111 protein-coding genes (2 of these 111 only partly in view) are annotated in these 113,324 nt (G+C 61.8%); 51 read left to right on the top strand and 60 right to left on the bottom strand.

Going from position 1 to position 113,324, the window contains the following annotated elements; all coding sequences use genetic code 11:
- The 9 genes from AB7951_RS22575 to AB7951_RS22615 all read right to left on the bottom strand — a co-directional run.
- On the bottom strand, positions 1 to 2,037 hold the 5' portion of the coding sequence (locus AB7951_RS22575) for a putative bifunctional diguanylate cyclase/phosphodiesterase (protein ID WP_439062281.1). It extends 291 nt beyond the left edge of the window; the window shows 2,037 of its 2,328 coding nt (coding positions 1-2,037); its start codon is at positions 2,035 to 2,037; its stop codon lies off the left edge, out of view.
- 186 nt (positions 2,038 to 2,223) lie between these two features.
- Positions 2,224 to 3,549, bottom strand: coding sequence for a Tol-Pal system beta propeller repeat protein TolB (gene tolB, locus AB7951_RS22580; RefSeq protein WP_093760005.1), 1,326 nt, complete (start codon positions 3,547 to 3,549; stop codon positions 2,224 to 2,226).
- A gap of 76 nt (positions 3,550 to 3,625) precedes the next feature.
- A complete protein-coding gene (gene tolA, locus AB7951_RS22585) occupies positions 3,626 to 4,657 on the bottom strand; it encodes a cell envelope integrity protein TolA (RefSeq protein ID WP_439062280.1) in 1,032 nt (343 codons plus the stop codon).
- A 52-nt stretch (positions 4,658 to 4,709) separates the two neighbouring features.
- On the bottom strand, positions 4,710 to 5,183 hold the full coding sequence (locus AB7951_RS22590; RefSeq protein WP_093759405.1) for a biopolymer transporter ExbD: 474 nt from the start codon (positions 5,181 to 5,183) through the stop codon (positions 4,710 to 4,712).
- 37 nt (positions 5,184 to 5,220) lie between these two features.
- Positions 5,221 to 5,934 (bottom strand): protein TolQ, encoded by a 714-nt coding sequence (tolQ, locus tag AB7951_RS22595; protein ID WP_068733549.1) that lies wholly within the window; start codon positions 5,932 to 5,934, stop codon positions 5,221 to 5,223.
- Positions 5,935 to 6,322: 388 nt separating this feature from the next.
- On the bottom strand, positions 6,323 to 6,802 hold the full coding sequence (locus AB7951_RS22600; RefSeq protein ID WP_439062279.1) for a DUF2852 domain-containing protein: 480 nt from the start codon (positions 6,800 to 6,802) through the stop codon (positions 6,323 to 6,325).
- Positions 6,803 to 6,909: 107 nt separating this feature from the next.
- Positions 6,910 to 7,614, bottom strand: a complete 705-nt coding sequence (locus tag AB7951_RS22605) for a TetR/AcrR family transcriptional regulator (RefSeq protein ID WP_439057252.1) — start codon at positions 7,612 to 7,614, stop codon at positions 6,910 to 6,912.
- A 163-nt stretch (positions 7,615 to 7,777) separates the two neighbouring features.
- Positions 7,778 to 8,203 carry a YciI family protein gene (locus tag AB7951_RS22610; RefSeq protein WP_089261981.1) on the bottom strand — a complete coding sequence of 142 codons (426 nt, stop codon included), beginning with the start codon at positions 8,201 to 8,203 and terminating at the stop codon, positions 7,778 to 7,780.
- A gap of 27 nt (positions 8,204 to 8,230) precedes the next feature.
- Positions 8,231 to 8,647, bottom strand: coding sequence for a YciI family protein (locus tag AB7951_RS22615; protein ID WP_439062278.1), 417 nt, complete (start codon positions 8,645 to 8,647; stop codon positions 8,231 to 8,233).
- 62 nt (positions 8,648 to 8,709) lie between these two features.
- Between AB7951_RS22615 and AB7951_RS22620 the strand changes: the two genes are divergently transcribed.
- Entirely contained in the window at positions 8,710 to 8,904 is a 195-nt protein-coding gene (locus AB7951_RS22620) for a hypothetical protein (RefSeq protein ID WP_439062277.1), read from the top strand.
- 4 nt (positions 8,905 to 8,908) lie between these two features.
- Here AB7951_RS22620 and AB7951_RS22625 read toward each other — a convergent pair whose 3' ends face one another.
- Positions 8,909 to 9,850 carry a LysR substrate-binding domain-containing protein gene (locus AB7951_RS22625; RefSeq protein WP_439068743.1) on the bottom strand — a complete coding sequence of 314 codons (942 nt, stop codon included), beginning with the start codon at positions 9,848 to 9,850 and terminating at the stop codon, positions 8,909 to 8,911.
- A gap of 77 nt (positions 9,851 to 9,927) precedes the next feature.
- Here AB7951_RS22625 and AB7951_RS22630 point away from each other — a divergent pair, with 77 nt between their 5' ends.
- Entirely contained in the window at positions 9,928 to 10,521 is a 594-nt protein-coding gene (locus AB7951_RS22630) for an isochorismatase family protein (protein WP_439062275.1), read from the top strand.
- A gap of 136 nt (positions 10,522 to 10,657) precedes the next feature.
- Positions 10,658 to 11,419, top strand: a complete 762-nt coding sequence (locus tag AB7951_RS22635) for a pirin family protein (protein ID WP_439062274.1) — start codon at positions 10,658 to 10,660, stop codon at positions 11,417 to 11,419.
- A 47-nt stretch (positions 11,420 to 11,466) separates the two neighbouring features.
- Here the strand turns inward: AB7951_RS22635 and AB7951_RS22640 are convergent, their stop codons facing one another.
- Positions 11,467 to 11,832, bottom strand: coding sequence for a nuclear transport factor 2 family protein (locus AB7951_RS22640; RefSeq protein WP_120288531.1), 366 nt, complete (start codon positions 11,830 to 11,832; stop codon positions 11,467 to 11,469).
- Positions 11,833 to 11,837: 5 nt separating this feature from the next.
- Positions 11,838 to 12,485 (bottom strand): glutathione S-transferase family protein, encoded by a 648-nt coding sequence (locus AB7951_RS22645; protein ID WP_120288530.1) that lies wholly within the window; start codon positions 12,483 to 12,485, stop codon positions 11,838 to 11,840.
- 331 nt (positions 12,486 to 12,816) lie between these two features.
- On the opposite strand from AB7951_RS22645, the gene AB7951_RS22650 reads away from it, so the two are divergent.
- The 3 genes from AB7951_RS22650 (at position 12,817) to AB7951_RS22660 (ending at position 18,338) form a co-directional block, all read left to right on the top strand.
- Positions 12,817 to 15,012, top strand: a complete 2,196-nt coding sequence (locus tag AB7951_RS22650) for a TonB-dependent siderophore receptor (protein ID WP_439062273.1) — start codon at positions 12,817 to 12,819, stop codon at positions 15,010 to 15,012.
- Positions 15,013 to 15,105: 93 nt separating this feature from the next.
- Positions 15,106 to 15,909 carry an SDR family NAD(P)-dependent oxidoreductase gene (locus AB7951_RS22655; RefSeq protein ID WP_092139189.1) on the top strand — a complete coding sequence of 268 codons (804 nt, stop codon included), beginning with the start codon at positions 15,106 to 15,108 and terminating at the stop codon, positions 15,907 to 15,909.
- A gap of 182 nt (positions 15,910 to 16,091) precedes the next feature.
- Positions 16,092 to 18,338: a TonB-dependent siderophore receptor gene (locus AB7951_RS22660; RefSeq protein ID WP_441256045.1), complete on the top strand. Its 2,247-nt coding sequence runs from the start codon at positions 16,092 to 16,094 to the stop codon at positions 18,336 to 18,338.
- Between the two features lie 23 nt (positions 18,339 to 18,361).
- Here AB7951_RS22660 and AB7951_RS22665 read toward each other — a convergent pair whose 3' ends face one another.
- The 7 genes from AB7951_RS22665 to AB7951_RS22695 all read right to left on the bottom strand — a co-directional run bounded on the left by AB7951_RS22665 (position 18,362) and on the right by AB7951_RS22695 (position 23,782).
- The gene (locus AB7951_RS22665; protein ID WP_439062271.1) at positions 18,362 to 18,844 is read right to left on the bottom strand and encodes an anthrone oxygenase family protein; all 483 of its coding nucleotides are present in this window, start codon (positions 18,842 to 18,844) and stop codon (positions 18,362 to 18,364) included.
- A 40-nt stretch (positions 18,845 to 18,884) separates the two neighbouring features.
- Positions 18,885 to 20,084 carry a multidrug effflux MFS transporter gene (locus tag AB7951_RS22670; RefSeq protein WP_439062270.1) on the bottom strand — a complete coding sequence of 400 codons (1,200 nt, stop codon included), beginning with the start codon at positions 20,082 to 20,084 and terminating at the stop codon, positions 18,885 to 18,887.
- A 251-nt stretch (positions 20,085 to 20,335) separates the two neighbouring features.
- A complete protein-coding gene (locus AB7951_RS22675; protein ID WP_068733526.1) occupies positions 20,336 to 20,743 on the bottom strand; it encodes a VOC family protein in 408 nt (135 codons plus the stop codon).
- Between the two features lie 15 nt (positions 20,744 to 20,758).
- The gene (locus AB7951_RS22680; protein ID WP_439062269.1) at positions 20,759 to 21,160 is read right to left on the bottom strand and encodes a DoxX family protein; all 402 of its coding nucleotides are present in this window, start codon (positions 21,158 to 21,160) and stop codon (positions 20,759 to 20,761) included.
- A gap of 172 nt (positions 21,161 to 21,332) precedes the next feature.
- The gene (locus AB7951_RS22685; RefSeq protein WP_439062268.1) at positions 21,333 to 22,667 is read right to left on the bottom strand and encodes an RNA polymerase sigma factor; all 1,335 of its coding nucleotides are present in this window, start codon (positions 22,665 to 22,667) and stop codon (positions 21,333 to 21,335) included.
- Positions 22,664 to 23,029, bottom strand: coding sequence for a YciI family protein (locus AB7951_RS22690; protein ID WP_089262007.1), 366 nt, complete (start codon positions 23,027 to 23,029; stop codon positions 22,664 to 22,666). Before AB7951_RS22690 ends, AB7951_RS22685 begins: the two co-directional genes overlap by 4 nt.
- 90 nt (positions 23,030 to 23,119) lie before the next feature.
- Positions 23,120 to 23,782 carry a TetR/AcrR family transcriptional regulator gene (locus tag AB7951_RS22695; RefSeq protein WP_439062267.1) on the bottom strand — a complete coding sequence of 221 codons (663 nt, stop codon included), beginning with the start codon at positions 23,780 to 23,782 and terminating at the stop codon, positions 23,120 to 23,122.
- Between the two features lie 99 nt (positions 23,783 to 23,881).
- Here AB7951_RS22695 and AB7951_RS22700 point away from each other — a divergent pair, with 99 nt between their 5' ends.
- On the top strand, positions 23,882 to 24,532 hold the full coding sequence (locus AB7951_RS22700) for a glutathione binding-like protein (RefSeq protein WP_439062266.1): 651 nt from the start codon (positions 23,882 to 23,884) through the stop codon (positions 24,530 to 24,532).
- On the opposite strand, the gene phnE (AB7951_RS22705) is transcribed toward AB7951_RS22700, so the two are convergent.
- The 4 genes from phnE (AB7951_RS22705) to phnC all read right to left on the bottom strand — a co-directional run bounded on the left by phnE (AB7951_RS22705) (position 24,533) and on the right by phnC (position 28,204).
- Entirely contained in the window at positions 24,533 to 25,381 is an 849-nt protein-coding gene (gene phnE, locus AB7951_RS22705; protein WP_439062265.1) for a phosphonate ABC transporter, permease protein PhnE, read from the bottom strand.
- The gene (gene phnE, locus AB7951_RS22710) at positions 25,378 to 26,262 is read right to left on the bottom strand and encodes a phosphonate ABC transporter, permease protein PhnE (RefSeq protein WP_439062264.1); all 885 of its coding nucleotides are present in this window, start codon (positions 26,260 to 26,262) and stop codon (positions 25,378 to 25,380) included. Before phnE (AB7951_RS22710) ends, phnE (AB7951_RS22705) begins: the two co-directional genes overlap by 4 nt.
- A gap of 80 nt (positions 26,263 to 26,342) precedes the next feature.
- Positions 26,343 to 27,281, bottom strand: a complete 939-nt coding sequence (gene phnD / locus AB7951_RS22715) for a phosphonate ABC transporter substrate-binding protein (protein WP_439062263.1) — start codon at positions 27,279 to 27,281, stop codon at positions 26,343 to 26,345.
- Positions 27,282 to 27,394: 113 nt separating this feature from the next.
- The gene (phnC, locus tag AB7951_RS22720) at positions 27,395 to 28,204 is read right to left on the bottom strand and encodes a phosphonate ABC transporter ATP-binding protein (RefSeq protein ID WP_439062262.1); all 810 of its coding nucleotides are present in this window, start codon (positions 28,202 to 28,204) and stop codon (positions 27,395 to 27,397) included.
- A 224-nt stretch (positions 28,205 to 28,428) separates the two neighbouring features.
- Between phnC and AB7951_RS22725 the strand changes: the two genes are divergently transcribed.
- The 3 genes from AB7951_RS22725 to AB7951_RS22735 all read left to right on the top strand — a co-directional run bounded on the left by AB7951_RS22725 (position 28,429) and on the right by AB7951_RS22735 (position 31,045).
- Positions 28,429 to 29,079: a chloramphenicol acetyltransferase gene (locus AB7951_RS22725; protein WP_089262021.1), complete on the top strand. Its 651-nt coding sequence runs from the start codon at positions 28,429 to 28,431 to the stop codon at positions 29,077 to 29,079.
- A complete protein-coding gene (locus tag AB7951_RS22730) occupies positions 29,076 to 30,263 on the top strand; it encodes an alpha-D-ribose 1-methylphosphonate 5-triphosphate diphosphatase (protein WP_439062261.1) in 1,188 nt (395 codons plus the stop codon). Before AB7951_RS22725 ends, AB7951_RS22730 begins: the two co-directional genes overlap by 4 nt.
- 80 nt (positions 30,264 to 30,343) lie before the next feature.
- Positions 30,344 to 31,045 carry a DUF1045 domain-containing protein gene (locus tag AB7951_RS22735; protein WP_439062260.1) on the top strand — a complete coding sequence of 234 codons (702 nt, stop codon included), beginning with the start codon at positions 30,344 to 30,346 and terminating at the stop codon, positions 31,043 to 31,045.
- Between the two features lie 5 nt (positions 31,046 to 31,050).
- Here AB7951_RS22735 and AB7951_RS22740 read toward each other — a convergent pair whose 3' ends face one another.
- The 11 genes from AB7951_RS22740 to AB7951_RS22790 form a co-directional block, all read right to left on the bottom strand.
- Positions 31,051 to 31,836, bottom strand: a complete 786-nt coding sequence (locus AB7951_RS22740) for an ABC transporter ATP-binding protein (RefSeq protein WP_439062259.1) — start codon at positions 31,834 to 31,836, stop codon at positions 31,051 to 31,053.
- On the bottom strand, positions 31,833 to 32,882 hold the full coding sequence (locus AB7951_RS22745; RefSeq protein WP_439066629.1) for a FecCD family ABC transporter permease: 1,050 nt from the start codon (positions 32,880 to 32,882) through the stop codon (positions 31,833 to 31,835). Before AB7951_RS22745 ends, AB7951_RS22740 begins: the two co-directional genes overlap by 4 nt.
- The gene (locus AB7951_RS22750; protein WP_439068741.1) at positions 32,879 to 33,976 is read right to left on the bottom strand and encodes an ABC transporter substrate-binding protein; all 1,098 of its coding nucleotides are present in this window, start codon (positions 33,974 to 33,976) and stop codon (positions 32,879 to 32,881) included. Before AB7951_RS22750 ends, AB7951_RS22745 begins: the two co-directional genes overlap by 4 nt.
- Positions 33,977 to 33,999: 23 nt before the next feature.
- Positions 34,000 to 34,857, bottom strand: coding sequence for an alpha/beta hydrolase (locus tag AB7951_RS22755; protein WP_439062256.1), 858 nt, complete (start codon positions 34,855 to 34,857; stop codon positions 34,000 to 34,002).
- A gap of 74 nt (positions 34,858 to 34,931) precedes the next feature.
- Positions 34,932 to 37,319, bottom strand: a complete 2,388-nt coding sequence (locus tag AB7951_RS22760; RefSeq protein WP_439062255.1) for a TonB-dependent siderophore receptor — start codon at positions 37,317 to 37,319, stop codon at positions 34,932 to 34,934.
- Positions 37,320 to 37,499: 180 nt separating this feature from the next.
- A complete protein-coding gene (locus AB7951_RS22765) occupies positions 37,500 to 38,381 on the bottom strand; it encodes a helix-turn-helix domain-containing protein (RefSeq protein ID WP_441256046.1) in 882 nt (293 codons plus the stop codon).
- A gap of 105 nt (positions 38,382 to 38,486) precedes the next feature.
- Positions 38,487 to 39,692, bottom strand: a complete 1,206-nt coding sequence (gene zigA / locus AB7951_RS22770) for a zinc metallochaperone GTPase ZigA (protein ID WP_439062253.1) — start codon at positions 39,690 to 39,692, stop codon at positions 38,487 to 38,489.
- A 181-nt stretch (positions 39,693 to 39,873) separates the two neighbouring features.
- Entirely contained in the window at positions 39,874 to 41,022 is a 1,149-nt protein-coding gene (locus AB7951_RS22775) for a diguanylate cyclase domain-containing protein (protein WP_439062252.1), read from the bottom strand.
- Between the two features lie 235 nt (positions 41,023 to 41,257).
- Entirely contained in the window at positions 41,258 to 42,835 is a 1,578-nt protein-coding gene (ggt, locus tag AB7951_RS22780; protein WP_441256047.1) for a gamma-glutamyltransferase, read from the bottom strand.
- 219 nt (positions 42,836 to 43,054) lie between these two features.
- Positions 43,055 to 44,068, bottom strand: a complete 1,014-nt coding sequence (locus tag AB7951_RS22785; RefSeq protein WP_439062250.1) for an NAD(P)H-dependent flavin oxidoreductase — start codon at positions 44,066 to 44,068, stop codon at positions 43,055 to 43,057.
- 88 nt (positions 44,069 to 44,156) lie between these two features.
- The gene (locus AB7951_RS22790) at positions 44,157 to 44,291 is read right to left on the bottom strand and encodes a hypothetical protein (RefSeq protein WP_420882318.1); all 135 of its coding nucleotides are present in this window, start codon (positions 44,289 to 44,291) and stop codon (positions 44,157 to 44,159) included.
- A 179-nt stretch (positions 44,292 to 44,470) separates the two neighbouring features.
- On the opposite strand from AB7951_RS22790, the gene AB7951_RS22795 reads away from it, so the two are divergent.
- Entirely contained in the window at positions 44,471 to 44,893 is a 423-nt protein-coding gene (locus AB7951_RS22795) for a hypothetical protein (protein WP_184513628.1), read from the top strand.
- A gap of 10 nt (positions 44,894 to 44,903) precedes the next feature.
- On the opposite strand, the gene AB7951_RS22800 is transcribed toward AB7951_RS22795, so the two are convergent.
- Positions 44,904 to 46,115: a glycosyltransferase gene (locus tag AB7951_RS22800; RefSeq protein WP_093759432.1), complete on the bottom strand. Its 1,212-nt coding sequence runs from the start codon at positions 46,113 to 46,115 to the stop codon at positions 44,904 to 44,906.
- Between the two features lie 264 nt (positions 46,116 to 46,379).
- Here AB7951_RS22800 and AB7951_RS22805 point away from each other — a divergent pair, with 264 nt between their 5' ends.
- The 8 genes from AB7951_RS22805 to AB7951_RS22840 all read left to right on the top strand — a co-directional run bounded on the left by AB7951_RS22805 (position 46,380) and on the right by AB7951_RS22840 (position 54,914).
- Positions 46,380 to 47,318 carry a LysR family transcriptional regulator gene (locus AB7951_RS22805; protein WP_068733475.1) on the top strand — a complete coding sequence of 313 codons (939 nt, stop codon included), beginning with the start codon at positions 46,380 to 46,382 and terminating at the stop codon, positions 47,316 to 47,318.
- A 104-nt stretch (positions 47,319 to 47,422) separates the two neighbouring features.
- Positions 47,423 to 48,313 (top strand): shikimate dehydrogenase, encoded by an 891-nt coding sequence (locus AB7951_RS22810; protein WP_439062249.1) that lies wholly within the window; start codon positions 47,423 to 47,425, stop codon positions 48,311 to 48,313.
- Between the two features lie 60 nt (positions 48,314 to 48,373).
- Entirely contained in the window at positions 48,374 to 49,516 is a 1,143-nt protein-coding gene (locus tag AB7951_RS22815; protein ID WP_089262041.1) for an ABC transporter substrate-binding protein, read from the top strand.
- A 183-nt stretch (positions 49,517 to 49,699) separates the two neighbouring features.
- Positions 49,700 to 50,575 (top strand): branched-chain amino acid ABC transporter permease, encoded by an 876-nt coding sequence (locus AB7951_RS22820; protein ID WP_093759434.1) that lies wholly within the window; start codon positions 49,700 to 49,702, stop codon positions 50,573 to 50,575.
- Complete coding sequence (locus tag AB7951_RS22825; RefSeq protein WP_089262043.1) at positions 50,572 to 51,567, top strand: branched-chain amino acid ABC transporter permease; 996 nt, start codon at positions 50,572 to 50,574, stop codon at positions 51,565 to 51,567. The genes AB7951_RS22820 and AB7951_RS22825 overlap by 4 nt, the downstream gene beginning before the upstream one ends.
- Positions 51,564 to 52,307 (top strand): ABC transporter ATP-binding protein, encoded by a 744-nt coding sequence (locus AB7951_RS22830; protein WP_439057239.1) that lies wholly within the window; start codon positions 51,564 to 51,566, stop codon positions 52,305 to 52,307. The genes AB7951_RS22825 and AB7951_RS22830 overlap by 4 nt, the downstream gene beginning before the upstream one ends.
- 10 nt (positions 52,308 to 52,317) lie before the next feature.
- Entirely contained in the window at positions 52,318 to 53,058 is a 741-nt protein-coding gene (locus tag AB7951_RS22835; protein WP_184513622.1) for an ABC transporter ATP-binding protein, read from the top strand.
- Positions 53,055 to 54,914: a bifunctional sugar phosphate isomerase/epimerase/4-hydroxyphenylpyruvate dioxygenase family protein gene (locus AB7951_RS22840; RefSeq protein ID WP_439062248.1), complete on the top strand. Its 1,860-nt coding sequence runs from the start codon at positions 53,055 to 53,057 to the stop codon at positions 54,912 to 54,914. Before AB7951_RS22835 ends, AB7951_RS22840 begins: the two co-directional genes overlap by 4 nt.
- Positions 54,915 to 54,929: 15 nt before the next feature.
- Here AB7951_RS22840 and AB7951_RS22845 read toward each other — a convergent pair whose 3' ends face one another.
- The 3 genes from AB7951_RS22845 to mnmA are packed head-to-tail and all read right to left on the bottom strand — an operon-like array spanning position 54,930 to position 57,205.
- Positions 54,930 to 55,301: a hypothetical protein gene (locus tag AB7951_RS22845; RefSeq protein WP_439062247.1), complete on the bottom strand. Its 372-nt coding sequence runs from the start codon at positions 55,299 to 55,301 to the stop codon at positions 54,930 to 54,932.
- Between the two features lie 51 nt (positions 55,302 to 55,352).
- Positions 55,353 to 55,991 carry a class I SAM-dependent methyltransferase gene (locus AB7951_RS22850; protein WP_089262053.1) on the bottom strand — a complete coding sequence of 213 codons (639 nt, stop codon included), beginning with the start codon at positions 55,989 to 55,991 and terminating at the stop codon, positions 55,353 to 55,355.
- A gap of 17 nt (positions 55,992 to 56,008) precedes the next feature.
- Complete coding sequence (gene mnmA, locus AB7951_RS22855; protein WP_439062706.1) at positions 56,009 to 57,205, bottom strand: tRNA 2-thiouridine(34) synthase MnmA; 1,197 nt, start codon at positions 57,203 to 57,205, stop codon at positions 56,009 to 56,011.
- 320 nt (positions 57,206 to 57,525) lie between these two features.
- Here mnmA and AB7951_RS22860 point away from each other — a divergent pair, with 320 nt between their 5' ends.
- The 8 genes from AB7951_RS22860 to flbD all read left to right on the top strand — a co-directional run bounded on the left by AB7951_RS22860 (position 57,526) and on the right by flbD (position 65,505).
- Entirely contained in the window at positions 57,526 to 59,049 is a 1,524-nt protein-coding gene (locus tag AB7951_RS22860) for a flagellar hook-length control protein FliK (protein ID WP_439062246.1), read from the top strand.
- A gap of 10 nt (positions 59,050 to 59,059) precedes the next feature.
- Positions 59,060 to 59,776, top strand: coding sequence for a flagellar hook assembly protein FlgD (locus tag AB7951_RS22865; RefSeq protein ID WP_439062245.1), 717 nt, complete (start codon positions 59,060 to 59,062; stop codon positions 59,774 to 59,776).
- 146 nt (positions 59,777 to 59,922) lie between these two features.
- Positions 59,923 to 60,198 (top strand): CtrA inhibitor SciP, encoded by a 276-nt coding sequence (gene sciP / locus AB7951_RS22870; protein WP_002714638.1) that lies wholly within the window; start codon positions 59,923 to 59,925, stop codon positions 60,196 to 60,198.
- Between the two features lie 171 nt (positions 60,199 to 60,369).
- Complete coding sequence (gene fliF, locus AB7951_RS22875) at positions 60,370 to 61,983, top strand: flagellar basal-body MS-ring/collar protein FliF (protein WP_089263612.1); 1,614 nt, start codon at positions 60,370 to 60,372, stop codon at positions 61,981 to 61,983.
- Positions 61,984 to 61,988: 5 nt separating this feature from the next.
- Entirely contained in the window at positions 61,989 to 63,080 is a 1,092-nt protein-coding gene (gene fliG / locus AB7951_RS22880) for a flagellar motor switch protein FliG (RefSeq protein WP_089262059.1), read from the top strand.
- Complete coding sequence (locus AB7951_RS22885) at positions 63,080 to 63,700, top strand: FliH/SctL family protein (protein ID WP_093759440.1); 621 nt, start codon at positions 63,080 to 63,082, stop codon at positions 63,698 to 63,700. The genes fliG and AB7951_RS22885 overlap by 1 nt, the downstream gene beginning before the upstream one ends.
- A gap of 21 nt (positions 63,701 to 63,721) precedes the next feature.
- A complete protein-coding gene (fliN, locus tag AB7951_RS22890; RefSeq protein ID WP_089262063.1) occupies positions 63,722 to 64,066 on the top strand; it encodes a flagellar motor switch protein FliN in 345 nt (114 codons plus the stop codon).
- A gap of 53 nt (positions 64,067 to 64,119) precedes the next feature.
- Positions 64,120 to 65,505, top strand: a complete 1,386-nt coding sequence (gene flbD, locus AB7951_RS22895; RefSeq protein ID WP_439062244.1) for a sigma-54-dependent transcriptional regulator FlbD — start codon at positions 64,120 to 64,122, stop codon at positions 65,503 to 65,505.
- On the opposite strand, the gene AB7951_RS22900 is transcribed toward flbD, so the two are convergent.
- Together AB7951_RS22900 and AB7951_RS22905 are read right to left on the bottom strand one after the other, a co-directional pair.
- Positions 65,506 to 65,688 (bottom strand): hypothetical protein, encoded by a 183-nt coding sequence (locus AB7951_RS22900; protein WP_093759441.1) that lies wholly within the window; start codon positions 65,686 to 65,688, stop codon positions 65,506 to 65,508. It lies immediately after the preceding gene.
- On the bottom strand, positions 65,685 to 66,071 hold the full coding sequence (locus tag AB7951_RS22905) for a DUF4345 domain-containing protein (RefSeq protein ID WP_158596755.1): 387 nt from the start codon (positions 66,069 to 66,071) through the stop codon (positions 65,685 to 65,687). Before AB7951_RS22905 ends, AB7951_RS22900 begins: the two co-directional genes overlap by 4 nt.
- A 174-nt stretch (positions 66,072 to 66,245) precedes the next feature.
- Here AB7951_RS22905 and AB7951_RS22910 point away from each other — a divergent pair, with 174 nt between their 5' ends.
- From AB7951_RS22910 to AB7951_RS22935, 6 genes are all read left to right on the top strand, one after another.
- On the top strand, positions 66,246 to 67,355 hold the full coding sequence (locus AB7951_RS22910; RefSeq protein ID WP_093759443.1) for an ATP-dependent DNA helicase: 1,110 nt from the start codon (positions 66,246 to 66,248) through the stop codon (positions 67,353 to 67,355).
- A gap of 119 nt (positions 67,356 to 67,474) precedes the next feature.
- A complete protein-coding gene (locus tag AB7951_RS22915) occupies positions 67,475 to 67,864 on the top strand; it encodes a BA14K family protein (RefSeq protein WP_120288506.1) in 390 nt (129 codons plus the stop codon).
- A gap of 217 nt (positions 67,865 to 68,081) precedes the next feature.
- Positions 68,082 to 68,798 (top strand): peptide-methionine (S)-S-oxide reductase MsrA, encoded by a 717-nt coding sequence (gene msrA / locus AB7951_RS22920; RefSeq protein WP_120288505.1) that lies wholly within the window; start codon positions 68,082 to 68,084, stop codon positions 68,796 to 68,798.
- A gap of 41 nt (positions 68,799 to 68,839) precedes the next feature.
- On the top strand, positions 68,840 to 69,253 hold the full coding sequence (gene msrB / locus AB7951_RS22925; protein WP_093759446.1) for a peptide-methionine (R)-S-oxide reductase MsrB: 414 nt from the start codon (positions 68,840 to 68,842) through the stop codon (positions 69,251 to 69,253).
- A 165-nt stretch (positions 69,254 to 69,418) separates the two neighbouring features.
- On the top strand, positions 69,419 to 69,799 hold the full coding sequence (locus tag AB7951_RS22930; RefSeq protein WP_441256048.1) for a hypothetical protein: 381 nt from the start codon (positions 69,419 to 69,421) through the stop codon (positions 69,797 to 69,799).
- A gap of 246 nt (positions 69,800 to 70,045) precedes the next feature.
- Positions 70,046 to 70,330: a hypothetical protein gene (locus AB7951_RS22935; RefSeq protein ID WP_068733430.1), complete on the top strand. Its 285-nt coding sequence runs from the start codon at positions 70,046 to 70,048 to the stop codon at positions 70,328 to 70,330.
- Between the two features lie 38 nt (positions 70,331 to 70,368).
- On the opposite strand, the gene AB7951_RS22940 is transcribed toward AB7951_RS22935, so the two are convergent.
- Entirely contained in the window at positions 70,369 to 70,887 is a 519-nt protein-coding gene (locus tag AB7951_RS22940) for a DUF4112 domain-containing protein (RefSeq protein WP_414716915.1), read from the bottom strand.
- Between the two features lie 194 nt (positions 70,888 to 71,081).
- Here AB7951_RS22940 and AB7951_RS22945 point away from each other — a divergent pair, with 194 nt between their 5' ends.
- Positions 71,082 to 71,573 (top strand): PAS domain-containing protein, encoded by a 492-nt coding sequence (locus AB7951_RS22945; RefSeq protein ID WP_176454471.1) that lies wholly within the window; start codon positions 71,082 to 71,084, stop codon positions 71,571 to 71,573.
- A gap of 5 nt (positions 71,574 to 71,578) precedes the next feature.
- On the opposite strand, the gene AB7951_RS22950 is transcribed toward AB7951_RS22945, so the two are convergent.
- Positions 71,579 to 72,808 (bottom strand): GGDEF domain-containing protein, encoded by a 1,230-nt coding sequence (locus AB7951_RS22950; protein WP_439062243.1) that lies wholly within the window; start codon positions 72,806 to 72,808, stop codon positions 71,579 to 71,581.
- Positions 72,809 to 73,081: 273 nt separating this feature from the next.
- Entirely contained in the window at positions 73,082 to 73,909 is an 828-nt protein-coding gene (locus AB7951_RS22955; RefSeq protein WP_439062242.1) for a lytic murein transglycosylase, read from the bottom strand.
- Positions 73,910 to 74,921: 1,012 nt separating this feature from the next.
- Between AB7951_RS22955 and AB7951_RS22960 the strand changes: the two genes are divergently transcribed.
- Positions 74,922 to 75,158 (top strand): hypothetical protein, encoded by a 237-nt coding sequence (locus tag AB7951_RS22960; protein ID WP_068733419.1) that lies wholly within the window; start codon positions 74,922 to 74,924, stop codon positions 75,156 to 75,158.
- A gap of 193 nt (positions 75,159 to 75,351) precedes the next feature.
- Here the strand turns inward: AB7951_RS22960 and AB7951_RS22965 are convergent, their stop codons facing one another.
- The 3 genes from AB7951_RS22965 to AB7951_RS22975 all read right to left on the bottom strand — a co-directional run bounded on the left by AB7951_RS22965 (position 75,352) and on the right by AB7951_RS22975 (position 78,839).
- Positions 75,352 to 77,460 carry a leucine-rich repeat domain-containing protein gene (locus AB7951_RS22965; RefSeq protein ID WP_439066631.1) on the bottom strand — a complete coding sequence of 703 codons (2,109 nt, stop codon included), beginning with the start codon at positions 77,458 to 77,460 and terminating at the stop codon, positions 75,352 to 75,354.
- 289 nt (positions 77,461 to 77,749) lie between these two features.
- Positions 77,750 to 78,340, bottom strand: a complete 591-nt coding sequence (locus tag AB7951_RS22970) for a hypothetical protein (protein ID WP_439066632.1) — start codon at positions 78,338 to 78,340, stop codon at positions 77,750 to 77,752.
- An 88-nt stretch (positions 78,341 to 78,428) separates the two neighbouring features.
- Complete coding sequence (locus AB7951_RS22975; protein WP_439062240.1) at positions 78,429 to 78,839, bottom strand: DUF4345 domain-containing protein; 411 nt, start codon at positions 78,837 to 78,839, stop codon at positions 78,429 to 78,431.
- A 258-nt stretch (positions 78,840 to 79,097) separates the two neighbouring features.
- Here AB7951_RS22975 and AB7951_RS22980 point away from each other — a divergent pair, with 258 nt between their 5' ends.
- Positions 79,098 to 81,020 (top strand): hypothetical protein, encoded by a 1,923-nt coding sequence (locus AB7951_RS22980; protein WP_439062239.1) that lies wholly within the window; start codon positions 79,098 to 79,100, stop codon positions 81,018 to 81,020.
- 565 nt (positions 81,021 to 81,585) lie between these two features.
- Here AB7951_RS22980 and AB7951_RS22985 read toward each other — a convergent pair.
- The 3 genes from AB7951_RS22985 to AB7951_RS22995 all read right to left on the bottom strand — a co-directional run bounded on the left by AB7951_RS22985 (position 81,586) and on the right by AB7951_RS22995 (position 84,033).
- Positions 81,586 to 81,933, bottom strand: coding sequence for a hypothetical protein (locus AB7951_RS22985; RefSeq protein ID WP_439062238.1), 348 nt, complete (start codon positions 81,931 to 81,933; stop codon positions 81,586 to 81,588).
- Positions 81,930 to 82,865, bottom strand: a complete 936-nt coding sequence (locus AB7951_RS22990; RefSeq protein ID WP_439062237.1) for a non-homologous end joining protein Ku — start codon at positions 82,863 to 82,865, stop codon at positions 81,930 to 81,932. Before AB7951_RS22990 ends, AB7951_RS22985 begins: the two co-directional genes overlap by 4 nt.
- Positions 82,866 to 83,064: 199 nt before the next feature.
- Complete coding sequence (locus tag AB7951_RS22995; protein WP_441256049.1) at positions 83,065 to 84,033, bottom strand: alpha/beta hydrolase family protein; 969 nt, start codon at positions 84,031 to 84,033, stop codon at positions 83,065 to 83,067.
- 120 nt (positions 84,034 to 84,153) lie between these two features.
- Here AB7951_RS22995 and AB7951_RS23000 point away from each other — a divergent pair, with 120 nt between their 5' ends.
- Positions 84,154 to 84,978, top strand: a complete 825-nt coding sequence (locus AB7951_RS23000) for a LytTR family DNA-binding domain-containing protein (protein WP_439062235.1) — start codon at positions 84,154 to 84,156, stop codon at positions 84,976 to 84,978.
- Between the two features lie 189 nt (positions 84,979 to 85,167).
- Here the strand turns inward: AB7951_RS23000 and rpoD are convergent, their stop codons facing one another.
- Positions 85,168 to 87,297, bottom strand: a complete 2,130-nt coding sequence (gene rpoD, locus AB7951_RS23005; RefSeq protein WP_175368825.1) for an RNA polymerase sigma factor RpoD — start codon at positions 87,295 to 87,297, stop codon at positions 85,168 to 85,170.
- A gap of 280 nt (positions 87,298 to 87,577) precedes the next feature.
- Entirely contained in the window at positions 87,578 to 89,596 is a 2,019-nt protein-coding gene (gene dnaG / locus AB7951_RS23010) for a DNA primase (RefSeq protein WP_439057223.1), read from the bottom strand.
- A gap of 309 nt (positions 89,597 to 89,905) precedes the next feature.
- On the opposite strand from dnaG, the gene AB7951_RS23015 reads away from it, so the two are divergent.
- The 4 genes from AB7951_RS23015 (at position 89,906) to AB7951_RS23030 (ending at position 92,538) form a co-directional block, all read left to right on the top strand.
- Entirely contained in the window at positions 89,906 to 90,457 is a 552-nt protein-coding gene (locus AB7951_RS23015; protein WP_439062234.1) for a chlorite dismutase family protein, read from the top strand.
- A 114-nt stretch (positions 90,458 to 90,571) separates the two neighbouring features.
- Complete coding sequence (locus AB7951_RS23020; protein ID WP_439062233.1) at positions 90,572 to 90,892, top strand: BrnT family toxin; 321 nt, start codon at positions 90,572 to 90,574, stop codon at positions 90,890 to 90,892.
- The gene (locus AB7951_RS23025) at positions 90,834 to 91,148 is read left to right on the top strand and encodes a BrnA antitoxin family protein (protein WP_439062232.1); all 315 of its coding nucleotides are present in this window, start codon (positions 90,834 to 90,836) and stop codon (positions 91,146 to 91,148) included. The genes AB7951_RS23020 and AB7951_RS23025 overlap by 59 nt, the downstream gene beginning before the upstream one ends.
- A 172-nt stretch (positions 91,149 to 91,320) precedes the next feature.
- On the top strand, positions 91,321 to 92,538 hold the full coding sequence (locus AB7951_RS23030) for an MFS transporter (protein ID WP_439062231.1): 1,218 nt from the start codon (positions 91,321 to 91,323) through the stop codon (positions 92,536 to 92,538).
- 57 nt (positions 92,539 to 92,595) lie between these two features.
- Here AB7951_RS23030 and AB7951_RS23035 read toward each other — a convergent pair whose 3' ends face one another.
- On the bottom strand, positions 92,596 to 92,991 hold the full coding sequence (locus AB7951_RS23035; protein ID WP_439062230.1) for a gamma-glutamylcyclotransferase family protein: 396 nt from the start codon (positions 92,989 to 92,991) through the stop codon (positions 92,596 to 92,598).
- An 8-nt stretch (positions 92,992 to 92,999) separates the two neighbouring features.
- On the bottom strand, positions 93,000 to 93,908 hold the full coding sequence (locus AB7951_RS23040; protein WP_309948006.1) for a transglutaminase family protein: 909 nt from the start codon (positions 93,906 to 93,908) through the stop codon (positions 93,000 to 93,002).
- Between the two features lie 126 nt (positions 93,909 to 94,034).
- On the opposite strand from AB7951_RS23040, the gene AB7951_RS23045 reads away from it, so the two are divergent.
- Positions 94,035 to 94,838, top strand: a complete 804-nt coding sequence (locus AB7951_RS23045; protein WP_439062229.1) for an N-formylglutamate amidohydrolase — start codon at positions 94,035 to 94,037, stop codon at positions 94,836 to 94,838.
- 45 nt (positions 94,839 to 94,883) lie between these two features.
- Here the strand turns inward: AB7951_RS23045 and AB7951_RS23050 are convergent, their stop codons facing one another.
- The gene (locus AB7951_RS23050; protein WP_439062228.1) at positions 94,884 to 95,858 is read right to left on the bottom strand and encodes a DUF3592 domain-containing protein; all 975 of its coding nucleotides are present in this window, start codon (positions 95,856 to 95,858) and stop codon (positions 94,884 to 94,886) included.
- A gap of 80 nt (positions 95,859 to 95,938) precedes the next feature.
- A complete protein-coding gene (locus AB7951_RS23055) occupies positions 95,939 to 96,559 on the bottom strand; it encodes a LysE family translocator (RefSeq protein WP_439062227.1) in 621 nt (206 codons plus the stop codon).
- A gap of 217 nt (positions 96,560 to 96,776) precedes the next feature.
- Between AB7951_RS23055 and AB7951_RS23060 the strand changes: the two genes are divergently transcribed.
- Positions 96,777 to 97,298: an SRPBCC family protein gene (locus AB7951_RS23060; RefSeq protein WP_439062226.1), complete on the top strand. Its 522-nt coding sequence runs from the start codon at positions 96,777 to 96,779 to the stop codon at positions 97,296 to 97,298.
- 211 nt (positions 97,299 to 97,509) lie between these two features.
- Here the strand turns inward: AB7951_RS23060 and AB7951_RS23065 are convergent, their stop codons facing one another.
- Positions 97,510 to 99,120, bottom strand: a complete 1,611-nt coding sequence (locus AB7951_RS23065; protein WP_439062225.1) for an acyl-CoA synthetase — start codon at positions 99,118 to 99,120, stop codon at positions 97,510 to 97,512.
- Positions 99,121 to 99,396: 276 nt separating this feature from the next.
- Here AB7951_RS23065 and AB7951_RS23070 point away from each other — a divergent pair, with 276 nt between their 5' ends.
- Positions 99,397 to 100,242 carry a DUF1499 domain-containing protein gene (locus AB7951_RS23070; RefSeq protein WP_439062224.1) on the top strand — a complete coding sequence of 282 codons (846 nt, stop codon included), beginning with the start codon at positions 99,397 to 99,399 and terminating at the stop codon, positions 100,240 to 100,242.
- 25 nt (positions 100,243 to 100,267) lie between these two features.
- On the opposite strand, the gene AB7951_RS23075 is transcribed toward AB7951_RS23070, so the two are convergent.
- On the bottom strand, positions 100,268 to 101,509 hold the full coding sequence (locus AB7951_RS23075) for a PLP-dependent aminotransferase family protein (RefSeq protein ID WP_439062223.1): 1,242 nt from the start codon (positions 101,507 to 101,509) through the stop codon (positions 100,268 to 100,270).
- Between the two features lie 154 nt (positions 101,510 to 101,663).
- Between AB7951_RS23075 and AB7951_RS23080 the strand changes: the two genes are divergently transcribed.
- The 4 genes from AB7951_RS23080 to AB7951_RS23095 all read left to right on the top strand — a co-directional run bounded on the left by AB7951_RS23080 (position 101,664) and on the right by AB7951_RS23095 (position 107,276).
- Positions 101,664 to 103,391 (top strand): cation:proton antiporter, encoded by a 1,728-nt coding sequence (locus AB7951_RS23080; protein ID WP_439062222.1) that lies wholly within the window; start codon positions 101,664 to 101,666, stop codon positions 103,389 to 103,391.
- Positions 103,392 to 103,664: 273 nt separating this feature from the next.
- Entirely contained in the window at positions 103,665 to 104,756 is a 1,092-nt protein-coding gene (gene ribB / locus AB7951_RS23085) for a 3,4-dihydroxy-2-butanone-4-phosphate synthase (RefSeq protein ID WP_089263618.1), read from the top strand.
- 109 nt (positions 104,757 to 104,865) lie between these two features.
- Positions 104,866 to 106,080 (top strand): acyl-CoA dehydrogenase, encoded by a 1,215-nt coding sequence (locus AB7951_RS23090; protein WP_089262117.1) that lies wholly within the window; start codon positions 104,866 to 104,868, stop codon positions 106,078 to 106,080.
- A gap of 260 nt (positions 106,081 to 106,340) precedes the next feature.
- Positions 106,341 to 107,276, top strand: a complete 936-nt coding sequence (locus AB7951_RS23095; protein ID WP_439062221.1) for an MBL fold metallo-hydrolase — start codon at positions 106,341 to 106,343, stop codon at positions 107,274 to 107,276.
- A gap of 215 nt (positions 107,277 to 107,491) precedes the next feature.
- Here AB7951_RS23095 and AB7951_RS23100 read toward each other — a convergent pair whose 3' ends face one another.
- Positions 107,492 to 108,643, bottom strand: a complete 1,152-nt coding sequence (locus AB7951_RS23100) for a lactonase family protein (protein WP_439062220.1) — start codon at positions 108,641 to 108,643, stop codon at positions 107,492 to 107,494.
- 92 nt (positions 108,644 to 108,735) lie between these two features.
- On the bottom strand, positions 108,736 to 111,036 hold the full coding sequence (locus AB7951_RS23105) for a TonB-dependent receptor domain-containing protein (protein WP_439066634.1): 2,301 nt from the start codon (positions 111,034 to 111,036) through the stop codon (positions 108,736 to 108,738).
- A 96-nt stretch (positions 111,037 to 111,132) separates the two neighbouring features.
- On the opposite strand from AB7951_RS23105, the gene nikR reads away from it, so the two are divergent.
- Complete coding sequence (nikR, locus tag AB7951_RS23110; protein WP_120288477.1) at positions 111,133 to 111,573, top strand: nickel-responsive transcriptional regulator NikR; 441 nt, start codon at positions 111,133 to 111,135, stop codon at positions 111,571 to 111,573.
- 208 nt (positions 111,574 to 111,781) lie between these two features.
- On the opposite strand, the gene AB7951_RS23115 is transcribed toward nikR, so the two are convergent.
- Positions 111,782 to 112,600: an aldo/keto reductase gene (locus AB7951_RS23115; protein WP_120288476.1), complete on the bottom strand. Its 819-nt coding sequence runs from the start codon at positions 112,598 to 112,600 to the stop codon at positions 111,782 to 111,784.
- Between the two features lie 125 nt (positions 112,601 to 112,725).
- Here AB7951_RS23115 and AB7951_RS23120 point away from each other — a divergent pair, with 125 nt between their 5' ends.
- Complete coding sequence (locus AB7951_RS23120; protein ID WP_256461202.1) at positions 112,726 to 112,851, top strand: hypothetical protein; 126 nt, start codon at positions 112,726 to 112,728, stop codon at positions 112,849 to 112,851.
- A 109-nt stretch (positions 112,852 to 112,960) separates the two neighbouring features.
- Positions 112,961 to 113,324 carry the beginning of a sarcosine oxidase subunit beta family protein gene (locus tag AB7951_RS23125; protein ID WP_439062219.1) on the top strand. 887 nt of this gene lie beyond the right edge of the window, so 364 of the gene's 1,251 nt are visible here — the first part of the coding sequence; the start codon lies at positions 112,961 to 112,963; the stop codon falls past the right edge of the window.

Below are 113,324 nucleotides of genomic sequence, written 5' to 3' on the forward strand. Positions count from 1 at the left end.
CACCTTCTGCAGCGGGAAATTGTGCAGATAGCTCAGGCTCGAATAGCCGGTACCGAAATCGTCGAGCGAAATCCGGCAACCTGCTGCGTGAAGCTGCGCGAGGGCATCGTGAGTCCACTGCGTATTACGCAGCAGCGACGATTCGGTAATCTCGATCTCGAGACGACGTGCAGGCAGCCCGGACACATCGAGGGCGTAGCGTACCTCGCTCAACACGTCGCGCTGATGAAACTGCTGCGACGAGAAGTTGACGGCGACGCTGACCGCGTCTGGCCACTTCATGCATTCGATACAGGCCTTGCGCAAAATCCAGCGGCCAAGATCGACGATCAGGCCCATGTCTTCTGCGACGGGAATGATATCGACCGGTGAAACAGTGCCGCGGATAGGATGATTCCAGCGCAGCAGCGCTTCGCAGGTCGAGATGCGTCCCGACTTCAGATTGACCAGCGGCTGGTAGTAAATCTCGAATTCTTCATTGGCGAGCGCCTGGCGCAGATCCAGTTCGAGCACGCGGCGCGCCTCGACCGTCTGGGCCATCTCGTCGCGGAAGAAGCAGAAGGTGCCACGGCCGGAGGCCTTCGCACGATACAACGCCATATCGGCGTTTTTCAAAAGGTTGTCAGCGCTGACGTCGGGTTCCGTCAACGCGATGCCGACGCTGGCGCCGATCTCGACCTGATGATTGTCGACCTCGTAGCGCTCACTGAGCCGTTCGACGATGCGACGCGCCAGATCGGCTGCATCATGATTTGTCTTGATGGCACGTTGGAACACGACAAATTCGTCACCGCCAAAACGAGCCACGAAGTCATCCGCGCGCAACATTTCGCGCAGCCGATCGGCGACCATGCACAACAGCTGATCGCCGCATGGATGACCAAGCGTATCGTTGACCTGCTTGAACTGATCGAGATCGACGAACAGCAGTGCCGACAGCGTGGATTGGTCCGAGCTCTTCAGCATGCGGCCGATTTCGTTCCGGAAACTGACCCGGTTCGGCAGCCCCGTCAATTCGTCGAAACGCGCCATGTGGCTGATACGCGCTTCGGAATTGCGGCGCTCGGTAATGTCTTCAAGCAGAACGACCGTGCCGCCGCCGACCATCGGCTGAAACTTCCACGACAATGCGCGTTCGCTCTCGTGGGCATGATCAAGGGTCGTGATTTCGGCCGCCTTCGAGCTTTCAATCTCGGTGATGATGGTCATCGCGCTGGCCGACGAAACCGTCCCCGCATTGACGCAGAGCGAAACGACTTCGCGAGCAGTCACGCCGCGCTGCACGAGATCCTCTGAAATCTCCATCATCGCAGTGAAGCGATTGTTGAGCACCGCCAACCGACCATCGGCGCCGAACATGCACAGGCCGTTGGGCATGTTGTTCAGCGCCGTATCGAACTGGCCGGCGATGGAGCCGACCCGCTCGGTGGCCAGCAGCGCCTTGACGTAGACGTCATGTAGACGAAGCGTGATCCGGCGCAGGCCGACAAAGAACAGGACGTTCAGAAACGCAAAGCCGATATAGTAGAAGTCACCGTGGATAATCAGCGCCAGCGCCATCGGACCGCACGCCAGCAGCACCTGCAACTGCGCGATCTTCGGACGGCCATAGGTTCGGCCGGCGCCGGCCGCGATATAGGCGACGGTCACTGCCGTACCCAGCATATGCGCGACCGGATCATCGCTGCCAAGCAAAACAACCCAACACCACAGGCCCAACGCGGCTGCATAGAGCGAGCCGCCAACCATGTAATTGAATTCCCAGCGGATCGCCTCGTCGGGCGTCAGCGCGGTCTCGCGCTTTTCATAGCGGCTAAGCTGAAGGGCCCGCAAAGCGCCAATGACGATGATCAGGGCGGCGCATGGCCACAGCAAAGGGTTGCCGGTCTTCACCGCAGTCATGACTGCGCCGGTCCCGGCGCAGACCGCACCGGCCAGCATCGGAATCGGGTTTTCGAACAAGGAATCGACGAGCGCCGTGTAGATCGACGGCGACATCGATTTGCTGTTCGTCCGGTTGTGGTCGGCGAGCTGCATCGGGCGTAAATGCGTCCTGTTCAGGCGCACATTGGTACCGGGTCCTGATGAAGTCTTTCTGAGGGAACATCGTTAGCGAACTGTTTACGCATTCGCATAAACAGCAAATCTGCTCGTGATTTCAGCGCGGTGGGCAAAGTTTGCCGGGAATAGCCGGTAATCCGCCCGTCGCCGCCAATCGTTTGTTTACGATAGCAACGGCGACCAGGCCGGATCGGACGCGAAGCCGGGCGTCGGGACCTTGAGTTCGTTACGACCCGAAACGTCGACCGTAAACAGGGACGGGCCCCCGCCCGTATCGCGGAAGAACATGATCACGCGGCCATTGGGCGCGAAGGTGGGACCCTCATTATGATAGCCGGACGTCAGCAGCCGTTCGCCGGACCCGTCGGGCTTCATGATGCCGATCGAGAACTGCCCGCCGCCCTGCTTGGTGAAGGCGATATAGTCGCCGCGCGGCGACCAGACCGGGGTCGAATAGCTGCCTTCGCCGAACGAGATGCGCTGGGCACCGCCGCCGGTGGCCGCCATCGTATAGATCTGCGGTTTGCCGCCGCGATCGGATTCGAAACAAATCCGTGCCCCGTCCGGCGAATAGGACGGCGAGGTATCGATCGCCGGCGTATCAGTCAGGCGCGTCGTCGACTTCGACCGCAGATCCATGACGAACAGGTTCGAATTGCCGCCCTGCTGCAGGCTCATGATGACACGCTGGCCATCCGGCGAGAAGCGCGGCGAGAACGACATGCCCGGGAAGTTGCCGACGACCTCGCGCTGACCCGTCTCGATGTTGAAGAGATAGACCTTGGGATCACCCTGGCCGAATTCCATATAGGTAATCTCTTGCGTGGACGGCGAGAACCGCGGTGTCAGCACCAGATCCGCCCCGCGCGTCAGGTAACGCACATTGGCACCATCCTGATCCATCAGGGCCAGTCGCTTGACGCGGCGCTCCTTGGAGCCCGTTTCGTCAACGAAGACCACGCGGCTATCGAAATAGCCTTTCTCGCCGGTCAGGCGCTCATAGATCTGGTCGGAAATGATGTGGGCGATACGACGCCAGTATTCCGGCGAGGTGAAATATTGCTGGCCAGCCAATTGCTGACCGGTGGCGACGTCCCACAGCCGGAATTCGGCCTTCAGGCGACCATCGCCCTGTCGGGTCATGCGGCCAGTGACCAGCGCCTGCGCATTGACGGTCTTCCAGTTCACGAAGTTCGGCGGCGCGTCAATATTGATGGCCTTCTCGACGAAGGCCGCCGGATCGATCGGCGCGAACAGGCCGCTGCGCTTCAGATTGTTGGTGATGACCTGGGAGACGCCGACGCTGACTTCGTTATCCGCACCGGTGCCGGCGGAGAAGTTCGGGATCGCGATCGGCAGCGGCGCGACATTGCCTTCCGTGATCTGCACGCGCGCCTGCCCGAAGGCGGTTCGCGCACTGGTGCCCATCAGCAGACCTGTCGCCGCCATTCCTGTGATGATCTGTCGGCGGCTCGGGCGAAACAACATCGGGGGCAATCCATTCTTGTCGGTCATTATTGCGGGCTTTGCTCGGTATTCGTGATCGTCACCAGGAGTGACGTGCTCATGACCGTCGTTCGGTGAAAACGGGTTCGAAAAACTTCCATTCGTCAAAAAACGCCGTAGGCAGTTTATACGGCGCACATTCGATAATCGCACGCAGTGCGCTCTCCTGATAGACGCGGAAATACGGCGTCGTTGGATTGCTGATGGCAACCGGCGTCGTTTCCAACGACCCGTCACGCTTCAGCTTGACGCTGAAAATCGACTCGGTCATCTGCGCTTCGATGCCGCCATAGGGCTTCTTCCAGCAGCGCTCGACCTGCGACTTGAACATTGCGCCCCAAGTGGCGACGTTGTTGCTCGCATTGCCTTTCGCCAAACCCAGAGCCTCGTTCGGATTGAGGTCGGACCCCGTCACCGAATTCCGGGTCGGATCGCGCTTGTCGATCAGTGCCGCGATCTTTGACTGATCGAACACGCGTTCGGCCTTCTTGGCCTCTGCTGCCTTGGCCTGTGCTTCGGCCTTGGCTTTCGCTTCGGCATCAGCCTTGGCTTTTGCCTCAGCCTTCGCTTTGGCTTCTGCTTTAGCCTTGGCTTGCGCTTCGGCCTTCGCCTTGGCTTCTGCCTGCGCCTTGGCGTCAGCCTCGGCCTTCGCTTCAGCCTCTGCCTTGGCGTCGGCCACCGCCGCCGCTTTGGCTTCTGCCTTTGCCTTGGCATCGGCCGCGGCTTTCGCTGCAGCCTCGGCTTTTGCCGCAGCCTCCGCCTTCGCTGCTTCGGCCGCCGCTTTCTCGTCAGTCTTCGGCTGTTCCTTCGGCGCCGTCTCGGTGATCACCGGCGGCTTCTTGTCGTCGATCTTGCCGACGGTATCCTCGACCGGCGGCTTGGCCTCGGCGACCTTCTCCACCTTCGGCTTCGGATTTTCCTTCTTGCCGGTCTTTTGACCGACCATGGACTGGCTTTCGACGCTGATGTCGACCCCGACGGAATCCTCCGGCATCACTTCCAATGCCTTGGAAGAGAACGTGAGAAGTCCCCACCCGATCACGATGACGTGCAGGGCTACCGATGCGATGAGTGTCTTGTCGACCTTCACGATCAGATTTCCAATCCTGCTCCTGCCCAGATCAACCGGCTGTTCCACGAGCTTACGTCCCCTGCTCCGGCAGGATCACGATATTGGCCTTGAATCCGGCAGAGCGAACGGTGCCGAGCAATTTCATCATGTCCGTGTAACAGACGTCCTTGTCACCACGGAGAAACACGGTGTTGTCTGTCTCCGAACGCGTCGCCCGGATCGCCTTGATCTTGGCGTCGAGCTCACTCACCGGCACCAGGGCGTCGCCGACATACATTTCGACTGCCGAATTACAGCCACCGCCGGTTCGCTTCACCGACACGGTGAGTGGCGGAGCATTCTGCGATATCGACTTGCCGCCGCTTGCGATCGGCAGGTCGATATCGATGGTCGAGGTCATCAGCGGCGCCGACACCATGAAGATGATCATCAACACGAGCATGACGTCGACCATCGGGGTGACGTTGATCTCGGCCATGACGGCAGCACGCCGGCGCCCGCGCCGACCTCCGCCACCACCGCCCGAGCCCATATTCATCCCCATGACAGGGTGCTCACTTCAAGGTTCAATTCGTCACCCATCAGACGCGCTCGTCGATCTGGCGCGACAGGATCGCTGAAAACTCGTCGGCAAACCCCTCCAGGCGCTGGGCCTGTTTGTTCACTTCTGACGTGAATTTGTTGTAGAAAATAGTCGCCGGGATGGCGGCGATAAGGCCGATGGCCGTGGCGAACAGCGCTTCGGCGATACCAGGCGCGACCACGGCGAGCGATGTGTTCTTGGACGCCGCAATCGCCTGGAAGCTCGACATGATGCCCCAGACGGTGCCGAACAGACCGACGAAGGGGCCGGCCGAACCGACCGTCGCCAGCACCAGAAGCCGGCGCTCAAGGCGCTCGACCTCGCGGGCGATGGAGACGTTCATCACCTTGTCGATGCGCATCTGCAGACCGGTGAAGGAGCGCGCCTGGCTTTCGAAAGACCGCTTCCACTCGCGCATCGCCGCGACGAAACACGCCGCCATCGACTGCGTCGGCTTGGCGGAGAGCGCGCGGTACAGATCCTCGATGGACTCGCCGGACCAGAAGGCCTGCTCGAACCGGTCCATGGCGCGGCGTGTGCGCGAATACAGGAACATCTTGTCGATCGCGATCGCCCAGACCCACACCGAACAGCCCAGCAGTCCCAGCATGACCGCTTTCACGATCCAGTGGGCCTGCAGGAACAGCGCGATCAGCGAAACGTCGGATGAAGCCAGCGGCAGGGCTGACTGCGCGACATCGGCCGGATTCATGAACGGTATCCTCTCAACGCAAAAATCCTTAATTTGCCAGCGACTTGCTCATCGCTGGTGTCGCTGCCACGCATCGCGCGCGGCGCGGAACGCCAATGCAATGTTCTTGTTGTGTCGCATGGAGGGCTTGTCCGAAGCCGGGCCCTAAATTCCCTGCCAACATGTCAAAACAAGGGCTTGCACGCGTTTCTGCGGCTTTTACCAGACGCCAGTCATGGTTAATGCGGAGTTACCAAAGCGTGTTTTGGCCGAGAAATGAAGCGGTATTCGCTTGTTCGTGAAGGGCCCGTGACAAAGCAAAACCGCCCGCCTGAATGATCAGACGGGCGGCGATGTCGGCATCGGGCGAAGGGGGCGCTACCGCCTGACGCCTATCAGTTCCGGGCTGTTAGCCCTGCGCCTGATTGTTATCCGATGGCGGGGTCGGCTTCGGGCGGTGCTGCGCCATGAACTGGTCGAACTCTTCCTTGTCCTTGGCGTGACGCAGACGATCGAGGAAGTTCTTGAATTCGTGCTGTTCTTCCTCGAGGCGGCGCAGGGTTTCGACGCGATATTCGTCGAAGGCGCGGTTGCCCGAGGTCGGCGGGCCGAAGCCGAAGCCCGACCCGAAGCCTGAGCGCTCCATGCGGTTGCGCATGCGCTCCATCTTGTACTGCATTCGCTCCATCTTGTTCTCGAAACGGCCGTTACGATCCCAGCAACCCATTTTTCTGCTCCCGAGTGTGAAGAAGAGAAGTGCGAGGCCAACCGGCCACCAGATGATAAAACCAAGCACGATCAATACGATGTGCCATGGTGAGCGCATCTGGTAGGACACCCGATCATCGGCGGGTGGACCCCATCGATTGTAATCTGCAGCGTTGGCCATTTTCCTCTCCATCAGCGGCACCATGCCGCTTGTGAATGTAAATAACATTTACATACCTAGCTCACGGCCGGATTTTGTCAAGACGACCGCAAGGGGAGCGCCGCGAATTATTTTGGGGCGGTTCCCCAAGGACCCGATTTGGGCGCTGTAGATGTGTCGGACTTGTGGACGTTTTGGTCGGTTGGAAAGCCCAGTCCGCGCAAATAAATCAGCGCGCCGGCTTCCAGCAGATCCTCCGGCGACATCGGCAGCTTGCGCCGCGCAGCATCGCCGCGGCCGAACAGCGAGGCCACGCCATGCGCCAGCGACCAGATATGCAGCGCCATCATCATCGCCGGTGGACGCGTCACACCGGGCGGCGTCAAGGCGGCCAAACGTTCTGCCGCCGCACGGATCACACCGAAGGCACGTTCTCCCGCCGCGGCCAGTTCAGGACTGGAATCTACGGGGATTCCGGATTCGAACATCGCCGAATAGAAGGCCGGTTCAGTGCGGGCGAAAGCGAGATACGCCTTGCCGATCCGCTCGAAGGCCGTGACCGTATTCGGACGGCCATCATCCCACGCCGCCGTCAGCACCTGCTCGAACTGCTCGAAGCCACGCTGCGCGATGCTGGCGAGGAGGTCGTCGCGATCGCGGAAATGGCGATAGGGCGCGGCCGCGCTGACACCGGCCGTGCGCGCGGCATCGGCGAAGGTGAAGCCCGCAGGCCCCTTCTCCGCAATCAGCCCCAGTGCCGCCTGCAGCAGGGCCTCTTTCAGATTTCCGTGGTGATAACCGCGCTCGCCGCGGCTGTCTTTGCGCCAGCTCATGTGAAGGGCTTTAACATGAGCCGGGCCAAAAGGTCACACCAAAACGGTGTGACCGGCGCAAATTCCCTCAACAAATCAACGCCCGCCGCATGCGGAAATCCTGCGGCGGGCATGCGGCCGTGTTGCGACACGACCGTTTCATGCCCGTCGCAATGATTTTGCCTCAGCCGAGCCGCTTTGCGGTGGTTTGCATCTCCTCGAATCCCGAGGCGACGGCCTGCACGTCCTCCGGATAATCGGCCATTTCCTGCACCTGGCGGATCTCGATCACCTCGTTGGGCGTCGCCGGGCAGCGGCTGGCCCAGGCGATGGCCTCATCGCGCGAGGCGACGTCGATCATCCAGTAGCCGCCGAGCACTTCTTTGGATTCCGCGAACGGCCCATCGGTCACCACCGGCTTGCCGGATGGAAAGGACACCCGCGCGCCCATCGATGGCGGGTGCAATCCGTCGCAGGTGATCAGCACACCGGCGTCCATCAGCGCCTTATTATAGGCCATCATCGCGGCGACGCGCTCGACGTCCTCCGGCACGGTGCCCGGCGCCGCAGTCTCATAGCCGCCGGGGATCATCAGCATCATGAATCGCATGGTCATTATCCTCGTTGATCTCGTCGCTTATTTCTTGGCGGCTTGCGCGCGCAGGCGCTCTTCCTTCTCGCGCAATTCGGGTGTGAGGGCGTCGCCGAAATCCTCGGCCGCAAACACCTGACGGATCTCAATCTCGTCGCCGGCCGCGAACGGCGCCCGCTTCATCCACGCGATCGCCCCGTCCTTCGAGGCGACGTCGATCAGCCAGAAGCCCGCTATCAGATCACGCGTCACATCGAACGGCCCTTGCTTCACCACTGGCTCACTGCCGGTAAAGGTGATCCGCGCGCCTTTCGATGTCGGGTGCAGCCCCTCGCCGGCCTGCATCACGCCGGCATTGCACATCTCTTCATTGAACTTGCCCATCGCGGTCAGCATTTCCGTCGTCGGCATCACGCCGGCTTCGGTGTCCTTGTTCGCATGCACAATCACCATGAAACGCATCGGTCTTTCTCCGTTGGAAGGTTCGACTGCAAGGATGACGAAGCAGCTTTTGCCAGTCCGACATGACCGGTGAAATTATTTCAGACGTCATGACCAATGGATTTTTTCCTTCAACCATGGTCAGCGGCAATCCCGCTGCGAAGTTGGGCTATGCCGCTGCGCAATCGGCCTGGCAGGCTTCTACAATTACCGGATCACAACTGGCCGCCCGTGTGGCTCTCCCGGACGCAATCATCGCTCAACAGCATTTCGAATGATCGACTAGCGCGACACCCGATCATCTTTCAGCGCATCTGCGAATTCGGTCACGATTGCCTTTATCAGGCGGCCGCTGAATCTATCCTTTTGCCAGAGCGCCGTCATCTCGACGGGAGATGGCTCCCAACCTGTCAGGACGCGAACAAGCGCACCGGATGTCAGCGCGGCTTCAACTAAAAAGAATGGCAGGTTGGCAATCCCGAGGCCCGCAATTGCTGCGTCCACCAATATCGTCTGCCGGTTGATCGCAAAGCCGATTTTGGGATGGACAGTTGCAGTCACGCCTTTGTCGTTTCGCAGGTCCCATTCGACCAGATCGCGACGGATCGCAAGCGCGGGAATTTCCCTGAGGTCCTGCGGCTCGTTCAAACTGGAGTGCGCCGATAAAAAGTCCGGGCTGGCGACCAGCACTCTCGGCAAGGTGGCAATTCTCCTGAAGACCAGTTCGGAGTCCGCGACCGGCCCCATCCGAACCACCAAGTCATATCCTTCCTCAATCAGCGACACTCTGCGATCGGCAAGCGTTATCTCAATCGTGACATCGGGATGTCTGACTCCGAACCGGATCAACGCAGGCGCAAGCACTGCAGTGGCGATATCGGGCGGCAAGGAAAGACGAATGTTGCCCGACAGGGCTGCGCGCTCGTCCTGAACCTCGGCTACGGCCTCTTCAGCGAGCGAGAAGGCCGCACGGCTTCGTTCGAAAAGTTGCTGCCCCTGCTCTGTGAGCACGACGCCCTTCTTCGTCCGCCGGACGAGTCGGACGTTCAAGGTATTTTCCAGCACCGACAGTCGCCGGGACAGCGTCGCTTTCGGAATGCCCGTCGCACGCTCGGCCGCCGCGAGCCCTCCCGCCTGGACGATGCGGGTGAATAGCGCAAGGCCGTCGAAATCTCCGAAGACTGTCATGTTCCATTTATGAAACATGACGAGGTCATTTTTCAAGTCTGCCGCGGGCTTTGTTTCATTTCTACACTTATGGGCGAGCAATGAGGCTCTTTCAGCCAAAACGAGGTCAGATCATGCCCAATTACTTCACCCCGGAAAATTCCGCGCTTCTGCTCATCGATCATCAGATCGGCACGATGCAGTTGATCAAGAACATCGACGTCGCCCGGGCCAAGCGCATGTCGCTGGCACTGGCGAAAACAGCGAGCATCCTGAACATTCCGACCGTCCTGACGTCGAGCCAGGAAGATCGCCTGCAGGGGCCGCTGTTGCCGGAGCTGCAGGAGATCCTGCCAGACGCCTTCAAAGCGCGCGTCAAGCGCGAAGGCATTGTCAATGCCTGGACCGACGTCAACTTCAAGGCAGCGGTGGAAGCGACGGGACGAAAGAACCTGATCATGGCCGGCGTCACGACCGACGTCTGCCTCGTCTTCCCGGCGATCGATGCGGTGGCGGAAGGCTACAGCGTCCAAGCGGTCATGGATGCTTCGGGGTCTCCATTCGAGCTCTCCGAGGATATGTCCCGCCGGCGCATGCAGGATGCTGGCGTTGTTTTAACAGCGACCAACACGATGATCGCCGAGCTCGCTCAGAACTGGGGAACGCCCAATGGGCAAAAACTCATCCAGTTGCTGTTCACCGAAGTGCTTCCGCCGATCAATCCGTAACGCCGTCGCGCCCGCCGAAGCTGGAGCCTCATTGGTTCTGATTGAAGCAGAACCGGGCTCCAGCTTTTTGTTTGACGCGTTTTCTTGACGCGAACCGGCATCCACTTCGCTCGAAAACGCGATAAGGAGAAAAAACATGACCTCAGTACCAACCATCGAAGGGATCGGCGTCGTCTCGCCCGAAAGCCATCAGGTGCGGTCGCAAGGGCCATTCCAGTTGCGTCGAATCCATCCCGGCATCTCTCTGGGACAGCCAAATGACGCAGGCTTCGGCGGGCTTGGCGTTATCGACCACGCCCGGCTGCAACCCGGCCTCGTCGTGAGGATGCACGAGCATCGCAATGACGAGATCATAAGCTACATGCGCGCAGGCCGCATGCAGCACACCGACTCCGCCGGAAAGAGCGAACTTATATCGCCCGACCGGTTGATGGTGATGAACGCAGGCCGCGGCTTTCATCACGAAGAGCGAGTTGTCGGAGACGACCAGATCGAAATGCTGCAGATTTTCGTTCGGCCTGAGGCCACAGACGAAGAGCCGATCGTTCAATTTGTTGAACTCGATAAAATCAAGCGCAACGATCAATGGCGGTTGCTGACCGGACCGAAAGGATCGGGCGCGCCGACCTTCGTACGTCAGGCCATCTATTTGTACGATACCCATCTATCGGCAGGTCGAAGTATCGACCTCCCGTCCAAACCCGGGTTTGATCGTTGGCTATATGTTTTTCAGGGCAGAATATCTGCGGGACAGCACGACGTCGGAACGCACACCGCGCTGATGCTTGCCGCGGATCAGGCCGAGATGAATGTTACCGCTGTCCAGGAAACAGATCTTGTTGTTTTCCTCGTTGATCGGAGCGCTAAGTTCTCGCGTGGAGGAACTATCAGTGGCTGATCCGAATGGATGGTTCGGATCTTGTCCGCACTCGTATGATTACGCCCTTACGACGCCTGCTTCTGAAACACCCCGTTCTTGTAACTCGCGCCGAAATACACATCGATCGACCGGATGAGATCGCCCTCGAAGCCGAAGACTTCGGTGTTGCGAAAACTCTTGCCGTCCTTCGCCACGCAACGATAGGTCACGAAAGCCGTATCGCCATCGACGGCGATACGCTCAAGATCATGCTGCGCGATCCAGTCGGCGACACGCCAGCAGCGGGCGAAATAGGTAGGCTTGTCGATCCCGTCATCGAACGGGCTCGTAAAGGTGAAGTCGTCCGTGAACGCATCTTCGACGGCCCCGCGGTCATTGCGCAGATAGGCTGCAAACAGGTCTCGAATGATCCCCGCCTTGTCGGCACTCATAATGCTCACTCCTCCGGAAACATGTGCGCGTACGGCTCCGCCTCCTTCACCACCCGCGCGAATGATGGACGCGCCAGCAACCGGCCAAGATAGGCCGAGACGTTGCGATGTGCGTCTCCGAACGGATGCACCTTGTTCGCGTAGTACAACGCCGGAGCCGCGGCGCAGTCGGCGAGCGTGAACGCTGCGCCCATCGCCCACGCGTTCGTCGCCATCTGCTTGTCGATCATGCCGTAGGATGTGGTGAGCAACGCACGCGCCATGGCCACACCATGCGGATCCTTCTTGTCGGCCGGCACCAGACGGTCGCCGACGATCTTCTGCGTCGGCGTGTGCACATAGAGATCATAGAAGCGGTCGCGTAACCGCATCTGCAGGCCGGCGTCGCCATCGGGGATGAAACGCGTGCGGCCGGGAAAATGCCGGTCGAGAAACTCGATGACAATGGAGGACTCCGGCACGATCGCGCCGCGCTCATCATCTTCCAGCACGGGGAATTTGCCGATCGGCCACAGTTTCAACAGCGCCGCGCGCTCAGCTTCGTCGCCGAGATTGACCATATGCGGCGTAAACGGCGTGTCGTTCTCGTACAGCGCGACCAGCGTCTTCCAGCAATAAGACGACAGCGGATGGAAATGCAGTGTGAGGGACAAGGGAACCTCCTGTCGGGATGGATGAAATACATCGCCGCTGCATGAGCCTGGCGAATGACGTCGACCAAGGACGAATGAGCTCTACGCGTTCCGACAAGTATCGGCCCATTTTCGCGACAGGGGAGCCAAAATCCTTCCATGCGGGCCTTGGACATATTCAGAGCTCGAAAAGTAGAACGATACTAAGCTGGCAACCTGTGGAAATGGCCATTTGCCGTTCACACCGCTTCACGCGCGCGTTACCGACTTAGCTGAAAATTAGCTAAGGAGCGTAAGCGTGGCCATTTCCCAAACCTCACAGCGACTCTTCGGAGCGTCTATCGCAGTTCTTATGACCTTCGCGATCGAAGCTCCGGCGCAGGCGCAGAGCCAGCTTCCGCCCGTCGTTGTAGAGCAGGCCAAACCGCGTGCCACGCCGGCACGTCCGCAGCGGTCGCAGGCGGCGCGCTCCGCCGCCAGCCGTCGGACTGCCGCCCGGGGACCGGCAGCGCCGGCCGCGACCGCCGCTCCGGCTGCTGCAGCTTTCGAATCCGGCACGGGTCCGGTCCAGGGCTACCTCGCCGGGCAGAGCACCACCGGCATGAAGACCGACACGCCGCTGCGCGAGACGCCGCAGTCGATCACGGTGGTCACGACCGATCGCATGGCCGATCAGGGCGCGACGAGTGTTCAGGATGCCCTGCGTTATATCCCGGGCGTCTTCGCCGACGCCTACGGTGTGGACTCACGCGGCGACTACCCGCGCATCCGTGGTCAGGACCCCAATATCTATCTCGACGGTACGCGCGCGGCGGACGCCTATCGGTTCAACGAATGGCGGCCCGATCCCTATACGGCCGAGCGCATCGAGGTGATGCGCGGACCGGCGTCCGTACTGTACGGCGACACGTCCACGGCGGGCCTGATCAACCTGATCTCGAAGCGCCCCCAGGCGGAAGCGGCGAGCGAGATCGGCGTTCAATTTGGCAGCTTCAACCGCAAGCAGGTGCAGATCGATACGACCGGCAAGCTGACCAAGGATGGCGAGTGGTTGTATCGCTTCGTCGGCGTCTTCCGCGACAGCAACATGCAGACCGACTTCACCAAGGACGACCGCATCGTGCTGGCACCGTCGCTGACCTGGCGGCCGACCAACAACACCAGCTGGACTGTGCTCGGCACCTATCAGAAGGACACGAGCGGCAGCTCTACGGCGTTCCTGCCGCATGAAGGCACGCTGTTCGCGGGGCCGAACGGCTTCATTCCGGTGAATCGCTTCGCGAGCTATCCCGGCTACGACAAATACCAGACCGAGACCGGTGCTTTCAGCAGCCTGTTCGAACACAGCTTCAACGATGCCGTGAAAATCACCCAGAACCTGCGCTTCACGCATGTCGAAGGCATCTATCGGACGGCCTACCCGGATTCCTACTCAAATCCCTCGAATCCGTTTCTGGATCCCGAACACCGAACGGTGGCGCGCTACATCTCCAGCCAGGAAGTGGCCAAGGACAGCCTGACCATGGACAACAATGTCCAGCTCAAGCTGCTGACCGGACCTGTTTCGCACAAGATGCTGTTCGGCCTCGACTATCGCGACCTGAACCAGCGCACACGTTCAGGCGGTGGCTTTGATCCAACACCGTTCGATCTCTATGCTCCGGTCTACACCAGTCTTACGGCGCCTGTGTTGTCCGATACCCCCGCGGTGCGGCAAAGCCAGCTCGGCCTGTACGCGCAGGACCAGATGCGGCTCGGCCCCTGGCTCGCCACGGTCGGCGTTCGACAGGACTATGTCAGCAACCGCGTCGCAGGCAGCCCCGACGAAGACACCAAGGCCACAACGGGCCGCGTGGGCCTGATGTATGAAACGCCTGTTGGCTTCAACCCCTACGTCACCTACGCGCAGTCGTTCAATCCGATCTTCGGCGCCAATGTCTGCGCCGAGATCTGCAAGGCGCAGCGCGGCGAGATCTACGAGGTCGGTTTCAAGTACAATCCATTCCCGGGCACCGCGATCAATGGCGCTATTTTCGACACAGTCGAGAAGAACCGGCTGGCCTCAGGATCCGTGCCCGATGCAAATGGTTTCATCGCTTCGATCCAGACTGGACAGGTGCGTATCCGTGGCGTGGAGCTCGAGGTCATCACCCAGGTGACGCCCGACCTCAGACTGATTGGCAGCTACTCCTATCTCGATGCCAAGGTTGAAAGCGGCGACAATGTCGGCAAGCATGTGGAAACCGTGCCGGATCACCAGGCATCGCTGTGGGGCACCTATCGCTTGACGTCGCTGGGTCTGCGCGACGTCACCCTCGGCGGCGGCGTGCGTTATATCGGCGAGTCCTGGGACGGCACGGATACGCTCCGCACGCCGGACTACACGCTGTTCGACGCCATGATCAAATACGAGACAGGCCCTTGGCGTTTCCAGGTCAACGCCAGCAACATCACCGACAAACGGCACCTCGCCACCTGCCTCGCGCGTGGCGACTGCTTCTACGGCATCGGGCGCACAGTGCTGGGGTCAGCGACCTACCGGTTCTGAGTGGTCAGACCTGCCACAAGTTCGCGGCCGGGCTTGTCCCGGCCGTTGTCGTTCTCTAAACAGCCCTGAAGTGATCAAGACACAGGGCAGGACATGACTAAGGCTGACGGCAAGGAACAGATTCGCAAGGTTGCACTCGTCACCGGCGCCGCGCGCGGCATCGGCCTTGCCGTGGCCAAGCGCTTTCTTGGCGAAGGCTATCGTGTCGCGCTGCTGGATATCGAACGCGAGCTGCTCGACGCCAGCGTCAAGGCGCTGAACGATCCCGACAACACGCTGGCGCTGCATACGGATGTCTCCGACGCTGCTGCTGTCGACAAGGCCTTTGCCGCCACGCAGGCCCGCTTCGGCCGGCTCGATGCGCTGGTCAACAATGCCGGCATTGCGAATTTCAAGCCTCTGCTCGAGACGACGCTGGAGGAATGGGAACGCATCATGGCCGTGAACCTCACCGGCCCGTTCCTGTGCACCAAGGCGGCCGCTCCGCTGATGCGCGAGCATGGCGGCGGCGCCATCGTCAACATCGCCTCGATCTCGGCGCTACGCGCGTCCACCCTGCGCGTCGCCTACGGCACCAGCAAGGCCGGCATCATTCACTTCACCAAGCAGTCCGCTGTCGAGCTCGCGCTGCTCGGCATCCGCGTCAATGCGGTGGCGCCGGGCCCGGTGGAAACCGCGATGGCCAAGGCCGTGCATACGCCGGCGATCCGCGCCGATTATCACGATGCGATTCCGCTGAATCGCTATGGCGGCGAGGACGAGCTCGCCGACGCGATCTTCTTCCTGTGCAGCGACCGGTCGAGCTATATCACTGGCCAGATGCTGGCGGTCGATGGCGGTTTCGACGCCACGGGCATCGGCCTGCCGACGCTGCGGCGCGAGGGCATCAACGGCTAGCGAAGGTCGGGCCCAGATGACGTGCAGCATCATCCGGATTGCACGGCTGCCGATTCCAGCGCACACCTCCGCCACCTTAGAGAGATACTAATTCCAGACTAATTGTATGACGCCCCGGACGTCTTACGGCTGCGTCGCTGCGTGATAAGTCGCCTGCATCACTTGGTATGGGGTGCGGGCAAATGACATTCAAATCTTCCACACATCTGGGATGGCTGGTCGGGACGGCACTGCCGATGCTGGCGTTGATCACGACGCCATCGCAGGCGCAATCGCCGCAAGGCAGCACCGCATTGCCCGCCGTGGTGGTGGATCAACCCGTTCGACCGGCCGCGCGTGCGCGCGCGACCCGCCCATCGACCGCACGCGCGCGTGCAACACGCCAGGCCGCGGCCCGCAACAATGCGCCGGTTGCGGCTGCCACCGCGGCTCCCGGCGTCCGTGCCGAGACCGCCACCGGCCCGGTGCAGGGCTATCTCGCCAATCGCGGCATGGGCGGCACCAAGACCGACACGCCACTCCGCGAGACTCCGCAGTCGATCTCGGTCGTGACCGCCGATCGCATTACCGACCAGGGCGGCCTGTCTGTGCAGGAAACCCTGCGCTATGTGCCAGGCGTGACCGCCGATCCGTTCGGCGGCGATGCGCGCGGCGACTACACGTTGATCCGCGGCCAGGAGCCGAGCCGCTATCTCGACGGCATGCAGGGCTCGCGGCTCAGCCAGGTGCTGGAATGGCGCCGCGATCCCTATGCGCTGGAGCGCATCGAAGTGCTGCGCGGACCGTCCGTGTTGTATGGCGGCTCGTCCACCGGCGGCGTACTCAACGAAGTGTCGAAACGCCCGCAGGCCGAATCCCGTAACGAGATCGGCGTGCAGTATGGTTCCTTCGACCGCAAGCAATTGCAGATGGACTCCACCGGCAAGCTGACCAAGGATGGCGAGTGGCTGTATCGCTTCGTCGGCGTGTTGCGCGACTCCAACTCGCAGGTCGACTACGTGCCGAACGACCGCATCCTGCTGGCGCCGTCGCTGACCTGGCGCCCGACCAATGACATCTCCTGGACCGTGCTCGGCAACTACCAGAAGGACAGTTCCAGCTCGTTCAGCGCCTTCCTGCCCATCGAGGGCGTGCTGAAGCCCGGCCCCAACGGCTATATTCCGGTCAACCGTTTTGCTGGCGAGCCCAATTACGATCGCTACAACATCACTACCGGCGGCATCACCAGCCTCTACGAGCAGAGCTTTGGCGATGCGCTGAAGATCAAGCAGAGCTTCCGCTACAGCCATACCGACGGCGATTACGCCATCATGTATCCGGACCTGTATTCCAACCCCACCAATCCATTCCTGGACGCCGGCCGGCGTACCGTACAGCGGATCTATTACGCCCGTCAGGCGGCGAAGGACGCCTTCACCTCCGACAGCAATGCCGAAATCAAGCTGCAGACTGGCGCGGTGTCGCACAAGGTGCTGGTGGGCATCGACTATCTCGGCCTGCACGAGAAAACTCGCAGCGGCACCGGCCTCGATCCGCGGCCGTTCGACCTGTATGCGCCGGTCTATAGCAGTTTCTCGGCCTCGCTGACCGACGATCGGCAGGCACAGCAGGGCCAGACCGGCTTCTATGCGCAGGACCAGATGCGGCTGGGACCATGGCTCGCACTGCTCGGCGTGCGGCAGGACTATGTCAGCTATAGTATCGAGGGACTGCCCACCCAGAACGACAGGGCCACCACCGGCCGCGCCGCGCTGATGTACGAATTGCCGTTCGGCGTGACGCCCTATGTGTCCTGGGCGCAATCGTTCAATCCGATCTTCGGCGCCGGCACCTGCGCCACGTTCTGCAAGCCGGTGCGCGGCGAGCAGTATGAGGTCGGCGTTAAGTACAATCCGTTCGCCGGCACAGCGATCAATGTCGGGTTTTACGACACCACCGAGAAGAACCGGCTGTCGGGCGACCCGTCCAATCCGATCTTCTCGATCCAGACCGGCCAGGTGCGGATCAAGGGCGCCGAACTGGAAGTGCTGACCAGCGTCACACCCAATCTCGACCTGATCGGCGCCTATGCCTATACCGACGCGCGGATCGAGTCCGGCGACAATGCCGGCAAGCGCGTGGCCAGCGTGCCGCAGCAGCAGGCCTCATTGTGGGGCAAATATCGCCTGGCCTCGCTCGGCCTGCCTGAGGTCACCGTCGGCGCCGGCGTGCGCTATATCGGCGAATCCTGGGACGGCATCGACGTGCTGCGCACGCCGGACTACACGCTGTTCGATGCCATGGTGCGCTGGGACAATGGCCCGTGGCGGCTGCAGTTCAATGCGACCAATATTGCCGATACCCGCAACATCGCCACCTGTCTGTCGTTCGGCGACTGCTTCTACGGCATGGGCCGCACGCTGCTGAGCACCGCGACGTATCGATTCTGAGGCGACGAGGCAGCAGGTCTGCACTAGAGAACGCGGAGCCCCAGCATAAAAAAGGCCAGCGCGCCGGTGGATGCCGCCGTGCGCACGTGGTTCCAGCCGGTCCAGACCGACAGATAGCGCGTCCACAGACTTGCAGTCTCGGCGCTGTCGGCTGGCGCGGCAGCGAGCGCGTCGTTCAGCGGCACGTTGAAGACAACGGTGACGAGGAAGGTACCGACGGTATAGAGCAGCGCACCCGTGACGAGATAGGGTGACGCCGGATGCGACCAGTTCAGTACCGCGATCACAGCGATGATGACGCAGAGCAGAACCGTGCCCATAAAAGCGGTGAGGAACAGCGGGCTGAGAATCGTGCTGTTGATCGACTGCATCGCGGCAATACCGGCCGGCGCTGGCAGCTTGCCGAGCGCGGTCATCACCGTGACCGAGAATACGAAGAACAGCCCGGCCATCAGGCCGGCGCCTATCGCTGCCGCAAATGTCAGGCCGAACGACATTCGTCCCATCCTCACCTCGACCCCGTCGGCGCGCAGCCTAGCAGTTTTACTACTCCGCGAGCTGCGGCGAAAGTTCGCGCGGGCGTAGCGTGGCGATACTGACGGCAAGCGCACCAACCGCCGTGCAGGCGATGGTCGCGACCATCGGCAGCGAGGTGCCGTCGAAGAACAGCCCGGACACGCCGATCATCACACCGCCACTGACCATCTGCAGCGTACCGCCCAGGGCGGAGGCGATGCCGGCGATGGGGCCGTGGTTCTCCAGCGACAGCACCATGGTGGATGGGATCACCAGACCGAGGAAGGCGAAGGAGACGAACAGCAGCGGAATCAGCACGGCAAGGCTGGTGAAGCCGGCCAGTGTCAGCGCCAGCAGCACGACTGCGAAAAACGCATAGGCCGACACCGCCGCCATCACCACGCGGCCCATGCCGAAGCGGCCACCGAGATAGCCAGCGAATTGAGAGGCGCCGATGAAGCCGATGGCATTGACCGAGAAGGCCAGGCTGTACTGCGTCGGCGTCAGGCCATAGTGGCCGATATAGACAAAGGATGATGTCGCAAGAAACGCGAAGAAGCTCGCCATGCCGAGACCACCGATGAAGGTGAGCCCGAGGAAGTGCCAGTCGCGCAAAAGCTCGCCGAAGCTGCCGAGCACATTGCGCACACTGCCCGAGATGCGCTCATGTGCGGGGCGCGTTTCCGGCAGCAGCGAGGCCACCAGCACAAGAGCAATGACGGCTGCGATGGTCGTTGCAACGAACACGGCGCGCCAGCCGAATGGCACGATCAGCGCACTTCCGCCGAGCGGCGCGAGGATCGGTGATACCGAGAATACCAGCATGACCAACGCCATCAGCCTGGTCGCCTCAGGGCCGGTGTGCAGATCCCTGATGATGGCACGCGGGATCACGCCCATGGCGGCGGCGCCGAGACCCTGGACAAAGCGGAACGCAATCAGCCAGGCCACACCCGGTGCCAGCGCGCAACCGATCGAGCCGGCGATGAACAGCGTCAGACCTGCATAAAGCGGCGCCTTGCGGCCATAGACGTCGGACAGCGGTCCATAAGCGATCTGGCACAGGCCGAAGGCGATGAAGAACGCAATCAGCGTCATCTGCGTCGCCGAGGTCGTGGTGCGCAAATCGGCGGTGATCGCCGGCAGCGCCGGCAGATACATGTCGATGGCGAAGGGACCGACGGCGGAGAGCAGGCCGAGCACGACGGCGTTGCGGGTAAAGGCGGACATGGGATTTTCTTTTCTTGTTCAACGTGGCCGCGACGCATCTTCGATCGCTGATCGTGACACGCCGGCTGGGATGAGGAGCAAGGCACAGCCTCTCACAACACCAATGATCTGACGGGGCGCCTTGTAGCGGAAGCGAGCCCTACACGCCAATCAAGCGGTTGGCATCGTGCCCCCCTCACCCGCCGCGAAGACGCGGCGACCTCTCCCCACGCAGGCGCGGGGAGAGGTAAGAAAGCGGCGTACGCCTCACATCACTCCATCGCGCAGTTGATCATCCAGGGCGCACCGAATTTGTCGACACACATACCAAATCCCTTTGACCAGAACGTGGCGCCGAACGGCATCTTGATGGTGCCGCCCTCGGACAATGCCGCGAAGACCTTGGCGCCATCTGCAGGATCCTGGATCTGCAGACAGACCGACATGCCCTGCATCTTCTCGAAATAATCCGGCGGCGCGTCCGAGGCCATGATGACCTCGCCATCGACCGAGATCTGGCCATGCAGCACCTTCTTGGCCATCGACGGCGGCATCTGTTCCGCCGCGGGCGAGCCTTCCACATGCATGATGACGTCGATCTTGGCCCCGATTGCCTTCACATAGAAATTGAGGGCCTCTTCGCAATTGCCGTTGTAGTGAAGATAGGGATTGACCTGCATCGCTCTTTCCTCCGGTTAAAGACTTTGGGGTCGGATCGGGATCATCGCGCGCATAGCGGGATCGCGCAGGTACAGCCCACCCCATGCCATCACGCCGATGTAAAAGCCAAACAACAGATGCGTGAACAGCGGGCTGTCGACGCGCAGATGTGTCGCCATCGCGCCACCGAGCAGCCCGGTGAGCAGAATGGCGCCGAAAACGGACGTGCGCGGGATCGCGTAAAACAATGCGCAGAGCAGCGTGAGAACGCCAAGGCCGCGCGCCTGCGCCATACTGCCGCTATAGCCGAGCTGCTGCATGGTCTCGGTAACCTCCTTGATCGGCACCAGCTTGATCCCGCCATCCATCACAAGAAAGAGAATGACGAGGCCGCTGAGAATGCGGCCGATCCAGAGCGCGGTACGGGAGACGGGCATGAAATGGGTCCTGTGGTTCGAATAGCTGCCGATGTCTCAAAGACGAGCGGCATCGACGTAATCCGACACCGCCATAGAAATTATTCGCGGTGTGTTTTCTTCCCTCCCCCCTTGCGGGGGAGGGTGGCGCGCAGCGCCGGGAGGGGGGTGCCACACACGCCATCGCTTGTGGTTACCCCCCTCCCCGGCCCTCCCCCGCAAGGGGGGAGGGAGCAGAAAGCGTCTCGCCCGTCTTTCGTTTGCGGCTACTGTTCGGCGGCTTGCTCTCCAGCATCAGCCGATCGAGATGCATCCGGATGTGATCCGCCTCCGTCGAGGTATTAGCCAAAGCGATGGCGCGGTTGAAGCTTTCTCGCGCTTCGTCGTTGCGGCCGAGCTGCATCAGATAGGCGCCCTGCACGCCGAAGAAGTGGAAATAGTTCGAGAGCTTTGCAGCCAATGGCGCGATCATCTCCAGCGCGGCTTCGGGACCGCGCACTTTCGAAACCGCCACCGAGCGATTGAGCGTGATCACCGGCGACGGTTGCAGGATTTCCAGCGAGCCATAAAGCAGGTCGATCTGTGCCCAGTCGGTGTCTTCCGGTTTCGCCGCGCGGGCATGAAGTGCGGCAATGGCAGCCTGGATCTGGTAGGCGCCGGTGCGGCGATGGCGCATCGCCTTGTCGATCAACGCCAGGCCTTCGGCGATCATCTTGCCGTTCCACAGCGTGCGGTCCTGATCGTCGAGCAACACCAGCGCGCCATTGGCATCGAAGCGCGCCGCCGAACGGGCATATTGCAGCAGCATCAACGCTGCGAGGCCCATGATCTCCGGTTCGGCCGGAAATAGCTTGAGCAGCAGCCGTCCCAGGCGGATCGCCTCCTCGCATAATGGCGCGCGCAGATCGATGCTCTCGCCTGACGCCGAATAACCCTCGTTGAAGATCAGATAGAGCATGGCGGCCACAGCAGCGAGACGCTCGCTGCGCTCCGGCGCGCCGGGCGTCTCGAACGGCACATTGGCCTTGGCGACGGCAGATTTGGCACGGGTGATGCGCTGTTCCATCGCAGCGTCCGAGACAAGAAAGGCGCGGGCGATCTGCTTCACCGTCAGGCCCGAGACGATCCGCAGTGCCAGCGCAATCTGCTGTGTCGCCGGGAGCTGCGGGTGGCAGCAGATGAACAGCAACCGCAGGATATCGTCACGATAATGCGAGCCGTCGAGACGCTCGGCCAGTTCGCTCTCGGCATCATCCAGATCGGATATCGCATGGTCATCGTCCGGCAGCGGCTGCTGTTTTGCACCGCGGCGGATATCGTCGATGGCCACGTTGCGGCCGACCATGATCAGCCAGGCCGCGGCATCGCGCGGCGGGCCATTTTGGGGCCAGGTCTTCAGCGCGCGCAGGCAGGCGTTCTGGAACGCCTCCTCCGCGGTGTCGAGGTTACGGAAATAGCGCAGCAACGCACCGAGCGCCTGGGGACGCGCCGAGGTCAGCGCCGCATCGATCCAGGCGACATCGGTCATGGCTGGAACGCTCCGTGGAAGACGCCGATCGGGCGAATTTCATAGGCGCCGCCGGGATTGGCGCGGCCGAGGTCCTGCGCAATCTCCAGCGCGCCGTCGAGGTTTTCGGCCTCGACGACATAGAAGCCGAGCAACTGTTCCTTGGTTTCAGCGAAGGGGCCGTCCAGCACCACCGGCGGCTCGTCCTTGCGCAACGTTGTCGCCGCGGTGGTCGGCAGCAGTCGCGCAACGGGACCGAGCCGGCCCTGTTGCGCGAGCTTGCCGTGCACAACGGCAAGCCTCGCCATCACGGCGTCGTCTTCGTCCTTCGACCAGCCGCCGACAACGGCTTCATCATGGTAGCAGAGGATGGCGTAAAGCATGGGGTCTCCTTGGATGAAAGACGGTCGACATCGTGCGATCCCGACAGGTTAGCGGAAATTATTGTTGGGAGCGCGGCGACGTGGAACACGTCATGCGGAGGGCCGGCATAACAGGCCGACCGCCTTCTGCAGGAACGCCTCCAGCTCTGCGCGCGGAACACCGGCACGGGACCGGATCGAGAGCATATTCAGTATCGCAGACGCCATCTGCGACAGCGTGGGAACATCGATCGTCTCCGGCAATTCGCCGCGCGCGACGGCGGTCTTGAAACACCAGCCAAAGGCGTCGTCGAGCTCGACAAAATTTTCGCGCATCATCGCGCCGATCTCCGGATCGGCGATAGCGTCGGACGCCACCGTCATGACAGCAAAACAGCCGCGCGGCGCGGTATCGCCTGTGGTGTAGATGTCGAGTGCCGCATCGAAGAACCGGCGCAGCCGCTCCCGGATGTCGATATCGGCCTTGAAGATCGCGATGACCCGGACGGTGTAGTCGTCGCGATAGCGCTGGTAGCTCTTGATATAGAGCGCGCGCTTGTCGCCGAAGGCGCCGTAGAGCGACGGCCGGTTCATGCCGGTCACTTCGCTGAGATCGTCGAGCGACGTCGCCGCATAACCGCCTTTGCGAAACAACGCCAGCGCCTGCCCGATCGCCACGTCGGGCTCATAGGCGCGTGGCCGGCCGCGGCGCTTCGGCTCGGTGGCCACCTCCGGCTTCGCCACGACGACGGGCTTTTTCTTTTTTTGTACCATTTCGCATTAAATCCCTTGACCAGATTTATATTATGCGAGACGGTACTAAAATCAACCGGCGGACAGGTCGTAACAGTCCGCCATCTCAAGGAGGCTTCCATGGATCTGTATTTCTCCCCGATGGCCTGTTCGATGGCCACCCGCATCGCGCTGTATGAGGCCGAAGCCAGCGCCGATGCCCGGTTCTTCGAGGTCGATCCACTGAACAAGGAGGTGCGCAACGACGGTTCGGATTTCCGCGACGTGAATCCGCTCGGCCTGGTGCCGACACTGCGCACCGACGATGGCGTCATCCTCACCGAGAATGCCGCGATCCTGCAGCATGTCGCCGACTGGTTTCCGCACTCCCCCATCGCCGCGGGTTCGGGCATCGACCGCAGCCGGCTGCAGCAGTGGCTGTGTTTCATCGGCACCGAGCTGCACAAGGGGCTGTTCGTCCCGTTGCTGGCCAAGAAGGCGCCCCCGGAGATGAAGGCCTATGCACTACAAAGCGGATTGTCGCGGCTGACCTATCTCGAAAACCATCTCACCGGACGCGGCTTCCTGCTCGACAGGTTCAGCGTCGCCGACGCCTATCTTGTCACGGTGCTGAACTGGACGATGGTGTTGCCGGAGATCGATCTGAACAATTGGCCGGCGATCAAGGCCTATCACAAGCGCCTGCGCGAACGCCCGAGCATCGTGCGCGCGGTCACTGAAGAGTTCGAACTGTTCAAGGCCGAACAGGAACGCCACAAGGCGGCGGCGTGATCACGCCACCGCGCGGCGACCGATGATGGCAAAGCGCAATCGGCTGGAGATCCAGTCGATTGCCGCCACGGCGACCAGGATCATCAGGATCAGAAACGAGACCTTCTGCCATTCCAGCACGCGGATTTGCTCGGCGAGCTGAAGACCGATACCGCCCGCACCGACAATGCCGATGATGGTGGCGGAGCGGGTGTTGGACTCGATGAAATACAGCACCTGTCCGGCGATGATAGGCAGAACCTGCGGCATCAAGCCGAAACGAATCTCGTGCATTGCGCTGCCGCCGGAGGCCCGAATGCCCTCGACCTGCTTCTTGTCGGCGGCTTCAATGGCTTCCGAAAACAATTTGCCGAAGGCGCCGAAATCCGAAATCGCGATCGCCAGCACGCCGGCAAACGGGCCGAGACCGACGACGTTGATCCAGACCAGCGCCCAGATCAGCGTATCGACGCCGCGGATCGAATCCAGAAACCGCCTGACCGGAAAGCGTAGCCATGCCGACGGAATGACATTGCGTGCCGCGAGCAGGCTGACCGGCAGCGCGAACACCGCGGCCAAAGTCGTGCCTAGCAAGGCGATCGACAGCGTCTCGCCCATCGCCTGCAGATAGGCAGGCAGCGACGAACCGGGATTCGGCGGGATCATCATCATGGTGATCCAGCCGAGTTCGCGCAGGCCGGTCCACATCCGCGCCGGCGAGAAATCGAGTTCATTGAGCCCAAAGATGAACAATGCCAGCGCCGCGACCAGGATGGCGGGCACGCCGGCGCGCGACGCCATCGGGCGGCTGAAGACATCAGGATAGCGCCCGCGCAATGCGGGGGTATTGATGTCAGGCTGCCTACTCATGATCTGGCTTCCTTGCCGAACAGACGGCCGCGCAGCCAGCCGGTCCCGATGTCGATGATGAAAACCGTGACGATGATCATCAGCAGGATCGCACTGACGTCGGAATAATAGAACTTTCTGACAGCAACGACGAGTTCCTGACCGATGCCGCCCGCACCGACGAAGCCCATCACGGAGGCACCACGCACATTGATCTCGAAGCGCAGCAGCGTGTAGCTCGCAAATCCGGCCGCGACCTGCGGCAGCACGGCAAAGCGCATGCAGTCGACCCAGCCTGCACCAGTGGAGCGGATGCCTTCCACCGGCTTCATGTCGATATTCTCGACGATCTCGCCATAGAGCTTGCCGAGCGCGCCGATGCAGTGGATCGCAATCGCCAGCACGCCTGCCATTGGGCCGAGACCAAAGGCGATGACGAAGATCAGCGCGAACACGATATCCGGCACGGTGCGGCAGAATTCCATGAAGCGGCGCACGGCAAAGCGCAGCGGCACTGAGGGCGCAGTATTCTCGGCCGCGAGAAAATTGAGCCCGAAGGCCAGCACGGCACCGATCAGCGTGCCGACATAGCTAATCAGCACGGTCTCGCCGAGCAGCGACAGCCACTTCTTCCAACCCCAGAACCATTCATTGACGTCGGTCCAGACCCGGGTGCCGGCTTCGAGCGTGAAGATGCGATCGAAATAGCTGCCGAAGTTGCCAATCTTCTCGATGAAGGTCCTGAGATTGACCTCGGCGCCGAGCCCCGCGACGAACAGCGCTGCAACGCAGGCCACCACGACGAACAGCGTGCGCAACCGCCGGCGTGCCACCGCCTTGCGGTAGGCATCGTTCAGCGCAGCAAGCTGCGGAGCCGGAAGAATGGAAACGGCGGCGGACATGATGTGCGGGCCTATCTGGGATCAAACACAGAAAAGGAGCCGGACCATTTCTGATCCGGCTCCCTTCAATGGTCGGGCAATCAGGACGCCTTCTTCTTGCGAAGCGCGTCGACGAACTTGATCAGGTCGATGGTAGCGTCCCAATCCTTGGTGGTCGCGGCATGGAAGCCCTTCTTCTGGCCGTCCGACAGGCGATCAAAAGCCGCCTTGTCCTTGGTCGGTGCATCGACGAAGGCCTTGGCGATGGCGACCTTCAGCTCTTCCGGCAGGTCGGAGCTATAGGCATAGGGGCCATTGATGATCGGGGCCGACTTGTGGATGATGCGGAAGTCTTCCTTCTTCATCGCCGAGCCGTCGGCATTCTTCAGCATGCCCTTGGTGAGCATCTGCTGCAGCGTCGAGTCGTTGTCGTTGGTCCACTGGTTGGCGGCGACATCGACGGTGCCCTGCGACAGCGCCAGCAGCGCATTTTCGTGGCTGCCGGTGAACACGACCTTGCTGAAATAGGTGTCGGCATCGGAGATGCCCATCTTGTCCAGCTCGAAGCGCGGCACGTTGTTGCCGGAGGTCGAATTCGGATCGACCAGACCGAGGTTCTTGCCCTTCAGATTATCGACCGACTTGTAGGGGCTCGACGCTTTAACGAAAAACACCGAGTAGTAGCCAGTGGAGCCATCGATATTGATGTCGTTGGCAAAGGCATCGGTCTTGACGCCGGTGAGGCGGGCGCGCGCGAACGAGGCCGAGCCGTAGCTGGCGATGTGGATGTTGCCGGAGCGCTGGCCTTCGATGACGGCTGCGTAGTCATTGGCGATGCGCAAATTGACCTTCACGCCGAGTTCTTTCGACAGATAGGCGACGAAGGGCGCCCAGCGCTCGGTGACGCCCGAGGCGTTTTCTGCCGGGATGATGGCGAAGGTCAGTTCCGGATACTTGGCCTTGTAATCCTGGGCCGAGGCCGAGGTGGCGGCGAAAGCCAGCGCCGCGGCGCTGAGCAGAATGGAGCGACGGTTGATCATGACAGTCCCTGTTTTGATCTGAGGTGAAACGTTTTTTCTTGGTAGAAGGCGCGTCTATCGCGGCGATGCCATCGTTACGATGACGTCACCGCGATAATTTCAACGCACTGCAATCACGCGACGGCAGCAACACCGTATTCGGGAACCCGGACGGGCGCTGGCACATGCGCCGATCCCATTACCTCGTCGGCTTCGAGATCGTAGAGTTCGCGGGCAATATGTTCGGTGAGCGCGGAGGGCGCGCCATCGAACACGACGCGGCCGGCGGACATGCCGATCAGGCGATCGCAATAGGTGCGCGCCAGATCGAGCGAATGCAGGTTGCACATCACGGTGATGCCGAAGTGCTTGTTGATCCGCAGCAGTGCATCCATGACGATGCGGGTGTTGCGCGGATCGAGCGAGGCGATCGGCTCATCCGCGAGAATAATGTCGGGCTGCTGCACCAGTGCACGCGCGATGGCGACACGCTGCTGCTGACCGCCGGAGAGCTGATCGGCGCGTTGCGAAGCATATTGCGCCATGTCGAACTGTTCCAGCGCCGACATCGCCAGCGCACGGTCGTCCTCAGGCCACATCTGGGTCAGCGAGCGCCACTGCGGCATCTCGGCCAGACGGCCCATCAGCACATTGGTCAGCACGTCGAGACGGCCGACGAGATTGAACTGCTGGAAGATCATCGCCGAGCGCGCGCGCCACTTGCGCAGATCGCGGCCCTTGAGTGCGGTAACATCGGTGCCATCAAATACGATACGGCCTTCGGTCGGCTCGCACAGGCGATTGATCATGCGCAGCATGGTCGACTTGCCGGCACCGGAACGGCCGATCACGCCGACGAATGCGCCGGGCTTGATCTCGAACGATGCGTTATCGACGGCTGCCTTGGCGCCGAAACGGCACGTCAGCTTATCCACCACCAGCATGAGGCACTCCAATGACAATAGACATCGCCACCGGTAACGCCCGCGTTTAACAGTGATGTGACATGTGCCCTGCGCATACGGGTTATCGTCGTTGCGGGAAAAGGACGCCCGAATTCATGCTGATGTCACGACACCGTCACGAAACCGACCGAAGAGGTGCCCGCGCGCCAGCGCACACTCTGATATATCACCCACCGATTCCTCTTCCGTCGCACGAGCGTCACATGGCCGGAAAACAACTCTCGCTCACGCCAGCGGTCGATCCCACCGCGAAACTCGTCGATACCGAGCTCGGCGCCTATACCGAAGTCGGCGCGCGCACGATCCTCAATGAAGTGACGATGGGCGACTATTCATATGTCGTGAATGACGGCCAGATCACCTACACGACGATCGGCAAGTTCTGCTCAATCGCGGCGATGATCCGGATCAATCCCGGCAATCACCCGATGCACCGGGCGACACAGGCGCACTTCACCTATCGCGCCAGTGCCTACTTCCCCGGCGAAAGCGACGACGCCGACTTCTTTGCCTGGCGACGCGAACATCATTGCACTATCGGCCACGATGTGTGGCTCGGCCATGGCGCCATCGTGCTGCCCGGCCGCAATATCGGCACCGGCGCGGTGATCGCCGCCGGGGCCATCGTGACCAAGGACGTCGCCCCCTATACGATCGTCGCCGGCAATCCGGCGCGGCCGGTGCGGCGACGATTTTCGGAAGCCGTGGAAGACGGGCTGATGGACCTCGCCTGGTGGAACTGGGACCACGAGATGCTACGACAGGCGCTACCGGATTTCCGCAAGCTCCCGGTCGAGGATTTCCTGAGCAAGTATAAAGGCGTCAAGGCGCCCAGGCAGATGGCAGTGACATGACTGGACTTTTCATCGACGGCGGACGCACTTTGCTCGGCCAGGACATCGCCGAGACTTCGCTGCAGATTGGGGATGGCGTGATTGCGGACATCGGATCGGATGCGCCCCATGGCGCGCTCGGCCTCGATGCCTCCGATCTGCTGGTGCTGCCGGGAATCGTCGACCTGCATGGCGACGCCTTCGAGCGGCAGTTGATGCCGCGCCCCGGCGTCGACTTCCCGGTCGATGTCGCCTTGATCGACAGCGACCGGCAGGCCATCGCCAATGGCATCACCACAGTGTTTCACGGCACCACGTGGTCCTGGGAGCCGGGCCTGCGCGGCGCGGAGAACGCCCGCAAGCTGCTGGATGCCATCGAGACGCTGCGGCCGAAGCTCGCCTCCGACACGCGCTTCCATCTGCGGCAGGAGACGTTCAATCTCGACGCCGAAGATGAGATCGTCGGCTGGCTGCAGGCCGGCCGCATCGATCTGCTCGCCTTCAACGATCATATGGACATCGCCGGCATCTCAAAGCCGGCAAAGCGCGCGCGGATGGTCGAACGTACCGGGCTCAGCAGCGATGCCTTCGACCAGCTGGTCGATCGCGTGCTGTCGCGCGCCGATGAGGTGCCTGCCTCGATTGCCCGCCTCGCCAAAGCGGCGAGCGCTGCCGGCGTGCCGACGCTCTCGCATGATGACGCAACGCCTGCGATGCGCGATGACTTCCGCAGGCTCGGCGTCAATATCGCCGAATTCCCGATCAACGTGGAAACCGCACAAGCCGCCGCCGATGCTGGCGACTTCATCGTGTTCGGCGCGCCCAATGTGGTGCGCGGCGGCAGCCATACCGGCTGGACCAAGGCGTCCGACATGATCGCCAAGGGCCTCTGCTCGGTGCTGGCGTCGGACTATTACTATCCCGCGCAATTGCTGGCCGCGTTCCGGCTGCTCCATGATGGCATTCTGTCGCTGCCGCAGGCCTGGGCATTGATCTCGTCCGCACCAGCGAAAGCTGCCGGTCTCACCGACCGTGGCGAGATCGCGGATGGACGCCGCGCTGATTTGCTGCTTGTCGATGACAGCATCGCAATGCGTCCGCGCATCATCGCCGTGATCGCGCAGGGCAACCTCGTGCATCTGACCGATGCCACAAGGCTTCAGCCGGCGCGTGCCATACACCGCAAAGTTATTGCCGCGGCGTAACACGGCTCCTCTCTTACTTGAGCATGATCGTTCCCGCAAACCGGCATCCACTTTTCGGGATCATGCTCTATGGTGCGGCCATGAATGAATTCCCGCGCTACGCGATCTATTACGCCCCCGACGCCGACAGTGCCCTCGCGCGCTTCGGCGCCGAGACCCTTGGCTACGATCCCTTCACCGGCAATGACGTGCTGGTGCCCGGCGATCTCATCATGCAGGCGCCGGACTGGCCGGCTGTCATCAAGGACCCACGCAAATACGGCTTTCATGCCACGCTGAAGGCACCGTTTTCGCTGACACCGGAAGCCACCGAAGCCGACCTGATCGCAGCCTTCGATGACTTCGCGCGAATGCCCCGCGCCATCCCGGAAATCTCGCCTGTGGTTCGTATTATCAGCGGCTTCACGGCTGTGGTGCCGGATGCCCCCTCTGCTGAACTTTCCACACTGGCTCAGGCCTGCGTTGAGGGATTCGAGGTGTTCCGCGCACCGATGACGCCGGAGGATCGCGCCCGGCGCAAACCGGAGAACCTGACGCCGCGACAGGTCGAGCAGCTCGATCGTTTCGGCTATCCCTATGTGCGCGACGACTTCCGCTTTCACATGACACTGACCGGACGGCTTGCGCCCGAGCGCAGCACAGCGGTGCTGGCGATACTGCAGCAGAGATTCGCGACACTTGATCTCACCTCACTGCGGATCGACCGCATCGGCCTGTTCCGCCAGACCTCTGCGACGTCACGCTTCCAGGTGCTGCGTCACGCGCCGCTGACGGCAGCCTGATTCATTCAGGCCAGCCGCCCGGCGTGAATATGGATGTCGCCGGAGGACGTGGTCTCGACACTGCCGTCGATGCCATAGACATCCGACAGCATGGTTGCGCCGATGGCATCAACTGGCGCGCCACTCGTGTAAAGCGCGCCGCCTTTCATCACCACGATGGAATCCGCCCAGCGCGCTGCCGCCTGCAGATCGTGCAACACCGCAATCACCGTGGTCCCCGCGCGCGCGGCTGTCTTGACGATGCTCATCACCTGAAGCTGATGCCGCAGATCGAGCGCGCTGGTCGGCTCATCAAGTAACAACAGCCGGGGCTTTCGCACCAGCGCCTGCGCCAGACTGGCAAGCTGGCGCTGGCCGCCGGAGAGCTTGTCGAACGGCTGCAGCGCCAGATCGATGATCCCGAGACCCGTAAGCGTCTCGAGGGCAGCATCGCGGAAAGCCACTGCGTCCATCTGTTCTATCTGAGGCGGTGACGCACGCAAGGCGCTGATCACAGATTCCAGCACGCTCAACGCCATCCGCTGCGGCAGAAATTGCGGCATGAAGGCCATCGCGCGGGACCGCTCGCTGGCCGATGCTGTCAGCATGTCAAGAGCGCCAAAGCTGATGTTGCCGGTAGCCGGCACGAGGCCCGCCACCGCGCGCAGCAGCGTCGTCTTGCCGGCGCCGTTCGGGCCGACCAATGCGGTGACCCGTCCGCCCTGTATGGACGGCAGCGATAGCCCCTGCAGAACCTTGCGCGCGCCGTAACCGGCAAAGAGATTCTGGATGGTGAGGTCCGACGTCGTCATATGGCGCCTCGTCTGCTGAAAATCAGCGAGAAGAACACCGGAAGCCCGATCAGCGCCGTGACGATGCCGATCGGGATCAGTACGCCCGGAATGATGCTCTTGCTGGCGACCGAGGCCAGCGACATGATGATCGCGCCGGTCAGCGCACTGGCTGGCAGGAAGAAGCGGTGATCCTCGCCGATCAGCAGCCGCGCGATATGCGGCCCGGCGAGCCCCACAAAGCCGATGGTCCCGACAAAGGCCATGGCGGTTGCTGTCAGGATGCTGATACGCAGCAGGGACATGAAGCGCAGTTGCGTGATGTTGATGCCGAGGCTGCGGGCACGATCTTCGCCGAGCCGCAGGGCCATCATCGGCCACGCCGCACGCTGCGCGAATGGCAGCGCGATCACGACGACCAGAGCCAGAAGACGTACCTTCTCCCAGCTCGCGCGGGAAAGGCTGCCCATGATCCAGAACACCAGTTGCTGCAACGCCTGCTGGCTTGCGAGAAACTGAGTCAGCGCCACCAGCGCGTTGAAGGTGAAGAACAGCGCGATGCCGCACAAGACGAGGATATCGGTGCCCGAACCGCGCAGCCGGGCCACCGATTGCAGCACGATGACGGCGATGAAGGAAAACACGAAGGCATTCGCCGAAATGATCCAGTTCTGCGGCACACCGGGAATGCCGATGCCGAGCACGATGGCCAGCGCCGCGCCAAAGGACGCTGCCGACGATACGCCGAGCGTGAAGGGACTGGCGAGTGGATTGCCGAGGATGGTCTGCATCTCCGCGCCGGCCGTCGCCAACGCAAGACCGACCAGCACTGCGAGCAACGCCTGTGGCAACCGCACCTCCCAGAGGATCGCGCTTTGCGGACCCGACAGTGCGCCGATGTTCAGCACGCCGCGGACCGCATCCATCAGGCCGAGGCTGGATGGCCCGGTGCCGAGATCGACGGCGAAGGAGACGATGCTGATCAGCGCCAGCAAGATGAGAAGCGCGATACGCCTGCGAATGACGCGCTGATAGGCCACGGCAATCGCCTGCGCTTCGGCCCTCACTTGAGATCGGCCCAATAGATGCCTTTCATCGGCACCGCGAGAAATGTCGCATTGATTTCTGCCATGGTCGCATCGGGATCGATGTCCTTCATCGCCTGCGGATGCAGCCAGCGCGCCAAAGCTTCTGTCGCCAGAAGATTCAGGGGCGTCGACATGATGTTGTGGAACAGGCCATGGACACGTTTCTCCTTGACCGCGCGGAGTTCGGAAAAGCCCGGCCGCGCGACGACCGCCGCGAGCCGCTGCTGAATCGTTTCAGCATTGAAGCCCGGGCCAATCACCAGACCGCCGGTTGCGCGCAGATGCGCGCCACCAGTGCCAACATAGATATCCGGATTTTGCGCAATCACATATTCGAGGCCGAGCTGCGCCGTCGGCCCTTTGGAGACAAGGGCGGAGATACTGTCGCCGCCAGCAAAGGCAATGAAGCGGCCGATATTGCCGCTGCCCGGCGCGTGGCAGCAATCGCTGGTGTTGGCGTGGGTCTCGAACAGGATGCTCGGGCGCCTCAAATCCTTCGGCATCCGCTCGGCAATCCGCTTCATATGCGCTTCGTAGAAGGCGATGTAGTCCTCGGCCTGCTTGTCGCGCCCGCTGACGCGGCCGAGCACGCGCATGCTGGGAATCGTGTTGTCGAACGGATTGACGAAGAAATCAGTGAACACCACGGGAATGCCTGCCGCCTCCAGCTGCCGCGCGACGTCATTGCCACGACCGCCCGGTGCGAAGCTGGTTCCGAGCACGGCGATGTCGGGCTTGATGGCGATCGCCTTCTCCACCGAGAACGAACCGTCATTGCCCATGCCGAGCACGGGAATGTCGTCGATATCAGGAAATTTCTGGCGATACAGCGCATAGCTCTCACTGTCGTTGCGTCGGAAATCGCCGAGCCAGCCGGCAATCAAACTCACGGGATCCTGATGCAACAGCGACAGGCCGAGAATCTGGCGCCCTTCGGCGAGGATCATCCGCTTGGCCGGCTGCGCGAGCGTGACGGTACGGCCAGTGATGTCGGTGATGGTGACGGGGTCTGCCGCAGCAGGCACGATGACCAGGCACAGGCCGAAGACGCACGCGATGAGCGCTGCCGTCACGGATCGAAAATCAATGGAAGCCATCACGTGCCCGATGCCAGAGAGAACCGCAGCGCCCGGCTGATTGCGGCCGGTAACACGGACGCATGATTCTCGTCCTCGAATTCCCTGAACGTCACCTGCAGCGCCGCGTTATCCATGATCGCGAGATCGGCTGCGAGACTGCGGGCATTCTCTACCATTCTGTTGCGGCGAATCCAGGAGTCATAGCCGACCGGCGATCCATCGCCGGATTGCGCCTCGGCCTGTTCCAGGCTCCCGACGGTCACGAGCACGCGCCGCGGCAACTCCAACGCGCGACCGGCCATGAAGCGGGCCTTGGCTTGCTGCAACTGTTCGCCACCAAACCAGATCGACGGACTGGCTGCCGCATAGTTGCGAAACAGACCGGGCCGCGTGAACAGCGCATGCAGCGCGAATAGTCCCCCGAAGGAATGCCCGAACAGTGCGCTCTGGTCGCGATCGATATCGAACTCCCCTTCGATCAGCGGCCGCAATTCGTGCGCGATGAAATCAAGAAATTCATCAGCGCCGCCCGTCCTGGTCCACCCGCCCTGATCGGGGCGCTGCGGCAGCGCATCGGACGGCACCGGCGGCGTGTAGTCATAGGTGCGACGTTCGGCGTCGAGCCACAACGTCGTGGGATAGCCGATGCCGATGATGATCGCGGGCCGCACACCCGTTCGCTCCGGCCGGCGCGACTGCAGCGCAGTTGCCGCTGCAGCAATGGGAAAAGTCCCGTTGCCGTCGAGCAGATAGACGACAGGCATCTTGCCCTGCAATTGGCCCGTGGCGGGCTGCCAGACAAAGATGCGGTAGTCGCGCCCCGCTTTCGAGGTGACGTCACGCACACTGGCGCCGGGCAGCATTACACTCGACATACAGGGATCGCTTTGCTGGCTCTTCGCTCGCGCGATCCGGCATCGACCACGGGCCGATGCCGGACCAAACTCATTTACCACTGATACCGGATCGTACCCAAGGTGGTCCGGCCGTTGCCGTAGAAGCACTGGTTCGATGAGGCACAGGCCGAAACGTAGGTCTTGTCGAAGATGTTGGTCATGTTGACCGCCACTTTCCACCCCTTGAGCTGCGGCGACATGCCGGCCAGATCATAATGGACCTGCGCATCGCCGAGCGTGTAGGCCGGAACGAGCATCGCAGCCGAATTGGCAGCGTCGCCATTCGACGCACCGACATAGCGCACGCCGCCGCCAAAGCCGAAGCCTGCGAGCGCACCGCTCTGGAAGGTGTAATCCATCCATAGCGACGCGGTATCGGCGGCTGCACCAACCGGCTTCTTGCCCTGCACGGAGACAATGGTGGAGGTGCCGTAGATCGTCGCCGTCTGCGAGCTCTTGGTAATGTCGATATCGGTGTGCGAATAGGCGGCGATCACGTCGAGGCCAGGCTGCAGCGTGACCTTACCCGAAAGTTCGATGCCCTTGGAACGCACCTCGCCCTGCTGGACCTGACAGAAGCCGCCCGACACAGTGCACCCGGTCGTGTGCGCCGTATCGGTCGTGAGCACATTGTTCTGCGTGATGTCGAAATAGGACAGCATGAAGAAGCCGTTCAGACCCGCCGGCTGATACTTCAAGCCGACCTCGTACTGCTCGCCCGTGGTCGGGACGAAGGCCTTGCCGGTGTAATCGGTGCCGATGCTCACGCTTGGTTCGAACGACGTCGAATAGCTTGCATAGGGCGCGAAGCCGTTATCGAACTGATAGGTCGTACCGACCCGCCACGTCGTCGCGGTGTCTGACGGTCGGATCAGGCTGGTCACGGCACCCGTCGCAAGGGTGCTGGTCTGGCTCGTGGCATTGGCCCAGTCGTTGCGGACGCCAGCAACGACAGCGAGCTTTCCGACCCGGACCTGATCCTGCAGGTAGATGCCGGACTGCTCACGATCGATGATCGTCAGGCTGGTCAGCGCCGGCGCGGATAGCGTTCCGTAATTCGGGTTAAGATAGTTGATGTTGGTCGAGGTGCCGGTGCCGAACCGGGCATTCGAGGACACGTTCTGATAATCGACGCCCATCAACACGGTGTGATCCAGCCAGCCGGTCGCGAATTTCGCTTCGGCCTGCGTGTCAATCGCCGCAGCCTTCAACTGCTCCAGATAGTTGGTTGTCGAACGCGCGAGACAGAGATTTGCCGTCGTGCCCGCGCCGCAGGTTGAACCTGCGCCAAAGCCTGTGACCGACAGCGCCTTGAAATCGCTGGTCACTTCCATGTAGCGGAAGTTCTGGCGAACGGCCCAGGTGTCGTTGAAGTGATGTTCGAACTCGTAGCCGACCGAGGTTTGCTCACGCGAATAGGTATTCACGTTGGGATGGCCGGAGAAGAAGTTCTTCGGAATCTGGCCGTTGGCGTTCGGCAGCAACGTGCCGAGCGCCGGCAGCCAGTTCGGCTGATAGCTCGACGGGTCCTTGGTGTAGCTGGCGCGCACGGTCAGCGTGGTGTCGGTCGATGGGCGCCAGGTGATGGTCGGCGCGATCATCTGGCGTTCAGTGGTGGTGTAATTGACTTCGGTATCCGCCGAGCGGCCGAGACCGACCAGCCGATAGAGCAGGTCGCCGTCCTTGGTCAGCGGACCACTGATGTCGAAGCCGCCTTCGATACGGCTGTGGTCACCGAAGCGGGTGAAGATTTCGCCCTGCGGCGTCGTGGTCGGGTTCTTGCTGATCAGATTGACCATGCCGCCGAGATTGTTCTGTCCGTACAGCACCGAAGCCGGACCGCGCAGGATCTCGACACGCTCGAGCAGGTACGGATCGACCGACGGCATAGCATAGGACACGCCGCGCGGCAGGCGCAGGCTGTCCCAGAAATGCAGATAGTTGGCGTTGGCACCGAAACCGCCGAAACCGCGGATGAAGACGTTGTCGAAACGATCGCCGACGCGGCTTTCGGAGATCACGCCGGGTTCGTAGCGCAGCGCTTCCGCAATCGACCGCGCGCCCTGCTGCGCGATCTGATCCTTGGTCACGACTGTGATCGACTGCGGCGTCTCAAGGATGGACGCGTCGGTCTTGGTACCGGTGGCTGAACGCCTAGCGACAATGCCCTGCACCGGACCGCGCGCAGTCTCGCGCGGCGCCACATCGGCGGCTGGTGGCGGCGCCACGGGCGCGCGACGCGCGGGGGCGGCGGTCCGCGACGACGAACGCTGCTTCGGTGCGGCGCGGGGCGCACGCGGTGCGCCGCCTTCGACGGTCACCGGCGGCAGAGTCGAAACGGATGATTGCTGCGCGAGGACTGACGTGGAATCGACGAACGGGAGCGCCAAAGCGAGCGGTGAGATATGGAGCAGCCGGCCCCAGTGCATATGTGTCGTCATGTGTCTGATGGTCCCCGAAAGTCATTGCTGCGCCGGGCAAATTCCCCAAGCCGGCGCGCCCTCTAGTGGCACGCAGCCCAAGGGAGACATAGGCGCGGACTTTCGTTTGCCGGACTCTCGCTTTTGTCTGAGGTTAGGAGACCTATAAACTGTCGCAGCGCTCTGCTGCGACGGCGGGATCTAGCGCAGGCTGCTCGGCGAAATGCCGAAGCGCTTCCGGAAGATGGTGGCGAAATGCGCCGCGCCGTAGCCGACGTGATAGGCCGCCTCCGACACGCTCATCTCGCCGGAGGAAATCAGCTTGTAGGCCTGTTCCAGACGGTATTCCTGCAGGAAGCCGAACACCGTTGAGCCATAGACACGGCGAAAACCATCGCTGAGCTTGCGGACATTGAGACCGACCTGCTGCGCCAGCCCTTCCAGGCTTGGCGGCTTCTGCATGGAGGCGATCAGCAATTCACGCGCCTGCCGTATGCGCTCGATTTCCTTTGAGGACAGCTGCAGCGCCTCCTCCGAGTTCGCCTGCGAAATGCAGGACGAGATCGCCAATGCGGCCAACTGCAACGCCTTGCCGCCGAGATAGAGCTCGCGCTCCGCACCCCGGATCGGGCAGTTCATGATCTGACTGGTCAAAGCCTGCAGCGCGTGACCCGCGGGGCCGGACATCAGCAGCGCGCCGTAGTCGCGCGAGATGTCTCGGCTCGTGAAGGATCTATCGAGCGCCGCCGACATGTCGGCACCCATGAGGTTCTCGTTCATCTGCACGATGACGTAACGCACGGGAACGTCGGCCGCGAAGACCTGATCGCGCTCGGCGCCGTTGATGGTACGGATGACCAGCACCGCGGGACCGCAAATCTCCCGTTCGGCGCCCTCGCCGATCCGGATCTGCACACGTCCACTCAGCAGCACGACGGTCTTCACACCGGCAGGCAGCGCCGCATTGACGCGTTTCGGCTTGTTGAAGCGCGTAATACCGGCGGACAGGATCAGCGCGCCTGACAATAGGAGCAGCTTCTCGTTTTCGCTGGGCGTGGTGACGGGCGAGAGTTGGCGATCCACCGACAGGGTCCATATGGGCAGGTGCCCGAAGGACGCACCCTATGGCCGCCAGCGCTGATCGCAACCCGCTGGGCCCATCGCCAATTTATAATAGCTCAAAGAAGCTCAGGCCATCTCGTCGGCCCGTTTCCAGGCGGGAAACGGATCGGCGAGCTTGGCCCAACCGGCGATATCCATGCCGGGCTTGCCAGGCACGAGACAGGCATCGAGCCGACGACGGATATCGCTTTCATCCATGTCGGAACCGATGAAGACGATCTCCTGTCGCCGGTCGCCATAGATCTCGTTCCAGTTCTTCTTCAGGGACTGCCGCCAATACGGATCGTCCGGCCAGCGATCGACGGGGACATTGGCCCACCAGAATCCCATGCCCTCGGTGCGTACGATGGCACCGGCCTGGCTGAGCTCCCCGACCCATTGCGGCCGCGTTGCCAGCCAGAAATGCCCCTTGCTACGGATCACGCCGGCCCAGCTCTCGCGCAGAAAGGCCTGAAACTTCACGGGATCGAACGGCCGCCGCGCGCGATAGACGAAATTCGTCACGCCGTATTCTTCGGTCTCCGGCACGTGGTCGGCAAAACCATAGAGCTCCTTGTGCCAGAGCGGATGCTGCTGCGCCTTTTCAAAATCAAAACGGCCGGTATCGAGCACGCGGTCGAACGGCACGTCGGCAAAGTTTGCCTCGATGATATCGGCATCGGGATTGAGCGCGCAGATGATCTTGCGCGCGCTGTTGCATTGCTCAAGCGTGGCGTCATTGACCTTGTTGAGCACCACGACATCGGCGAATTCGATCTGCTCCACCAGCAGATCCACCAGCGTGCGTTTGTCGCCGTCGAGTGCCTCGCCGCGGTCCTGCAGAAAGTCGGTCGAGGAATAGTCCTTCAGCAGGTTCACCGCATCGACGACGGTCACCATGGTATCGAGCTGCGCCACGTCCGACAGGCTGTCGCCGTTCTCGTCGCGGAAATCGAAAGTCGCGGCCACAGGCAGCGGCTCTGCAATTCCGGTGGATTCGATCAGCAGATAATCGAACCGCCGGCTTTCGGCGAGCGCCCGCACTTCCTTGAGCAGATCGTCGCGCAGCGTGCAGCAGATGCAGCCATTGGTCATCTCGACCAGCTTCTCATCCGTCCGCGACAGGTTGGCACCGCCATCGCGAACCAGGGCCGCATCGATGTTCACCTCGCTCATGTCGTTCACAATCACCGCCACTTTCAGGCCGTGACGGTTGTTCAGCACATGGTTTAGCAAAGTTGTCTTTCCAGCCCCGAGGAAGCCGGACAAGACTGTGACGGGGAGTTTTTGCATCGAGATCGAACAGTCTTTTGAGGGTACGGGACATCAGGCTCTTCTCGTATGTAACGTTATAACATAACATATCTAGCGCATGTCAACCCGCTAGCGCGGATCCCGTCGATGCGCTGTCAGCTTTTCCGATCTGCAGAAAATCTTATCTGGCGCGGCTCAGCCCACGCTCATTGCGTGGACGCTAGCCTGCCCGCGCGATTGTCTCGGCATCCACCGGCTTGGCAAAGGTCACGCGGTTTCGGCCGCTGGCTTTCGATGCGTAAAGTGCCCTGTCGGCAGCAGGTGTGAGATCGCAGGGATCGTCACCCTCGCGGCCGATGGCTATACCGACGCTGGCGCCAACGGTCAGTTCCAGGCCATCGATGACGAACGGCTCCGAGAGCGTCCGAATGATGCGGCGGCCCAGCAACATTGCCTCCTCGCGATTGCCGACGACGGATTGCACCACAACGAATTCGTCACCGCCCATGCGCACCGCGAAGTCGCCGTCGCGCAAAATTCCGCTGAGCCGGCTCGCGACCGCCTGCAGCAGCGCATCGCCTACGGGATGGCCATGCACGTCGTTGACCTCCTTGAACCGATCGAGGTCGACGCTGTGAACGGCAATGAGACAGCCCACCGCCCTGGCGCGCGCAGCGATGATCGCGAGGCGTTCCTGAAAGCCAAGCCGATTGGCCAGGCCCGTCAGCGCATCGTGCCGCGCGAGGGTCGAGAATTCATGCTTGAGCGAAATCTGCTCGATATTCTGCCGATAGATGAAACGCACGGTCTCGAAGCTGCCGAGCAGGAACGCGATCAGGATCACCGCATAGAAAGCCAGATTGCTATCGACGCGGGCGAGCGCCGCGAACGCCGTCGGCAAGGCGACCAGCATCAAGGCAGGCAATGCGATCCCCGGCCGGACGGAAATCCGACAGACGATGCCGGCCGCATAGCCGAACACCAACGCGGTCGCCAGGAGTTGATGAGCCGGATTCTTCGCCCAGAAGGTTGCTGCGCCGAGTATTCCGATCAGCCCTGCGAAGACGTAGCTGCTCCACGCGTAAAGCCGCTCCCATCGCTCGGCCGCGGCGATTGTGAAGCTGCGTTGACCCTTACTGCGATGATAGACGCCTTCGGTGGCCACGCGGAAGATCGTGACGATCACTCCGGCTGCACTCAACCCGTAGAACCATGGATTCGCAGAACTAATGGCGACGTGACACGAGACAATGGCCAGTGTGAAGCCGGCAATCGAGAGCGGCACACGCGTCTGGAAGAGCATGTCGATGAGTTCGATCCGGACATGGTCCGGAACGCCTACGAAAATTGATCTCCAGAATTTGACCACGTCGCTTCTCCCCGAAGCACCCGATACCGCCAAAGTCTGAAATTTTCATCGGCGAACTCGGTCAAAATCTAACTGAGTTAACCGGCAGTTACCAATCGCACGCTTGTCCGCCAGGCGCAGAGCCTCTTCCGCTGGATGCAGAGAATTCGAGCTTATCGGTAGAAGACTGGCGAACTCCGGACCAGTCACGGCGCGATGGGACCTGAAATTCGCCATCGCGCCTTGTCCTGATCGATCAGAAGCCGAGTGCGAGGCCGTCCTTGCGGTGGTCCGAGGCGCCGAGCAGCACGCCACGCTCGTAATCGATCTGGATGGCCTGGCAGCCACCGATGCCGGTATCCATCATCTGCAGCGTATGGCCGCGGGCGGCCAGATCGTTGCGCACCGCTTCCGGGATGGTCTTTTCAAGCTGCAGCAGGTTGTTGGTCGCGAACGAGCGCGGCGCCTCGGCAGCGGCCTGGATGTCCATCTTGCGGTCGATCACATCGGATATGAACTGGGCATGGCCGGTGGCCTGATAATGGCCGCCCATCACGCCAAACGGCATGACCGCGCGACCGTTCTTCATCAGCATGCCCGGGATGATCGTGTGCATCGGCCGCTTGCGCGGGCCAAGCGAATTCACATGGCCGGGCTTGGCGCGGAAACTCCAGCCGCGGTGATGCAGCAGCACGCCAGACTTCTTCGCATAGATGCCGCTACCGAACGGGCCGAACAGCGAATTGATCAGTGACACGGCGTTGAGATCGCGGTCGACCACGGTCAGATAGACGGTGTCCTTGTGGATGACCGAGTCCCAATGCTCTTCCGGCGAAGCGTGCTTCATGTCGATCTTGGCGCGAAGGTCACCGATAAATTTGTCCGACAGGAAGCGCTCGACATCGACCTGGCCATAGGCCGGATCGCAGAAATACGCATCGCGCGTGCGATAGGCCGCCTTGGTCGCCTCGGCGAGCACATGGATGCGGTCGGCCTCGCTCAGATTGGCCATGTCGTAGCCGGCCAGCACGCGCAGGATCATCAGTGCGGCGAGTCCCTGGCCGTTTGGCGGGCATTCGGCGACATCATAGCCCTGATGATTGGCCGAGATCGGCGTCACATAGTCGGAGCGCTGCTCATTGAAATCATCGGCCTCGTGCACGCCGCCAACGGCACGCAGCGTGGTGATGATGTCGTCGGCCACCTGGCCTTGGTAGAAGCCGTTACGGCCCTCGCGCGCGACCCGGCGCAGCGTGGCAGCGAGCGCCGGCTGGACGCGCTTGTCGCCGATCGCGGGGGCATGGCCGCCCGGCAGGTACTGCGCGGTCGCGTCGGGATGCAGTTCCAGCTTGCGGCGCCATTTGGCCCAGTCGGCGGACACGCGCGGCGTGATGAGGAAGCCGTTCTCGGCCGCATCGATGGCTGCGGCAAACACGTCGGCCAGCGGCTTCGAGCCGTGATCCTTGCTGAGTGTGCACCAGGCATCGATGGCGCCGGGCACGGTGACGGTCTCGACACAGGTCTCGGGAATGTCGCGGGCGCCGGACGCCGCATATTTCTCGGAATCGATCTTGGCCGGCGTACGGCCGGAGCCGTTCAGCGCGATCGGCGCGCCGCCTTTCGGCGAATAGAGGGCGAAACAATCGCCGCCGATGCCAGTCATCGCGGGATCGGCCACGCATTGCACGGCGACCGCCGCCAGCGCCGCATCGATGGCATTGCCGCCTGATTTCAGCATCTCCACCGCGGCCAGCGTCGCCAACGGATGCGAGGTTGCGGCCATCCCGTGCTCGGCAACGGCGACGGAACGGGCAACGGCCATGAAATCACGCATGAGAGTCCTCTATCGGTACGAAGCCGCCTGGCGCAGATCGCGCGATGAGGCGGGAGAGATGCGGTCGAGCGCCGGGCAGATCGGCCCCCAGGCGCGCGGGGATGGCGTGTGGTTTAGCGTGTGAATCGGCAGTGCGGTAGCCGTTATGACAACAATGAGACTGGCAGCCGCTACCGCGAATACGATATCGCGCCGCAACCCAGCCGTGCATCTGACTAGCTAGCTCCCGACTGAACGGCGCGGCGCTGAGCGCGCAGTCTCATATTCATCGCGCGTGCGGGCGACCAGCGTCGCTACGGGCTCGATTGCAGCAACACCAGAGACAGAGTGGCCTGCGCTCCAGACGTCGCGCCATCGCTTGACCCCGGACGTCGCCTGCCGGCCATAGAGCGCATCGGCGCGTTCTTTGGTCATGTCCGTCGGCAGATCTTTCGGATCAAGGCCCGCGGCGACAATCGAGGGAACCAGCGTATTGGTTTCCAGGCCGGTGAAAGCCCGTGACAGCAGGACATCGTCGAGCTCGGACGTGACGAGCATCCGCTTGTACTCGTCCACCGCCATGCTCTCCTTGGTGGCAATGAACTTGGTGCCCATATAGCTGAGATCACAGCCGAGCACCTCGGCGGCAAACACCGCCTGCCCGTCCGACACACCGCCGGCCAGCACGACCGGCCCCTCCCAGAACGAGCGAACCGCACGCACAAACGAAAAACCGTTGACCCAGCCGGTCTGCCCGCCGGCACCCGCCGTTAGCAAGACGAGCCCATCGACTCCCGCTGCAATGGCTTTCTTCGCATGCCGGATCGAAGCGACATCGGCAAACACCATACAGCCTGCCTCATGCAGCGGACCGACGACCGCATCCGGCGGTCCGACGCTGGTGATCACCATCTCGCAGCCATGCCGGATCACCGTCGCCAGATCATCCTGCAAGCTCTCGCGACGAATGATGAGATTCGGACAGAACGGCGCGTCGTCCGGCCCGAGCGCGCCGAGAATGCGCGCTATCCAGCCATCGAGTTCATCATCGGTTCGACAATTGGCCGTCGGAAACGAACCGATCGCGCCAGCCTTGCACGCGGCAATGACGAGTTCCGGGCCTGACACGCGAAACATCGGCGCTGCGACCAAAGGCACCGACAGCCGCGGCCGAATTGTTTCCGCAAACCGCGCGGCACTCGCTTTGCCGCTGAGGTCGTCGATCCCGTGGCGGTCGCCCGAAGACAGCGGCATCTTTTTCCATCCCTCTCATTTTTCGGGAGGATAGCCGGAATTCCCCGGTGACCGCTATAAGCCGGGCGGAATGTCCGGCATGACGCGGCTACTCCGCGGGCGATGCCACCGCCTGCTCATGCACCTGGCCCTTTTCGTCCTTCTTGCGGCTCGGAAACAGGCGCCGCACCAGCACGTAAAGCACCGGCACGAAGAAGACGCCGAGCACGGTCGCGGTGACCATACCGCCCGCGACGCCGATGCCGATGGCATTCTGGCTCGCCGAACCTGCGCGGGCGGCAGCACGCCGAGAACAAAGGCCGCCTGATCACGCATCCGATTTCTTAACCGATTGATCACCATAATCGGCCAAGCTGCGCCATTGCGCGGCATGCCGCCGCGCGCGCTTGGACCGGATACGGCATGTTCCAGATGTTCCTGCGGGCTCGTGCCCAGAACTATCTTCGCAGCCTTGTCGGCGAGCGTGAGTTCAGGGCGCGTTCGGCTGAACGCGATGCCGAAACTGATCGCGAGCGGCTGGATTACGTCCTTTCGGCCCTCGATAGCGCACTCAGCAATGCCGAAGCCGAGCAGGCCGGCCTCACCCGCCGCGTCGACGATGTGCTGGCGCGCGCGGCTGTAACCTTCGGCAATGGGGACGATGAGTATCTGACCCGGGAGAAGCTCGACAGCGATCACCTAGACCTGTTCGAGACCGAAATTTCAAACGGCCAGCGCCGGTTGCGCGACCTTGCTGTCAGCATCTCGCACTTCAAGTTCCTGAAGACCGCCATGCTGTCGCGGTTTCCGGATTACAGAGGCCCCGCGTCGCGGGCGTCATCGTAACGGCAGATGCCTATTCGCTTCGGGCGGAATCCTTGGCATCGCTCCAACGCCGCTTGAAGCCCGCCGCATCCGGCGAACTGCCATCGCGATTGCGCCGCCGCTCACCGCTGAATGTCCGCATGTGGTCGTTCACAAATGACATCAGTTCGTTGCGGAAACGCTCAGCCGAGAATTTCTCGGCCTGCATCCGGCAGTCAGCACGCGAAAATGAGCTTTCATTCGCTACAAAGGCACGGACGCATTCCGCAATCGCCTTCGGCTCGTTGGAATCGAAAAACATGCCGGTGCGCAATTCCGGAGAGGCAGAGACCGTCTCGCGCGCGCCGCCGCGGCCGAACGCCAGAACCGGCGCACCTTCGGATTCCGCTTCGACAACGATGATCCCGAAGTCTTCCTCGGCGGCAAAGACGAAGGCACGCGCCGTCGCCATCAATTCGCGCAGCTTCTCATCACTGACGAAGCCGACGAATGTCACGTTCGGGCCGGCGATTGCCTTCAGCCGCTCCGCATCCGGCCCGTCGCCTGCAACGATCAGCTTCTGATCCGGCAGTTCGGCAAAGGCCTGGATCACGGCTTCGATCTTCTTGTAGGGCACCAGACGGCTTGCCGCGAGGAAGTGGTCCCCGGTGGGCAGATCGGGCGGCAGCTTTGACATGGTCACCGGCGGATAGATGACCTTGGCGTCGCGGCCATAGACCTTCTTGATCCGCTTGGCGACGAAATTGGAGTTCGCCAGCATGGCGTCTGGCCCATGGGCCGTGCGTACGTCCCAGATCCGGATCCGGTGCAGCAGCGCCCGTGCCAACGCGCTCTTGATGCCAGCGGTGTAACCGCTTTCATTCAGATAAGCGTGCTGCAGATCCCACGCATAACGCATCGGCGAATGCACATAGGACACGTGAAGCTGGTTCGGGCCGGTGATCACGCCCTTGGCTACCGCATAACTGCTGGAAATAACCAGATCATAGCCCGACAGATCGAACTGCTCGATCGCGATCGGCATGAGTGGCAAATATGACCGATGACGTTTGCGGATGAACGGCATCTTCTGCAAGAAGCTGGTACGCGCCTTCTTGAAGCCAATCTTGGCGCGATCTTCCGGCGTCAGCACATCGAACAGCGTGAACACATCCGCTTCCGGATAGCATTGCAATATCTCGCGCAGCACCTGCTCGGCACCGCCCAGCGTGTAGAGCCAATCGTGGACGACAGCGACGCGCATAGGACCTCAACGGCGGAAACGACGAATGTGGGCTGACCTGAAAATAGACCAATGCGCCCCTTCTACAATCCACTCCTACAACTTGCGTTAATTCGATTGCGAACTGTCGGTAAAAATTGAATCAATTCAGATGTGTTCTGATAATCTCTGGGGAAGATGCTCCCCGGTTCGCAGGACGCGGTCGGCACCATATCCATCCAGGGCAGAAGAGCGCGCATTCTGGCGCACCATCCGCGCCGTTCAGCATAACGAGAGTTTTTGCGCATGATGACGTTACGCCAGGTTGAAGTGATCCGCGCCGTCATGGTGACGGGCACCATTGGCGGCGCGGCCAAACTCCTGAATGTGTCCGCGCCCGGCATCAGCCGCCTGGTCAAATACACCGAGAAGTCGCTCGGCATCCGCTTCTTCCAGCGCCAGAACGGACGCTACTTCCCGACGCCTGAAGCGCAGAATATTTTCGAGCAGATCAACGGTGTTTACAAGAAAGTCGACGATCTCACCGAGATCATCTCGAAGATCGGCCACGGAACACTGTCGGAATTGCGCATCGGATCGGTTCCCAGTATCTCGCAGGTGATGGTGCCACGTGCCATCGAGCAGGTGCGGCGGCGTTATCCCGGTCTGCGGATCGACATCAACATTCTCAAGCTTGAGGAGGCGATCGACTATCTGCTGCTCGGTCGCGGCGACTGCGTCGCCATGAGCTATCGGCTCGAACATCCCGGGCTCGACTTCATGCCGCTGGCGTCCGGCGAATTGTTCTGCATCGTGCCGGAGGGACACGAACTCGCAGGTCGCAAGCAGGTGTCGGCCAAGGAGATCATCCGGTATCCCCTCATCGGCATCGACCCCAACGACCCCTACGGTCGGATCATGGCCGAGATCTTCGCCCGCAATAAACTCAAATACGACATCACCATCCGGGCGAGATTTGGCACCACGGTCTGCGCCCTGGTGAAGGCAGGATTGGGCATCGCGGTCATCGACCAGTTCACGGTGGCCCATGGCGGCTATCCCGGCGTCGAGGTGATCCGCATCGTCGAGCCGACCCGGTTCGATACCTATGTCGCCGTGAAACGCGGCGCGCCGCTGTCACTGCATATCGAGCATTTTATCGACTGCCTGCGCACCGAGATGCGCGCAGTCGGCTCTCACAAAATTGCCGCAGCAAAGCCGGCCTCGCGCGTCCGTAAAAAATAACATCATGTTATGTTTGTTGTATAACAGGGTAATTGTGTTAGATCGCCGCCGCGCTATCTTCTGTCCTGTTTCTGATGATGATTGACAGTATTGGCCATCCGTTCATGACCTCTTCGACGCCCCATACCCCGGCGACGGGCCAACGTTTCCTCACCGGCCTGCTCGGCGCGCCGATCGCGCATTCAGCGTCACCGGCGATGCACGAGCGGGCCGCCGAGGCCATGGGCGCCCGCTGTCACTATCAGCTGATCGAAATCGCCGGTGCCGACCGCGGCGATTTGCGCGCCGTTCTGGACGGCGTCCGTCGCCTCGGTTTTGCCGGCATAAACGTGACCTTCCCCTATAAGGAAGCCGTGGTCGATCTGCTCGACGAGCTCTCGCCCGGGGCCGAGGCCATCGGCGCCGTCAACACGGTCGTGGTCCGCGACGGCAGGCTGACTGGCCACAACACCGACACCACGGGCTTTGCACGGGCCGCCAGGCAACTGGTCGCCAATTCCAACCACGGCCCGGTCGCGGTCATCGGCACCGGCGGCGTCGGCAAGGCCATCGCCTTTGCGCTGGCTGATCTCGGCGTTTCCGAGATCAGGATCTTCGATACGGACGCGGCCAAGGCCCGGCATCTCGTTTCGCTGCTCCATAACAAGCAAAGCATCCGCGTGGCGGACAGCGTCGATGACGCCGTTCGCGGCGCGGTCGGCATCGTCAACGGCACACCGATCGGCATGTTGCCCAACCGCGGCACGCCAGTGCCCGATGCGCTGCTGCATGCGGAAGCGTGGGTTGCGGATGCCGTGTATTCCCCGCTGTGGACGCCGCTGCTCAACGCGGCCAAGGCAAAAGGCGCGCCGGTCATGACCGGCCGCGATCTGGCGATCTACCAAGCCGCCGATGCCTTTGAGTTGTTTACAGGATTTGCGCCTTCACCGACTGAAATGGGAATTGCTTTCGACGCCGTCATGGTCAAAAGGTACCCGACACCAAACGCAGCCTGAATGAAGCGGCCGCTCATAAGGCCGCGCCCACAAACACAACAATAGCAACAGGAGGATTCCATGAAGCCAGTGTTTTTGGCGAGCGCCCTGCTCGCGACTGTATTGACCGGTGCTGCCATCGCGCAGTCCGGAGCCCCTATTAAACTCGCCAATGTTGCCGAGCTCTCGGGCGGCGGCGCCACCGTCGGCACCAACTGGAAGAACGGCATCGATCTCGCGATCGAAGAAATCAATTCCAAGGGCGGTGTACTCGGCCGCAAGCTGGAAGTGACCCATGCAGACTCGCAGTCCAACCCCGGTGTCGCCCGCGCCCAGGTTCAGAAGGCACTGGACGCCGAGCCTTATGTGCTGCTCGGGCCCGGCTATTCCGGTTCGGTGAAGGTCACCGCGCCGCTCGCCGCCGAAGCCGGCATCGCACAAATCATGGGCGGCGAAGCCGCTGAACTCACGACAACCGGCAACAAGTTTCTGTTCCGGACGTCGTTTGGCCAGCAGTCGTCCATGCCCAAGGTCGCCAAATACATCAATGACGAATTGAAGGCGAAGTCGGTCGCCATCGTTTGGGTTAACAATGACTTCGGCAAAGGCGGGCGCGATTCCATCAGCAAGGAATTCGCCAAGTACAATATCAAAGTCGCGGCCGATCTCTCCACCGAAGCCGGCCAGGCCGACTTCGCGGCCGATGTCAGCAAGATCAAGTCGGCAGCGCCGGATGCAGTCTTTGTTTACGTCAACGAAGAAGAGAGCGCGCGCATACTCAAGGAGTTGAAACGCCAGGGCATCACTGTGCCGCTGGTCGGCGAAACCACGCTGGTCGGACAGAAGGTCGTAGAACTCGCCGGCGACGCGGCCAATGGCGCGCGCGGCCATGTCGGCCTCACCACCGACGCGCCGGTCGAACTGATCAAGGCGTTCCGCGACAAGTTCGTGAAGAAGTACAACTACGTCCCAGACCATAACGGCCTCAAGGGCTGGCTCGCGATCTACATGATCAAGGCCACCACCGAGAAGATGGGCAAGGTCGATTCCAAGGGCTTCGCCGATGCCCTGCACGGCTTCACAATCACCGCCGCCAAGGAGCCGGGCATCCTGATGGACGCGACCTTCGACGCCAATGGCGACATCGATAGACAGGGTTTCCTCGTCGAGATCGTCGAGGGCAAGCAGGTCGTCAAGCAGGTGCTGCCAAAGCTCGGCAACTGAGGCCTCGCGTACTTAACCTCTCCCCGCTTGCGGGGAGAGGTCGGAGCCAAGCGGAAGCGAGGCTTCGGGTGAGGGGGAGCGAGTGTTTTACTTGCAAGAACCCCTCACCCCAGCCCTCTCCCCGCAAGCGGGGCGAGGGAGCGCGCGGCCGGTGCTTTAGCTGCCGGCCATTTGGAGAACCACATGTCCAACCTTCTCGATCTCCTCATCGCAGGTCTTGCCACCGGGGCGATCTACGCGATCGTCGCCGTCGGCTTCACGCTGCTGTGGCAGACCTCACAGACCATCAATTTCGCGCAGGGCGAATTCGTCATGCTGCCGGCCTTCCTGATGCTGGCGGTGATGCATGCCGGTGCACCGTTCTGGCTGGCGATCCTGATTGGCATCGCGCTGTCGCTGCTGCTGCTGGGCCTCGGCTTCAAAATGTTGCTGGTCGATCCAATGCTGCGCCATGGCGTGCTACCGCTGGCGATTGCGACCATGGCCCTGGCGATCGGCATCAAGGAAGCCGCCAAGCAATTCTGGAGTGCCGAAGCCTCGCCATTTCCATCGATCATCCCGGGCGGTGATGTCACGATTTTCGGCCGCGTCGTCGCCCTGCAGAGCATTGGCGTGCTGGTGCTGGCGATTCTCGCCGTGCTCGGCCTGACAACGCTGCTGAACCGCACCTCCATCGGTCACCAGATGCAGGCCGCCGCACAGAACCCGACCGTCGCGCGCATCATCGGCGTGCCCGTTGAACGCATGATCCTGCTGACCTTCCTCATCAACGCGTTTCTGGTCGCGCTGGCCTCGCTCCTCATCACGCCGATCTATCTCGCTAAATTCTCCAACGGCGAAGTGCTTGGCCAGGCCGCATTCATCGCCGCCATTGTCGGCGGTTTCAATCAGGTCCGCGGCGCCATTGCCGGCGGCCTGCTGATCGGCGTCGTTGACAATCTGTCAGCCGCCTATGTCTCCACCCAGTATCGCGCCGCCGTGCCATTGGTTCTGCTGATCGCGATCATTCTGTTTCGGCCACAGGGCATGCTTGGCCGGCCTGAGGAGCGCACCGTATGACCGCGGCGAAGACCCTCAAGATCGGCTTCGGCATCGTTGTCATTGCCGCGCTGATCATCGTTCCGATGAATTTCAATCGCTACGGCCTGTTCATCCTGAGCCAGTGGGCCGTGATGACCATCGCCGCCATGGGGCTTAACCTCACGCTCGGCTATGCCGGGCAGGTTTCGCTGGCGCAGGGCGCCTTTGTCGGCATCGGCGCTTATACGGCTGCGATCATGACATCGAATGGTCTGCCGCTCATCGGAGCGCTCGGCGTTGCCATCGTGCTGTGCTTCGCCATCGGCTGGATTCTCGGTTACCCCGCGCTCCGCGTACAGCATCACTATCTGGCTTTTGTCACCCTCGCATTTTCGACGCTCGCTTTTCTCGTGTTTCGGAACGAGGACTGGCTGACCAAGGGCATCTACGGCATCAGCAACATCCCTCGCCCGGAGATTTTCGGCTATCCGACGCGGCGGCCGTTGCCGTTCTATTATGTCTGTCTGGGATCGCTCGGCATCGTCTCACTGGCCGTCTGGTGGCTGATCCGCTCGCCCTGGGGCCGCGCTTTCATTGCGCTGCGCGAAAATCCCGTTCGTGCGCTCTCGCTCGGCATCGACACAAGGCGCTATACGCTGATGGCCTTTGCGATCGGCTCCGCACTCGGCGGTGTTGCCGGTACGCTCTATGCGCCGTTGACCCAATATGTCGATCCCGTACCGTTCCACCTGTCGCTGTCGCTCGATCTCTTGATGATGGTGATCGTCGGCGGCTCCGGCTTCTTCTTCGGGCCGTTCCTTGGCGCGATGATCGCCGTGCTGCTGCCTGAATGGCTGCGCTTCACGCAGGGCTACTATCTGATGCTCTATGCCATCGCGGTGATCCTGCTGCTAATCTACTCACCCACCGGCATTCTCGGCATTCTCGATCGTTACATCTCCGAACGCCGCACCAAGGCAGCCTCCGCATTGCGTGCGGTCGCCAAAGCGAAACTGGAAACGGCGCCATGACCGCGGTTCTCGAAGTCAGCAATATCCGCAAGAGCTTTGGCGGCATCACCGCCGTCAACGGCGTCTCGTTCGATGTGCAGGAAGGCGAAATCCTCGGCCTGATCGGCCCGAACGGTTGCGGCAAGTCCACTTTGTTCAACTGCATCCTCGGCCAGCTCACGCCAAGCGCCGGCGAAGTGAAGGTCGACGGCAAGGTGGTCACCGGCATGCGGCCGTCAGAGCTGAACGGCCTCGGTGTCAGCCGCACGTTTCAATTGCTGCAGGTATTCCCGAAGCTGTCGGTGCGCGAAAACCTGATCCTTGCCGGTCAGGAGCACCAGGGTAACATGTTCTCGCGCCTGCTCGGCCCATCCGATGCCGGACTGACCGAGGCGGCCAACCAGATGATCGGCTTCTTCAAGCTCGACCATCTCGCCGACGAGCCCGCCGGCGGCCTCTCTTATGGCCAGCAGAAACTGCTCGATGCCGCGATGGCCTTCATGGGCGGACCGCGCCTCGTGCTGCTCGACGAGCCTGCCGGCGGCGTCAACCTGACCATGCTCGCGGATCTCAAGGATCGCCTCGCGGCGATCAACCGGGAGAAGCGCGCCACTTTCGTTGTCATCGAGCACAACATGGAATTCGTGATGTCGCTCTGCACACGCGTGATGGTGATGGCCGAAGGCAAGGTTCTTGCGGTGGGGCGACCGGACGAAATCCGCGCCAATCCTGCCGTGATCGAAGCCTATCTGGGACATTGAGGATAGTGCCATGAGCGATGCAATCCTGGACGTTCAGAACCTTGTCGGCGGCTACGGCAAGATGACGATCTTGAATGGCACCACCTTCTCGGTGCCGGCTGGGTCGATCACCACCGTCATCGGGCCAAACGGCGCCGGCAAGTCCACGGTGTTCAAGGCGATCTTCGGTCTGCTGAAGCTGCGCGAAGGCAAAGTCGTATTCAAGGGCAAGGACGTCACCGGTCTCAGCCAGCGCGCACTGCTGACGGCAGGCATCTGCTATGTCCCGCAGGGCCGCAACATCTTCCCGGAACTCACGGTCCGTCACAATATCGAACTCGGTGCCGTCGCTGCCGGTCGTGACATCACCGATCTGCCGGCCCGTATCGAGGCCGCTCTCGACAAATTCCCCGTACTGCGTACCAAAGCCAAGCAACAGGCTTCCACTCTATCCGGAGGCGAGCAGAAACAGCTCGAAATCGCTCGCGGCCTGCTGCTCAATCCGCAACTGGTGCTGATCGATGAACCTTCCATTGGGCTGTCGCCGCTGATGGTGCTGCAGACCTTCAACATCCTGAAGGAGCTGCGTAACCGCGGTGTCTCGATCCTGATGATCGAGCAGAACGCACGCTCGGCACTGGAGATTTCCGATTTCGGCATCGTGCTCGAACTCGGCCAGACCCGCTTGATGGACAAAGCCGACCGTGTGCTCAACGATCCGCGCATCGGACAGTTGTTCCTCGGCGGCGCCATGACGGAGACCGCGGCATGAACAAGCTCTCGATCGCTACCGTCTCGCTATCAGGCGCACTGGATGAGAAACTCCGCGCCATCGCTGCTGCCGGCTTCGACGAGGTCGAGATCTTTGAAGCGGACCTTCTGTCCTTCAATGGAAGCCCGCGGGATGTCGGCCAGATGTGCCGCGACCTCGGCTTGACCATCTGCGCTTTCCAGCCCTTCCGCGACTTCGAGGGCATGCCGGAGCCGCAGCGCAGTCGCAATTTCGCGCGCGCGGCGCGCAAGTTCGACCTGATGAAAGAGTTGCAGACGGATTTGATGCTGATCTGCAGCAACATCTCGCCGGCCTCGCTTGGCGGTATCGACCGAGCCGCAGCGGATTTCCATGAGCTTGGGGACCTCGCCGCGCAGCATGTCATGCGTGTCGGCTTCGAGGCGCTCGCATGGGGCGCTCATGTCAACGACTATCGCGATGCCTGGGAGATCGTGCGCCGCGCCAATCACCCGTCCATCGGCGTGATCCTCGATAGTTTCCATGCACTGGCTCCGGCATTTCCCGTCAGCGCCATCGCATCGATCCCGGCGGACAAGATCTTTCTGGTGCAACTCGCCGACGCGCCGAAGCTGGGCCTCGATGTCTTGTCCTGGAGCCGGCATTTTCGCTGCTTTCCCGGTCAGGGCGACCTGCCCGTGGCTGAGTTCATGGAAGCGGTGCAAGCCACCGGCTATAGCGGCGCGTGGTCCCTCGAGATTTTCAACGACCAGTTCCGCGCGGGCTCTGCCGTTCGCACAGCCACTGACGGATTGCGCTCACTGATCCTGTTGCAGGATCAACTGGCAAAGACACCGGCCGACGCCCTGCAGCCAAAGACATCCACCCGCGGCGTCGGCTTCATCGAATTCGCCGTCAATGAGACCAAGGCGACAGACCTTGCGACGCTGCTCAGCCAACTTGGCTTTCACAAGACTGGCGCCCATCGCAGCAAGGACGTCGAACGCTGGTCGCAAGGCGCCATCGAACTCGTGATCAATTCAGAGCCGGACGGTTTCGCGCATTCGCATTACGTAACGCATGGCCCCGGCGTGTGCGCCATCGCACTGGACGTCGGCAATACCAAGCAGGCCATGGCGCGCGCGGAAGCATTGCAGGCGCGGACATTCTATCAGCCGGTCGGACCGGGCGAACTGGAAATTCCGGCGATCCACGGCGTCGGCGGAAGTCTTCTCTATTTCCTGGAAGCGGCCGGCAAGAACTGGGACGTAGATTTCGAGCCGCTGCAGAGCAATGCCGGTACAGACCATCTCTCCGTCGTCGATCACATCTCGCAATCGATGCCCTATGACGAGATGCTGTCCTGGCTGCTGTTCTACACCGGCATTCTCGACCTGCAGCGCCTGCCGCAAATGGAAATTCCCGACCCGGTCGGCCTCGTGCAAAGCCAGGCGCTGATATCAGCCAATCAGTCGCTGCGCATCATCCTGAACGGATCATCCGCAACGCGCACGCTGTCGAACCGCTTCATCTCGGAGTTCTTCGGTTCCGGCGTGCAACATATCGCGTTCTTGTGCGACGATATCTTTGCAGCCGTGGCCGATATGCGCAAACGCGGCGCCAAATTCCTGCGTATTCCCGACAATTATTACGATGACGTGGAAGCCAAATATGGGCTCGATGCCGAGCTGATGGCTGCGCTGCGCGACAACCAGATCCTGTATGATCGCGAAGGCGACGGAGAATTCTTCCAGATCTACACGCCGAGCTTCGATGAGCGCTTCTTCTTCGAGATTGTCGAGCGCCGCAACTATCAGGGATTTGGTGCGGCCAATGCAGGCATCCGGCTCGCCGCGCAAACGCGTGACGCGCGGCCTGTGTCCGTGCCGCGCGCCTGACGAACTCGTTAAGGCTTACTTCGGCCGAACGCTTTGATCGCCACCGGGACTGCCGGGCGGGGGAATCACCGGCGTATTGCTACTATCTGAATTCGGCGCGCGTGCCCGCATCGCGGGATCGACATTGCTCGGCGGGCAAAGGACACCATCTGATTTCGCGAGCTTATCGCCCAACGGCTCCGGGCTCTGGCCGGTCGTCGTACCGCTCGGAGCAATCGTCCCCTGTGGGGTCGTTTGTGTGGGTGCACAATTGGCATTTGTGCGCTCTGCCGATGGCGGCGCGGTCTGTGCGGGAGGCGTGGCAGGCGTCGGCGGCGCCTGCGCGAAGGTGGCGCTGGAACCGGCGATGACTAGACCTGCGATGACGAGCGACTGTTTGATCTGCAGCCGGAGCCAACCGCGGGAGCGAATGGAGGTTCCGGCCTCGCGCTGCAACAGTCAGGATTTAATGTAGCGGATCAGCGAAAAATGCCCCATCGGCGGCATCGGCCGGCGCTCGGCCAGCGTGATCCCGCCATGGACCGTTGCCCAGTCCACCAGCCGCTTCCACGGAAATTCCGGTCGCCAGCCGAGCCGGCGCGCCAGCGGCGCAAAGGCCAGCTCGAATATCTTGCGCGGACCGCTTTCGGCGCCGATGTGATTGACGAGAATGAGTTCGCCGCCTGGTTTCAGAACGCGGATGAAATCGTCCAGCGTCGCTTCCGGATCGGGTACGGCAGTGATGACATATTGCGCCACGACGGCATCGAAATGATTGTCGGGGAATGCGAGATTCTTCGCATCCATAACCGCCAGCGTTTCGACATTGGTGAGGTTGTGGGTGCGGACGCGCTCATGCGCCTTGCGCAGCATCGGCTCGGAAATATCGACGCCGCAAATCTTCGTGGTGCGGGCGTAATCGACCAGCGACAGACCTGTGCCGACACCGACATCAAGGATGCGACCGCCGATGCGATCGGCCTCGATGATGGTCGATTGCCGACCGCTATCGAACACCTTACCAAAAACGAGATCGTAAATCGGCGCCCAGCGCCCGTAAGCCTTCGCGACCCCCGCGCGGTCGATATCGCCAGCCATGCCCCTACCCTGAACTCTTACACACGCATTGCTGCGACGGCAGGGACACTAGCATCGCGGGGGGAGGTGCTGACAGGGCTTTTCGCCGCAGCGCTCTTGATGAAGCCGCCGCCGAGCACGCGGGCCTGCCCGTCCGGCGCGTCGTAGAACACACAGGCCTGACCGGGCGACACGCCCTCTTCGCCGCCGACCAGTTCGATCTCGTAGCCGCCATTCACGGCGCGCAGCCAGGCCGGCTGTGGTCCACGGGTCGAGCGCACCTTGACGAACAGTTCGAGACCACTGCCCACGGCGCTATCGAGCGTCCCGCCGCCGATCCAGTTGACGTCGCGCAGCACAATGCGGTGCATCCGCAAGGCCTCGCGCGGGCCGACGACCACGCGCCGGGTGACGGCATCGAGCTTGATCACATAGAGCGGCGCGCTCGCTGCAATACCGAGGCCGCGGCGCTGGCCGATGGTGAAATGGATAATGCCATCGTGGCGGCCGATGACATGGCCATCCATATCGACGATCTCGCCCGGTTCAAGCGCATTCGGCTTCAGACGCTCGATCACGTCGGTGTAGCGGCCAGACGGCACGAAGCAGATGTCCTGGCTGTCCTGCTTGTCGGCGACCGACAGATCGAACTGCCGGGCCAGTTCGCGGGTCTGCGGCTTGCTCATGTCGCCGAGCGGAAAGCGGAGATAATCGAGCTGTTCCTGCGTAGTCGCGAACAGGAAATAGCTCTGGTCGCGATCGGCATCGGCAGCGCAGACCATGGCACGCGAGCCGTCAGCAAGGCGGCGTGAGGCCACGTAGTGCCCGGTCGCCAGTGCCTGCGCGCCGAGATCGCGCGCGGTCGCCAGCAGGTCGCGGAACTTGACCGAACGATTGCATTCGATGCACGGCACCGGCGTTTCGCCGGAGGCATAGCTCGCGGCGAAATTGTCGATGACGGACTCGCGGAACCGGCTTTCGTAATCCAGCACATAATGCGGGATCCCGATCCGCTCGGCGACGTCGCGGGCATCATGGATGTCACGGCCGGCGCAGCAGGCGCCCTTGCGATGGGTGGCGGCGCCGTGATCATAGAGTTGTAGCGTAATACCGACGACGTCGTAGCCCTGCGACTTCAACAGCGCAGCCGTCGCCGAGGAGTCGACGCCGCCGGACATGGCGACCACGACCCTGGTGTCCTGCGGACGGCCTTCGAGATCGAGACTGTTGAGCATGGTTTCGGTCACTGATGCGACCGCGCTGGCTGCAAACCGTCGCGATCAGGAAAACGGAGCCAAATCCCGGAACTTAAGGTCGGTCCGACAATGGGTTGGGATATGGCACTTTAATATAGGCCGCCTTGCGCTCAATCAATCACGGCGCCTCGCCGGAAACGGCAATTCTTGCCGCCGGGCAGAAAAGATAATGCCGCGACGGTCCCCACGGAGGTTTCACCCGAATTACAACATACTGATTTATATGAATATTTTTATAAAACGAGAGGTGGCCCGGTCCTTGCTGAAAGGAGGATAGAACTCTTCTGGAAAGGCCGCCCGTGGTTAGCGTCACGTCCGATATCGTCTCAAACGTCTCGTTTCAGAACGCACGATCGAATTCGTCCCGCGACGATCAGCGGTCGGATGCCGACAGCTTCGGCTCGCTGGTCGACAGCAACACCGTTGCCAGCGCCAATAGCGACCGCGCCGCGGCAGCCCAGCCTGATCTGCCAGCACCCGCACGGCGCGACGACACCCGCTCCTCAAGCAATGACCGCACACGGCAGGCCGACGATCGCGCCGACGACGTGGCTGCCAATGCACGTGACCGCGACATCCAGGCAGCCGATGCCGCGCAGGACTCCCGCAAGGCGAAGAAGAGCGACCCGAGCGACACGAAGGCCGATTCCAAGGCCGACGCGAAGACGGGCGACAAGACCGACACCAAGGACGCCTCGTCCAAGGATACCGACAAGACCGCGACGACCGATGTCGATGCAACGGGCTCAACCGAGAAGCCCGTCGCGGTCGCCGCCGTCGCCGTTGCGATCCCCGTGCCCGTGGCCACGACCGATGTTGCAGTGGCTCCAACAGCGCCCGAAACCACCGGCGTTGCACAGCCTCTCGCCATCGCTGCAACCGTTTTGAAAGCCCAGACGGCAGTGACTGAAGCTGCAACGGTTGACGCCGAAGCGGCGCCTGCATCGACGGCCCCGGAAGCCGAAGCGAATTTCGCGGCACTTATCGCATCCGCGACACCCGCGGGCGGCAAAGCCGGCGCGAAGAAGACCAGCGCAGCCGATGCCGCAACGGCATCAACGGCTGAGGTCAAATCAGAAGACAAGACCAAGACCACCGAGACGACGTCCGCGCAGCCAGCCGACGCGGCCGCAACGTCGACCGTCGGCAAGGATGCCAAGCCGGGCGACAAACTCGTCGATGGCGTAGCAACCGACGCGACCACTGTTGCACCGGAAGCTGCAAAGCCTGCGGCTGGCGCTGCCCATGAGCGTCGCACCGAACACACCGCTCAGGCTGCAGTGCCGGATGTGACTGCGCCGACCACCAATAGCTTGCAGCAGCAGCCGTTGCAGACCGCACCGACGCCGATTGCAGCTGCGACCCCGCAACTGACCGCCACGATTGCGACCAATGCGCCAGTGCCTTTGAATGGCGTCGCTGTCGAGATCGCCCAGAACGCCAAATCGGGCAAGAGCAGCTTCGACATCCGGCTCGACCCTGCTGAGCTTGGCCGTATCGATGTCCGCCTCGAAGTCGACAAGCATGGCAATGTCACCTCGCATCTCACCGTCGAGAAGCCGGAAACCCTGACCATGTTGCGCCAGGATGCACCGCAACTGCAGCGCGCACTCGAACAGGCCGGCCTCAAGACTAACGACAGCGGACTACAATTCAGCCTGCGCGATCAGTCGCAAGGCCAGCAACAGAACAGTGGCGAGAATTCGGGCCGCAACGCCCAGCGCCTTGTGATCCACGAAGACGAGTCCGTGCCTGCGATCGCTGCGGGCCGCGGTTATGGCCGCATGCTGGGATCCAGCAGCGGCGTCGACATCAGTATTTGAGGAGCGAACCATGGCAGTTGACGCAACGACTCCACCCCCTGTCGTATCCGGTACCACGCCGGTATCGAACTCGAGCAGCAGCTCCGGCTCGACGACGACCGGCATTGCGGATAATTTTCAGACGTTCCTGACACTGCTGACGACGCAGCTGCAGAATCAGAACCCGCTCGATCCGCTCGATACCAACCAGTTCACGCAGCAGCTGGTGCAGTTCGCGGGCGTCGAACAGCAGCTCAAGTCGAACGATCAGTTGAAAGCCCTGGTCGATCTTGGCAAAGCTACAGAAGCGACGCAGGCGCTCATCTATGTCGGCAACAACGTCGCTGTCGATGGCAGCACGGCGCAATTCAAGACGTCGGCGACATGGAATCTGCTCGCCGACAAAGACTCTACAGCCACCGTCAACATTACGAATTCAGCTGGTAACGTTGTCTACACCGGCAAGTATACGTTGAAGTCCGGCAACGGCACTTTCGTATGGGATGGCAAAGGCAATGACGGCGTTCAGTATCCCGAAGGAGCCTATACGCTGACGGCAACGGGCAAGGACGACAACGGTCGCGACGTCGCCATCTCCACGGAAGTCCAGGGCGTTGTCGATTCCGTCGATCTGTCAGCGAGCCCCGCCCTGCTCTCGATCAACGGCGCCAACTATACCGTCGACAAGATCAAGCGTGTGGTGCGTCCGACGACGCCGACGACGCCGCCAACCACACAGACAACCTGACGCTGCGCCGCATCATCTCCTCGTGACGATTATTTCGAACCAAATCCAGTTCTATTCGCATTGGAGTTGTAGGCTTAGGCAAATTTTAAGTCGCTGGGCGTAGATTGTTGAAGTGAGTTCAGTGGTTGAGAGTTTGTGAGTACGCCATGACAGAACCCCATCGCCCGAGGGTCAAATACGTCATCGGGCCTGACGGCAGTCCGCTAACAATTGCGGATCTGCCCGCGCCCGGAACCAAACGGTGGGTCATCCGCCGCAAAGCCGAAGTCGTCGCCGCCGTCCGCGGTGGCCTTCTGTCTCTTGAGGAAGCCTGCAGCCGCTATACGCTGACAGTCGACGAATTCCTCTCCTGGCAGTTCTCGATCGACCAGCACGGTCTGGCAGGACTGCGGACCACCCGCATCCAGCAGTATCGTCAGTAAACGAATCGTTAATATCTCCAATTCGATGAAAACCGGCTCCCTCATGGGAAGCCGGTTTTCGTCATTTGGCCATATTTTTGCCACCCGTTAACCGCCGTTAACCATATCGAAACCATACCCCGGCAAAATTTGCCCAGTCGGTCTTTGAGGCCGAATCTCAGGGGCTGGTTCGTGCAGAGTCTTCTAAGTTTCCTTAAAGGTCTCGGCGCGGCGCGCCTGATGGCGATGGTTGCGGTGACGGCCGCGCTCATCGGCTTCTTTGCTTTCGTCATCATGCGGGTCACCACGCCGCAGATGACCACCCTGTTCACGGACCTGAGCGTCGAGGACTCCTCGGCGATCATCAAGGACCTGGAACGTCAGGCTATCCCCTATGAGCTGAAGAACGACGGTGCCGCCATCATGGTGCCGAAGGACAAGGTGACCCGCCTGCGCATGAAGCTGGCCGAAGGCGGCCTGCCCAAGGGTGGCGGCGTCGGCTACGAGATCTTCGACAAGTCCGACGCTCTCGGAACAACAAGTTTTGTCCAAAATATCAATCACTTGCGCGCTCTCGAAGGCGAATTGGCGCGAACCATCCGGGCGATCGACCGGGTACAGTTCGCCCGCGTTCACCTCGTCCTGCCGGAACGTCCCCTGTTCTCCCGCGAAGCTCCCGAGCCTTCGGCCTCGATCGTCGTCCGCGTCCGCGGCGCCCTCGACCCGCAGCAGGTCCGGGCGATCCGCCATGTCGTCGCCTCGGCCGTCAACGGCCTGAAGCCGGCCCGGGTTTCGATCGTCGACGAAGCCGGACAGCTGCTCGCCGACGGCGCCGCTGACGCGACCATGGAAGGCGCCACCGGCGACGAACGCCGCGCCGGCTTCGAAAAGCGGATGCGGAGCCAGGTCGAAGCGATCGTTTCCTCGGTGGTGGGCGCAGGCCGGGCCCGGGTCCAGCTCACAGCCGACTTCGACTACAACAAGGTCACGCAGACCTCCGACAAATTCGACCCGGAAGGCCGGGTCTTGCGCTCCAGCCAGAGCCGCGAGGAATCCTCCGCCGTCGGCGAGCGGGATGGCCAAGTCACCGTCAACAACGAACTGCCGGGCAATCAGGCGGCCGGCAACACGGGGACGGCGAAGGATCAAAGCAAGAAGTCGGAAGAAACCAACAATTACGAAATCTCCCGCGTCACCAAGACCGAAGTTACCGAAGCAGGCCGTGTCAATCGCATCTCGGTCGCGGTACTGGTCGACGGCAGCTATAGCAAGAACGAGAAGGGCGAGCAGGTCTACGCCCAACGCCCCAAGGAAGAACTCGATCGCATCGCAGCGCTGGTCCGTTCGGCCATTGGCTTTGACCAGAAGCGCGGCGATCAGGTCGAGGTCGTCAACCTGAAATTCGCCGAGGGCCCAACTGTCGTTCCGACGCCGGAGCCGACCGGTCTGCTTGGCATGATGCAATTCACCAAGGATGACGTGATGCACGTCATCGAACTCGCGGTCATGATGCTGCTCGGTCTGGTCGTGATGTTCATGGTCATCCGCCCGCTGGTCCGCCGCGTCCTCGCCTCTGAGCCCGTGCCGGCGCTCCCTGCAGCCAACGCTCTCGTTCTTCCCGACGGTGTCGCTCTCAGCGCTGACGGACAGACCGTCATTCCCGCCAGCGGCCCTAACATGATCGACGTCGCCACCATCCAGGGTCAGGTCCACGCGCAATCCGTGCATCGCGTGGGCGAACTGGCCGATCGTAACCCCAACGAAACCGCAGCCATTGTTCGCGCATGGCTGCAGGAACCGGCGTGATCTGAATGGCATCCGTTCCGCAAACCACCGGCGACAACAGCAGCGACATCGCCAGCGTCGTCGCTTCGCTCGCACAGCGCCAGGGCGGCCGTGCGCCCGCGAAGCCGCTCAGCGGCCCGAAGCGTGCAGCCATCCTGATGCTGGCGCTGGGCGAACAGTATGGCGGCAAGGTGTGGGCGCAGCTCGACGACGACGAAGTGCGTGAGCTTTCACTTCACATGTCGTCGCTCGGCACCATCGAGCCGGAGACTGTCGAAGATCTGCTGCTCGAATTCGTGTCACGGATGTCCGCCTCCGGCGCCCTGATGGGCACTTTCGATGCCACCGAGCGTCTGCTGACCCAGTATCTGCCGTCCGAGCGCGTCAGCGGTATCATGGAAGAAATCCGCGGCCCCGCCGGCCGCAACATGTGGGAAAAACTCTCCAACGTGCAGGAAGAGGTTCTCGCGAACTACCTGAAGAACGAATATCCGCAGACCGTCGCCGTGGTGCTGTCGAAGCTGAAGCCGGAGCATGCAGCGCGCGTGCTCGGCATCCTGCCCGAGGATCTCGCGCTCGACGTCATCAACCGCATGCTCAAGATGGAAGCGGTGCAGAAAGAAGTCATCGAGCGCGTGGAACAGACGCTGCGCGTCGAATTCATGTCGAACCTCTCGCAGACCCGTCGTCGCGACGCGCACGAAGTCATGGCGGAAATCTTCAATAACTTCGACCGCCAGACCGAAACGCGATTCATCACCTCGCTGGAAGAAGACAATCGCGAGGCGGCCGAGCGCATCAAGGCGCTGATGTTTACCTTCGACGACCTCATCAAGCTCGATGCCGGCTCGGCACAGACCCTGATGCGCAGCATCGACAAGGACAAGCTGGGTATCGCACTGAAGAGCGCCAACGAGGAAGTTCGCGCCTTCTTCATGGGCAATATGTCGTCCCGCGCCGCCAAGATGCTGACCGACGATATGGCCGCGCTCGGCCCGGTCCGCCTGCGCGACGTCGACGAAGCACAGGCGCTGCTCGTCAATCTCGCCAAGGATCTCGCGGCCAAGGGCGAAATCGTGCTGACCAAGAACCGCGCCGACGACGAGCTGGTGTATTGATGGCGGCTCCTGCAAAATTTCTGTTCGATATGGACTTCGCAGCGCCCGACAAGACGCGTGCGCCCGCGATTACGCCGGCCGAGATCGCAGAGAAGGTCGCCAACGCCGAAGCCCAGGCCTATCGCGCAGGCTTCGATGCGGCCCAGCGCGAAGCCAAGGCCGAAAGCGACCGTCGCGCCGCCTTGGCGCTGGAACAGATCGGCGTTGCGATCTCCTCGATCTCGTCGCGCTTCGGGGCCATCGAAGAAAAGATGGAAACCGAAGCTGTCGATGTAGCGGTGTCGGTGGCACGCAAACTCTGCAGTGAATTGATCGCCGTTGAGCCGCTCACCGAAGTCATGGCCCTGGTCCACGACTGTTTCAAGAATCTGGTGTCGACGCCGCATCTCGTGGTGCGCATCAACGACCAGCTCTATGACGAAGCACGCGAACGCATTGAGAAACAGGCCAAACAAAGCGGCTTCGCCGGTCGCCTCGTCATCCTCGCCGAGCCGGATATCGAGAACGGCGACTGCAAAATCGAATGGGCGGATGGCGGCGTCGTGCTCGAACGCGCAACCATCGACGCCAAGATCAACGAACTCGTCGGACGCTACATGGCGTCGCGCAATCAGGCCTGACAGGGCTGTGAGGACTAGAATATGAGCGATCCACAGGTGCCGCTTCCCGATCTCAATGCCACCGATCCCGGCGCAATGGGGGACGTGGGCTATGCTGACGAAGAACAGGTCACGCGTATTGCCGCCGATCTCGAAGCGGTTTTCGACGTTCCAGTCCAGGTCTCGGCCGTGCTCGGCCGCTCCAAGATGGGTGTGGGCGAATTGCTGAAGCTCGGGCCCGGCACCGTGCTCGAACTCGACCGCCGCGTTGGCGAAGCGATCGACATCTACGTGAACAACCGCCTGGTGGCGCGCGGCGAAGTCGTTCTCGTCGAAGAAAAGCTCGGCGTCACCATGACTGAAATCATCAAGGCTGAACGCAGCTAATTCGGGACAAACGGCGCCTCAAGGGCGCGACCAGGATATAACAGGAGATCACCATGCGGCTTCTCATCGTTGGTACCCTCAAGGGCCAACTCACCACCGCCACCAAGATCGCCATGGATAACGGCGCCTCCGTGGTTCATGCCGAAAGCCACGATCAGGCGATGGGCGTGTTGCGCGGCGGCAAGGGCGCAGACCTCCTGCTGGTGGATGTCGCCCTCGACATCCGCGACCTCGTGATGCGGTTGGAAGCCGAACACATCCATGTGCCGATCGTCGCCTGCGGCATCACCACCGATGCCCGCGCCGCGGTCGCCGCGATCCATGCCGGCGCCAAAGAATACATCCCACTGCCGCCGGATCCGGAACTGATCGCCGCCGTTCTCGCTGCTGTCGCCAATGACAGCCGCGACCTGATCTATCGCGACGAGATGATGGGCAAGGTGGTCAAGCTGGCGCAGCAGATCGCCGGCTCCGATGCGTCGGTGATGATCACGGGCGAATCGGGCACCGGCAAGGAAGTGCTGGCGCGCTATGTCCATACCCGCTCCAACCGCGCCAAGAAGCCGTTCATATCAATCAACTGCGCTGCAATCCCCGAGCATCTCCTGGAGTCCGAACTGTTCGGCCACGAGAAGGGTGCCTTCACTGGCGCGATCGCACGCCGCATCGGCAAATTCGAGGAAGCCACCGGCGGCACACTCTTGCTGGACGAAATCTCCGAAATGGACGTCCGCCTGCAGTCGAAGCTGCTGCGCGCCATTCAAGAGCGCGTCATCGACCGCGTCGGCGGTACCAAGCCGGTGCCGGTGGACATTCGCATCATCGCAACCTCGAACCGCAACCTGTCCGACGCCGTACGCGAAGGCACGTTCCGCGAAGATCTGCTGTTCCGCCTCAACGTCGTGAACCTGAAGATCCCGCCGCTGCGCGATCGCCCGGCCGACATTCTCGAACTGGCGCAACATTTCGCCAAGAAATATGCCGACGCCAATGGCGTTCCGGTGCGTCCGATCTCCGCCGAGGCGCGGCGCGTGCTCACCGCCAATCGCTGGCAGGGCAACGTCCGTGAACTCGAAAACACGATCCACCGTTCGGTGCTGATGGCCAACGGCGACGAGATCGGCGCGGATGCCATCCTGACCCCGGATGGCGATCGTCTCGATCTCGCCAAGACGCCGCCGGCCGTGGCGCATGCAACCATGGCGGCAGAAACCGTGACCCGCGCACTGGTCGGCCGTACCGTAGCCGATGTCGAGCGCGATCTGATCCTTGAAACGCTGAAGCACTGCCTCGGCAACCGCACCCATGCGGCCAACATTCTTGGCATCTCGATCCGCACGCTGCGCAACAAGCTCAACGAATATGCCGATGGCGGGTTGCCGATCACACCGGCGGGAGCAGGCGCCGGCGACTATCGTGCTGCCATGGGCGCGATGTAATTACGCGAAGAACGACAACGACGCGCCCTGCGAATAGCTCGGCGCGTCCTGCTTGCGAAAAATCTTGATCGGATCGCCCGGCGTCAACTCCTGCCGGGTGAACATCGCATAGGCGTAGAGCGCGAGATAACCGATCGAAATCGCGCCGATCACATAGACGATCCCAATGCCGATCCGCTTCATGCGACCGCACCCCGCCGCACGAGATGGCGAAGCCACAGCCAGATCATCGGGACGACCACCAGTTCGCCGATCAGGCTGATCAGCAATCCCACGGTCGGAAAGCCATGACTGAGCACCGCTAGCAAACGCGCAGCCGCACCAAACACGAGAATGAAGGTTACGATCGAAATCCGCTCAAAGCGTTTTTCGATCTGCGGGATCGCCGACCAGTAGATCAGCCCGACCGCCACCAGCACGCCTTTGATGAAGCGCACATAGCCTTCCATCGTCACGCCGAGTCTAACGCCTGAGAGGCTGGTGCCGAACAGCACGCCGGTCAGGCCGAACAGGATGGCCACGAGGCCGACAATCGCCAGTGCGATCTGAAGCAGTCTGCGTTCCAAAATGGGCTCCCTGGGCTCAAGCAGCCTAATAACTGCGTCATGGAACGACAATGAGCAACCGGCCACGTTGGCGCACACAACTTGGGGGTCTCCGGCTTGCGTCAGACGCCTGAATGGTTAGCTTTCCCCGCTGAGTCGCGGCAAAATGGCTGCGCACCGCTTTCCAGAGACGCAATGCCGACCTTTACCCCGCATCAGGATGCCGCGCTGAAAGCCGTCGACGACTGGCTGAAGGCGAAGCCAGGCCGCAACGGCACACCGCAGGTGTTCCGGCTGTTCGGCTTTGCCGGTACCGGCAAGACGACATTGGCGCGGCACGTCGCCGACAATGTGGACGGCGAGGTGAAATTCGCAGCCTTTACCGGTAAGGCGGCGCTGGTGATGCGCAACAAGGGCTGCGACGGCGCCTCCACGATTCACTCACTGATCTATCGCGCCCGTGAGAGCGGCGAGGAGCAGCCGAATTTCGAACTGTGGGACGACGCGCCAGCCTCCAAGGCCAAGCTGATCGTGATCGACGAATGTTCGATGGTCGACGCCGAGCTTGGCCGCGACCTGCTGTCATTCGATTGCCCTCTGCTGGTGCTCGGCGATCCCGCGCAGTTGCCGCCGATCCAGGGTGGCGGCTTCTTCACCGAGACCGAGCCCGACGTGATGCTGACCGAAGTGCATCGCCAGGCCGAGCACGATCCGATCGTGCGCATGTCGATGGATGTCCGCGAGGGGCGGTCGCTGCAGCCCGGGCAATATGGCCTGAGCGAAATCGTGTCGCGCAAGGCACTCGATCCGGACCGCGTGATGGCCGCGGATCAGGTACTGGTCGGCCGCAACAACACGCGCCGCGCCTACAATATGCGTGTGCGGCAGAAACTCGGTATCGAGGACCTGTTGCCGGTGGCCAATGACAAGCTGGTCTGCCTGCGCAACAATCGCAAGAAGGTGCTGTTCAACGGCGGTCTGTGGCGTGTGAAGGCGCGCGCTGCCTCGAAGTCGCAGATCATCACCATGCGGATTTCGCCGGATGAGGATTTTGGCGGCAAGGTCACTAAGGTCTCCGTGCGCGCAGACTGTTTCTCGGGCGGTGTTGAGACGTTGCCATGGGAGCAGCGCAAGCCTTACGATGAATTCGACTATGGCTACGTGCTGACCGTGCACAAAAGCCAGGGCTCGCAATGGGATGATGTCGTCCTGTTCGACGAGAGCTTTGCATTTCAGGAGAGCCGCGCCCGCTGGCTCTACACGGGCATCACCCGCGCCGCGAAGCGCTTGAGCATCGTGGTTTAACGCGCGTATTTTGCAATCAATCGCATGCGCTGATCTGGCGCGTCTCGGCTCACTAGGCCTCGTGGAACAAGATGCCCGCCCGAACGTTTGGGCCACTTACGCATAATAAGGAGCTCGATATGCACCCCGCAAAAATCCTGACGATGGCCACGATGATCGGTGCGAGTGCGTTGGCGTTTTCGGCGCCGGCAACATCAGCGCCATTGCTTAGTCAGCCTGGCCTCGCCAGTGCCGTACCGTCGGCCACCGAGAACGTGCAGTATTATCGCCGCTACGGTTATGGCCCACGCTACGGCTACGGTCCTGGCTACTATCGCCGCGGACCCAGCGCTGGCGCCGTCGTCGGCGGCCTCGCGGCGGGCGCCATCATCGGCGGCGCGATTGCGGCCAGCCAGGCCAACGCGGCAGCCCAGCAGAACGCAGCCTATTGCTCGCAGCGCTATCGTTCCTACGATCCGGCGTCAGGCACTTATCTGAACAACGACGGCAATCGCTATCCCTGCCCATAGGCGGACAGCGCCGTCCCCAAACAAAAGCCGCGAGACTCACGTCCCGCGGCTTTTTCGTGCCTTCGTCAGATCCTCACGAATTCGTGTGCGGCATCGCGTAACAACCGGCACCCTCTTCCGTATCTCGGATGTGCCCACCGGAAATGCCGATTGCGAACCACGGGCTCCGGTCTAGACTGCCGGTCATCCGGCCATCGATCATCCAAGAGGACCTGCTATGCGCCGCTCCCTGTTCAGCCGCCTCTCCCTCTGCGCCTTTGCCGGCGCATTGGCGATTTCGACCGCCCTCGTGGCTCCTACTTTTGCCGCCGAAGAGGCTGTCATCATTCCCGCACCCGCGGCGGATACGCCGGCCGCGACCGGCATTCAGACTGCGGTGATTGCGGGTGGGTGCTTCTGGGGCGTCCAGGGCGTATTCCAGCATACTGCGGGCGTGGTGAACGCTGTGTCCGGCTATGCCGGCGGCTCCAAGAGCTCGGCCAATTACACCGCGGTCAGCACCGGCTCGACCGGGCACGCCGAAGCGGTTGAGATCAAATACGACCCGCAAAAGATCAGCTACGGCAAGATCCTGCAGATCTATTTCTCGGTGGCACACGACCCGACCCAGCTGAATCGCCAGGGCCCGGATTCGGGAACGCAATATCGGTCGGAAATTTTCGCGACGACGCCGGAGCAGAAGAAAGTGGCGGAAGCCTATATCGCCCAGCTCAACGCTGCGAAGGTCTACAAGAAGCCGATCGTCACCAAGCTCGGCATGCTCGAAGCCTTCTATCCAGCGGAGGCTTATCATCAGGACTACCTGACGCTGCACCCGAACCAGCCCTATATTGCCTATAACGATATTCCGAAGGTCGAGAACCTGAAGAAGATCTTTGCCCAGAACTATATCGAGAAGCCGACGCTGGTGAGCGCGTCGAAGGTCACAAACTGACCTGAGCGCTCGCAGCCACGGCCAATCGGGAAGGAGAAGGAATGACCGATACCAAGACCACATCCGGCAAGGTCGAAAAGAGCGAAGCCGAATGGCGCCGCGAACTGACCCCGATGCAGTATGCGGTACTGCGCGAAAAGGCGACGGAGCGTCCGTTCACCGGCGAGTACGAACATGACCATACGCCGGGCACCTTCGTCTGTGCCGGCTGCGGCCAGACGCTATTCGAGTCCGACGCCAAGTTCGATTCCGGCTGCGGCTGGCCGAGCTTCACGCAGCCCTCACGAGAAAGTCATATCGACGAAGAACGCGATGTGACCCACGGCATGATCCGCACGGAAGTGCTGTGCTCCAAGTGCAATGGTCATCTCGGACATGTGTTCGACGACGGCCCCGGCCCCACGGGATTGCGCTATTGCATCAACTCCGCGGCCTTGAAACTTCAGCCTAAATAAATACGTATCCAGTATCGAACTGTTTCAGTGCCCCGTGCGACTCATCGAAGTCTCGCGGGGCATTTCTGTCCAATACTTGTCCGTAAGCGGCTTCGCCCATTGCCTGTTACTTGAACATGCCTCAGCGGCGTGCACGTTTGCGAAGAAGAATAAGAAAGTACCAAGATGTCTATCCGTTCAAACCGTTTGTTGCTCGGCATTGCCCTTGCGGGTCTCATTCTCGAAAGCTTGGTGTCCCACCCCGCACTGGCGACCGACAAGGTGTCGCTGTTCAAGGTGATCACGGCCAAGGACGAGATCATCATCGGCATTAACGATGACCAGCTCTCCACTTTCGAAGCCAAGAACGCCGGCGGCGTCGCCAAGCATCTGGTCCAGAAGGGTACGCTGACGGCCTGGCAATACGCCGTGCGCAAGGCTGAGGCCGGGGCGCTGGAGCAGGCGCCTTTGCGGCAGGTGGGGCTTATGTCGACTGAGGCACTGCGGGTCGAGCCCTATACCACCCCCCTGAAAATCGTGCCGCTGCCGGACGTGACCGGACAATAGGCAAATATTGCGCCGCGCGCGCCGCTGCCCATGCCTTAAGCGCGCGCTAAGCTCTTTAAATCACAAAGCTATTACGGCAATACCGTCTGCGCACTGCGATTCATCATGCTGTATCGCAGGTGTCGCAATCGGCCAAAACGTGCTTATATTGGGGTCTGTCCTGAAATGATGTTCCGCGCGCCGCCGGATCGGCTGCATTGCGAATGAAGCGTCGTTTCGTTGCGTATTCAGATGAGGTCCCCGACCATGGCAGCTTTCAGCTACAACACCGCAGCCGAACTCTTCCCCGCCGCGATCCGCAAGAAAAAGCGCGCCGGTTTCGCCTATCGTCGTTTCGATACGGCCGCCGCCGCCGTCCAATTCGCGATCGAGGAGCTGCCGGCTGACTCGCTGAACGGCGCCTATCTGCAGGTCGAGGAAGCCCGTTTCGACCAGAGCGGCATTCGCTCGCTCTATGAGAGCCAGGACTTCCCGCTCGAGCGCCGCGTGCGCGCCGAAGAGCCTGCGACCGACGACGCCGACGCTGCTTGAGCTTTACGAATTGAGACGATCGCAGCCCGGACTCTGAACTAGAGTCTGGGCTGTTTTTCGAGCCACTTGCGCAGCATTCTGACGTTGCGGACATTGGCCCGGAACATCACGTCGAACGCATCGCCGATAAACGGCACGATGCCGACAGCGCCGTCCACAGCAACATTGCCCAGCATCCGCGCCGTGAGATGCCACGGCGCACCGAGCGCCCGCGCCTCGCGCACCACCCATAGCGAGATCGCCGTGGTAATGATGTCGCCCACGATCGGAATCAAACCGATCAGGCCATCGATGCCGTAGCGGATCTTGGTGCCGGGCACGATGAAGGCGACGTCGAGCAGTTTCGCCAGCGCATCCAGCCGCGCCAGCCGTTGCTCGCGCGTGAGATTTGCAAACGGATTGGCGCCCGCTCCGAAGTCGAACCGAAAGCCCTGCACATCCGGCCGAAGTTGCTCGGGCCGAACCTCAAAACCATCCTGATCGATGATCGGACCATGCGCGGACGCCGGTTTGCGCGGGCGGCCGGCGTCGTAAGTGGTTGATTGACCTGTGCTCATCATGGCCATGACATGGGGGACAGGCGCAGACTCTGCAAGCGGCATCGCGTCACGCCTCGTCGGGCGATCCACCGCGATCCCCATATTTGCCGCGCAGAAATTCTCCAACCACCGGTTGAATTGCAGGGAGCCCGCTATATTCTGCCCGCGCCGGGAACGGGTGGGGATGAGCGATGCGACGACCCTTGGGTGACGTGTGCCTCGATATTGCAAGCTTCGCCCGGGAGCGGAAGCACGAATTTCTCTCCTACATCCTGCGGCTCGCGGCAGCAGAGGCCTACCAGACCACGGCCGAGGACGACGCGTTCGAGATGCCGATGCCGCGCCGGCTCGCCGCCCGTGAACTGATCGCCGGTTTCTGGGACTGGGACATCAGCAACGACCGCAACTATCTCGATGCCGGGGCTGCCCGCTTCTTCAATGTCGATCCCGAAACGGCCGCGCGCGGTCTGCCGAACATGGCCTATCTCGCAGCAGTCCATCCCGATGACGTTGACCGGGTGCACGCGGCGGTCGCGGCCGCGATGCGATCGGGCGGCATCTTTGAGTGCGAGTGTCGGCTGATCAAGAACGACCGGATCAGTTGGGTTCTCGCGCGCGGCAGTTGCACGCTGGACGGACATGGCCGCCCCGTCCGCCTGCCCGGCGCGATCATCGACATCACCCACGACAAGACGATGAACTGAGGCGATCAGGCCAGCTTGCGGGCGCGGTCGATCGCTTCGTCCATGTTGAGAGCCGGCACCATCGACGGCGCTTCGAGATCGCATAGGGCGAAGCGGTTCTTGCCGTCGTTCTTGGCGGCATAGAGCGCCTGGTCCGCCGCCGCGATCAGTCGCTCCGGATACTGCCCGACCTGCGGGTGCCACTGCGCCACGCCGATGGATGCCGCAATCGGAATCTCGCCGGGCGCACAGCCCGCGGCGTCGATGCGGCACACTTCCAGAATGCGGCGCGCGATGTTTGCCGCTTCGTGTAGCGTCGTCGCCGGCAGGATGATGCTGAACTCGTCGCCGCCGGAACGCGCGAGCAGGTCGCCAGGGCGGAGCTTGCTCTGGGTCATCAGCGTGAAGTGTCGCAGGCAATCGTCGCCGGCGGCATGGCCGTGGCCGTCATTGATTTCCTTGAAGCCGTCGAGATCGATCGCCAGCAGCGCGAACGGCTTTTGCGTGCGGCGCGCCAGCGCGCATTCCTCAGTGAGGCGCTGCACCAGATGACGACGATTGGCGACGCCGGTGAGATCGTCGACCAGTGCGAGTTCGGCAACTTCGCCGCGCAGGCGGTCGATGGCCATCAGGAGGAATCCGAAATTCCACGACATCGCCAGGAACACCAGCACCAGCACCATCATGGCCTGGAGATTGTTGAAATCGGCAAAGGTCATATTGCCGCCGATATTCGCCAGCGCCGCGGCCGAGCGCACCGCATGCGCAGCAACGAGCGTGATGGCGAGCCAGCCGGCGAGACGGGCGCCGGCATTGCCGCCGCCATCCTTGCGCGACAACAACAGCGGCACGGTCATGACAACGGTGACCGACTGGCCGGCGGAATAGATCAGCACGCGCATCGTCATGTTGTCGTGCCACAGCGTGAACAGCAGCAGGCCGGCCAGGCTGGTGGCGATGATGACGGCTTGCGCGCGCCAGCCCGCCGGGCGGCCGTAGAACTGGTTCATGCCGATGGCGGCGAGGCTGGTGGCCAGCAGCAGCAGGCCGTTGCCCAGCACGATGGCGATCAGCGGATCGACGCCGACGCCGCGCAGCACCGAGATGCTGTTGCCGAGCGCCGCGGCGAACGCGGCGGCTGTCCAGTAACGCGCGGCGTGCAGATTGGGATAGCTGGTGGCCACATAGGCCCAGACCACGCCGAGGGCCAAAAAGTTGACGGTGAACACCGTGAACAGCGTGCCGACGTTCAACATCGGCGGCACCCGCCACGTTGTGCGTCGCGCTTCTGCGCGCTGCTGTCGATCCCCGCCATCACTTTCACCACTCGTTCCCAGCGGGTGGTAAAATGCGTCGGCGACGCTTAACGGAATCTGACTCGCGGCGGATAATCCCCAGTGTGGTTTTGAAAGAGTGAAAGGGAATGAGTTAATCCGACTTTCACCATCGGGGTTCCCCAAGTTCGCCCGGCGGCCGCGCGGCTTAACAAAAGTTTAAAACCGCGCGCCCTCTCCCTATCGTCCCCTCGCCTATCGGCCGGCCGCGAGGCGATCGGCGAAATAGCCGATGGTCTTGCGATAGATCGTGGCCCTGTTCCACTCGCGCATCGCCTCGAAATTCGCCGTGCCCTCGCCGTAGGGTTGGCCGCCCTTGAAGCCTGCGGTCTTCAAGAGGTTCGCGGTCGAGGCCAGCACGTCCGGCACCGAATGCCTGAGATCGACATGGCCGTTGCCGTCGAAATCGACGCCGTATTTGATGTAGCTCGACGGCAGGAATTGCGTCTGGCCGAGCTCGCCGGCATAGGCGCCGATCAGGTCGCGCTGCGGCAGGTCGCCGCGCTGCAGGATCTTCAGCGCCGCGATCAGCTCGCCCTGAAACAGCTCGGTGCGGCGGCAGTCATGCGCCATGGTGGAGAGCGTGCGGATCACCGGCATCTTGCCGATATCGCCCTTGCCGAAATCCGACTCCAGGCCCCAGATCGCCACCACGATTTCAGGCGGCACGCCGAAGCGTTGCTCGATGCGCGACAGCAGCGAGGCGTGACGCTGCATCATCTGCAGGCCCATCGAGATGCGGCCCTGGCCGACGCGGGTCGAGACATATTGCTCGAAACTCTTGTTGAAGGTGCCGCGTTGGCGGCGATCGAACGACAGCACCGCGGGGTCCTGCGTCACGCCGGCAAAGGCCTGCGAGATCACGCCCTGCGACACGCCGGCGGCGGCGGCCTCCTGCGACATGGCCGCGATGAAGGTCTGGAAGTCGCCGCCGCATTTGGCGGCCTGCGAGGATGTGGCCGTCAGCGCAACCGCGACGAAGGACACAGCGGCAATGGCAATGGCGGTGATACGATTGGTCATGAAAAACCTGTTGGGTTGGCGATACCGGAGTGTGGCATGACCGGTGTGTCCGAACAACGGCGCCTCCTTCTTCTCCCTCCCCCGCGCTTGCGTGGGGAGGGTGGCCGGCCGCTTGGCCGGTCGGGTGGGGGTGGTGCCGCACGCGTTGAGTTCGCGGAGACACCCCACCCCGGCCTCCACTTCGTCGATGCTTCGCATCGCCTCGTTCGCCCGACTAAGGCGGACGAATTCGTCCGCCGGACCCCACTGCGCAGCTTCGCTGCTTGAGGGAGGGATTCCTCTGACGCCTGTGCGTCGTTGCTGATGTGAATGTCAAACAGCCACTGTTCTTCAGACATGCGTCATCACCCCTGTTGTTTGCGGCGCGGGGGCGCCGTCGTGTTTCGCATTCCCGCCCCCTTGTGAGAGGGCGTGCGGAACGCCGGGTGCCCGTTGCACCCTTGGGCCTGATGCGAATGCGGTCTTCCGCAGGTTAGTGTGCATCAGGACTTTCGGAGGCGTCAGGCAAGTGCCCGACGTTCCGCCTGCGGTGTTTTTTCGGTTGCTTGCACTTTGCCTCGACGAACGCTCCGATCGCGAATTAAAGTCCCAAGGCGATGGGAAGGGAGCCTCAAGCGACTGGGCCGAACGCGTTTTGACTTGGTCGTCCGTCACACTGTCCAGGATTCTTTCCATCCGGAGATCGGCCGTCTCCTTGCCAGTGGCAGTGCTGGCGCAGATCCGTCCTGCCCGAAGACAGACGTTACCCCATGAACCGCGTGACGCCGCATCTCCGGCGTCCACCGCATCCCACCCCGCGAACGTGACGATCGCGATCGCCCCTCTCGGTGGGGCAGGACGGAGGGGATAATAATCCTCACTCCCGAAACGTCAAGAACAAATCGTGAACTTTTGGTCGCAGGCTGGGCGGCGCGTCCCGCCGGTAACCACTGCCCGCTTTTGCCCACAGATGCATGCACGCTTTGCGCGCTAAGGCTTTGACTTCGCCTGCGCCATCCCCCACTTAACCGCCATGGCCAAGAAACCCGGTACCAATCCCAAAGGCGAATTCGCCTTCTTCAACGTCTTCTATGAAGACGGCTCGCAGCGCTCCAACCGCCGCGTCCCCTCCGAGCTGCTGGGGGGACTCGACGGCGATGAGCCGGCCAAGGCCGCCATCGCCGAGCAGGACCGCGAGATCGCCGAAAAGTCCGGCCGTCCGGCGCTGGAGATCAAGAGCGTCGAGCGCGTGGGCGCGAAGAAGAAGTAGTATTCCATTTACCTGAGCCCTTGCGTGTGAGGGCGAACGGCCGATGGCCGGACGGGTGGGTTTGCTGCGACACGTGGCACTCTCCCTTGCGGAAATATCCAGGCCTCCACTTCGAACGCAGCCTCGGTTCGTCATCGCTCGGCCGCCCCTCCCACTGCGCAGCTACGCTGCTCGGGGGGGGGATATGCGGCACCTACTCGCGGTTACGATTTCGCCGTTTGTCAGACCTAGGCTGCGTCTTTGGCGAGGTGGGTATAGGGAATTGCGAACCTGAGCCTTGTTGCCTCATGTCATCAATGAGCGCACGAACCGTGACCCGTATGTCTGCGGGCATACCCTCCAAAAACCGCATAAGAGCCTCTTCACTTGTAAGAAGAAGCCGCACGCTTTTCTCCGCGAGAACGGAGTTCTTCGCAAACTGTCCGCCTATTTCCTTGAAAGCCCCCGCACTGATGCCAGCCGCCGCCACCCCCATAGCACCAACGACAAGATTCCTAACAGACAAAATACCCCAACTTCGAGCCTTTAGGGATTGAACTCCACTAGTTTGATTTGACCTAAGCGCATCCTGAAGTAATTGCGCGTCATCCACATCAATAACGGCTCCCTCATCTGCTGCATTGATCAATTCACGAGCTGGCTCAACTGCATGACGCGGAGTATGGAAAGCGGCATGATCTTCGTCCAAACTGCGGGCAGATGGAAAACGCCTTATCCATGGGCCAGCCGTTTGAAGCAAATCGACAAGCGGACGACGAACATCCGCATCAAGCGGAGACGCAAAAGATTCTGGCGACGAGCGCAAGCTATCATCTTGCTCCACAAAACTGCCAAGCGAAACTATCTCAGCCCAAACCAAAGCAACATTTTCAGCGACGAAATCGGTATCGGCTTGAATCAACCCATCAAATCGTAAAGAAACCTCAGACAACGATTGCCACTCAGACGTGTTCGCCAGTCGAGATGAACGAGATATCAGCTCTTTAGATTTCCTTTTTATCTGTTCGTGAAGCTGCCTTGTAATGCGATCTGCGGCCGCCTCTTCGTCAGACTTTTGGCCGGAAGTTGATATTTCAAAATAATCATCCAACTCTTCAAAATGCACTCCGAGCGGACTTTGTATCAATGTCGAAGCTCTAGTCCGCCAATCTGGCGCACTAAGATTGTCAGACGTTTCGACATCAGAAATTTGTGGAAGCCCCTGCTTCTCTCTTAAGTAGTTTAATGTCTCTTTGGTGCGCCGGGGATTCGGTAAATCTGCCAAGCCCAGCAGATGCGAGTCGACCAGCGGACATCCCCGAAAAGACACCCCCTCATATTGGTGACGATTCCCGCCAGCCAACAGCGAAGTCATACCCGAAATCGATGACATATCGACAATTTGCGAGCCGTCCAATCCAAGGTCCTCAATTTTTGAGAGGCCTGCGATCGGAGAAATATCGGACACTAACGTGTGCCGCAGAATCAACGTTTGAAGATTCTTACAAAATCTCAGGGACTCAACGCTCGAAACATTCGTTCCATATAAGCTTAGCAGTTTCAAATTTTTGAATTCAGAGAATGATCTCGGAAGCACGACTGGAGAACTAGTAACTACGATTTCTTTCAACTTCTCCAAGCGAGCAAGCTGGGACAAATCAACTTCTGCCGCGCTAGTTATCTGGAGACGCTCCAATTTCTTCAGATTCCCCATAACACCTAGATCAATAGAGCTCGCACTAGTGTCTATGCTAAGCGCTTCCAATCGCTGCAGACTGGCTATCGGTGACCAATCCAAGATTTGGCAATTGTCAAACCAAAGTGATTCGAGATTCTCCAGACGAGAGATCGCTTTGATACTGAATATGTTCGGCCCGCCTAGCTGCAGATCACGCAGATCGCGCAACTCTTCAAGGGGCGACAGATCCCCAACCGGCGTCGAGACAGCCCGCAGAACTCTAAGTTTCTTGAGATTTTTTAACGGGCGCCAATCCGAAATACTTGTATTGTTGATATGCAGTTCCTGAAGCTTACGAAGCTCAGAAAGCGGACTGAAATCAGATACTGGAACGCCGTCGCATAATAGCGACGTAAGGTCGGATAGGGTCGCCATTGGTCCAATGTCTGAAATGCTCGTACCGTCTAGAATAAGCTCCCGAAGATGTGGCAAATCAAATAGCGGGGGCATACGCTCCAACGCTCGTCGACCCTTCCCCAGCCATAGCGATGAAGCTTTGCGCCGGCGAGCTGATTCAACTTGTGCAACAGTCTCTTCATAGACTTCGCTTGATGATTTATTGCGGTTGCGACGTGAGCTTGGCAATTTTTTAGCCTCCCGCGGGGAAATCATTTGTGGTGAATTAGAGCATTCGAGAACAGATAGAAATACCTTAGGAGAAGATGGAGTCGAAAACTGGAAGTATATATCTTTTGCTAGTTGCTGCGTCTGGAATGCAGTGGCAGGACGCCTTCACCCTGCCCCGCCCGCCATCTGCCTGTTCGTCATCACCTGCGCCGCGATGATGATCCACGGGATCACCAGCTCCGGCACGAGATAGGTGATCCACAGCGCATGCGGTTCGGGCAGGCCGGCGCACGCGGCCGAGCCGCCGTCACCCTGAATAAGCGAAGATGACTCTACGAAGCGCAGGCGACACGATCAGCAATCGGCCGCCGGAGCCATAGCTATAGAAGTTTCCAGATGCGTTCTTGGCTTGATCGGCCATCGCGATGAAGCGTTGATCGAAATCCAGGCCAAAACCATACCTGTTGAGAAACAAACTGATCGAGGGCGGCGTATGACCGTCGCCTTTCCATCCGAAATCAGGCGCCACAGGCGTCGCGTACCACTCGAAATTCGGAACCAATTGCTGGCGCGCTTTCAGGGCATTGTCATTGTCGGTGAGGAACGACAGCCCCTTGCCGCCAATCGCCGCAGCGACATCAGCCGGCAGTTCGTAGACGAGGAGACCTGTCTCGTTCCCGCCGGGACCGAAGCCCCAACTCTCCTCCTTGACGTAAAGGACTTTCGACACTTGCAGATATGCGGGGACACGCTTCCTGTGATCCAGCACCACGACATGCCAGATCGCGTAGGTCGCTGAAAAGAACAGCACCGCAAACACCGCTACCCCGAGGCAGCCAAAAAGACTTTCAAAGGCTTTCACGCCCCTCACGATGTTCGGTTCACGTTGCATCGTCATGGTCATGCTGCCGGCAAGATTCGCGTGTGAAGCGGAATAGCAGCATGTTGCGTCAACTTTCGATAGGCGTTTGGCGGGTTACGCGTCGCTACCCCGCCCCACCCGCCATCTGCCTGTTCGTCATCACTTGCGCCGCGATGATGATCCACGGGAGCGCCAGCTCCGGCACGAGATAGGTGATCCACAGCGCGTGCGGTTCGGGCAGGCCGACCTTCGCAATCGACAGCACGCGGCCGAGGCCGCCGACGAACACCGTCGCCGCCATCAGGACAACCAGCGTGTTGTGTTCGCGGATGGTCGATGCCGCCCACAGGCCCATGACGCCCGACATCAGATAGATGCCGCCCATGAAGCGATGCACATTGTCGAGCCGCGGCGCGGACTCGGGCTGGCCCATATACATCTGCAGCGAGCCGCCGAAGATGGCGATGGCGCCCACCAGAAACAGGCAGACCTGGGCAACGCGCTGACTGAGCAGCATCGGGGCGAGCGACGTCATGGCAATGTCCTCGGATGAAAATGTGCTTCAAGATAATTGATCGGGCAATGCCCGACGCTAGCGCGGGAACGGGTGCAATCAAAGGGTGGTGTGAGCGGTTATCAACGCGGGCGACTGCGTGGGTGGCGCCCCCCCCTACCCTCAAGTGCCGGAGAGGAAGCACCGAGGGCCGGTGCGGGCGCGACCACGCAGAAAATACTATCAGTTGCTCTAATAAAATATACAATTAAGGCGAGTTTTGATGTCTGGGAGGGGCCGATGTCGCTGTTCTTGGTGTCACTGGTGTTCGGCTTGCTGTGCCACTGGATCATCTCCGCGATCCAACCGGCGCAGAACTCGAGGGTGTTGAAATTCGGCCGCGCCATCAAGGTTATCATCAGCAACGAGGCCTACCTCGCCACCAAAGTGACCGTCGTGGTCGCCGCCATCGTCGGGCTCGTCGCGCTCGCGACGGTGATGATTACCAAAGATGCCCATCCGCCCCAGGGCTTTGCGTTCTGGATCGGCGATGTGCTGACCAGCCGGCCTATGGGCTCGGCAGTATTCGGGTTTCTGGTCGGGATGCTGCTGGGCAATTTGCTGACCCGGATCTGGAAACAACCGAACTACCAGTTCCAGCCCGGCGACCGACTGGAAATCGTGCTGATCTTCGCACTGCTGCTGCTCGGCATCGGCGGCGAGGAGTTTCTACGCTCGGCGGCGCAGCGGATCAGCAAGGTGTCGCTGGGTACGACAACCGAGATTTCGTTTTCCGGCTTGACTCCGCGCTCGACGCGGGTGTCCGCCGAACAGCCCGGTGGCGCCTTCCGCAACACCGACGGCCGGGTCGGCGGGTCGACCGGGCTGCAGAAGCTCTATGACATCGGCTCCGACGACCGCCCCAATATCAAACGCGACGTCGCCTTCATTCACATCCTGGCGCGCTACGAGAAAGAGCTCGACCCTACCATGGTGCAGGCATGGCCGCTGGCGGAGAAAATCCTCAGTCCGATCGGATCGTGCCTGTCGGGGATCTCGCAATCGAACGGCGACGACACGTTCATCGATGAGGTGCTGTCGCCCTTGAGCCAAGTGATGCAGGACCTCGCCATGCAGAGCAAGAAGCCCGCCGCAGACATCAAGACCGAGTTGGCGGGACTGATCTTCAAGCTGAAAGGCTACGCCACGGCGCGGCTGCAAGACCTGAAGACGGAAGATTCCCGCGTCTCATGCAACAGGATCGCCAATATGTTGCCGACGGATCGCGACGCCGCGCTGAGCCCAGCATCGATCGAAAGCTTCCAGAACTCGACCGACAAACTGCCCTATGCCACGATGGCCTATGCCAGCGTGATGGCGGCGCTCGAATACTATCAGGGCGCCGCCATTGCCATGGATGGGTGGATCATCCGCCATGCCGAGCCAAAGACCGTGGCCGAACGATGGTATCTGCTGCGCGCGCGACTTACCCAGAGCGGCTTCGTCGACGAATGGATCCGGCAGCGCGGTGCCGCCGCGTCGAGCTGGCTGCGGTTGTATCATATCGAAAACCTGAAATCGATCATCGACGGCATCCAGGCCTTCGAGGGAATCTCGATGCTGGCGCAGCGCAACAGCGACTACACCTGGAGCGTGGGGCTGCTCGGCGCGTCATATTCGGGCGACGAGGGCATCTGCACCTTTCCACCCCTGCCGCAGATAGACGACCAGAATCCGGGGCGCGAACCCAGTTCGCAGGAGCAGGAGCAACTGCGTACCATCTACGATACGTATCTGTCGGCGCAGAAGGACTATGTGGATCATGCCCTCAAGCATCCGGTGGCCCGGGTGCGGTCCGCCACCATCATCCGCAACCAGATCGACGGCCTGATGAAGCGCAACCTGCGTTGCATCAAGACCGCGCAATTGCTCACCCGCGCCGAACATATCGAGCGCTATGTCCGCAGCGAAATGAACATGATCGACAATACGTCAGCCGTGAATTCGGCCGACCAGATCCGCGACCGCATCCGCACCGCCGAGCTGCTATTGGGGCTGGGCTTCCAGCTGATCGATCCGGCCGTGATCGCTGCTACCGAAAAGCGGCGCAAGGGCACGATCCAAGAGCGCATCGCCACCGACCGCACGCTGGAGACCTATGAGACGCTACTCGCAACCCGCAGCCAGCTGAAAGAGTTTTCGGAGCGTGAGGTCACGCCGTAACGGCGGGTTCGGCACGCGCGGCAGCGTGACCTGGGGTGGCGACTCGCAGTAGTTACTTGGGATCGTTGACGGCGAAGACCACCGTGGACATCAGCAACGCGCCGGTGACGGTCAGGGTGAACATCACCGCATAAAGTCTCTGAAAGCGTGACACGTCGGCCTCCTCTGCAGGACTAATGGAGTAAGCATAATACGTCCCGCGGCTGAATGCGAGATGAACGTCTATTTCGTTCAACAGCGACGAGACAGTTCAGAACGACGCTACCACCGGGATGGGCTCGGTAGCCAACACCGTGCCACCATCTTTTGTGATCTCCGCAAGTGTACCCTCTCCCGCACTTGCGGGGAGGGAGGGCGCGCCGGTGTTTGTGGTGACCCCACCTCGACCCTCCTCGCAAGAGCGGGAGAGGGAGCAGCACGGCCGGTGCGGGAGAAATACACACGAAAATGCCCGGCGCGAGACCGGGCCTTGTGCGTCAGGACTGACTGATGCAATCGGTTAGTTATCCAGGAAGCTTCGCAGCTTGCGGCTGCGCAACGGGTGCTTCAGCGCCGCCGCCACGCGTCACGCCAGCCTGAACGTGAGCTGCTGCTCGCGACCGGCGTGGCGCAGGACGAAGTCGTCGAGCGACGAGGTCACGTCCTCGTAATTGCGGTCGGCGCGGCGGCGGATCTCGCGGGCGACGTCTTCCGACACGTCGTCGGCCCAGCGCTCGGCCGTGTTGAAGGCGATCACGCGCTGCGGATCGTTGTACTGGCCGGACATCAGGTCGGCGATGACGGTCTCGAGATCGGTCGCCGCGACATCGGCCTCGCGCCAGGCGCAGCCGGCGCGGTCGAAACAATCCAGCACGAGATAGACGGTCTGCTCGCCGGCATCCGGCACCAGCGACGGGGTCCAGGCGCGCGTCATCCCGCCCTCCTGCCCTTGGTCACCCCTTTGGCCACCGGCCGCGCCGCCTTCTTCGCCGGCGCGGGCTCCTTCTTGCCGGTGATCGGCAGCAGCATTTCCTTCTGGCCGGTGGCGCGCTTCGGAGGCTTCTTCGCCTTCGGCTTCGGCGCGGCGCCGCCGCCCTTGAGGCTCTGCTGCAGGGCGGTCATCAGATCGACCACATTGGTGCCGGGCCGCGCCTTGCCATGCGGCTTGAGGGCGACACCGCTGCGCTTCTGGTTGACGAGATCGACCAGCGCGGACTCGTAGCGGTCCTCGAATTTGCCGGGCTCGAATTCGGCGGCCTTCTGCTCCACGATATGCCGCGCCAGATCGAGCATGTCCTTGGTGACCTTGACGTCCTGGATGTCGTCGAAATACTCCGCCTCGTCGCGCACCTCATAGGGATAGCGCAGCAGCGTGCCCATCAGCCCGTTCTTCAGCGGCTCCAGTGCGATGATGTGCTCGCGATTGGTGAGCACGAGCCGGCCGATGGCCACTTTGCCCATGTCGCGGATGGTCTCGCGGATCACCGCATAGGCGTCGTGGCCGATCTTGCCGTCGGGCACGAGGTAGTAAGGACGGATGGCGTAGCGCGGGTCGATATCGGCCTTCGGCACAAATTCGTCGATCTCGATGGTCCGGGTGGAGTCCAGCGCAATGTTGTCGAGTTCGTCTTTCGACACCTCGACATAGGTATCGGTATCGACCTTGAAGCCCTTCATGATGTCGTCTGCCGCCACCTCCTCGCCGGTATCCGCATCGACCTTCAGATATTTGATGCGATGGCCGGTGTTGCGGTTGATCTGGTTGAAGCTGATCTTCTCGGAATCCGACGTGGCGGGATATAGCGCGACCGGACAGCTCACGAGGGACAGGCGCAAAAAGCCCTTCCAATTGGCACGCGGGGCCATGGCAATACTCCAACTCACACGACGCGACACAATCCCGACTCAAGCGGGACCTGCCCGATTTGTTCCCGGTGCCGGAACCAGTTCGGCAGACCGACCTTTGCAATCGACAGCACGCGGCCGAGGCCGCCGACGCGCACCGCAGGTGCGCGCGCCCATCTCGATCAAGAGAGCTGTCGGGCTAACCAAATCCAGGCCGCGACTACAGCGCCCGTGTAAAGAACGCGACGATGTCGCGATCGAAGCGCTCATGAAATGCAGCGCGGTCGAACCCCGGTCTGCTGGTGCAGATCGCCGGCACGCGTGTTGCCAGTTGCGCGGAGCATGGCGTCAAGAAATCGTAGTGCCCGGCATTCGCCACGACATGCGCCTCGGGCGACGTCGGCAAAGCGAGGCGGACGGCCTCCGCATAATAGGGATGTGGCAGGACCTGGTCGTCCTCGGCCCGCCAAAGCTGGACCGGCTGACGGACCGCCGCCAGGCCCTTGCGACCGAAGGCAAAGCCAAGGGCGGGCGCCGCGGAGACGACCGCCTTGATGCGCGGATCGTGGGCCCAGACGATAGTGGCATCCAGCGGAAGCGGGTGCCGGTCGACGATCTGGCAATCTTCGAAAGCGGGATGCGCCCTGCAGTGATCCCCGAGAGTCCGCAGGTCCGGCTCGCCACCGGCCACCGCGAGCACGGTGAATCCGCCGGCCGAGAAGCCGAACGCGCCGACGCGCGTCGCATCGATACGCGCATGGTCACCCCATGCGTCCAGCATATAATCCGTGACCAGCTTGAATTGGCGCGGCCGTTCCCAGATGGCGGTGGGATTGCTCGGGTCGCGCCAGCTATCGCCGTTATGCGTGAGGGCGGCGACGAAACCTGCATTGGCCAGGGCCATGGCGGTGTCGAGATGCCCGGCATAGGAGCCCCCGTGACCATGGGATATCACCACCAGCGGCAGGCGGTCGCCCGCGAGTGCCGCATCGCGGGCAACCATCTGTTGATCGGACTCAAGCGCCTGCAGCTTCGGCGCAGCGCCGGTGGGATACCAAACGCCGACCTCGATGGGTGGCCCTTGTGGATCACTGATGCTGAAATGCTGGAAGCCGACCGCGGCGTCGGCCTGGCTGGCGGCGGCGATAGCGATGAATGCGACGAAAACCTGTGCGATGATGCTGCGCATGGAACCTCCTGCGGATCGGGATGACACGCGAGTTCTGCAAGCGGCGCCGCCCTGCGCCAGCCGTTGTTCGCCAATGGGCGAACGGGTTCGCCGGTGGGCGAACCGCTGCGATGAGACGTCATGAGCAACGCTTGGCAACGTGATTTTCTGCGGGATTGGGCCGTCGACCTGGCGATCGCGACCGTCTGCGCCATCTTCCTCGGCGTGATCGGACCATTCGGCAGCTATCTGAATGGACCGGCATGGCAGCGCGTGGCGTTTCAGCTTGCCTGCTTCTGGCCGGGAGTCCTGCTGTATGGGTCCCTGATCCGCGTGGTGCTGCGATTCCAGTTGAGGCCATGGATGACGTGGACCGCGATCGTCCTCGGCGTCGCCATCCTGACCGTCCCATTTCAGATCTGGACCGCGTGGATCGGCGTATCGATATGGCCGTTCCTGAGAAGGCTGGGCCCGCTCGACTGGTATGTGCAAGGACTGATCACCGCCCTGCCTGTCGTGCTCGGCTTCACCCTGTTGCTTCAGGCGCGACGACACAAGCGGCACCAGGCCAAGGAAGCCGACGACGCGCCGCCAACGGCTTTCGGCCTGCTCGGTGCGCCGCCCTTCGCGGTGCTTTGCCTGCAGATGGAAGATCACTATGTCCGCGTCCACCATATCGCCGGCCACTCCCGGTTGGTGCTGGCAACGCTCAATCAGGCCATCACGGCTCTCGGCACCGCTGACGGTCTGCAGGTGCACCGGTCATGGTGGGTCGCGCGGAAGGCCGTTGTGTGCGCCGTGACCGAAGGCCGCAATCTGCGCCTGCAACTCGTCAACGGGATCACCGCCCCTGTCTCCCGCTCGGCCGTGGCCATGGTGCGCGAGGCCGGCTGGCTCACGACAGAGACCGCGCCGGACAACCGCGGCGTCGAACCAGCGCGCGCAGGACCGATTGGCGACACGTAATCCGCCGTCCGCTCGCGACGGGTGGAGGACACGCGCGACTCAAAGCCTCTTGACGAAAAGAACAAATCATGAACATATTTGCAGCCACGTACCCTGGCAACGAGCGCGTGAAAGCGCGGCAGGCACATACGAAAATGCCCGGCGCGAGGCCGGGCATCATCAGAAGGATCGAGTGATCGACAGCGACCGTTAGTTATCCAGGAACGAGCGCAGCTTGCGCGACCGCGACGGGTGCTTCAGCTTGCGCAGCGCCTTGGCTTCGATCTGGCGGATACGTTCGCGGGTCACCGAGAACTGCTGACCGACTTCTTCCAGCGTGTGGTCGGTGTTCATGCCGATGCCGAAGCGCATGCGCAGCACGCGCTCTTCGCGCGGGGTGAGCGAGGCCAAAACGCGCGTGGTGGTTTCGCGCAGGTTGCTCTGGATCGCCGCATCGATCGGCAGGATCGCGTTCTTGTCCTCGATGAAATCGCCGAGATGCGAGTCTTCCTCGTCACCCACGGGGGTTTCGAGCGACAGCGGCTCCTTGGCGATCTTCAGAACCTTGCGCACTTTCTCCAGCGGCATGCCGAGCTTTTCGGCGAGCTCTTCCGGGGTCGGCTCGCGGCCGATCTCGTTGAGCATCTGACGCGAGGTGCGCACGATCTTGTTGATCGTCTCGATCATGTGCACGGGAATGCGGATGGTGCGGGCCTGGTCGGCGATCGAACGCGTGATCGCCTGCCGGATCCACCAGGTCGCATAGGTCGAGAACTTGTAGCCGCGGCGATATTCGAACTTATCGACGGCCTTCATCAGGCCGATATTGCCTTCCTGGATCAGATCCAGGAACTGCAGGCCGCGGTTCGTATACTTCTTGGCGATCGAGATCACGAGACGGAGGTTGGCTTCCACCATCTCCTTCTTGGCCTGGCGGGCTTCGCGCTCGCCCTTCTGCACGCCGTGCACGATCTTGCGGAATTCGCCGATCTCAAGACCCGTGAGGGCTGCGAGCTGCTGGATTTCGCCGCGCAGTTCCTTGATGCGGTCCTTCTCGATGGCGACGAAGTTCTTCCAGCCCTTGGCCGAGAGTTTCGAGACGCGGTTGAGCCAGCGCGGATCGAGCTCCGAGCCCTGATAGTTGCGCAGGAAGTCCTCGCGCGCGACGCCGTGGCTGTCGCCGAGGCGCAGCAGGCGGCCTTCGAACGAGACGAGGCGCTTGTTGATGTCGTAGAGCTGCTCGACGAGTGAATCGATACGCGCCTGGTTGAGGCGCAGCGACTTCACCTCGACGATGATCTCGTCCTTGAGCTTCTTGTACTTGCGCTCCTGCGACGGCGACAGCGAGGGGCCCTGCGAGGCGCTCTCGAGCTGGTTCGCGATGTCCTGTTCCTGCAGCTTGCGCAGCTTCTTGTAGCTGTCGGCGATCTTGTCGAAGGTCTCGACCACCTTCGGCTTCAGCTCGGCCTCGATGGCGGCGAGCGACATCTGGTTCTCGAACTCGTCGTCGTCCATGTCGCCGTCGGCAGCGCTTTCCGACGTGCTTTCGCCGGCGGGAGCCGCGGCAGGCGCCGAACGCGGCGGCGCCGGACGGAACGGCGTGGCGGACGGCGGGGCAGCAGGCGGCGCAGCCACGGCTTCGGCGCCCTCGGCCACAGCTTCGCCATCGCCGGTGGGCGGTGCGATCAGCGCCGGGTTCATGTTGTTCTTGGCGTCGGGGCCAGCGTAAGTCGCTTCGAGATCGATGATGTCGCGAAGGAAGATCTTTCCTTCGTTGAGTTCATCGCGCCAGATGATGATGGCCTGGAAGGTCAGCGGGCTTTCGCAGAGACCTGCGATCATCGCCTCGCGGCCGGCCTCGATGCGCTTCGCAATGGCGATTTCGCCTTCGCGCGACAGCAGCTCGACGGTGCCCATCTCGCGCAGATACATGCGGACGGGATCGTCGGTGCGCTCGCCGGGCTCCGACTTCTTGACTTCGGTGACGGCCTTTTGCGTGACTTCGACGAGTTCGTTGTCGGTATCGTCGTCCTCGTCCTTGCTCTCTTCCTCGCCGTCGGAGTCTTCGTTTTCGGAAACGTTGATGCCCATGTCGGAGAGCATCGACATGATGTCTTCGATCTGTTCAGGAGAGGTGGTATCGGATGGCAAGACGTCGTTGAGCTGATCGAAGGTCACGAAGCCGCGCTTCTTGGCCTGCTTGATCATCTTCTTGACGGCAGCGTCGGACAGGTCGAGCAAAGGTGACGGCGCGTCTGCGGAGTCCTTCTCCGGCGTGTCAGCTGCCTTGTCGTCTTTTTCCTTGTCCTTGGTCTGCAGCGTCTTTGCCTTGGTGGCCATTCAATGCTCCTGAAACGCGCTCACGCCGGGGGCGTCACCGCCCCACTATCAATCCAGGGGGCGCAAGCGCCCCGATCCAATCATCGTCACCGCTTGACGCACAAAGGGCGGCGCATATCCATCGCCACCCCCGACGTCGTCTTCGCGGTTTTCACTACTTAAGCCCAGACCCTTAACGTGGAGAGCCTTAAGCCCGGATTAACCCTGTTTTTGCAGCCAAACCATGGGTTTGGCGAGTCTTTTCGCGGTTTGCCCGGGCACCATCCGCAGCAAAGTTGCCTTACGAACTGCGCTGGAACCGCCCCGAGGATTCTCCGAACCCCTCGATCAGCGCCTCGATCCCGTCGACCTCAGCCAACCGGGCCTTCACATCGCGCAACCAGCCGTAGTTCGTTTCGCTCGCTTCTGCGCCCAGAGCAAGCTCCGCGTCTTTAAGCTCCCTAAGTAATGAGTGCCACTGGCGATGCAAGGCAACGAGCTGCGTCCAGGTGGAAAGAACATCCTCGCGGGCCGCACCAGGCCGCGCCGCCCACACCGCCTGAGTGGTAACCGCCTGCTCAACGTGTTGTAATTGCTCGGAATATCCGGCTTTAACCAGATCTGAACGCATTTGTTCACTTTGCTCGGCCTCATCGCCGTGATGATGCTCATGGGCGAAGGCCGCGATGATCCCGGCACGCAGCCGGTGCATCTCGGGATGGGCGAGTTCCAGTGCCGCCACCTCCTCCAGCCGGTCATGCAGCAGCCAGGGATGGTTGATCAGCGACTGCACGATCAGCGCCTCGCGCCGGGAAATGGCGCTGCGCTGGCCGCGCATGATCGAGGACGTCGCAAGCTGTGGACTGACCACCTGATAGGGCCCGCGCTGGATGGTCTGGGGTCCCGCATTGGCCCCGCCCCGCCCGCCGCCACTGATTCGCCCGGCCGGACCGGGGGTAAACGGACGCGGAGAACGCGCAAAACCGCCGCCTCCGCCGCCCTGCTGGAAGCCGCCACGGCCACCGTTGTTACCGCCGTAGTTTTTTGGGCCGGTGCCGAAGGCGCGCTGCAGCCGCTCGGTCATGTCCTGGCGGTAGTATTTCTTCACGACATCATCGCGGATGCCGTTCGACAATTCGTTGATGCGCGCCTCCAGCGCCGCACGGCGTTCCGGCGTCGCGAATGTGCCGCCGGCGATCTCGCGTGCCCAGATCAGATCCGACAGCGTGCCCGCCGCCGCCATCACGTCCTCGATGGCGGCGCGGCCGCCGGAGCGCGCGAGGTCGTCGGGGTCCTGTCCTTCGGGCAGCAGCGCAAAGCGCAAACTCTTGCCGGGCTTGAGATGCGGCAGTGCCAGCTCCGCCGCGCGCCATGCCGCCTTCTGGCCGGCCTTGTCGCCGTCGAAACACAAGATCGGCTCGTCGGCCATCTTCCAGAGCAGCTGCAGCTGGTTCTCGGTCAGCGCCGTGCCGAGCGGCGCCACCGCACCGGGGAAGCCGACGCCGACCATGGCGATGACGTCGACATAGCCTTCGACCACCACCAAAGGCGCGCCGTCATGGGCGGCCTTGCGCGCCATCGGCAGGTTGTAGAGATTGTCGCCCTTGTGAAATAGCGGTGTTTCCGGCGAGTTCAGATATTTTGCCGGCGCATCCTTCTTCAGCGCGCGGCCGCCGAAGGCGATGATGCGTCCGCGCACATCCGAAATCGGAAACATCACGCGGTCGCGAAAGCGATCATAGGGAACGGGGATGTCTTCGCCGCCGATCAGCAGACCCGCTTCGACCATGTCGGGCACGGGTACGCCGGCGGCGCCAAGATATTCCTTCAGCGCGAAGCGATCTTCGGATGCAAAGCCCATGCGGAACTGGAGCTGCACCGCGGGCGTGATACCGCGATCGGCGAGATAGCCGCGTGCGCGCGCGCCTTCGCGCCCCACCAGCGTCTCCGCAAAGAACTTCGCGGCGAGATCCATCACGTCATACAGCGTCTTGCGGCGCTGCTCATGGCGCGCGGCATCCGGCGTCGCCGCCGGCAGCGCCACGCCGGCCATCTGCGCCAGCCGCTCGACCGCCTCGACGAAACTGGCGCCGTCGGTCTCCATCACGAAATTGATGATGTCGCCATGCTTGCCGCTGGAGAAGTCGTGGTAAAATCCCTTCTCGTCATTGACGAAAAACGACGGCGACTTCTCCTGCTGGAACGGCGACAGCCCCTTCCACTCCCGCCCGGCCTTCTTCAACTTGACGCGCTTGCTCACGACTTCCGAAACCGGAAGCCGGGCGCGCAGATCGTCGAGGAATTGGGGCGTGAAGCGCATGGGGTGTACTGCATATAGGGCGCGCGGCGGCAAAGGCCAGAAATCGCAGCCCGCTGCCGGGTTTCGCCCCATTATACACAGGACGGCCGGGACTTAGAGCCAATCACTGTCATTCCGGGATGCGCGAGGCCGGCAAAGCCGGTCGGAGCGCAGACCCGGAATCCCGACATGTTCATCATGTCTATCCACCGGGAGGTGATGAACATGACGAGATTCCGGATTCGCTCACAGCTGGCGCTGCGCGACGCCGGAATGACGAGTTTGTGTCAATTTGCTTGAACTCACCCCGGTTCCACGATCACATATCCCATGTTCACGACATTCCGCGGCGGAAATACCGGTGCATGGCAGGTGATCTCGATTTCGCCCGTCAAGGGCGAGGCGCTGAAACCCGTTGCGGCGCTGTCCATCACCCATGCCGATGCCATCTCACTGCCGCTGCTGCCGTCGCAGACATCGTGGCGCCTCGCCGGCGTCGCCAGCCATGTCCGCTATGTCGAGCGCACGGAGAAGATCGCACTGGTTGCGGCACAGGCCGGCCTCGGCCGTGCTGAGGCGATCCATGGCGCACTGATCCCGATCAGGAAGAACGCGGCGTGGTGGGACATGACCCAGAATGAGCGGCGCCGGATTTTCGAGGACAAATCCCGCCACATCGCCGACAGCCTGAAATACCTGCCCGCCATCGCGCGCCAGCTCTACCATTCGCGCGACCTCGGCGAACCCTTCGATTTCCTCACCTGGTTCGAATACGCGCCGGAGCACGCACAGGAATTCGAGGATCTCGTCGGCGGCCTGCGCGAGACGGAAGAATGGAGCTATGTGGAACGCGAGGTGGATGTACGAGTGGTGCGCATATAAGCGCGCCTTGACATGCGTATATATATGTGTATATACAATCTCAAACAAAAATATCCATGGGAAGGAAACGTACGATGGGCAGCGATGCTGGCGATAACGTATGGAATCTAACCGATGACCGAGAAATTCGACCGGGAATCTATTTCTGGGTTCGACTGGGATGAAGAAAAGAACGAGGTAAATCACCTCAAGCATGGCATCGATTTCAATGATGCGACCGAAATCTTTTTCGAGCCGATCATTCTTCGCCGCTCAGATCGACATAACGAGGAGCGCTGGACTGCGCTGGGTCAATTGGGAGATCGGTTGATCGTCGTCGTGTTTCCATGGCGAGAGGAAACCATCCGAATTATCTCAGCGCGGCGCGCAAGGAAAAATGAAGAAAGAGAATATCGTAAGCAGGAAATGGGGCGATCGTCGCAAGGGCAAGACTGACTGGGCCCGTGTCGACAAGCTCACCGATGAAGACATCGCGAAGGCTGTTGCGGATGATCCCGACGCGGCTCCCATTGATATCGACTGGTCTAAAGGGACTCTCGTCATTCCCGCAAAGAAGAAAGCCATCTCCATCCGCGTCGATGAAGACGTGCTGGATTTCTTCAAGAGCGAGGGTGAAGGCTATCAGCGTCGCATGAACGCAGTACTCCGGTCTTACATGCAGCAAAAAGCGAAGCCTAAAAAACGCGCATAACCATCGCCGAAGTTGCGAGCACGCACCTTCTTCACGTCCCCCTGCGAAACATTCAAGACCCGGCCGTACCGATGATGGATCCTTGCATGGCTCCTATCCGGCACGCCGCCCTTACGCGTGCGGCCTGAGTATTCCATATCTCTCCCACCGCCCCGCCCGCCTGAAAGCCTCCATGTCCTCATCGTCCGAACATCCCGCCCGCGACTCCGGTCCCGGCGGCTGGCTGATTTTTTCCTTTGCCGTCGCCTGCGGCGTCACCGTCGCCAATATCTATTACGCGCAGCCGCTGGTGGGACCGATCAGCGAGAGCTTCGGGCTCGACCTGTCGTCGGCCGGCATCATGCTCACCATGGTGATGTTCGGCTATGTGCTGGGCCTGCTGTTCCTGGTGCCGCTCGGCGATCTCGTCGAGAACAAGCGGCTGATCCTGATCACGCTGGGCAGCCTGATCGTGAGCCTGCTGATCGCCGCAGCCGCACCCACTGCAGCGATCTTCATCGCCTCGACCCTGCTGCTCGGCGTCGCCGCCGTGGGCACGCAGATGATCCTGCCGGTGGTGGCGCATCTGGCGCCGGAGCAACGGCGCGGGCAGATCGTCGGCACCGTGATGAGCGGGCTCTTGTTCGGCATCCTGCTGTCGCGGCCGCTGGCCACCATGGTGGCCGGCTCGTTCGGCTGGCGCGCGGTGTTCGTGATGTCCGCGGTGCTGATGTGCGGCGTATTCGTGCTGATGGTGATCGCGCTGCCACGGCGGCAACCGAAGCATGAGTTGACCTATGCGACGCTGATCCACTCGCTGTGGGACCTGATGCTGACCACGCGGGTGCTGCAGCAGCGCTCGGCCTATCAATGCCTGCTCTATGGGTCCTTCAGCCTGTTCTGGACGGCGATGCCGCTGGTGCTGGACCAGCCGCCATTTTCGTTCGGCCATATCGCCATGTCGGCCTTCCTGCTGTCCGGCGCAGGCGGCGCACTGGTGGCGCCGCTTGCGGGACGCCTCGCCGATCGCGGCCGCGGCGATCTCGTCACCGTCACGGCCATGCTGCTGGTGCTGGTGAGCTTTGTGCTGACCTGGATCGGCGGCCACACCGGCGGCGCGACGGCCGTGACGCTGTTCGTGATCGCAGGCATCCTGATCGATGCCGGCACGCAGGGTAATGTGGTGGCCGGCCAGCGCGCCATCTATGCCCTCGCCAGCAACATCCGCAGCCGGCTCAACGCGCTGTTTCTTGCCTGCGCATTTTTCGGCGGCGCTGTCGGTTCGGGTTTCAGCGGATTTGCCGTGGCATCGGGCGGCACCTCGATGATCGCACTGATCGGCATCGGTGCCTCGCTGATTGCGCTGGCATTGTTCGGGCTGGAAGTCGCCAGTAGACGCAAGGAAGGTTAGATTTTATTTGAGCATGATCTTTTCGGAAAACCGGTTTCCACTTTTCCGGATCATGCTCTAAGGCGCAAGAAAGCGCCCGGATATAATGCGCTTCGTCTCATCGACCGGCTTGTTGTAGATATAGGTCCAGGCTTCACTCACGCTGCCATCGGCGAGCGTCACAGCGATCCGTTCACGCAGATACAAATTTGGCTGCGGATGGCCGGGGCCGACGCTTTCATAATCGTCGAGCGCGCCCATCAACTCAACCGGCTTGCGCAAGCGAAACAGCTCGCCGAACACGATGTCCGCGGGATCGTTGGAGTGCAGCAAGCCGGGATAATGCGCGATCATATAGAGCCTGCCACGACACGAGGCTTCACCAAGAAAATCCGCACCGGACGAGAGCAGCTTCGACATCGGGTGATCGAAGCCGCGCATCAGCGTGCCGTAGACGAAAACGCGATCGGGCATGATCTAAGTCAGACTTTCTCGGCCAGCGCCGCGGCGACATCGTCGCCCGCGGACACCACATTGATACTCACATCCATGCCGAGAAATGCATCGGCCGAGCCCATATAGGTGCCGTGCAGCGGCACCGCCTGGCGCGGATCGCGCGCCACCGCGACGCGAATGAGATCCTTGCTGCCGATGATGCCATTGGTCGGGTCGAATTCGATCCAGCCTGCGGCCGGCAGATAGACCTGCACCCAGGCATGGGTCGAGCCGCCGCCCACATAATTGTGCTCGCGGTCGCCATGGATGAACAGATAGCCCGACACGAAACGCGCGGCGATGCCGAGCCGGCGCAGCGCCTCGATCATGAACAGCGCGAAATCGCGGCAGGTGCCGGATTTGGTCTGCAGCGTATCGAGCGGATGCTGGGTGCCGTGCTCGTAGCGCTTGCGATAGGCGAACTGCTTGCGGATGCCGAGCGTCATGCCGGTCAGAATATTGACGGTCGGCGTGCGGCCCTGCGGATCGAGAAATCCGCGCGCCCATGCGGCGAGTTCGCCATCGGGATCGCCATATTGCGGCCGGATGAATTCCTGCAGATCGGGCAGCTCCTCGGCGTCATAGAGGAACGGATAGAAATAGGCCTTGTCGTCGGCGGTCAGCGCGAACTCATCCGATGGCAGATGTTCGATGGTTGCGGTGGATACGAAGGTGAGTTTGCGCGCGTGCTCATCGAAAGTGGCGATAGCTACCGAATTGCCGAACACGTCATGGATCCAGCGCAGCGACGCCGGCTCGGGCGTGATCTCGAGCTTGCCATTGAGCATGCGCAGATCATGGCCATCGCGCGGCCGCAGCATGATCCGGTGTTCGCCGAATGCGACGGGATGCGCATAGCGATATTCGGTCTTGTGATGAATCGTGAGCAAGGGCATCAATGGTTCGTTCATGCGTGATTTGTCCCGTGTAATTTATACGGAAGCCTGCAGAATCACAGGCCGGGATGCCGCATCGTTAGGCAATATCGGGAAAAAGCCTTGGACAGAATTTTGGACAGAGCCTTGGATAACAATCAAGACACATCCCTACGTCTCGGCCCCCAGGAGGTTCCGCCCGTTCTGGAACTCAATACCGCCGGACACTCTCCTTTTCTGCTGACCTGCGATCACTACGGCCGGCTGATTCCCGACATGCTCGGCGATCTCGGCCTGTCCGAGAGCGAGCTCGTCCGCCACATCGCCTGGGATGTCGGCATCGCCGGCGTGGCCGAGCAGATGGCTCGGGCGCTCGATGCGCATCTGGTAGCCCAGCGCTATTCGCGGCTCGTGATCGACTGCAACCGCCCGCCCGACGCCGTGAGCGCGATTCCGCTGATCAGCGAGGCGACCACCGTGCCCGGCAATGACGGTCTCACGTCCGATGCGAAGGCGCGCCGGCGCGAGCTGATCTTCGATCCGTATCACCGGCGCATCGACGAGGTGATCGATGCACGGCGGGCGAGCGGCCAGCCGACAGTGCTGGTGTCGCTGCACAGTTTCACGCCTGTCTATGCCGGCATTCCCCGCCCCTGGCATATCGGCACGCTCTATCAGCACGACAGCAAACTGCCGCCATTGCTGCTGCATCATCTGCGCGCCGAAGCCGATCTGGTGGTGGGCGACAACGAACCCTATGCGGTGTCCGATGCCACCGACTACACAATTCCCGTGCATGGCGAAAAACGCGGGCTGATGAATACGGGCATCGAGATCCGGCAGGATCTGATCACCGACCCAAGCGGCCAGACCGAATGGGCGGAGCGGCTGACGCGCATTTTCACGGAGATCGAGGCGACGCTGATCACGCCGCGCGCGTCGCATCTGTAGCCTTCGATGCCGGCGTAGACGATGCATCTGCGTGGCGTGAAGCGCCTAGCCGTGCGTCCCGATGAAATAAGCCACCACCACAAATCCCACTGCGACCGCCCACAGGAAATAGGCCGCACCGCCACCAGGGCTCAGCGTCGAGTCCGACGGGTTGTCCGGATTGACGAAGACTTTCACAGCGTCACCGTTCTTGTAGTCCATCCCGAACAACCGCAACTGCCATTGCGGCGGGTTCGGGTTGCTGGTGCTCAAGCTCCCGGCGGACCCGATATAGGCGACGTGCTTGAAACGATAGTTGTATTGCACGTTCCGGGTCTGCATCACCGGCCCGCTGCGACCGGTGTCGCTGTCCCTGCTCACATAGGTCTCGGGCGCGCCCAGTTTGACGGTGCCGGGCACCACCGGCCACTTCTTGGCCAGAGACCCCTGCCGGTGTAGCGCCAACCCGAACAGGGCAACGAGAAAGCCGAACCCGCAGAGCGCCGTCACGATCGGGGACACTTTTGGGTCGACAAGATGCGCCGCGATGAATTCGTTGATGCGGACGCCGCCAAAGATGCCGCCGACCACGATCGCCAGCACGATAACTGCAGCGATGCCAAGGCAACCGCCAATGCCCTTCGGCATCTCGCGATCGAGCACGGCGTCGCGCGGGTGCCGCGGGTTGTAATAGACCATCACCGCGGTGCCGACCGGATAGCGCGCGATTGTCTCGGCGACTTCGAAATTGCCGCGGTCCTCGCCGATGCTGACGCGGTTGTTGGTGAGCTTCTGTCCGCTAACGGTGTATTCGTAGACGATATTCGCAAAATTGCGCTTTTCGGTGCGCTTGCGCTCCTCGCGCGTATCGTCGAGCACCTTGACGTCGCGCACTTCGGACGTCGAGACGATCACCTTGCCGAAGGTCGATGGCCAGTCGCTGGCAGCGCGGACCTGTAGATATTTAGTGCCGGCAGCGACCAGGATCAGGCCGAACGGCGCCAGCAACATGGCATAAACGAACCAGGGAATGTCGGGCACGGCGAAACCTCATGGCACGGCGCGGCGCGCCCCGAGGTTTGACGTGACGATGTGGCGAAAGGTTCAGCGCGACAAAAGATTCAGCGGGCTCGTGTCAGCGCCAGCCAGACCCCGCCGCCGATCATGAAGCCGCCGGAGATGCGCGACAGCAGCCGCGTCCGCCGTGCCGAGAAGAATTGTCGCGCGCGGCCCGCCGCCACCGCGTAGACGATATCGGTGAGCGCGGCCGTCACCATGAATGTCGCACCAAGAATTCCGACCTGCAGGATGTGGTTCTTCTCCATGTCGACGACGAATTGCGGAATGAAGGCGCCGAAGAACACCAGCACTTTCGGATTGCTGAGCAGCACCATCATGCCCTGCAGGAAGAAGCCGCCGCGCGGCGGCGCCGGCGGCGTATCAGCGTCGATGCCCTCGACCGGCGCGCGAACCATCTTGATGCCGAGCCACACCAGGTAAGCGGCGCCGGCAAAGCGCACCCAGTCGAACCAATAGCCCATGGTGGCCATCAGCGTCGCAAGCCCGAGCGCGACGATGCCGATGACCACGGCAAGGCCCGCTTGCGTGCCGGCGATGCTGATCATCGCCGCGCGCGTGCCGTAACGCAGGCCGTTGGCGATCACCAGCGTGACGTTCGGACCGGGGAGCAGCGCCAGCGCGACGCAGGCAGCAACAAAGGCGAGATAGACCTGAAGCGACATCGGCGCGCTCCTATTCCGATTTTATCTACGTCATGGCCGGGCTTGTCCCGGCCATCCACGCCTTCACTGCAGGCTAAGACGTGGATGCCCGGCACAAGGCCGGGCATGACGACGGTGTGTTGTCTTAACACTAGCACTCGTATTGCTCGCAGCAAAACACACTTGCCCGGCAGGGCGCCATCTGGTTGCCTGTCACTGCACGCATGGAGCAACGGCCATGATCGATATCAACAGGTTCCGGCCCGCGATCGTCTACACGATCTATATCGCGTCGACGCCCGAGAAGGTCTGGCAGGCACTGACCTCGGCGGAGTTCAGCCGGCAGTATTTCTCCGGCTTCGCGGTGCAGCTCGAGGGAAACGTCGGCGGCGCGTTCAAGGTTCTCGCGCCGGATGGATCGTTGCATGTTTCGGGCGAGGTGATCGAACACGATCCGCCGCGCAAGCTCACCATCACATGGGACGTGAACTGGCCCGGACTTGTCGAAGCGCTCGGCTCGACGCTCGTCACCTATGATCTCATGCCGTCGGCCGAGACGGTGAAGCTGACGATGACGCAGGCGCATGATCGCGAACTCAGCGACGACATCCTGTCCGGCGGACGCGCCGGCTGGCCGGCGATCCTTTCGAGCCTGAAGAGTTTGCTGGAAACGGGCAAGGTCCCCGCAATCCAGATGGAGCCGCCGCTGAAGCTGCTGGCGGCGCTGAAGGAGATGGGGATCAAGGTGCCGGGGATGTGAGCGGCAAGGCGATGGCCGTGCGCTCCCTCTCCCCGCATTTGCGGGGAGAGGGGTGGGGTGAGGGGCTGGGGTACGTCGCCCTCACGAAGCTTCACTCTCGGGTCGGTGAGATTCGAGAGTGGCGTGGTTGGTACGAACTGTGTGCCCTGCCCCTCACCCGCCGCGAAGACGCGGCGACCTCTCCCCGCGAAGGGCGGGGAGAGGTTAAGAGCTACCCCAGCGCCCGCAATTCCCGCCTGAGCACCTTGCCCGTCGCCGTCATCGGCAGCGACTCGGCGAACTGCACGTGACGCGGATATTCGTGCGCCGCGAGTTGCGATTTCACAAAGTCCTGCAGCTCGCGCGCCAGCTCGTCACTCGGTTCAAAACCCGGACGCAGCACGATCCAGGCTTTCACGGCTTCGGTACGGATCGGATCAGGAATGCCGACCACTGCCGATAGCGCCACCGCGGGATGCTTCAGCAGCGTGTGCTCGATCTCCGACGGGCCGATGCGATAGCCGGCTGATGTGATCACGTCGTCCTCGCGTGACACATACCAGAAGTAACCATCATCATCCTGGATGCCCAGATCGCCGGTCAGCAGAAATTCGCCGGCGAATTTCTTCGCGGTGCCTTCGGGGTTCTGCCAGTAGCCGAGCATGGTGCAGGGATTGGGCTGCCGGATGCCAACGATGCCGCGCTGGCCGCGCGGCAGTTCCTCGCCCGCTTCGTTGACGATACGCACATCGAAACCCGGCGTCGGCTTGCCCATGGAGCCCGGCCGGATCGGAAACAGATCGGCATTGTTGCCGACCACGAGATTGCACTCGGTCTGGCCGTAGATCTCATGCGCGTCGATGCCGAACGTATTGCGCACCCAGTCGAGCAATTCCGAACCGAGCGACTCGCCGCCGGTGAGCATGCTACGCAGCTTCACGCCATCATGTTTGACGTTTGCCTGCCGCATCAGCTTCAGCGCCGTCGGCGGCAGGAACACGTTGCGTATCTTGTGGTCGGCCATCAGCTGCATCGCGGCGTCAGGTTCGAATTTCCTGGCGCGATAGCCGACGATCGGCACGCCGTGATACCAGGCAGGAAACAGCGCATCGAACAGCCCGCCGATCCAGGCCCAGTCGGCCGGTGTCCAGTAGACGTCGCCCGGCTTCGGAAAGAAACCGTGCACCATCTCCACATTGGGCAGATGGCCAAGCAGCACGCGATGGGCATGGAGTGCGCCCTTGGGATTTCCCGTCGTGCCCGAGGTGTAGATGATGATCGCGGGATCGTCGCAGGACGTATCGACCGTGGTGAAGTCTTCGGACGCCGCCTCGATCGCCGACCAGAACGGTTTGGCGCCGGCATGCGGTGCACTGTCCGTGACGTAGATATCTTGTAAATGAGGCAGCCGCTCGCGGATTTTCGACAACTTGTCCCAGCCACTCGCGTCGGTGACGATGGCCTTGGCCCCGGAATTGGCAAGGCGGAATTCCAACGCGTCCTCGCCGAACAGCGTGAACAGCGGCACCGACACCAGCCCGGACCGGAACGCCGCGAGATGCGCCACCGGCAATTCCACCGATTGCGACAAAAACACCGCAATGCGGTCGCCGCGCTGCAGGCCATCCGTCTTCAGCACATTGGCGAAGCTGCGCGAGAAAGCCTGCATCTCGTCGAAGGAGAAACGATGCGTGCCGCGGTCCTCGTCCACATAGATCAGCGCCAGCCGCCCGCTACCGTCGGCATGACGGTCGCAGGTCACCGTCGCGATATTGAATCGCTCCGGCACGTCCCAGCGGAAATTGCGGGCGAGCGTCTCATAATCCGTGGTTTCGACCAGCATCGGCACTCCCTGCCCTCATGGAGAGGAGCGCGCTCTTGCGCGCGTCTCGAACCATGATTGTTTTGCACATCCTTCGAGACGCGGTCGAAGAGACCGCTCCTCAGGATGAGGGATCGCTTGTGGATCCATTATGAAGTTCAAGGCAAAAGAACTCTAAACGATAGCCGCCGTCCGCCAAAGTGCCTTGAAATTCCCGGCCCGGCATGGTCTCAAGCACCCTATTCGGAATCCGGCGCTATCAGCGCCTTCGCAAGCTCAATCCGGCAGAAATTCCCCATGGCACGCAGGTTTTCGGCCGCTTACCAGTCGGAGCCAGTATCTAGCCTGGCGCTGTGGGCGCGGCGCCTCGCGGTTTTCGCCGCCATTGCCGCCATCACCTCGATCATCATCGTCCGCTTCGGGTTCCTCGAAGTGAAACCGGCGCTGATGACCTTCTTCGGCGCGTTGGGATTCGCCGGCCTGTCGATCCTGGTGGCGCTCGCCGGCTTTGCCGCGATCTGGCAGAACGGCTCGCGCGGCATGAGCGTGATCATGGTGGCGCTGATGCTCGACGTCGTGATCCTGGCGTATCCCGGCTACCTTGCGTACCAGTATCGCAAGCTGCCGAAGATCCACGACATCACCACCGACCCCGTCGACCCGCCGCGCTTCGAGGCGCTGGCGCGGCTGCGGACCGGCGACGGCACCAATTCAGCGGTCTATTCCGGCCTCTACTCCGCGGAGCAGCAGCGCACGGCCTATCCGGATATCGAGCCGGTGGAGCTGGAGGTGCCCGTGCAACGCGCTTATGATGTGACGCGCGCTTTGGTCGAAAAGCGCAAGTGGATCGTCATCGACGAGCGTCCGCCGCAGCCGCCGCGCCGCATTGGCCGCATCGAGGCGGTGGCGCGCACCCCTATCATGGGTTTTCGCGAGGACGTCTCGATCCGTTTCACCCCCGACGGCGAAGGCTCGCGCGTCGATATCCGCTCGTCGTCACGCTATTTCGAAGGCGATCTCGGCAGCAACGCCGCGCGCATCACCAAGCTGATCGACGACATCAACACCGCCGTCGACAGCGCGCCGGCGCCGAAGAAGGCAGCGACGCCGGCGAAGGCTGCGGCAAAGGGCGCGAAGAAGTAGGCTCCCGCCCCTCCGCGACAAGCTCTCACCCCCGCGCGCGTTTCTCCACATTCGCGATCCGCTCTGGCACGCCGAACTCCTGCCGGCAGACATCAGCGAGGACCGCGATCCCTTCGCGGATTTCGTCATGCGTGGGGCTGGCAAAGCAGATGCGAATGTGGCTGTGCGCATAGGCCTTGTCGACAGACCATTCCGGGCCGGGATTGATCGACACGCCGGCCTTGAGCGCGGCCTGATAGAGCTTCATCGCATCGACATTGGCGGGCAGTTTCACCCACAGAAAGATGCCACCTTTGGGTTCGTCGAATTCCGCCGCCGTGCCGAACTGCTCGTTGAGCGCGTCCATCAGCGTCTCCAGCTTGGCGCGTAGTCCGCGCGTCGCCTTCGGCACATGGGTGGCGAAATGCGGCACGCAATATTCGGCGAGGACCATCTGCTCCAGTGCGCCTGAGCCGGCATCGGTCTTCAGCGCCAGCATGCGCGACATGATTTCCCAGGGCGCGACGATGTAACCGACGCGAAGCGCAGGCGCGATCGACTTGGAGAACGAGCCGATATGGATCACGCTGCCGCTTGTATCCATCGCGTGGAGCGCCGGCGGCCGCTCGCCGTTCCAGATCAGGTCGGCATAGCAATCGTCCTCGAAGATGGGGACGCCATATCTGGCAGACAGCGCCAGCAGCTCGCGGCGACGGCTTTCCGGCATGATGGTGGCGGTCGGGTTCTGCACGGTCGGGATCGTATAGATATATTTCGGCCGGATGCCCTTCGCCTTCAGATCTTCCAATGCTGAGGCTAGCGCGTCCATCCGCATGCCGTCGTCATCCAAGGGGATGCCGACGATATTGACGCCGAGACGGGTGAGCCGGTTGATGGAGCCTTGATAGCAGTCGCGCTCGATGATGACGGTGTCGCCCTTGGCCAGCAGGCTGTGATTGACGAGATCGAGCGCCTGCAGCGAGCCGGAGACGACCAGGATGTCATCGGCGCTGCAATCGATGCTCGCATCGCGCTTCAGCTTGGTAGCAATGAAATCCCGCAGCGGCAGATAGCCCTGCGGACCGCCCGCCAGACCGTAGGTTGCCAGCGTGCGTCCCTCGCGCAGCATGACGGCATTGGCGGCAGCAGTCAGGCCCTCCACCGGCACCTGGTCCATATCGTTGTTCCCGCCGACAAAGCTGTATTTGGCGAGACCGGTCCATTTTGCCGCAGCCGCGGGCAGGCCCGGAGGCAGCAATGGCGCGTAGTCGAACCGTGCAGTGGTCATGAACGTCGTCTCCCTGAAGCTTTTTATGATGAAGGCTGCCTCGTTGGACCGCCCCCCGCGTGTATCGCGCGCCGAATGCCGGATATTACCCCTTTGCCCTCACGCGGCGCACCATTAGAGTGCCGCCGAAATGTAAGGCTTTTCCGGCAGGGGCATGCACGACTTAATCCGCGATATCACGCTGTGTATCCTGTTTGCGTGGGGCATCGGGCTGATTGCGCATTTCACCCGTCAGCCGTTGATTCTTGCTTATCTGATTGCCGGCTTCATCATTGGGCCATTCGGCATCGGCTGGGTCAAGTCGGACGAATCCATCAGCACGATCTCCGAACTCGGCCTGATCTTCATGCTGTTCATGATCGGTCTCGAGATCGACCTGAAGAAAATCATCCGCGCCGGCAAGGTCATCCTGTTCGCCGCGGGCGGCCAGTTGATCGCAGGCTGCGTGCTCGGCGCGGCCTTCTTCATGGCGCTCGGGCTCAAGCTCGGCGGCGGCGGATTCGATGCGCTGTATCTCAGCGTCGCCTGCGCACTGTCCTCGACAGTGGTCATCGTCAAGGTGCTGTATGAGAAGCGCGAACTCGACACGCTACCCGGCCGTATCACGCTCGGCATCCTGGTGCTGCAGGATATCTTCGCGATTCTGTTTCTCGCGGTGCAGCCGAGCCTCGCCGATTTGCAGGTCAGCGTCATCGCCCTGTCGATTGCTCGTGTCGGCGTGCTGGTCGCCACTGCGCTGATCCTGAGCCGCTATGTGCTGCCGGCGCTGTTCCACCAGATCGCGCGACGGCCGGAGCTGGTGCTGCTGGGCGCGCTGGCCTGGTGCTTCCTGATCGGCGAGATCGCCGAACGGCTGCATCTGTCGCGCGAGATGGGCTCGCTGGTGGCCGGCGTATCGCTGTCGACCTTCCCCTATGCGCTGGACGTCACTGCCAAGGTGACGACGCTGCGCGACTTCTTCATCACGCTGTTCTTCGTCGCCGTCGGCATGACGATCCCGATCCCGAACGGCGCGACCATCGGCCTTGCACTGATCATCGCCGTGTTCACCGTGATCAGCCGCATGCTCACGACCTTCACGCCGCTGTATCTGATGAAGCAGGGCCTGCGCGCCAGCCTGCTGCCGGCGCTCAATCTGGCGCAGATCAGCGAATTCTCGCTGGTGGTGCTCCAAACCGGAATTGCCGCCGGCCATATCACCACGCAGACCTCCAGCGCGGCGTCCTTCGCCTTCGTGATCCTGGCAGTGCTCTCCACCTTCGCGATGATGCGCAGCGACCAGATCACGCGCCTCTTGATCGGCCCAATGAAGCGCATCGGGCTGCGCGACCTCGATCACGGCCAGGGCCGCGAGGGCGATCATGCCGAGGGCCATGGCGACGCCCGCCGCATCGTCATTCTCGGCTTCTTCCGCACCGCGTCCGCCCTGCTCGCCGAGATCGAGCGCCAGAACGCGTCGCTGCTCGACCAGATCAGCGTCGTCGACTTCAATCCCAACGTCTTCCGCACTTTGGTCGGGCGCGGCCAGCACGTGATCTATGGCGACATCAGCAATGTCGACACGCTGGTCCATGCCGGCGTCGGCAAGGCCGAGATCATCATCCTCAGCGTGCCGGACTCGCTCCTGAAGGGCGCGAATAACGAGAAACTGGTCCGCCATGTCCGCTCGATCAACCCGAGTGCCAAGATCATCTCCACGGCGGACGTGCTCAGCGACGTGAGCGATATTTACGCGGCCGGCGCCGACTACGTCACCGTGCCCCGGCTCAGCGACGCCCATGCGCTGTATGAGGTGATCGAAGCCGCCGATCAGGGCCTGCTGGACGCCAAACGCGCCGAAATGGACGCGCAGCTGGCGGAGCGAAGGGAAGTGCTGCCTTGACCTCTCCCCGCTTGCGGGGAGAGGTCGCCGCGTCTTCGCGGCGGGTGAGGGGGACTTTCCATCCACTCATCAGTTCGTGGAACGTCCCCCTCATCCGACCCGATCATGCTTCGCAAGCTCGGGCCACCTTCTCCCCGCAAGCGGGGAGAAGGCAAACTCCCCATTCCGCACTGCGAACCCGCATACCGCCCCCCATTTCCGCGGGTTGCACCGCCCCCCGCTCTGCGCCATATGGACTTCACACAGAGCAAGAGTGCATCCGAGGCGAATTTTATGGCCGACCCGATTTCAGACGTTCTGCAAGCCTTTGCCGCCGGCGAAATGGTCGTGGTGACCGACGATGACGACCGCGAGGGCGAAGGCGACCTCATCGTCGCCGCGTCGTTCTGTACCGCCGAGAAGATGGCCTTCATCATCCGGCACACCTCCGGCATCGTCTGCGCGCCGATCACCACCGAGGATGCGCGCCGGTTGCGGCTCGATCCGATGGTCGTCAACAACGATAGCAACCACACCACCGCCTTTACCGTCTCCATCGACTACAAGCCCGATGGCGGTACCGGTATTTCAGCCGATGAGCGCGCCTCCTGCTGCCGCGCACTGGCCAATCCGAATGCCGGCGCCAATGACTTCGCCCGTCCCGGTCATATCTTCCCGCTGATCGCGCGCGAGGGTGGCGTGCTGATGCGCTCCGGCCATACCGAAGCCGCCGTCGATCTCTGCAAGCTGGCCAATCTCGCGCCCGTCGGCGTCATCAGCGAATTGATGAACGACGATGGTTCGGTGATGAAGGGCCAGCAGGTCGTCGACTTTGCGGCCAAGCACAAGCTCAAGCATGTCACGATCGCTGACATGATCGCCTATCGTCAGGCCCGCGAGAAGCTGATCGAGCGCGTCTCGACCTTCACCACCGACAGTCCGATCGGCCCGCTGCACGGCTATTCCTATCGCTCGCCGTTCGATCCGATCCACCATGTTGCCTTCGTTTACGGCAGCGTCGGCGACGGCAAGAACGTGCTGACGCGCTTCCACAAGCCGAACATCGTGCGCGACGTGTTCTTCGGCCCGGCCAAGATGCAGCCCGTGCTGGAACGCTTCAAAAAGAACGGCAGCGGCGTGCTGGTCTATCTGCGCGATGGCGCCGCGGGCGTGCCCGTCGAGCCGCTCGATGCGCCGAAGTCGGCGGAAGCCGACCGCAACCGGCAGTGGCGTGAAATCGGCGTCGGTGCACAGATCCTGCGCGATCTCGGCGTCACCTCGATCCGCCACCTGACCTCGTCGACCCATGACTACAAGGGCCTGTCGGGTTTCGGCATCGAGATCGCCTGCAACGAACAGCTTGATGGCGATAGTTCAAAGACCTAAACTGCAAGCTTCCGCATCCGCGCAATCTGCCTGAGGCAACGCGTGGTTTTGCGACCAGAACACGCGCAGCCAATGCGCATTACTCAGCCATGATGTGAAAGGGATTTCGATGAGCGTTGCCCCCAAGGCAAAGGACAAGCCGGCCGCTGCAAGTTTCCAGTGGGACGATGCGTTCCTGCTCGATGACCAGCTCACCGAAGACGAGCGCATGATCCGCGACACCGCGCGCGCTTACGCCCAGGACAAGCTGCTGCCGCGCGTCAACGACGCTTATCTCAATGAGCATACCGATCGCGAAATCTTCAACGAGATGGGCGAGCTCGGCCTGATCGGCATCACGCTGCCGGAAGACTATGGCTGCGCCAATGCCAGCTATGTCGCCTACGGGCTCGTCGCCCGCGAAATCGAGCGCGTCGACTCGGGCTACCGCTCGATGAACTCGGTGCAGTCGTCGCTGGTGATGTATCCGATCTATGCTTACGGCGACGAGAACCAGCGCAAGAAGTACCTGCCCAAGCTCGCCACCGGCGAGTGGGTCGGCTGCTTCGGCCTCACCGAGCCCGATGCCGGCTCCGATCCCGGCGGCATGAAGACCCGCGCCGAGAAGGTGTCGGACGGCTACAAGCTCTCGGGCTCCAAGATGTGGATCTCGAACGCCCCGATCGCCGACGTGTTCGTGGTCTGGGCGAAGTCCGCCGCACATGACAACCAGATCCGCGGCTTCATCCTCGAGAAAGGCATGAAGGGCCTCACGGCACCGAAGATTGGCGGCAAGCTTTCGCTGCGCGCTTCGATCACCGGCGAAATCGTCATGGACGGCGTGATCGTGCCGGAAGAGAATCTGCTGCCCAACGTGTCGGGCCTCAAGGGTCCGTTCGGCTGCCTCAACCGCGCCCGCTACGGCATCTCCTGGGGTGTGCTCGGCGCCGCCGAGGACTGCATGGCCCGCGCCCGCCAGTACACGCTGGACCGTAAGCAGTTCAATCGCCCGCTCGCGGCCACCCAGCTGGTGCAGAAGAAGCTCGCCGACATGCTGACCGAAATCTCGCTGGGCTTGCAGGGCTCGCTCCGTGTCGGCCGCCTGATGGACGAAGGCAATTTCCATCCGGACATGATCTCGGTGGTCAAGCGCAACAATTGCGGCAAGTCGCTGGATATCGCCCGCATGGCCCGCGACATGCACGGCGGCAACGGCATCCAGGCCGAATACCATGTGATGCGCCACGCGCAGAACCTGGAGACCGTGAACACCTATGAGGGCACGCATGACGTCCACGCGCTGATCCTCGGCCGCGCCATCACGGGCATCCAGGCGTTCGGTTAAGCGTCTACGCTTCAGGTTTCAAAGCTTCGAATGCCCGGCCTTGTGCCGGGCATTTTTCGTTTGAAGGCGCAGAGCTCTCATTTGTCGTGCCCGGGCTTGACCCGGGCACCCATCTTTGGATCTAGCAAGGCAAGATGGATGGCCGGGTCAAGCCCGGCCATGACGGAGTGTTGCATATCAGCCGCGACCCGCCGCCGTTTGCTTTCCCCGCTCCCCTTGCTAGTCATCACAGGCGAAGAACACCCTGGGAAGGATCGACCATGAGCGACAAGGATAACGGCGCCAACGACGACGTTCCGTTCAATCGCGATTATCCGCTCAAGCCGGGCGTCGTCGATCAGGTCCGCCCAAACGTGCGCCGGGTTCTCTGCAACAACCCCTCGCCTTTCACCTTTACCGGAACCAACAGCTATATCGTCGGCACCGGCAAGGTCGCGATCATCGATCCCGGCCCGGCCAATGACGCCCATCTGCAGGCGCTGCTCGATGCCGTGAAGGGCGAGACCGTGACGCATATTTTCGTCACCCACACCCATAGCGACCATTCACCGAACACTGCAGCACTCAAGGCTGCCACCGGCGCCACGGTCTATGCCGAAGGTCCACACCGCGCCTCGCGGCCCCGCTTCGAGAGTGAGAAACATTCGCCGGAATCCGGCGCCGACCGCGACTTCAAGCCGGACGTGCTGGTGGCCGATGGCGACGTGATCGAAGGCGACAGCTGGGCGCTGGAAGGCGTGGCGACGCCGGGCCATACCGCCAACCACATGGCCTTTGCCTGGCGCGAGAAGAAGTATTTGTTTGTCGCCGATCACGTGATGGGCTGGTCGACCTCCATCGTCGCGCCGCCCGATGGCTCGATGATCGACTACATGGCCTCGCTCGATAAACTCGCCGCGCGCGATGAGGACCTGTATTTCTCCGGCCACGGCCCGGACATTCCCGACGCGCAGCGCTATGTCCGCTTTCTCATTCGCCACCGCCGCGCCCGCGAAGCCTCGATCCTGCATCGCCTCGGCAAGGGCGAGGCGGATATCCCGACCATCGTCCGCGCAATCTATATCGGCCTCGATCCCCGCCTGACCAACGCCGCCGGCTATTCCGTGCTGGCGCATCTGGAAGATCTCGTCGCCCGCGGCCTGGTGCTGACGGACGGCGACCCGGTCATCAGTGGGAGTTATCGGATGGCGTCTTAACCTCTCCCCGCATTGCGGGGAGAGGTCGCCGCGTCTTCGCGGCGGGTGAGGGGCAGCGCACACACTCACAACAATCAAGCGACGATTGGATCGCGCCGACACGAGAGAAAAGCTCTGCGGCATCGACGTGCCCACGCCCCTCACCCCACCCCTCTCCCCGCATTGCGGAGAGAGGGAGCGAGAGGACGGTGCGTCGGCTCGAAGTGAGACAGTCCTTACGGCAGATTCACGATCTCGACCCAGTTCGGATTCTTGCCCACGGGTGTTTCGCTCAGCTTGGTCAGGCTGCCCGTCGCCTTGTCGATGGCATAGGTCGTCATGCTGTTCGATAGCTGCCCGACCACCAGCAGATAGCGTCCTGACGGATCGATATTGAAGCCGCGCGGCTGCTTCTCCGTCGCGGTGGAGCCAAGCGATGTCAGCGCGCCGGTTTTGGGATCGACACGGAACGCAGCGATCGTGTTGCTGGTGCGCTCCGACGCATAGAGAAACTTGCCGTCGGGTGTCAGATGGATATCCGCCGCCCAGGGCTTGCCGTCGAATCCCTTCGGCAGCGCGGAGGCGACCTGCGTTTCCTTCTTCAATGTGCCGGTGGCAGCGTCCCACGGAAATACATAGATCGCCGCATCGAGCTCGTTGAGCAGATAGACGAACTTCTTGTCAGGCGAGAACACCAGATGGCGTGGGCCACCTTTCGCCTTCACGCTCACGGTCGGCGGATCGTTCGGCGTCAGCTTTCCGGCCCTGGCATCGAATTTCTGCTGATAGATCACATCGCCGCCGAGGCTCGTATGCAGCACATAGCGATTGGTGGGATCGACGATGATGCAGTGCGCGTTCGGTTCGGTGGCGACGACCTGCTGCGCCGCTGCGATCACGCCATTCGGCCCGATGGCGTTCACCGTCACCTTGTTGCCGCCATAGGAGGCGCTCAGCAGAAATCGCCCGGTGCGATCAACCGCGATATAGGCCATGGAATCGGCCAGTGGCCCGGGGCCAACAAGTTTCAATTTGCCGGTTTTGGCATCGATATCGAAGGTCACCGCCGTGTAGGGCTCGTTGCGGAGGCCAGCATAGAGCCGGTGCTTCTCGGGGCTGATGGCCAGCGGCAGCGAGCCGCCGGGCTTTGCCGGCCCCGGCACCGCCACGGTGTCGATCGCAGCGAGACTGCCATTCGCCTTCAATTCGAGAATACTAATGTTCTGGCTGTCGGCATTGCCGACATAGACGTAAGTGGCGGCGCTGGCCGATGACATGATGAACCCTGTTGCTAACGGGAGCGACACGATCGCCAGCAGCGCCTTCAAACCGGCGCTGGCACGCGTGAATGGCCAACGGCGCGAAACGGAACGAACCCGTGCGAGCATCAACACCTCCCTGCCTCTTTTCATTGGGAGGGATGATGCTACCGCCTTTTCGAATAGGCAAGCTGCGCTGCGGCAAAGTCAGAACCGCGAGATCAGAACCGGCCGGCCACCGTCACCCGCAGTGCCAGCGGCTCGACCGGATGCAGCACGCGATCCATGATGCCGGTCTGACACACCGCGGCAGGTGCCGTCGGCGCGCCGCCGCCGCCCGGGAAGCACATGGCGAACAGCGAATCCGATTTCAGCAGCGAGCCATAGGCATAGGTGATCTGGTCCGACTTGCTATCGAGAATGTTGAAGGCATCGAGCTGGATGCGCCAGCCATTATCGAAGCGGTAACCAACCTGCCCGTTGAGCAGACCCGTGGCTGGCGAGATGAAGGCCGCGTCTTCAGTCAGCGGACGCGGGCCGAAATAACGATAGCGCAAGGCGCCAAACCAGCCGGTCGCCTCGCCCAGCCTGATGCCAGCCGAGGCGATCATGTTGGGCGCGCCGGGAATGAAATTGCCGGGCGCGTTGCCGATCTGCGAGGCTGGATAGCCATCCAGCTCCGCATAGGCCGCCGCCCGATCGGCATTGCTGCCGCGGAAGCGCGCGCGGGTCATTGCGAGATCGGCTTCAAGACTCAACCATGACGTGGGCTTGTAGTCGTTGGTCCATTCGAAGCCGACGCGGCGGCTGGGACGACTCGCTTCAGTGTCACCAGCATCACCGACGAACAGGATCTCGGAGGCGGAATCCAGCATGAAGAGCGCGATCGAGCTGGTCAGCCCTGGAATGAGCCTGGTGCGCAATCCAATCTCCGCGCCCTTTGTCTTGACCAGGAACGGCGAGCTATCGACCGGCGATCCGTCGCTCGGCGATTCCTTGATGGTCACACCGCGCGCATCGTTGCTGTGAAAACCCTCGCCGGCATTCAGGAACAGTTCGGTCCTGGCGAAAGGACCGAGCACGAGACCTGCCTTGGGGCTGCCGATGGTCGCCGTGGCGCTGCCGGAGTTCACCGGATTGAAGAACGAATTGACCGTGGTGTCGTAATAGTCGCCGCGCCAGCCGATATTGGTGCGCAGCCAGTCGGTCCAGAAGGTAGTGTTCTGCACGAACACGCCGACGCTACCCTCCTTCACGCCATCGTTGCGCGTGGTGGAGAGATATAGCCGCTGAATGGTGTTGCCGAGACTGACATTGATATCGTCGTAGCGGCTCTGGATGCCGACCTCGGTTTCGTTGCGGAAGCCTGCGATACTGTACTTGAATGTATGCGAGGCATTGATGCCGCCGAGCACGCGGTCGTCATATTGGTGAAACTGGTCGCCATTGACGGGATCGCTCAGGAAGAACGTGAAGTTGTTCCACAGATTGAGCTTGCTCTTGATGACGTAGAAATCGAGTTTGGTTGCGCTGTCGAGATCGGTTTGCCGGAGACGGCCGGACAGCGAGAAACGCTCCGAATTGCCGCCATCGCTGGGATCGAGCGCGCCATAGCGGCCGATCTCGCCGGAAGTGATTGCGCGCAGCGGCACCTGATCGGTGGAATTCCACTTGTTGCCATAGGCCATACCGGTCAGCGACAAACCGTTGTCGGCGGTGCCCTGGCTGTAGCGGATCACGCCATTGAGCTTCTGGAGCTTGTCGGGATTGTCCCACGGGCCGTTATAGATATTGGCCTCAGCGGCCACCAGCAGCGTGCCTTCGCCGACTTTGCCCGACGTCACGCCAAAGGCCCGGTTGTAACCGAAACTTCCTGATGTGATCGACGCCATGGTGCGCGCGACGCTGTCGATCAGGCTGACATGGATCGCACCCACGGACGAGAAGTCGCCTTCATCGGCGAAATACGGTCCCTTGCGGACGTTGACTGAATTGATCAGCTCGGGGATCAGAAAATTTGTATCGGCATAGCCCTGGCCGTGACCATGGGTGCGCATGTTCACCGGCATGCCGTCGATGGAGATCGCCAGATCCGTGCCGTGATCAAGATTCACGCCGCGCAGGAAATACTGGTTGGCTTTGCCCTCGCCCGAATGCTGGGTGACGATCAGGCCGGGCGCGACTTCCAGCGCTTCGGCGGGACGCGACAGAGGACGTGCATTGATCTCGGTGCCGCTGATATTCTTCTCGCTGGCAGAGGCGACCAGCGCCTGCGCTGCACTGGCGCCGGGCGCCGCCGTGCCTGCGCCGACATTTCCTGCCGTGGGCGGAGCTGCGCGACGCGCGACCGGACGACTCGCCTCGGTCCCGCTGCGCGGCACACGTGGCTTGGCTGTATGCCGCGGCGGGGCCTCGACTTCGACCGGGGACAACACCGTCGCCGGCTGCGCGGCTGAGGGCGTGACGGCTGCAAGCAACGAAGCCAGGGCGATTCCGGCCGATGAAAAGAGAGAGCGATGCATCGGTCAGTCGGCCGGGCTATGCTGGGTTCAACCGGAACACACTGACATGCCAAGTATGACAAAGTCAAAGATTCGTCATACTATTTGAGAGGACCGATGCAGCGCATTACGATCACGCTCGATGACGACCTGATGGAAGAGCTGGATGCGATGATCGCCGAACACGGCTATCAGAACCGCTCCGAAGCGATCCGCGATTTCGCCAGGGCCGGCATGCAGCAGGCGACACAAGAGAAGGGCAAGACCGGCGAATGCGTCGCCGCCCTGGTCTATGTCTATGATCACGCCCAGCGCGACCTGTCACGCCGTCTGGTCGACACCTATCACCATCACCACGACCTCTCGCTGGCGACGCTGCATGTGCATCTCGACGGCGACAACTGCATGGAAGTCACGGCGCTGCGTGGCTCGGGCAGCGAGGTGCAGCATTTCGCCGATCACATCATCGCGGAGCGCGGCGTGAAATATGGCCGCGTGGTGATGATGCCGACGGGGAAGAAGGCGGAAGGGAAGAAGAAGGGGCACAGTCACGGGTGATGGGGGGCTTCCTTCCCCTCTCCCCCAGCGCGGCGAAGCAGCGCGCAGCGGGAGAGGGTGGATCGAACCGCGCAGCGGTTCGAGACGGGAGAGGGAGCGCCACAGGCTCCGTACGTTGTGGCGCCCCTCTCCCGCCTTCGCTTCGCTCAGGCACCCTCTCCCCCCGCGAAGCTGCGCTTCGCATGGGGGAGAGGGGAAGCAAGAAAGATCAATCCCAATCCGGCGCGAAGCCCGGATTGACCAGCCGCTGCGTCTTCGGTAGCGCCGCGATCGCCTTGCGGTCGTCGTCGTCCAGCGTGACCTTCAGCGCATCGAGATTGGCCTGCTGACTTTCCTTGCGCGACGCCTTGGGGATCGCCGCGACGCCATCCTGATCGAGCAGCCATTTCAATGCGACCTGCGCCGCTGACACGCCGTGCTTGGCGGCGATCTTTTTCATCACATCGTTGTCGGCCAGCCGGCCCTGACCGAGCGGGCAATAGGCCACCAGCGGGATCGACTTCGACCGCAGATAGGTCAGCAGCTTCGTCTGGTCGAGCAGCGCGTGATATTCAACCTGGTTGCAGGCAACCGGCGCGCCGATCTCCTCCACCGCCTGCTTCATCAGCTTGACCGGAAAATTCGCGACGCCGATGGCGCGGACGCGGCCCTCATCCTTCAGCTTCAGCAGCGTCTCGAAGATCGCCGGCAGGTTCATGCCCTTCGAGGGCCAGTGCACCAGATAGAGATCGATGACATCGAGACCGAGTTTCTTCATGCTGGTGTCGAAGGCGCGCCTGATGGCATCCGGCGCGAGATTCTCGTGCCAGACCTTGGTGGTGACATGCAGATCCCTCCGCGCGATACCCGAAGCCTTGATGCCGGCGCCGACTTCGGCCTCGTTGCCATACATTTCGGCGGTGTCGATGTGGCGATAACCGAGGCCGATGGCGCTTTCCACGCCGGCGACGCAGCCGTCGCCCGTGAGCTTGAATGTGCCGAGGCCGAGCTTCGGCACTGAAATGCCCTGCGTGTTCAGATTGTCCATGTCACTTCCTCAAGCATGTCAATTCTTCAATATGGCGAAACCGTCCGAGACGACGGCGCCTGAAGTGTTTGATACGGTGGCAGCCTGCAACGATAAACTCAAATCACCGGGAGAGTTTCAGCACCATGGAAAAGGCATTACGCGGATGGCTCGACTCCCACGGCCTGCTGGCCATCACTGCGGCCGTGCTCGGGGTCATCAGCCTGCTGGCCATGATCCTGGTGGTGGGCGGCTTCTGGCTGGCGCGCTAAACGACATCACCTCACGATGTCGCTGATGGGCTTCTGAATGTCGCTCATGGACTGGTGCCGATCCCCGAAATACGCGACACTCCGGGCCTGATCGCCACCCGGATTTTCCATGCGCTATTCGCTGACGTCGCTGCTCAAGCAGACCCTCACCGGCCACAAAGGCTGGACGCCGCAATGGCGCGATGCTGCGCCGAAGCCCGAATACGACTTCATCATCGTCGGCGGCGGCGGGCATGGGCTGGCGACGGCCTATTATCTCGCCAAGGAATACGGCCTCAAAAATATCGCCGTACTGGAAAAGGGCTGGATCGGGTCAGGCAATATCGGCCGCAACACCACCATCATCCGTTCCAACTATCTGCTGTCGGAAAACATCTCGCTCTATGAGCTGTCGCTGAAACTGTGGGAAGGCCTCGAGCAGGACTTCAATTACAACGCCATGGTCAGCCAGCGCGGCGTGTTGAACCTGTATC

This window comes from Tardiphaga sp. 285_C5_N1_2 (assembly GCF_052076065.1).
Taxonomy (GTDB): Bacteria; Pseudomonadota; Alphaproteobacteria; order Rhizobiales; family Xanthobacteraceae; genus Tardiphaga; species Tardiphaga robiniae.

Bases quoted from the DNA above. Each gene is read 5' to 3' on its own strand.
- AB7951_RS22690 (WP_089262007.1), bottom strand. From the start codon at position 23,029: ATGCTTTACGCCATCCTCTGCTACCATGATGAAGCCGTTGTCGGCGGC.
- mnmA (WP_439062706.1), bottom strand. From the start codon at position 57,205: ATGCTCAACAGTCTCGATCTCGAAGGCCGTCCGCAGGACACCAGGGTC.
- AB7951_RS22955 (WP_439062242.1), bottom strand. From the start codon at position 73,909: ATGACCAATCGTATCACCGCCATTGCCATTGCCGCTGTGTCCTTCGTC.
- AB7951_RS22665 (WP_439062271.1), bottom strand. From the start codon at position 18,844: ATGGGACGAATGTCGTTCGGCCTGACATTTGCGGCAGCGATAGGCGCC.
- AB7951_RS23060 (WP_439062226.1), top strand. From the start codon at position 96,777: ATGATCGATATCAACAGGTTCCGGCCCGCGATCGTCTACACGATCTAT.
- msrB (WP_093759446.1), top strand. From the start codon at position 68,840: ATGACCGATACCAAGACCACATCCGGCAAGGTCGAAAAGAGCGAAGCC.
- AB7951_RS22995 (WP_441256049.1), bottom strand. From the start codon at position 84,033: ATGCGCAGCATCATCGCACAGGTTTTCGTCGCATTCATCGCTATCGCC.
- AB7951_RS22740 (WP_439062259.1), bottom strand. From the start codon at position 31,836: ATGACGACGTCGGACCTCACCATCCAGAATCTCTTTGCCGGTTACGGC.
- tolB (WP_093760005.1), bottom strand. From the start codon at position 3,549: ATGTTGTTTCGCCCGAGCCGCCGACAGATCATCACAGGAATGGCGGCG.
- AB7951_RS22695 (WP_439062267.1), bottom strand. From the start codon at position 23,782: ATGGTACAAAAAAAGAAAAAGCCCGTCGTCGTGGCGAAGCCGGAGGTG.
- AB7951_RS22655 (WP_092139189.1), top strand. From the start codon at position 15,106: ATGACTAAGGCTGACGGCAAGGAACAGATTCGCAAGGTTGCACTCGTC.
- AB7951_RS22700 (WP_439062266.1), top strand. From the start codon at position 23,882: ATGGATCTGTATTTCTCCCCGATGGCCTGTTCGATGGCCACCCGCATC.
- AB7951_RS22825 (WP_089262043.1), top strand. From the start codon at position 50,572: ATGACCGCGGCGAAGACCCTCAAGATCGGCTTCGGCATCGTTGTCATT.
- AB7951_RS23070 (WP_439062224.1), top strand. From the start codon at position 99,397: ATGGCACGCAGGTTTTCGGCCGCTTACCAGTCGGAGCCAGTATCTAGC.
- phnD (WP_439062263.1), bottom strand. From the start codon at position 27,281: ATGATCAACCGTCGCTCCATTCTGCTCAGCGCCGCGGCGCTGGCTTTC.
- AB7951_RS22660 (WP_441256045.1), top strand. From the start codon at position 16,092: ATGACATTCAAATCTTCCACACATCTGGGATGGCTGGTCGGGACGGCA.
- zigA (WP_439062253.1), bottom strand. From the start codon at position 39,692: ATGCAAAAACTCCCCGTCACAGTCTTGTCCGGCTTCCTCGGGGCTGGA.
- AB7951_RS22620 (WP_439062277.1), top strand. From the start codon at position 8,710: ATGACCGGTGAAATTATTTCAGACGTCATGACCAATGGATTTTTTCCT.
- AB7951_RS22685 (WP_439062268.1), bottom strand. From the start codon at position 22,667: ATGACCGATGTCGCCTGGATCGATGCGGCGCTGACCTCGGCGCGTCCC.
- AB7951_RS23095 (WP_439062221.1), top strand. From the start codon at position 106,341: ATGAGCGACAAGGATAACGGCGCCAACGACGACGTTCCGTTCAATCGC.
- AB7951_RS22900 (WP_093759441.1), bottom strand. From the start codon at position 65,688: ATGAAGCGGATCGGCATTGGGATCGTCTATGTGATCGGCGCGATTTCG.
- AB7951_RS22590 (WP_093759405.1), bottom strand. From the start codon at position 5,183: ATGGGGATGAATATGGGCTCGGGCGGTGGTGGCGGAGGTCGGCGCGGG.
- AB7951_RS23025 (WP_439062232.1), top strand. From the start codon at position 90,834: ATGAAGAAAGAGAATATCGTAAGCAGGAAATGGGGCGATCGTCGCAAG.
- AB7951_RS22820 (WP_093759434.1), top strand. From the start codon at position 49,700: ATGTCCAACCTTCTCGATCTCCTCATCGCAGGTCTTGCCACCGGGGCG.
- phnE (WP_439062265.1), bottom strand. From the start codon at position 25,381: ATGAGTAGGCAGCCTGACATCAATACCCCCGCATTGCGCGGGCGCTAT.
- AB7951_RS22885 (WP_093759440.1), top strand. From the start codon at position 63,080: ATGGCGGCTCCTGCAAAATTTCTGTTCGATATGGACTTCGCAGCGCCC.
- AB7951_RS23105 (WP_439066634.1), bottom strand. From the start codon at position 111,036: ATGCATCGCTCTCTCTTTTCATCGGCCGGAATCGCCCTGGCTTCGTTG.
- AB7951_RS22735 (WP_439062260.1), top strand. From the start codon at position 30,344: ATGAATGAATTCCCGCGCTACGCGATCTATTACGCCCCCGACGCCGAC.
- AB7951_RS22725 (WP_089262021.1), top strand. From the start codon at position 28,429: ATGGCCGGAAAACAACTCTCGCTCACGCCAGCGGTCGATCCCACCGCG.
- AB7951_RS23120 (WP_256461202.1), top strand. From the start codon at position 112,726: ATGGAAAAGGCATTACGCGGATGGCTCGACTCCCACGGCCTGCTGGCC.
- AB7951_RS22910 (WP_093759443.1), top strand. From the start codon at position 66,246: ATGCCGACCTTTACCCCGCATCAGGATGCCGCGCTGAAAGCCGTCGAC.
- phnC (WP_439062262.1), bottom strand. From the start codon at position 28,204: ATGCTGGTGGTGGATAAGCTGACGTGCCGTTTCGGCGCCAAGGCAGCC.
- AB7951_RS23000 (WP_439062235.1), top strand. From the start codon at position 84,154: ATGAGCAACGCTTGGCAACGTGATTTTCTGCGGGATTGGGCCGTCGAC.
- AB7951_RS22805 (WP_068733475.1), top strand. From the start codon at position 46,380: ATGATGACGTTACGCCAGGTTGAAGTGATCCGCGCCGTCATGGTGACG.
- AB7951_RS22810 (WP_439062249.1), top strand. From the start codon at position 47,423: ATGACCTCTTCGACGCCCCATACCCCGGCGACGGGCCAACGTTTCCTC.
- AB7951_RS22760 (WP_439062255.1), bottom strand. From the start codon at position 37,319: ATGACGACACATATGCACTGGGGCCGGCTGCTCCATATCTCACCGCTC.
- ggt (WP_441256047.1), bottom strand. From the start codon at position 42,835: ATGCGTGATTTCATGGCCGTTGCCCGTTCCGTCGCCGTTGCCGAGCAC.
- AB7951_RS22850 (WP_089262053.1), bottom strand. From the start codon at position 55,991: ATGGCTGGCGATATCGACCGCGCGGGGGTCGCGAAGGCTTACGGGCGC.
- AB7951_RS22915 (WP_120288506.1), top strand. From the start codon at position 67,475: ATGCACCCCGCAAAAATCCTGACGATGGCCACGATGATCGGTGCGAGT.
- AB7951_RS22960 (WP_068733419.1), top strand. From the start codon at position 74,922: ATGGCCAAGAAACCCGGTACCAATCCCAAAGGCGAATTCGCCTTCTTC.
- AB7951_RS23075 (WP_439062223.1), bottom strand. From the start codon at position 101,509: ATGACCACTGCACGGTTCGACTACGCGCCATTGCTGCCTCCGGGCCTG.
- AB7951_RS22935 (WP_068733430.1), top strand. From the start codon at position 70,046: ATGGCAGCTTTCAGCTACAACACCGCAGCCGAACTCTTCCCCGCCGCG.
- AB7951_RS22790 (WP_420882318.1), bottom strand. From the start codon at position 44,291: ATGGTCACCGCGACCGTGCTCGGCGTCTTCTTCGTGCCGGTGCTTTAC.
- fliN (WP_089262063.1), top strand. From the start codon at position 63,722: ATGAGCGATCCACAGGTGCCGCTTCCCGATCTCAATGCCACCGATCCC.
- AB7951_RS22650 (WP_439062273.1), top strand. From the start codon at position 12,817: ATGACCTTCGCGATCGAAGCTCCGGCGCAGGCGCAGAGCCAGCTTCCG.
- AB7951_RS22610 (WP_089261981.1), bottom strand. From the start codon at position 8,203: ATGCGATTCATGATGCTGATGATCCCCGGCGGCTATGAGACTGCGGCG.
- AB7951_RS22680 (WP_439062269.1), bottom strand. From the start codon at position 21,160: ATGCCCGTCTCCCGTACCGCGCTCTGGATCGGCCGCATTCTCAGCGGC.
- AB7951_RS22635 (WP_439062274.1), top strand. From the start codon at position 10,658: ATGACCTCAGTACCAACCATCGAAGGGATCGGCGTCGTCTCGCCCGAA.
- AB7951_RS22975 (WP_439062240.1), bottom strand. From the start codon at position 78,839: ATGACGTCGCTCGCCCCGATGCTGCTCAGTCAGCGCGTTGCCCAGGTC.
- fliG (WP_089262059.1), top strand. From the start codon at position 61,989: ATGGCATCCGTTCCGCAAACCACCGGCGACAACAGCAGCGACATCGCC.
- AB7951_RS23030 (WP_439062231.1), top strand. From the start codon at position 91,321: ATGTCCTCATCGTCCGAACATCCCGCCCGCGACTCCGGTCCCGGCGGC.
- AB7951_RS22985 (WP_439062238.1), bottom strand. From the start codon at position 81,933: ATGACGCGCGCCTGGACCCCGTCGCTGGTGCCGGATGCCGGCGAGCAG.
- AB7951_RS23055 (WP_439062227.1), bottom strand. From the start codon at position 96,559: ATGTCGCTTCAGGTCTATCTCGCCTTTGTTGCTGCCTGCGTCGCGCTG.
- AB7951_RS23040 (WP_309948006.1), bottom strand. From the start codon at position 93,908: ATGCCCTTGCTCACGATTCATCACAAGACCGAATATCGCTATGCGCAT.
- AB7951_RS22940 (WP_414716915.1), bottom strand. From the start codon at position 70,887: ATGAGCACAGGTCAATCAACCACTTACGACGCCGGCCGCCCGCGCAAA.
- AB7951_RS22930 (WP_441256048.1), top strand. From the start codon at position 69,419: ATGTCTATCCGTTCAAACCGTTTGTTGCTCGGCATTGCCCTTGCGGGT.
- phnE (WP_439062264.1), bottom strand. From the start codon at position 26,262: ATGTCCGCCGCCGTTTCCATTCTTCCGGCTCCGCAGCTTGCTGCGCTG.
- AB7951_RS22640 (WP_120288531.1), bottom strand. From the start codon at position 11,832: ATGAGTGCCGACAAGGCGGGGATCATTCGAGACCTGTTTGCAGCCTAT.
- AB7951_RS23065 (WP_439062225.1), bottom strand. From the start codon at position 99,120: ATGCTGGTCGAAACCACGGATTATGAGACGCTCGCCCGCAATTTCCGC.
- ribB (WP_089263618.1), top strand. From the start codon at position 103,665: ATGGCCGACCCGATTTCAGACGTTCTGCAAGCCTTTGCCGCCGGCGAA.
- AB7951_RS22815 (WP_089262041.1), top strand. From the start codon at position 48,374: ATGAAGCCAGTGTTTTTGGCGAGCGCCCTGCTCGCGACTGTATTGACC.
- flbD (WP_439062244.1), top strand. From the start codon at position 64,120: ATGCGGCTTCTCATCGTTGGTACCCTCAAGGGCCAACTCACCACCGCC.
- AB7951_RS22970 (WP_439066632.1), bottom strand. From the start codon at position 78,340: ATGACGATGCAACGTGAACCGAACATCGTGAGGGGCGTGAAAGCCTTT.
- AB7951_RS23080 (WP_439062222.1), top strand. From the start codon at position 101,664: ATGCACGACTTAATCCGCGATATCACGCTGTGTATCCTGTTTGCGTGG.
- AB7951_RS22840 (WP_439062248.1), top strand. From the start codon at position 53,055: ATGAACAAGCTCTCGATCGCTACCGTCTCGCTATCAGGCGCACTGGAT.
- tolQ (WP_068733549.1), bottom strand. From the start codon at position 5,934: ATGAATCCGGCCGATGTCGCGCAGTCAGCCCTGCCGCTGGCTTCATCC.
- AB7951_RS22675 (WP_068733526.1), bottom strand. From the start codon at position 20,743: ATGCAGGTCAATCCCTATCTTCACTACAACGGCAATTGCGAAGAGGCC.
- dnaG (WP_439057223.1), bottom strand. From the start codon at position 89,596: ATGCGCTTCACGCCCCAATTCCTCGACGATCTGCGCGCCCGGCTTCCG.
- AB7951_RS22600 (WP_439062279.1), bottom strand. From the start codon at position 6,802: ATGGCCAACGCTGCAGATTACAATCGATGGGGTCCACCCGCCGATGAT.
- nikR (WP_120288477.1), top strand. From the start codon at position 111,133: ATGCAGCGCATTACGATCACGCTCGATGACGACCTGATGGAAGAGCTG.
- sciP (WP_002714638.1), top strand. From the start codon at position 59,923: ATGACAGAACCCCATCGCCCGAGGGTCAAATACGTCATCGGGCCTGAC.
- AB7951_RS22605 (WP_439057252.1), bottom strand. From the start codon at position 7,614: ATGAGCTGGCGCAAAGACAGCCGCGGCGAGCGCGGTTATCACCACGGA.
- AB7951_RS23035 (WP_439062230.1), bottom strand. From the start codon at position 92,991: ATGCCCGATCGCGTTTTCGTCTACGGCACGCTGATGCGCGGCTTCGAT.
- AB7951_RS22990 (WP_439062237.1), bottom strand. From the start codon at position 82,865: ATGGCCCCGCGTGCCAATTGGAAGGGCTTTTTGCGCCTGTCCCTCGTG.
- rpoD (WP_175368825.1), bottom strand. From the start codon at position 87,297: ATGGCCACCAAGGCAAAGACGCTGCAGACCAAGGACAAGGAAAAAGAC.
- AB7951_RS23115 (WP_120288476.1), bottom strand. From the start codon at position 112,600: ATGGACAATCTGAACACGCAGGGCATTTCAGTGCCGAAGCTCGGCCTC.
- msrA (WP_120288505.1), top strand. From the start codon at position 68,082: ATGCGCCGCTCCCTGTTCAGCCGCCTCTCCCTCTGCGCCTTTGCCGGC.
- AB7951_RS23100 (WP_439062220.1), bottom strand. From the start codon at position 108,643: ATGCTCGCACGGGTTCGTTCCGTTTCGCGCCGTTGGCCATTCACGCGT.
- AB7951_RS22795 (WP_184513628.1), top strand. From the start codon at position 44,471: ATGTTCCAGATGTTCCTGCGGGCTCGTGCCCAGAACTATCTTCGCAGC.
- AB7951_RS22800 (WP_093759432.1), bottom strand. From the start codon at position 46,115: ATGCGCGTCGCTGTCGTCCACGATTGGCTCTACACGCTGGGCGGTGCC.
- AB7951_RS22835 (WP_184513622.1), top strand. From the start codon at position 52,318: ATGAGCGATGCAATCCTGGACGTTCAGAACCTTGTCGGCGGCTACGGC.
- AB7951_RS22755 (WP_439062256.1), bottom strand. From the start codon at position 34,857: ATGTCGAGTGTAATGCTGCCCGGCGCCAGTGTGCGTGACGTCACCTCG.
- AB7951_RS22615 (WP_439062278.1), bottom strand. From the start codon at position 8,647: ATGCGTTTCATGGTGATTGTGCATGCGAACAAGGACACCGAAGCCGGC.
- AB7951_RS23020 (WP_439062233.1), top strand. From the start codon at position 90,572: ATGACCGAGAAATTCGACCGGGAATCTATTTCTGGGTTCGACTGGGAT.
- AB7951_RS22980 (WP_439062239.1), top strand. From the start codon at position 79,098: ATGTCGCTGTTCTTGGTGTCACTGGTGTTCGGCTTGCTGTGCCACTGG.
- AB7951_RS22630 (WP_439062275.1), top strand. From the start codon at position 9,928: ATGCCCAATTACTTCACCCCGGAAAATTCCGCGCTTCTGCTCATCGAT.
- AB7951_RS22830 (WP_439057239.1), top strand. From the start codon at position 51,564: ATGACCGCGGTTCTCGAAGTCAGCAATATCCGCAAGAGCTTTGGCGGC.
- AB7951_RS22865 (WP_439062245.1), top strand. From the start codon at position 59,060: ATGGCAGTTGACGCAACGACTCCACCCCCTGTCGTATCCGGTACCACG.
- AB7951_RS22730 (WP_439062261.1), top strand. From the start codon at position 29,076: ATGACTGGACTTTTCATCGACGGCGGACGCACTTTGCTCGGCCAGGAC.
- AB7951_RS23015 (WP_439062234.1), top strand. From the start codon at position 89,906: ATGTTCACGACATTCCGCGGCGGAAATACCGGTGCATGGCAGGTGATC.
- AB7951_RS22785 (WP_439062250.1), bottom strand. From the start codon at position 44,068: ATGCCGCTGTCTTCGGGCGACCGCCACGGGATCGACGACCTCAGCGGC.
- AB7951_RS22670 (WP_439062270.1), bottom strand. From the start codon at position 20,084: ATGTCCGCCTTTACCCGCAACGCCGTCGTGCTCGGCCTGCTCTCCGCC.
- AB7951_RS23090 (WP_089262117.1), top strand. From the start codon at position 104,866: ATGAGCGTTGCCCCCAAGGCAAAGGACAAGCCGGCCGCTGCAAGTTTC.
- AB7951_RS22950 (WP_439062243.1), bottom strand. From the start codon at position 72,808: ATGTTGAACGTCGGCACGCTGTTCACGGTGTTCACCGTCAACTTTTTG.